99 protein-coding genes, 2 tRNA genes and 1 pseudogene (2 of these 102 cut by a window edge) are annotated in these 114,150 nt (G+C 63.1%); 41 read left to right on the forward strand and 61 right to left on the reverse strand.

The features are described 5' to 3' along the window. Together recR and WIT60_RS09355 are read left to right on the forward strand one after the other, a co-directional pair. A protein-coding gene (gene recR / locus WIT60_RS09350) for a recombination mediator RecR (protein ID WP_339583666.1) crosses the window boundary here: on the forward strand, positions 1–122 show its 3' end. The gene continues 466 nt to the left of window position 1, outside the view; the window shows 122 of its 588 coding nt (coding positions 467–588); the start codon falls outside the window, past its left edge; its stop codon occupies positions 120–122. Positions 123–181: 59 nt separating this feature from the next. Then, positions 182–577, forward strand: coding sequence for an MAPEG family protein (locus WIT60_RS09355; protein ID WP_339583667.1), 396 nt, complete (start codon positions 182–184; stop codon positions 575–577). A 56-nt stretch (positions 578–633) separates the two neighbouring features. On the opposite strand, the gene WIT60_RS09360 is transcribed toward WIT60_RS09355, so the two are convergent. Next, positions 634–2,256: a transglycosylase SLT domain-containing protein gene (locus WIT60_RS09360; protein ID WP_339583668.1), complete on the reverse strand. Its 1,623-nt coding sequence runs from the start codon at positions 2,254–2,256 to the stop codon at positions 634–636. A gap of 116 nt (positions 2,257–2,372) precedes the next feature. Beyond that, positions 2,373–3,149, reverse strand: coding sequence for a hydroxyacylglutathione hydrolase (gloB, locus tag WIT60_RS09365; RefSeq protein WP_339583669.1), 777 nt, complete (start codon positions 3,147–3,149; stop codon positions 2,373–2,375). On the opposite strand from gloB, the gene WIT60_RS09370 reads away from it, so the two are divergent. Then, the gene (locus WIT60_RS09370) at positions 3,148–3,996 is read left to right on the forward strand and encodes a class I SAM-dependent methyltransferase (protein WP_339583670.1); all 849 of its coding nucleotides are present in this window, start codon (positions 3,148–3,150) and stop codon (positions 3,994–3,996) included. The genes gloB and WIT60_RS09370 overlap by 2 nt on opposite strands. Before the next feature lie 11 nt (positions 3,997–4,007). Further along, positions 4,008–4,442 carry a ribonuclease HI gene (gene rnhA, locus WIT60_RS09375; RefSeq protein ID WP_339583779.1) on the forward strand — a complete coding sequence of 145 codons (435 nt, stop codon included), beginning with the start codon at positions 4,008–4,010 and terminating at the stop codon, positions 4,440–4,442. An 8-nt stretch (positions 4,443–4,450) separates the two neighbouring features. On the opposite strand, the gene WIT60_RS09380 is transcribed toward rnhA, so the two are convergent. From WIT60_RS09380 to WIT60_RS09390, 3 genes are read right to left on the reverse strand one after another with little or no spacing between them, the layout of a single operon-like run. Beyond that, a complete protein-coding gene (locus WIT60_RS09380; RefSeq protein WP_339583671.1) occupies positions 4,451–4,996 on the reverse strand; it encodes a GNAT family N-acetyltransferase in 546 nt (181 codons plus the stop codon). After that, positions 4,983–5,660, reverse strand: coding sequence for a molybdenum cofactor guanylyltransferase MobA (gene mobA / locus WIT60_RS09385; RefSeq protein WP_339583672.1), 678 nt, complete (start codon positions 5,658–5,660; stop codon positions 4,983–4,985). The genes WIT60_RS09380 and mobA overlap by 14 nt, the downstream gene beginning before the upstream one ends. A 34-nt stretch (positions 5,661–5,694) precedes the next feature. Next, entirely contained in the window at positions 5,695–6,177 is a 483-nt protein-coding gene (locus WIT60_RS09390; RefSeq protein ID WP_339583673.1) for a C40 family peptidase, read from the reverse strand. A 486-nt stretch (positions 6,178–6,663) separates the two neighbouring features. Here WIT60_RS09390 and WIT60_RS09395 point away from each other — a divergent pair, with 486 nt between their 5' ends. Then, positions 6,664–7,086: a TraR/DksA family transcriptional regulator gene (locus WIT60_RS09395; protein ID WP_339583674.1), complete on the forward strand. Its 423-nt coding sequence runs from the start codon at positions 6,664–6,666 to the stop codon at positions 7,084–7,086. A gap of 55 nt (positions 7,087–7,141) precedes the next feature. Here the strand turns inward: WIT60_RS09395 and WIT60_RS09400 are convergent, their stop codons facing one another. The 10 genes from WIT60_RS09400 to queF all read right to left on the reverse strand — a co-directional run bounded on the left by WIT60_RS09400 (position 7,142) and on the right by queF (position 18,196). Beyond that, positions 7,142–9,124, reverse strand: a complete 1,983-nt coding sequence (locus WIT60_RS09400; RefSeq protein ID WP_339583675.1) for an ABC-F family ATP-binding cassette domain-containing protein — start codon at positions 9,122–9,124, stop codon at positions 7,142–7,144. A 4-nt stretch (positions 9,125–9,128) separates the two neighbouring features. Next, positions 9,129–10,013 carry a 50S ribosomal protein L3 N(5)-glutamine methyltransferase gene (prmB, locus tag WIT60_RS09405; RefSeq protein ID WP_339583676.1) on the reverse strand — a complete coding sequence of 295 codons (885 nt, stop codon included), beginning with the start codon at positions 10,011–10,013 and terminating at the stop codon, positions 9,129–9,131. After that, the gene (dapE, locus tag WIT60_RS09410; RefSeq protein ID WP_339583677.1) at positions 10,010–11,164 is read right to left on the reverse strand and encodes a succinyl-diaminopimelate desuccinylase; all 1,155 of its coding nucleotides are present in this window, start codon (positions 11,162–11,164) and stop codon (positions 10,010–10,012) included. Before dapE ends, prmB begins: the two co-directional genes overlap by 4 nt. Before the next feature lie 9 nt (positions 11,165–11,173). Then, positions 11,174–12,361, reverse strand: coding sequence for a PilT/PilU family type 4a pilus ATPase (locus WIT60_RS09415; RefSeq protein ID WP_339583678.1), 1,188 nt, complete (start codon positions 12,359–12,361; stop codon positions 11,174–11,176). Between the two features lie 55 nt (positions 12,362–12,416). Continuing rightward, a complete protein-coding gene (gene dapD, locus WIT60_RS09420; RefSeq protein WP_339583679.1) occupies positions 12,417–13,241 on the reverse strand; it encodes a 2,3,4,5-tetrahydropyridine-2,6-dicarboxylate N-succinyltransferase in 825 nt (274 codons plus the stop codon). Positions 13,242–13,258: 17 nt separating this feature from the next. Next, positions 13,259–14,488, reverse strand: a complete 1,230-nt coding sequence (gene dapC / locus WIT60_RS09425) for a succinyldiaminopimelate transaminase (RefSeq protein ID WP_339583680.1) — start codon at positions 14,486–14,488, stop codon at positions 13,259–13,261. Between the two features lie 55 nt (positions 14,489–14,543). Next, positions 14,544–15,713, reverse strand: coding sequence for a GGDEF domain-containing protein (locus WIT60_RS09430; RefSeq protein ID WP_339583681.1), 1,170 nt, complete (start codon positions 15,711–15,713; stop codon positions 14,544–14,546). Between the two features lie 9 nt (positions 15,714–15,722). Continuing rightward, positions 15,723–16,829, reverse strand: a complete 1,107-nt coding sequence (locus WIT60_RS09435; RefSeq protein WP_339583682.1) for a GGDEF domain-containing protein — start codon at positions 16,827–16,829, stop codon at positions 15,723–15,725. A gap of 123 nt (positions 16,830–16,952) precedes the next feature. Next, positions 16,953–17,612: an energy-coupling factor ABC transporter permease gene (locus WIT60_RS09440; RefSeq protein WP_339583683.1), complete on the reverse strand. Its 660-nt coding sequence runs from the start codon at positions 17,610–17,612 to the stop codon at positions 16,953–16,955. A gap of 74 nt (positions 17,613–17,686) precedes the next feature. Beyond that, positions 17,687–18,196 carry a preQ(1) synthase gene (queF, locus tag WIT60_RS09445; RefSeq protein ID WP_339583684.1) on the reverse strand — a complete coding sequence of 170 codons (510 nt, stop codon included), beginning with the start codon at positions 18,194–18,196 and terminating at the stop codon, positions 17,687–17,689. Positions 18,197–18,340: 144 nt separating this feature from the next. Between queF and smc the strand changes: the two genes are divergently transcribed. The 5 genes from smc (at position 18,341) to WIT60_RS09470 (ending at position 26,762) form a co-directional block, all read left to right on the forward strand. Further along, positions 18,341–21,856, forward strand: a complete 3,516-nt coding sequence (gene smc, locus WIT60_RS09450; protein ID WP_339583685.1) for a chromosome segregation protein SMC — start codon at positions 18,341–18,343, stop codon at positions 21,854–21,856. Positions 21,857–21,862: 6 nt separating this feature from the next. After that, positions 21,863–22,951, forward strand: coding sequence for a cell division protein FtsZ (locus tag WIT60_RS09455; RefSeq protein WP_339583686.1), 1,089 nt, complete (start codon positions 21,863–21,865; stop codon positions 22,949–22,951). A 12-nt stretch (positions 22,952–22,963) separates the two neighbouring features. Then, positions 22,964–25,090 carry an NAD-dependent DNA ligase LigA gene (gene ligA / locus WIT60_RS09460; protein ID WP_339583687.1) on the forward strand — a complete coding sequence of 709 codons (2,127 nt, stop codon included), beginning with the start codon at positions 22,964–22,966 and terminating at the stop codon, positions 25,088–25,090. 81 nt (positions 25,091–25,171) lie between these two features. Next, the gene (gene ribA, locus WIT60_RS09465; RefSeq protein ID WP_339583688.1) at positions 25,172–25,822 is read left to right on the forward strand and encodes a GTP cyclohydrolase II; all 651 of its coding nucleotides are present in this window, start codon (positions 25,172–25,174) and stop codon (positions 25,820–25,822) included. Between the two features lie 7 nt (positions 25,823–25,829). Further along, a complete protein-coding gene (locus tag WIT60_RS09470; protein ID WP_339583689.1) occupies positions 25,830–26,762 on the forward strand; it encodes a cation diffusion facilitator family transporter in 933 nt (310 codons plus the stop codon). Here WIT60_RS09470 and WIT60_RS09475 read toward each other — a convergent pair. The 3 genes from WIT60_RS09475 to WIT60_RS09485 all read right to left on the reverse strand — a co-directional run bounded on the left by WIT60_RS09475 (position 26,750) and on the right by WIT60_RS09485 (position 30,529). Continuing rightward, positions 26,750–28,024 (reverse strand): GGDEF domain-containing protein, encoded by a 1,275-nt coding sequence (locus tag WIT60_RS09475; RefSeq protein WP_339583690.1) that lies wholly within the window; start codon positions 28,022–28,024, stop codon positions 26,750–26,752. The two genes, WIT60_RS09470 and WIT60_RS09475, sit on opposite strands and share 13 nt — an antisense overlap. After that, the gene (locus WIT60_RS09480) at positions 28,021–29,307 is read right to left on the reverse strand and encodes a GGDEF domain-containing protein (protein ID WP_339583691.1); all 1,287 of its coding nucleotides are present in this window, start codon (positions 29,305–29,307) and stop codon (positions 28,021–28,023) included. The genes WIT60_RS09475 and WIT60_RS09480 overlap by 4 nt, the downstream gene beginning before the upstream one ends. 124 nt (positions 29,308–29,431) lie before the next feature. Then, positions 29,432–30,529: an NAD(P)-dependent alcohol dehydrogenase gene (locus WIT60_RS09485; RefSeq protein ID WP_339583692.1), complete on the reverse strand. Its 1,098-nt coding sequence runs from the start codon at positions 30,527–30,529 to the stop codon at positions 29,432–29,434. A 66-nt stretch (positions 30,530–30,595) separates the two neighbouring features. Here WIT60_RS09485 and WIT60_RS09490 point away from each other — a divergent pair, with 66 nt between their 5' ends. Further along, entirely contained in the window at positions 30,596–30,871 is a 276-nt protein-coding gene (locus WIT60_RS09490; RefSeq protein ID WP_339583693.1) for a hypothetical protein, read from the forward strand. Positions 30,872–31,078: 207 nt separating this feature from the next. Here WIT60_RS09490 and WIT60_RS09495 read toward each other — a convergent pair whose 3' ends face one another. Further along, complete coding sequence (locus WIT60_RS09495; RefSeq protein ID WP_339583694.1) at positions 31,079–34,636, reverse strand: ATP-binding protein; 3,558 nt, start codon at positions 34,634–34,636, stop codon at positions 31,079–31,081. Further along, a complete protein-coding gene (locus WIT60_RS09500) occupies positions 34,633–35,922 on the reverse strand; it encodes a metallophosphoesterase family protein (RefSeq protein WP_339583695.1) in 1,290 nt (429 codons plus the stop codon). Before WIT60_RS09500 ends, WIT60_RS09495 begins: the two co-directional genes overlap by 4 nt. Before the next feature lie 163 nt (positions 35,923–36,085). On the opposite strand from WIT60_RS09500, the gene WIT60_RS09505 reads away from it, so the two are divergent. The 4 genes from WIT60_RS09505 to WIT60_RS09520 all read left to right on the forward strand — a co-directional run bounded on the left by WIT60_RS09505 (position 36,086) and on the right by WIT60_RS09520 (position 40,644). Then, positions 36,086–37,123, forward strand: coding sequence for an amino acid ABC transporter substrate-binding protein (locus tag WIT60_RS09505; protein ID WP_339583696.1), 1,038 nt, complete (start codon positions 36,086–36,088; stop codon positions 37,121–37,123). A 15-nt stretch (positions 37,124–37,138) separates the two neighbouring features. Beyond that, positions 37,139–37,996, forward strand: a complete 858-nt coding sequence (locus WIT60_RS09510; protein ID WP_339583697.1) for an ABC transporter permease subunit — start codon at positions 37,139–37,141, stop codon at positions 37,994–37,996. Further along, positions 37,993–38,838: an amino acid ABC transporter permease gene (locus WIT60_RS09515; RefSeq protein WP_339583698.1), complete on the forward strand. Its 846-nt coding sequence runs from the start codon at positions 37,993–37,995 to the stop codon at positions 38,836–38,838. Before WIT60_RS09510 ends, WIT60_RS09515 begins: the two co-directional genes overlap by 4 nt. Before the next feature lie 78 nt (positions 38,839–38,916). Continuing rightward, entirely contained in the window at positions 38,917–40,644 is a 1,728-nt protein-coding gene (locus WIT60_RS09520; RefSeq protein ID WP_339583699.1) for a cation:proton antiporter domain-containing protein, read from the forward strand. A gap of 26 nt (positions 40,645–40,670) precedes the next feature. On the opposite strand, the gene WIT60_RS09525 is transcribed toward WIT60_RS09520, so the two are convergent. Both WIT60_RS09525 and WIT60_RS09530 read right to left on the reverse strand, forming a co-directional pair. Then, positions 40,671–41,546: a universal stress protein gene (locus WIT60_RS09525; protein WP_339583700.1), complete on the reverse strand. Its 876-nt coding sequence runs from the start codon at positions 41,544–41,546 to the stop codon at positions 40,671–40,673. Positions 41,547–41,579: 33 nt separating this feature from the next. Next, the gene (locus WIT60_RS09530) at positions 41,580–44,318 is read right to left on the reverse strand and encodes a cation-transporting P-type ATPase (protein ID WP_339583701.1); all 2,739 of its coding nucleotides are present in this window, start codon (positions 44,316–44,318) and stop codon (positions 41,580–41,582) included. Between the two features lie 94 nt (positions 44,319–44,412). On the opposite strand from WIT60_RS09530, the gene WIT60_RS09535 reads away from it, so the two are divergent. Continuing rightward, a complete protein-coding gene (locus WIT60_RS09535; RefSeq protein WP_339583702.1) occupies positions 44,413–45,297 on the forward strand; it encodes a universal stress protein in 885 nt (294 codons plus the stop codon). A 62-nt stretch (positions 45,298–45,359) separates the two neighbouring features. On the opposite strand, the gene WIT60_RS09540 is transcribed toward WIT60_RS09535, so the two are convergent. From WIT60_RS09540 to mltG, 6 genes are all read right to left on the reverse strand, one after another. Then, positions 45,360–45,572 (reverse strand): hypothetical protein, encoded by a 213-nt coding sequence (locus tag WIT60_RS09540; RefSeq protein ID WP_339583703.1) that lies wholly within the window; start codon positions 45,570–45,572, stop codon positions 45,360–45,362. A 102-nt stretch (positions 45,573–45,674) separates the two neighbouring features. Next, complete coding sequence (locus WIT60_RS09545; RefSeq protein ID WP_339583704.1) at positions 45,675–46,460, reverse strand: TatD family hydrolase; 786 nt, start codon at positions 46,458–46,460, stop codon at positions 45,675–45,677. Between the two features lie 55 nt (positions 46,461–46,515). Beyond that, complete coding sequence (locus tag WIT60_RS09550; RefSeq protein WP_339583780.1) at positions 46,516–46,899, reverse strand: PilZ domain-containing protein; 384 nt, start codon at positions 46,897–46,899, stop codon at positions 46,516–46,518. A 96-nt stretch (positions 46,900–46,995) separates the two neighbouring features. Then, on the reverse strand, positions 46,996–48,066 hold the full coding sequence (gene holB / locus WIT60_RS09555) for a DNA polymerase III subunit delta' (RefSeq protein ID WP_339583705.1): 1,071 nt from the start codon (positions 48,064–48,066) through the stop codon (positions 46,996–46,998). Next, positions 48,063–48,680, reverse strand: coding sequence for a dTMP kinase (gene tmk, locus WIT60_RS09560; protein WP_339583706.1), 618 nt, complete (start codon positions 48,678–48,680; stop codon positions 48,063–48,065). The genes holB and tmk overlap by 4 nt, the downstream gene beginning before the upstream one ends. Continuing rightward, a complete protein-coding gene (mltG, locus tag WIT60_RS09565) occupies positions 48,677–49,732 on the reverse strand; it encodes an endolytic transglycosylase MltG (protein ID WP_445207682.1) in 1,056 nt (351 codons plus the stop codon). The genes tmk and mltG overlap by 4 nt, the downstream gene beginning before the upstream one ends. A gap of 24 nt (positions 49,733–49,756) precedes the next feature. On the opposite strand from mltG, the gene ygfZ reads away from it, so the two are divergent. The 3 genes from ygfZ to WIT60_RS09580 all read left to right on the forward strand — a co-directional run bounded on the left by ygfZ (position 49,757) and on the right by WIT60_RS09580 (position 52,245). Continuing rightward, positions 49,757–50,722, forward strand: coding sequence for a CAF17-like 4Fe-4S cluster assembly/insertion protein YgfZ (gene ygfZ / locus WIT60_RS09570; protein WP_339583707.1), 966 nt, complete (start codon positions 49,757–49,759; stop codon positions 50,720–50,722). Positions 50,723–50,883: 161 nt separating this feature from the next. Next, a complete protein-coding gene (locus WIT60_RS09575) occupies positions 50,884–51,243 on the forward strand; it encodes a DUF4936 family protein (RefSeq protein WP_339583708.1) in 360 nt (119 codons plus the stop codon). A 3-nt stretch (positions 51,244–51,246) separates the two neighbouring features. Further along, the gene (locus WIT60_RS09580; RefSeq protein WP_339583709.1) at positions 51,247–52,245 is read left to right on the forward strand and encodes an NRDE family protein; all 999 of its coding nucleotides are present in this window, start codon (positions 51,247–51,249) and stop codon (positions 52,243–52,245) included. On the opposite strand, the gene WIT60_RS09585 is transcribed toward WIT60_RS09580, so the two are convergent. The 6 genes from WIT60_RS09585 to WIT60_RS09610 all read right to left on the reverse strand — a co-directional run bounded on the left by WIT60_RS09585 (position 52,232) and on the right by WIT60_RS09610 (position 59,361). Then, positions 52,232–53,098, reverse strand: coding sequence for a YbgC/FadM family acyl-CoA thioesterase (locus tag WIT60_RS09585; protein WP_339583710.1), 867 nt, complete (start codon positions 53,096–53,098; stop codon positions 52,232–52,234). The two genes, WIT60_RS09580 and WIT60_RS09585, sit on opposite strands and share 14 nt — an antisense overlap. A gap of 8 nt (positions 53,099–53,106) precedes the next feature. Further along, entirely contained in the window at positions 53,107–54,852 is a 1,746-nt protein-coding gene (locus WIT60_RS09590) for an AMP-binding protein (RefSeq protein ID WP_339583711.1), read from the reverse strand. 51 nt (positions 54,853–54,903) lie between these two features. Further along, on the reverse strand, positions 54,904–56,196 hold the full coding sequence (locus WIT60_RS09595; protein WP_339583712.1) for an acetyl-CoA C-acetyltransferase: 1,293 nt from the start codon (positions 56,194–56,196) through the stop codon (positions 54,904–54,906). Between the two features lie 41 nt (positions 56,197–56,237). Continuing rightward, positions 56,238–57,098 carry a MaoC family dehydratase gene (locus tag WIT60_RS09600; protein WP_339583713.1) on the reverse strand — a complete coding sequence of 287 codons (861 nt, stop codon included), beginning with the start codon at positions 57,096–57,098 and terminating at the stop codon, positions 56,238–56,240. A gap of 28 nt (positions 57,099–57,126) precedes the next feature. After that, on the reverse strand, positions 57,127–58,536 hold the full coding sequence (locus WIT60_RS09605) for a 3-oxoacyl-ACP reductase (protein ID WP_339583714.1): 1,410 nt from the start codon (positions 58,534–58,536) through the stop codon (positions 57,127–57,129). Positions 58,537–58,632: 96 nt separating this feature from the next. Beyond that, positions 58,633–59,361: a TetR/AcrR family transcriptional regulator gene (locus WIT60_RS09610; protein ID WP_339583715.1), complete on the reverse strand. Its 729-nt coding sequence runs from the start codon at positions 59,359–59,361 to the stop codon at positions 58,633–58,635. Positions 59,362–59,544: 183 nt separating this feature from the next. Here WIT60_RS09610 and gbd point away from each other — a divergent pair, with 183 nt between their 5' ends. Next, entirely contained in the window at positions 59,545–60,681 is a 1,137-nt protein-coding gene (gene gbd, locus WIT60_RS09615; protein WP_339583716.1) for a 4-hydroxybutyrate dehydrogenase, read from the forward strand. Here the strand turns inward: gbd and paeA are convergent, their stop codons facing one another. Genes paeA through WIT60_RS09630 form a run of 3 tightly spaced genes read right to left on the reverse strand, consistent with a single transcriptional unit; the run spans position 60,682 to position 64,070 of the window. Beyond that, a complete protein-coding gene (gene paeA, locus WIT60_RS09620; RefSeq protein ID WP_339583717.1) occupies positions 60,682–62,010 on the reverse strand; it encodes a polyamine export protein PaeA in 1,329 nt (442 codons plus the stop codon). It abuts the gene before it with no gap. Positions 62,011–62,051: 41 nt separating this feature from the next. After that, a complete protein-coding gene (locus tag WIT60_RS09625; RefSeq protein WP_339583718.1) occupies positions 62,052–63,122 on the reverse strand; it encodes a patatin-like phospholipase family protein in 1,071 nt (356 codons plus the stop codon). Positions 63,123–63,173: 51 nt separating this feature from the next. Then, positions 63,174–64,070 carry a LysR family transcriptional regulator gene (locus tag WIT60_RS09630; RefSeq protein WP_339583719.1) on the reverse strand — a complete coding sequence of 299 codons (897 nt, stop codon included), beginning with the start codon at positions 64,068–64,070 and terminating at the stop codon, positions 63,174–63,176. 141 nt (positions 64,071–64,211) lie between these two features. On the opposite strand from WIT60_RS09630, the gene scpC reads away from it, so the two are divergent. Then, positions 64,212–65,699 carry a succinyl-CoA:acetate CoA-transferase ScpC gene (scpC, locus tag WIT60_RS09635; protein ID WP_339583720.1) on the forward strand — a complete coding sequence of 496 codons (1,488 nt, stop codon included), beginning with the start codon at positions 64,212–64,214 and terminating at the stop codon, positions 65,697–65,699. Positions 65,700–65,756: 57 nt separating this feature from the next. Further along, on the forward strand, positions 65,757–68,069 hold the full coding sequence (locus WIT60_RS09640) for a heavy metal translocating P-type ATPase (RefSeq protein ID WP_339583721.1): 2,313 nt from the start codon (positions 65,757–65,759) through the stop codon (positions 68,067–68,069). Between the two features lie 130 nt (positions 68,070–68,199). On the opposite strand, the gene WIT60_RS09645 is transcribed toward WIT60_RS09640, so the two are convergent. Beyond that, entirely contained in the window at positions 68,200–70,554 is a 2,355-nt protein-coding gene (locus WIT60_RS09645; RefSeq protein ID WP_339583722.1) for a Tex family protein, read from the reverse strand. Positions 70,555–70,759: 205 nt separating this feature from the next. On the opposite strand from WIT60_RS09645, the gene WIT60_RS09650 reads away from it, so the two are divergent. Continuing rightward, a complete protein-coding gene (locus tag WIT60_RS09650) occupies positions 70,760–71,797 on the forward strand; it encodes a quinone-dependent dihydroorotate dehydrogenase (protein WP_339583723.1) in 1,038 nt (345 codons plus the stop codon). On the opposite strand, the gene WIT60_RS09655 is transcribed toward WIT60_RS09650, so the two are convergent. After that, a complete protein-coding gene (locus WIT60_RS09655; RefSeq protein ID WP_339583724.1) occupies positions 71,784–73,544 on the reverse strand; it encodes an HDOD domain-containing protein in 1,761 nt (586 codons plus the stop codon). The genes WIT60_RS09650 and WIT60_RS09655 overlap by 14 nt on opposite strands. 290 nt (positions 73,545–73,834) lie before the next feature. Here WIT60_RS09655 and trxA point away from each other — a divergent pair, with 290 nt between their 5' ends. The 4 genes from trxA (at position 73,835) to WIT60_RS09675 (ending at position 77,843) form a co-directional block, all read left to right on the forward strand. Continuing rightward, positions 73,835–74,164 carry a thioredoxin TrxA gene (gene trxA, locus WIT60_RS09660; protein ID WP_339583725.1) on the forward strand — a complete coding sequence of 110 codons (330 nt, stop codon included), beginning with the start codon at positions 73,835–73,837 and terminating at the stop codon, positions 74,162–74,164. A 261-nt stretch (positions 74,165–74,425) separates the two neighbouring features. Continuing rightward, the gene (gene rho / locus WIT60_RS09665) at positions 74,426–75,691 is read left to right on the forward strand and encodes a transcription termination factor Rho (protein WP_339583726.1); all 1,266 of its coding nucleotides are present in this window, start codon (positions 74,426–74,428) and stop codon (positions 75,689–75,691) included. A gap of 103 nt (positions 75,692–75,794) precedes the next feature. Beyond that, a complete protein-coding gene (locus tag WIT60_RS09670; protein WP_339583727.1) occupies positions 75,795–76,052 on the forward strand; it encodes a type B 50S ribosomal protein L31 in 258 nt (85 codons plus the stop codon). A 102-nt stretch (positions 76,053–76,154) separates the two neighbouring features. Beyond that, positions 76,155–77,843 (forward strand): ArnT family glycosyltransferase, encoded by a 1,689-nt coding sequence (locus WIT60_RS09675; RefSeq protein WP_339583728.1) that lies wholly within the window; start codon positions 76,155–76,157, stop codon positions 77,841–77,843. A 34-nt stretch (positions 77,844–77,877) separates the two neighbouring features. On the opposite strand, the gene phoR is transcribed toward WIT60_RS09675, so the two are convergent. The 11 genes from phoR to WIT60_RS09730 form a co-directional block, all read right to left on the reverse strand. Then, positions 77,878–79,209 (reverse strand): phosphate regulon sensor histidine kinase PhoR, encoded by a 1,332-nt coding sequence (phoR, locus tag WIT60_RS09680; RefSeq protein WP_339583729.1) that lies wholly within the window; start codon positions 79,207–79,209, stop codon positions 77,878–77,880. A gap of 18 nt (positions 79,210–79,227) precedes the next feature. After that, the gene (gene phoB, locus WIT60_RS09685; protein ID WP_339583730.1) at positions 79,228–79,929 is read right to left on the reverse strand and encodes a phosphate regulon transcriptional regulator PhoB; all 702 of its coding nucleotides are present in this window, start codon (positions 79,927–79,929) and stop codon (positions 79,228–79,230) included. A gap of 20 nt (positions 79,930–79,949) precedes the next feature. Beyond that, on the reverse strand, positions 79,950–80,657 hold the full coding sequence (gene phoU / locus WIT60_RS09690) for a phosphate signaling complex protein PhoU (RefSeq protein WP_339583731.1): 708 nt from the start codon (positions 80,655–80,657) through the stop codon (positions 79,950–79,952). A 48-nt stretch (positions 80,658–80,705) separates the two neighbouring features. Continuing rightward, positions 80,706–81,491 carry a phosphate ABC transporter ATP-binding protein PstB gene (pstB, locus tag WIT60_RS09695; RefSeq protein ID WP_339583732.1) on the reverse strand — a complete coding sequence of 262 codons (786 nt, stop codon included), beginning with the start codon at positions 81,489–81,491 and terminating at the stop codon, positions 80,706–80,708. Between the two features lie 36 nt (positions 81,492–81,527). Continuing rightward, complete coding sequence (gene pstA / locus WIT60_RS09700; RefSeq protein WP_339583733.1) at positions 81,528–82,385, reverse strand: phosphate ABC transporter permease PstA; 858 nt, start codon at positions 82,383–82,385, stop codon at positions 81,528–81,530. Beyond that, positions 82,382–83,341, reverse strand: coding sequence for a phosphate ABC transporter permease PstC (gene pstC / locus WIT60_RS09705; RefSeq protein WP_339583734.1), 960 nt, complete (start codon positions 83,339–83,341; stop codon positions 82,382–82,384). Before pstC ends, pstA begins: the two co-directional genes overlap by 4 nt. Before the next feature lie 173 nt (positions 83,342–83,514). After that, positions 83,515–84,549: a phosphate ABC transporter substrate-binding protein PstS gene (gene pstS, locus WIT60_RS09710; RefSeq protein WP_339583735.1), complete on the reverse strand. Its 1,035-nt coding sequence runs from the start codon at positions 84,547–84,549 to the stop codon at positions 83,515–83,517. A gap of 243 nt (positions 84,550–84,792) precedes the next feature. After that, positions 84,793–86,124 (reverse strand): phosphoglucosamine mutase, encoded by a 1,332-nt coding sequence (glmM, locus tag WIT60_RS09715; protein ID WP_339583736.1) that lies wholly within the window; start codon positions 86,122–86,124, stop codon positions 84,793–84,795. A gap of 55 nt (positions 86,125–86,179) precedes the next feature. After that, the gene (gene folP / locus WIT60_RS09720; RefSeq protein WP_339583737.1) at positions 86,180–87,022 is read right to left on the reverse strand and encodes a dihydropteroate synthase; all 843 of its coding nucleotides are present in this window, start codon (positions 87,020–87,022) and stop codon (positions 86,180–86,182) included. Positions 87,023–87,090: 68 nt separating this feature from the next. Further along, positions 87,091–89,004, reverse strand: coding sequence for an ATP-dependent zinc metalloprotease FtsH (gene ftsH / locus WIT60_RS09725; RefSeq protein ID WP_339583738.1), 1,914 nt, complete (start codon positions 89,002–89,004; stop codon positions 87,091–87,093). 221 nt (positions 89,005–89,225) lie between these two features. Continuing rightward, positions 89,226–89,900 carry an RlmE family RNA methyltransferase gene (locus WIT60_RS09730; protein ID WP_339583739.1) on the reverse strand — a complete coding sequence of 225 codons (675 nt, stop codon included), beginning with the start codon at positions 89,898–89,900 and terminating at the stop codon, positions 89,226–89,228. Positions 89,901–89,917: 17 nt separating this feature from the next. Between WIT60_RS09730 and WIT60_RS09735 the strand changes: the two genes are divergently transcribed. Then, the gene (locus WIT60_RS09735; RefSeq protein ID WP_339583740.1) at positions 89,918–90,385 is read left to right on the forward strand and encodes a YhbY family RNA-binding protein; all 468 of its coding nucleotides are present in this window, start codon (positions 89,918–89,920) and stop codon (positions 90,383–90,385) included. 82 nt (positions 90,386–90,467) lie between these two features. On the opposite strand, the gene WIT60_RS09740 is transcribed toward WIT60_RS09735, so the two are convergent. The 4 genes from WIT60_RS09740 to carA all read right to left on the reverse strand — a co-directional run bounded on the left by WIT60_RS09740 (position 90,468) and on the right by carA (position 95,992). Then, positions 90,468–90,923 (reverse strand): DUF4149 domain-containing protein, encoded by a 456-nt coding sequence (locus WIT60_RS09740; RefSeq protein ID WP_339583741.1) that lies wholly within the window; start codon positions 90,921–90,923, stop codon positions 90,468–90,470. Positions 90,924–90,942: 19 nt separating this feature from the next. Continuing rightward, complete coding sequence (greA, locus tag WIT60_RS09745) at positions 90,943–91,419, reverse strand: transcription elongation factor GreA (protein WP_339583742.1); 477 nt, start codon at positions 91,417–91,419, stop codon at positions 90,943–90,945. Positions 91,420–91,545: 126 nt separating this feature from the next. Beyond that, positions 91,546–94,821: a carbamoyl-phosphate synthase large subunit gene (gene carB, locus WIT60_RS09750; RefSeq protein WP_339583743.1), complete on the reverse strand. Its 3,276-nt coding sequence runs from the start codon at positions 94,819–94,821 to the stop codon at positions 91,546–91,548. Beyond that, on the reverse strand, positions 94,814–95,992 hold the full coding sequence (gene carA / locus WIT60_RS09755; protein WP_339583744.1) for a glutamine-hydrolyzing carbamoyl-phosphate synthase small subunit: 1,179 nt from the start codon (positions 95,990–95,992) through the stop codon (positions 94,814–94,816). Before carA ends, carB begins: the two co-directional genes overlap by 8 nt. A gap of 268 nt (positions 95,993–96,260) precedes the next feature. Between carA and bfr the strand changes: the two genes are divergently transcribed. The 5 genes from bfr (at position 96,261) to WIT60_RS09780 (ending at position 99,995) form a co-directional block, all read left to right on the forward strand. Continuing rightward, the gene (gene bfr / locus WIT60_RS09760) at positions 96,261–96,740 is read left to right on the forward strand and encodes a bacterioferritin (protein WP_339583745.1); all 480 of its coding nucleotides are present in this window, start codon (positions 96,261–96,263) and stop codon (positions 96,738–96,740) included. 113 nt (positions 96,741–96,853) lie between these two features. Continuing rightward, positions 96,854–97,075 carry a (2Fe-2S)-binding protein gene (locus tag WIT60_RS16890; protein WP_445207683.1) on the forward strand — a complete coding sequence of 74 codons (222 nt, stop codon included), beginning with the start codon at positions 96,854–96,856 and terminating at the stop codon, positions 97,073–97,075. 148 nt (positions 97,076–97,223) lie between these two features. Next, a complete protein-coding gene (locus tag WIT60_RS09770) occupies positions 97,224–97,697 on the forward strand; it encodes a hypothetical protein (protein ID WP_339583746.1) in 474 nt (157 codons plus the stop codon). Positions 97,698–97,772: 75 nt separating this feature from the next. Next, the gene (locus WIT60_RS09775; RefSeq protein WP_339583747.1) at positions 97,773–98,780 is read left to right on the forward strand and encodes a D-2-hydroxyacid dehydrogenase family protein; all 1,008 of its coding nucleotides are present in this window, start codon (positions 97,773–97,775) and stop codon (positions 98,778–98,780) included. A gap of 45 nt (positions 98,781–98,825) precedes the next feature. Then, positions 98,826–99,995, forward strand: a complete 1,170-nt coding sequence (locus WIT60_RS09780) for an MFS transporter (RefSeq protein WP_339583748.1) — start codon at positions 98,826–98,828, stop codon at positions 99,993–99,995. Positions 99,996–100,001: 6 nt separating this feature from the next. On the opposite strand, the gene rlmB is transcribed toward WIT60_RS09780, so the two are convergent. Then, the gene (gene rlmB, locus WIT60_RS09785) at positions 100,002–100,736 is read right to left on the reverse strand and encodes a 23S rRNA (guanosine(2251)-2'-O)-methyltransferase RlmB (protein WP_339583749.1); all 735 of its coding nucleotides are present in this window, start codon (positions 100,734–100,736) and stop codon (positions 100,002–100,004) included. A 9-nt stretch (positions 100,737–100,745) separates the two neighbouring features. Next, entirely contained in the window at positions 100,746–101,447 is a 702-nt protein-coding gene (locus tag WIT60_RS09790; protein ID WP_339583750.1) for an ABC transporter ATP-binding protein, read from the reverse strand. Between the two features lie 44 nt (positions 101,448–101,491). On the opposite strand from WIT60_RS09790, the gene WIT60_RS09795 reads away from it, so the two are divergent. Then, the gene (locus WIT60_RS09795; protein WP_339583751.1) at positions 101,492–102,130 is read left to right on the forward strand and encodes an arylesterase; all 639 of its coding nucleotides are present in this window, start codon (positions 101,492–101,494) and stop codon (positions 102,128–102,130) included. On the opposite strand, the gene phaR is transcribed toward WIT60_RS09795, so the two are convergent. From phaR to WIT60_RS09820, 5 genes are all read right to left on the reverse strand, one after another. Next, positions 102,101–102,685: a polyhydroxyalkanoate synthesis repressor PhaR gene (phaR, locus tag WIT60_RS09800; protein WP_339583752.1), complete on the reverse strand. Its 585-nt coding sequence runs from the start codon at positions 102,683–102,685 to the stop codon at positions 102,101–102,103. The two genes, WIT60_RS09795 and phaR, sit on opposite strands and share 30 nt — an antisense overlap. Positions 102,686–102,786: 101 nt before the next feature. Then, positions 102,787–102,863, reverse strand: a tRNA-Val gene (locus tag WIT60_RS09805). Between the two features lie 38 nt (positions 102,864–102,901). Next, positions 102,902–102,978, reverse strand: a tRNA-Val gene (locus WIT60_RS09810). Positions 102,979–103,004: 26 nt separating this feature from the next. Then, a complete protein-coding gene (locus tag WIT60_RS09815) occupies positions 103,005–105,275 on the reverse strand; it encodes a RelA/SpoT family protein (protein WP_445207684.1) in 2,271 nt (756 codons plus the stop codon). Continuing rightward, the gene (locus WIT60_RS09820) at positions 105,272–106,213 is read right to left on the reverse strand and encodes an alpha/beta fold hydrolase (RefSeq protein ID WP_339583753.1); all 942 of its coding nucleotides are present in this window, start codon (positions 106,211–106,213) and stop codon (positions 105,272–105,274) included. The genes WIT60_RS09815 and WIT60_RS09820 overlap by 4 nt, the downstream gene beginning before the upstream one ends. Before the next feature lie 69 nt (positions 106,214–106,282). Between WIT60_RS09820 and WIT60_RS09825 the strand changes: the two genes are divergently transcribed. The 7 genes and pseudogenes from WIT60_RS09825 to WIT60_RS09855 form a co-directional block, all read left to right on the forward strand. Next, a complete protein-coding gene (locus WIT60_RS09825; RefSeq protein WP_339583754.1) occupies positions 106,283–107,065 on the forward strand; it encodes a 3-hydroxybutyrate dehydrogenase in 783 nt (260 codons plus the stop codon). A 2-nt stretch (positions 107,066–107,067) separates the two neighbouring features. Beyond that, positions 107,068–109,137 (forward strand): bifunctional tRNA (5-methylaminomethyl-2-thiouridine)(34)-methyltransferase MnmC2/FAD-dependent 5-carboxymethylaminomethyl-2-thiouridine(34) oxidoreductase MnmC1, encoded by a 2,070-nt coding sequence (mnmC, locus tag WIT60_RS09830; RefSeq protein WP_339583755.1) that lies wholly within the window; start codon positions 107,068–107,070, stop codon positions 109,135–109,137. Between the two features lie 4 nt (positions 109,138–109,141). Continuing rightward, entirely contained in the window at positions 109,142–109,573 is a 432-nt protein-coding gene (locus tag WIT60_RS09835; protein ID WP_339583756.1) for an Hsp15 family ribosome-associated heat shock protein, read from the forward strand. A gap of 94 nt (positions 109,574–109,667) precedes the next feature. Then, positions 109,668–110,210: pseudogene (grpE, locus tag WIT60_RS09840) on the forward strand (nucleotide exchange factor GrpE); the annotation flags it as partial. Positions 110,211–110,361: 151 nt separating this feature from the next. Continuing rightward, a complete protein-coding gene (gene dnaK / locus WIT60_RS09845; RefSeq protein ID WP_339583757.1) occupies positions 110,362–112,293 on the forward strand; it encodes a molecular chaperone DnaK in 1,932 nt (643 codons plus the stop codon). Positions 112,294–112,409: 116 nt separating this feature from the next. Continuing rightward, the gene (dnaJ, locus tag WIT60_RS09850; protein WP_339583758.1) at positions 112,410–113,546 is read left to right on the forward strand and encodes a molecular chaperone DnaJ; all 1,137 of its coding nucleotides are present in this window, start codon (positions 112,410–112,412) and stop codon (positions 113,544–113,546) included. Positions 113,547–113,625: 79 nt separating this feature from the next. Then, positions 113,626–114,150 carry the 5' portion of a response regulator gene (locus WIT60_RS09855; protein WP_339583759.1) on the forward strand. Its footprint extends 1,134 nt past the window's final position, so 525 of the gene's 1,659 nt are visible here — the first part of the coding sequence; the start codon lies at positions 113,626–113,628; the stop codon falls past the right edge of the window.

Below are 114,150 nucleotides of genomic sequence, written 5' to 3' on the forward strand. Positions count from 1 at the left end.
CCGAGCAACTCAAGGCGCGAGGCATGAAAGTCACCCGACTGGCACGAGGTGTGCCGGTTGGCAGTGAACTGGAATACGTCGACCTGGGCACCATTGCCCATGCCTTCATGGATCGACGCTGATTTTCTTCAACACGTTTGACAACCCTGACAGGGCCGCAAGCCGGGCCATGGAGACAAGCATGAGTATTGCAAACTGGTGTGTGCTGGCTGCCTGCCTGCTGCCGGTGGTCACGGTGGGGGCGGCCAAGGCCAGTGTGGGCATGAAGTCACCTCGCAAAGGTGGCTACGACAACCACAACCCACGGCTATGGGCTGCAGGGCTCACGGGGTGGCAGCAACGTGCCAATGCGGCACAAGCCAATGGCTTTGAGGCCCTGCCGTTGTTCATTGCCGCGGTGCTGATGGCGCAACAAGCTCAGGCTGACCAGGCGGTGATTGACCAGTGGGCCATGGCTTTCATTGGCATTCGGGTGGCCTACATCGCGAGCTACCTGATGGACAAAGCCGTGCTTCGCAGCCTGATCTGGATGGCGGGTGTGGCCGTATGCGTGTACATCATGTCTTTGGCAGCTTGAACCATTGAGGTAGCGCAGGCGACTCCCGATACTTCGGCAAGTGGCCTGCGCCAGCCTCAACGCGCGCTTGCCACGCGAACCTTGGCGCTGCGCTGACCCGCACGAGCTTTGCTGCTGGCTTTGACGGCGGACGCCACGGTTTTGCCTGCTCGGCCTTTACGCTTGTCACTCGCTTTGGCTTCGCGCACCACACGCCCCTTCTTCGCAGACGCCAAGGTGCGAGCGGCCTGAGCTTTGCCCTTGTTGGGCACGTAAACCACGATCTGCTCACCACGCTTGAAGCGCGCGGAGGCACCCACCTTGTTCCAGGATGCCACCTGCTCGACGCTGAGCCCGTAGCGTTTGGCCACTGTGCGAACGGTGTCACGTTTGCCAGCCTTCAATGTCATGCGACGCAACGGCGGCACGTCGGGCGCCAACGCCATCATGGCGTTGTCCGCCAAGGCCTCGGAGACATCACGCTCGCGATGCTCGGAGCGATGCACGAGCAAGGTCGATCCGGCCTTGACCAGCATCTTGGGTGGAATGCGATTGACCTCGCGCAAGGCGGACTCGGACATGCCAAGTTCCTTGGCCACATCCGCAGGACGCATGGTCTTGGGCACCAGCCAAGCCGTCCAAGTCGCCAATGGCCCCTTGTGTTTGCTCAGGTTGTGCACGAACAGATGCGCGTTGTCATAGGGCAGCAGCACCTGCGGGGTGCCCGCAGCGAGGATCACTGGCTTGTTCTGCGACGGATTCAGCGCCTTGAACTCATCAAGGGGCAGCGCAGCCAGCCGTGCTGCCAGGGCGACATCCATGTCCCGCTGAATGGGCACACTCACAAAGTAGGGGTGATTCTCGATGGGGGTCAGAGCGAGGTTGTAGGCCTCTGGTTGTGCAACGATGTTGCGTACTGCGTGCAGTTTGGGCACGTAGTGACGCGTCTCAGCAGGCATGTTGATGCTGAGGTAATCGGTCGGTAGCCCCTGGCTCTGGTTGCGCTTGATGGCCCGCTGCACATTGCCTTCCCCCCAGTTGTAGGCAGCCAGCGCGAGATGCCAGTCGCCGAACATGCGATGCAGACGTTGCAGGTAGTCGAGCGCCGCGCGGGTGGAGGCCAGCACATCGCGCCGCTCGTCGCGGAAAATATTCTGCGTGAGATCGAAGTCCTTGCCGGTTGCTGGCATGAACTGCCAAATCCCCGAGGCACGTGCCGATGACGTGGCCTGAGGGTTGAAGGCACTCTCGATGAAGGGAAGCAAGGCCAGTTCAGCGGGCATGCCACGGCGTTCAATCTCCTCTACGACATGGTAGAGGTAGCGATTGGCGCGCGCTGTCATGCGCTGCACGTATTCGGGGCGACTGGCGTAGTAGCGTTCGTGCTGCCCTACCAGCTCATGCTCGAGCGGAGGCAATTGGAAACCCTGGCGGACGCGCGCCCAGAGGTCCTTGGCGGCGTCGCTGTCGTCCAGATTGAGCGTGGCTTCTGGTCGCAGAGGGTCGGTCGGCGCGCCCGCAGCCATTCTGGCTTCACGGTTATGCGCTGCCGCACGCTCTTCATCTTCCTGCGTCAGGATGGCTGCGGGCCCCAGGTCAACTTGCAGGCCGGAATTGGGGTCTTCACGTGTGGTACGACGCGCGATGGACTTGGTGACAGCAGAAGGTCGACCACTTTGCGCTTTCAACAGCGTGTCCATGTCGGTACCTGCTGTCACGGGGGGCGATACTGTGCCGCACGCAGACAGCAAAAGCGTGAACAGCGCTGCAGCACCGAGGAGCAGTGGGCGGGGAAGGCTGGGGCGAGAGAAGGTGGTCAAAAGATGTTCTTCCATAGGCGTAGCGCCGCGAACACCGAGTCAGGCAAGGTATCCGGGGCATGGTGCTCAAGGGCTGCCGACTGCACAGCAACTTCGGTACAGCGCAAAAAGGGATTGATGGCCAGTTCGGTGGCCAGTGTGGTGGGCAAAGTCGGCAAACCTGCGGCACGTTTGGCCTCACAAAGCGCGAGATAGCGCCGCAGCTCCGCGTTATCAGGTTCAACCACTTGCGCGAAGCGCAAATTGCTCAAGGTGTACTCGTGAGCCGCACACAAGCGGGTGCTCGGGGGCCACTGGACAATGCGGCTCAAGCTGAGGCGCATTTGCGGCATGGTGCCCTCAAAGACACGACCACATCCACCGCTGAAGAGGGTGTCCCCGACAAAAGCCAATGGCGTGGGGTCCGGCTCACCGAGGCCAGTTGCGGCAAAGTAAGCCACATGCCCACGCGTGTGACCAGCGACATCCACCACGTTGAAATGCAGTCCTTGCCACGTCACGGTGTCACCGTCATCGAGCGCATGTGTCACGCCTTCAATGGCCTCCGCACGCGGACCATAGACCGGAATATGCCCGGTTTGCAAGGCGCGAATCCCACCGATGTGATCGCCATGATGATGGGTCACTAGAATGGCGGTCAGCTTGAGCCCGTTTTGCCTGAGTGCGTCGTTCACCGGCGCAGCATCTCCCGGATCGACCACCAGCGCCTCAGCGCCGTTGTGGATCATCCAGATGTAGTTGTCAGCGAAGGCGGGTAGGGCGAGCAGATTCATGAGCAAAGTCGATCCCATTATAGAGTTGCATCCCTGGCTGGCGTTACCGTCTGGCCAGGCTTTGCTCGAGTGGGAGCAGGCGCAAATGGACCGCTTGGTCGCCGATGTGTTCGGTTTTCACGCCCTGCAACTGGGCCTGCCTGAGTTGGATGGCTTGCGTTGTAATCGCATGCCTCACAAATGGCTTGCGCTGGACAACAGCTATGCCCGCTGGCAGCCACCCGCTGACCGTGCGCCCCTGATCCATGATCCGCTCGTGTTGCCGGAAGGGTTGATGCATGGCGCGCCTCTGGGCGTGCGCTGCGAGTTCGAGGCACTGCCGCTGGCCAGCTGCAGCCTGGACCTGGTGGTCTTGCCCCATGCGCTGGAGTTGGCGCGCGACCCACACGCCACGCTGCGGGAAGTGGAGCGCGTGCTGGTACCCGAGGGGCGTGTGGTGATCGCTGGCTTCAATCCGGCGAGCCTGTGGGGTGCGTCGCAAAGGCTGGGGCTGTGGGGCATTGACTCTGCCCTGGTGCTCCCGCAAGGCGAGTTCATCGCGTACTGGCGTCTACGAGATTGGCTGCGACTGCTAGGGCTCGAGGTTGAAGCAGGTGGCTTTGGGTGCTATCGCCCCATGACCCGCCATGCGAAAACCTGGGAGCGTCTGCGCTGGATGGAGCACGCGGGAGATCGCTGGTGGCCCGTCTTGGGCGCCGTCTACTTCGTGGTGGCCGTCAAGCGTGCGCGTGGCATGAGACTGGTCGGCAAGCTGAAGAGAAATCGGGTGGCTGCTGCGGCAGCCCCGGCCGTTGTGGCACAACGTCACCAACGTGACGTCCACGTTCAACAGGATGTGAATGGATGAGTGATTCGACAATGCCCACCGTGGTGATGTACACCGATGGTGCGTGCAAGGGCAACCCTGGTCGGGGTGGATGGGGGGTCTGGATGGTCAGCGGCCCCCATGAGCGCGAGATGTGGGGGGGCGAGGCCCAGACCACGAACAACCGCATGGAGTTGACGGCGGTGATCGAAGCCCTGAAGGTGCTCAAGCGGCGCTGCAAGGTGGTCATCTACACCGACAGCGAGTACGTCCGCAAGGGCATCACCGAATGGATCGGCGGATGGAAGCGGCGCGGCTGGAAAACCGCCGACAACAAGCCCGTGAAGAACGATGACCTGTGGCGCAGGCTGGAGGAGTTGGCTGCCCAACACGACGTGGACTGGCGTTGGGTCCGAGGTCACGCAGGCGACCCAGGGAACGAGCGGGCTGACGGCCTGGCCAATCGAGGCGCATCAGAAGCCCGTTGAGCGGTCACTCAGAGGATGAGGACCATCGTCAGCTTGTCAAAGTAGCGAACCTGACCGGGGCCATCCACCAACTTGATCGCGTGGGGCAGGACGCCGCAGCCCTGGAAACCAGCGCGCTCGTACAGTCGGATGGCAGACTCACTGGAGGCACTGACACGCAGTACGATCTGCTCAAGTCCGATCGCTTGGCGTGCGTGCGCGATGGCGGCCTCCATGAGGCGCACGCCGATGCCTTTACCCGTATGGCGTGGGTGAACCATCATGCTGTTGAGTTCGGCGCTGTGGCGCAGTTTCTGCTGAGACTGCCGCTCCAGGCCGATCATGCCGACCAATTCCGCCCCCACCCATGCCCCCATGAGAAAGCTGCCTCCCAAGGGCTCTCCTAGGCCCAAGCGGCCCAGGTAGCTTTCCGGCGGGCGCGCGCGCTCGCTGTCGAGATCGGCGTCGAAAGCCTCCGGATACAAGCGCAGGGCTTCATCACGCAGGTTTTTGTAGGCACTCAAGTCAGCCGCCGCGATCCGCGCGATGCGCACGGATGTGTCAGTCTCGACCATTCAGTGTCTCCGGGCTGTTGATGTTGTCAAAGGCAGTCGCATCTTCGAAGGATACGCTTGTCCAGCGCAGAGACTGGATACAAACCCTTAGTTTACGTTCTTCTTTCGCAAACATGGCTTCGAGTTGCGGGGAAACGTCCTTGTGCAACAGCACGCAGGCCCAATGAGCTCGGTGTTCGCCGTCGCATCCCACGGTGGTGGGGACGACCGCATTCGCGCCGCTGCGCGCCGCTTCGCTGCGCAGGCGAGAGACCAGATCGGCGGGCAGATGAGGTGTGTCGCAGGGCACCACCATGAGCCAGGGTGTATCGGTTTGCCGCAATGCCGTGAGGATGCCGGCCACGGGGCCGCTGGCTACCGGCAGATCAGCGGCATCGGGCCGCACTGCGTCCATGTTCACAGGGGTGGTGGCACCGGCTTGATGCAGCAGGCGTGCATAGTCGGGCCAATTCCGATTGGCGATTGCAAACTGGCGACTGGTCTGCGGTACCAACTGGCTCAGCACCCAGGCGGCGAGGGGGATTCCGCGATAGTGGACCAAGCCTTTGTCACGGCCGCCCATGCGCCGCCCCTCACCGCCGGCGAGCAGGCAACCGGTGACGTCGGCAAAGGGAGGGGAGGGCTGAGGTAAGGCGGTTTCAGGAGGCGCGTGCATGTGCAGCATTGTGCCGCGCCACGCACGGAGCAGCTGGTACGGCTCAGCGCTCGCCGCTGCCCGTCGTGGCCTTGCTGGCGTTCACGGAGGGCGCGCGCCGAGCACCGTCGAAACGCTTCTGCCAGTAGCTCACGCGCATGTCTTCGACACGGACGGACGAACCGGTGCGTGGCGAATGGATGAACTTGTTGTCCCCGATGTAGATGCCCACATGAGAAAAAGTACTGCGCAGGGTGTTGAAGAACACCAGATCGCCCGGCTTGAGTTCGCTTTGCTGAACGGGAACCAGGTCAGGTGAATTGGCCTGCTCGACAGAGCGGCGCGGCAAGATGAGCCCGACACTGTTCTCGAAAACATGGCGGGTGAAGCCGCTGCAATCGAAACCAGTTTCGCGGCTGGTGCCCCCCATCTTGTAAGGCACCCCAAGGAAATTCATGGCCGACATCACGAGTTCGGATGCGAGGTCGGAGGCCTTGGACCGCACCTGCTGCGCCATTTCCACCACGGGCTTGGCAGAAGGGATCAATCCCCGTTCAGAAAGGAAGCGACTGACAGCGTCTTCACTTTCTGCAGGCGTGACGGCGGGGGAAGCAGGCGGAACAGGCTGAACCACGTTCTGTGCGTGAACAGACGACCACAAGCCAACGCTCAAGGCGCTGGCAAGCAGCAAACTGCGCAGGGTGCTCAATGTGGCGTGCGCTTGATTCCGGCAAGCATGATCGCTCAACTGCATTGGATGCGACCTGGGTGTCGGTCGTTGCAAAACATGGGGACGAATGTAATACGGCTTGACGAACGCGTCAACCGGTGCAGGTAAGGGCAAACCTGCACGCAGGACCATTATGGCGTCTCCAGATGTGACTTTATGGGCATCTGTGGGGCGCTTGTGTCATGCGAAACAGGCACGGCCAAACGACGGGATTGCCAGTCTTGATATGGCGCAATTCTATGCGGCGGCTCATTGGCGTATGCTGAAAACGGCCACCCCACACTGACACATCAGGAGACCTTCATGTCCACAACGAACACCCAAAACACCTTGACCATCGCGCCAGAATCCGGACTGAATGAAGGCCTTGTTCGCGAACTGCAGGCTCGATTGTTGGGCGAAGTGAAGAAGCTGGCAGGTGAGGATCAGGCGCTCCGTCAAAAGCTCGCCAGCGCAGAGGTTGCCACCGAGCATGCCGTGCTGGACGGCGCGGAAGAAGCGTTGAGCGTGGAAAGCAATCTCGAAGTCATCAACCAACTTCAACACGAGCGACAGGAGTTGGGCGCCGTGCAGGCTGCGCTAGACCGCATTGCAGCCGGGGAGTATGGCTTGTGCACGGATTGTGGCGCTCCCATCGGATCGGCCCGTCTGGAGGTTGTTCCGGAGGCAGCTCACTGCATCGGGTGTCAGGAAGCGGCGGAACGTCGCGCTGCACATCCACACTGATGCTGTGACTGGTGCGGTGCGCCACAGAACGCATCCCACCGGGTCAGCAGAGGCGTCAAGCCCCGAGTTGTTCAAGCTGATCGGTCAGTTCAAGCCACCTTGCTTCCAAAGCGTCGATCTCATCGCCGAGGGCTTTGAGTCGCTTGCCTTGTTCCGCACGATCAGCGGCAGACAAATCGGCTTGCGCCAGCGACTCGCCAAGCTGGGCTTGTTCGCCGTGCACCTGTGCCAGACGCTCGTCCACCTTCTTGAGTTCGGCTTTCAGCGGCTTGGTTTGCTCCGCCAGTCTCTGGCGTGCCGCAGCCAGTGCCTTGCGGTCTTCGCGCTGATTGGCCGCGGGAGGGGTAGGCTCTGTCGACAATGAGGCTGCGGGCCGATTGACCGCATTTTGTGTGTCACGGGCCGCCTTGGCCGCCTGCGCCACTTCACGCGCCTGGTCTTGCAGCCAGCGTTGGTAGTCATCCAAGTCGCCGTCGAAGGTACTGAGCTCGCCCTTGGCGACCAGCCAGAATTCGTCGCACACCTCGCGCAGCAGGGCGCGGTCGTGGCTGACCAGCATCACCGTGCCTTCGAACTCATTGAGCGCCATCGAGAGCGCCTCGCGGGTGGTCAGGTCGAGGTGGTTGGTCGGTTCGTCGAGCAGCAGCAGGTTGGGGCGCTGCCACACGACCAGGGCCAGCACCAGGCGGGCTTTTTCCCCGCCGCTGAACTGGCCGACGGCCTGGTTGACCATGTCGCCGGTGAACTGGAAGCGGCCGAGGAAGTCGCGCAGCTCCTGCTCGCGGGCTTGCGGGCCGACATCCCGCGCCAGGCGGATCATGTGCTGCAGCGGACCTTCGTCGGGGCGCAGCACGTCCAGCTCTTGCTGGGCGAAGTAGCCGATGCTCAGGCCCTTGCCTTCGGTGATCTCGCCGCTGATCGGGCGGTTCATGTGGGCCAGGGTCTTGACGACCGTGGACTTGCCTTGCCCGTTGGCGCCCAGGATGCCAATGCGCTGCCCCGGCAAGACCGAGCGGTTGATGCCCGAGACGATGGTCAGGGTCTCATCGTTGGCCAGGTGGTAGCCGCAGGCGAGGTCCTTCAAGGCCATCATCGGGTTGGGCAGGCAATCCGGCTCGGGGAAGGAAAACTGGAAGTCACTGGCCGTGAGCACCGGGGCGATCTTTTCCATGCGCTCCAGGGCCTTGACGCGACTTTGCGCCTGCTTGGCCTTGCTGGCCTTGGCCTTGAAGCGCGCGATGAACTTGGAGAGGTGCGCGATCTTGTCTTGCTGCTTGGCGAAGGCGGCCTGTTGCTGGCTCAGACGCTCGGCGCGCATGGCCTCGAAAGCGGAATAGCCACCGGTGTAGCGGGTGAGTTTGCCGTCTTCGAGATGCAGGGTGACCTTGGTGATCGCATCCAGAAACTCGCGGTCGTGGCTGATGACAACCAGGGTGCCTTCGTAGCGCTGCAGCCAGCTTTCCAGCCAGACCAGGGCATCAAGGTCCAAGTGGTTGGTCGGTTCGTCGAGCAGCAGCAGCTTGGCCGGGCACATCAGTGCACGCGCCAGTTGCAGACGCATCCGCCAACCGCCGGAGAAGCTGTTGACCGGCGCCTGCGTCTGCTCCAGCTTGAAACCAAGGCCCAGCAGCAGCGCTTGCGCACGGGCCTGCGCATCAAACTGACCGGCTTCGGCCAGGGCCATGTGAGCTTCGGCCATCGCCTGGCCATCGTCGGCAGCTTCGGCGTCGATCAGGTCCTGGCGGGCCTTCATCAGGCGGCCGTCGCCTTGCAGCACGAACTCGGTGGCCGGCTCGTCGGTTTCCGGCATGTTCTGCGCGACCTCGGCCATGCCGCCGGGCTGCAGCCAGGAGGGCGGGATCTCGACATCTCCGGCGTCGGGGGCCAGGCGGCCTGCCAGCAGCGAAAACAAAGACGACTTGCCGGCACCGTTGCGGCCGATCAGGCCGACTTTTTCACCGGGATGGAGGGTGGCACTGGCCTGCTCCAGCACAGGCTTGACGCCTCGCAACAAGGAGACGTTTTTGAGAACAATCATGGGATCAGGCCGATTCGAGGAGCAGGGCGTCGCGGGTGATCAACAGGAGCTGATCGGCGCCAGAAGTGGTTTCCAGCCAGGTGACAGGCAGGTCAGGGAAGGCGCGTTCGAAGTTCGGACGCTCGTTGCCGATTTCGAGCACCAGCACGGCGTCAGGGCCCAGGTAGCGATCGGGTTCAGCGCGCAGGGCCGCGAACAGGGCGCGGGTGAAGTCCATGCCGTCTTCGCCCGAGGCCAGAGCCAGCTCGGGCTCGGCCTGGTATTCCGCCGGCAGCTTCTTCATCGAGTCGGCGTTGACGTAGGGCGGGTTGCACAGGATCAGGTCGTAGGGGCCGTGGACGGCTTGCAGACCGTCGCTGTGCAGCAGGGTGATGCGGTCAGCCAGGCCATGCTGATCGACGTTGATGCGGGCCACGGCCAACGCTTCGTCACTGATGTCCACGGCATCGACCACCACGTCCGGGTAGGCCATGGCGGCCAGCACGGCGAGGCTGCCGTTGCCGGTGCACAGGTCGAGCACGCGGTGGGTCTGGTCGCTGAGCCAGGCGTCGATGCTGCCGTCGGCCAATACCTCGGCGATGAAAGAGCGGGGCACGATCACGCGCTCGTCCACATAGAAGGGCACTCCTTGCAGCCAGGCCTGGCGCGTGAGGTAGGCGGCTGGCTTGCGGGTGCGGATGCGCTCGTCGATCAGGGCCAGGGCTTCGTCGCGTTGCGCCTCGATGACGGCGGTGTCGGCCACCTCGTCCAGTGCATCGAGCGGGTGCCCCAGGCGCCACAGCACCAACCAGGCGGCTTCGTCGAAGGCGTTGGTGGTGCCGTGGCCAAAGGCCACCTGGGCCTGGGTCAGGCGCTCGGCGGCCTGTTCAATCAGTTCAATGACGGTCACGTCAGGAGTCTTTCCAGCGTCTGCCGGTAGATGTTCTTCAAGGGCTCGATGTCTGCCACGGCGACATGCTCGTCGATCTTGTGGATGCTGGCGTTGACGGGGCCGAATTCGACCACCTGCGGGCAGATCTGCGCGATGAAGCGGCCATCGGATGTGCCGCCGGTGGTGGACAGCTCGGTGTCCAGACCGGTGACGTCCTTGATGGCGGCGGCCATGGCGTCCACCAGAGGGCCACGACGGGTCAGGAAGGGGCGGCCGCCGAGGGTCCAGTCAATGTGGAAGTCCAGGCCATGTTGGCGCAGCACGTCTTCCAGGCGCGCTTGCAGGTCTTCGGGTGTGGACTCGGTGGAAAAGCGGAAGTTGAAGTCGATGATCAGTTCGCCAGGGATGACGTTGTTCGCGCCCGTGCCGGCGTGGATGTTGGACATCTGCCAGCTGGTGGGCGGGAAGTGGTCGTTGCCCTGGTCCCAGACGATGGCGGCCAGTTCGGCCAAGGCAGGGGCAGCCTGGTGGATGGGGTTGCGGGCCAGATGCGGATAGGCAATGTGACCTTGCACACCCTTGATGCGCAGCTTGCCCGAGAGCGAGCCCCGGCGGCCGTTCTTGATCATGTCGCCGACCTGCTTGACCGAAGTAGGCTCGCCGACGATGCAGGCGTCCAGGCGTTCGCCTTGGGCGGTCAGCCATTCGCAGACCTTGACCGTGCCGTCAACCGAGGGGCCTTCCTCGTCGCTGGTGATCAGGAAGGCGATGCTGCCAGCGTGGTCCGGGTGCTGGAGCACGAACTCTTCACTGGCCACGACCATGGCCGCGAGCGAGGTCTTCATGTCGGCGGCGCCACGGCCGTACAGGTGACCATCGCGGTAGCTGGGCACGAATGGCGGGCTGGTCCATTGGTCGAGCGGTCCGGTGGGCACGACGTCGGTGTGACCGGCGAACACCAAGGTGGGCGCACCGTCAGCATGGCCACGGCCACGCTTGATGGCCCACAGGTTGGTGACGGGCGCTTCTTGAGGCCCGAACACCAGCGTCTGGCAGGTGAAGCCAATGGCCTGCAGGCGCTCGGCCATCAAGGCTTGGCAACCCTCGTCGACAGGCGTGACGGAGGGACGGGCGATCAGCGCCTCGGTGAGGCGCACTGTGGCGGTCATGTCAGGATCTCAGCGTGGGGCAGGGAAAGGCGCCCGGGTTTCCTCTTCCGGGTGCACATCCAGGGTGATTTCGGTGAACGTCGGGCCGTCGTCGTTCTCTTCGGGCTTGGCAGCGGCCTTGGAAGGAATGGTGGTGTCGTTCTGCAAACGCCACATCAGGTCGGTTGGGGAGTCGGCATAACGCAGGCCTTCCTCGCGAGAGACGAGACCTTCGCGGATGAGGCGGGCGATGTCCTGCTCGAAAGTCTGTGAGCCTTGAGACATGGACTTCTGCAGCGCTTCCTTGACCTCGTTGAAGTCACCGCGGGTGATCATCTCGGACACCAGTTGGGTGTTGAGCAGCACTTCCACGGCCGGCACACGCCCGCCGGAGGTGTTCTGCAGCAGGCGCTGGGACACGATGGCTTTCAGGCCGGAGGCCAGGTCGCTCAACAGAGCGGGACGGGCTTCCGGCGTGTAGAAAGACAGAATACGGCCCAATGCGTGGTAGCTGTTGTTGGCGTGCAGGGTGGACAGCACCAAGTGACCGGACAGCGCATACGACAGCGCTGCCGTCATGGTTTCGCGGTCACGGATTTCGCCGATCAGGATGCAGTCAGGCGCTTGACGCAGGGCGTTCTTCAACCCCACCTGCAGCGACTGGGTGTCGCGTCCCACCTCACGCTGGTTCACCACGGACTTCTTGTTGGTGAACAGGAATTCCAGCGGGTCTTCGATGGTGAGGATGTGCCCCGTCATGCGCTGGTTGCGGTACTCCAGCATCGAAGCCAGGGTCGTGCTCTTGCCCGCGCCGGTGGCGCCCACCACCATGATGAGGCCGCGCTTTTCCAGCACCAGGTCGGCCAGCGACATGGGCACGTTCAGGGACTCGAGCGGCGGGATGTCGCTGGGGATGTAACGGAACACGGCCGCGACCGAGCCACGCTGCTTGAACGCGCTCAAACGGTAGATGCCCACGTTCGGGATCGTGATCCCGAGGTTGAGCTCACCTGTTTCGTCCAGCTCTTCGAGCTGTTGCGGCGTGATCAGCTCGGACAGAAGCTGACGCGGTTGCGACGGCGTCAGGATCTGGTCCGTGAGTTGCAAGATCTGTCCATTGATCTTGATGAGGATGGGTGTCTTGGCAGACAGGAAAACGTCCGATGCCTTTTTCTCGGTCATCAGGCGCAGGATCTTTTCAAGATTGCCACCGCTCATCAAATGCTCTCCCGTGATGGGTTGTCAATGGACCGACGCAGATTGCAGGAGCCGATCAGGCGCCGCGCAGCAGGTCGTTGATGCTGGTCTTGGAGCGGGTCTGGGCGTCGACGCGCTTGACGATGACGGCGCAGTACAGCGAGTACTTGCCATCGGCCGAGGGCAGGTTGCCGGACACGACCACCGAACCGGCCGGGATGCGGCCGTAGGTGACTTCGCCAGTGGCGCGGTCATAGATCTTGGTGGACTGACCGATGTACACGCCCATCGAGATCACCGAGTTCTCTTCCACGATCACGCCTTCCACCACTTCCGAGCGGGCGCCGATGAAGCAGTTGTCTTCGATGATGGTGGGGTTGGCTTGCAGGGGCTCGAGCACGCCACCGATGCCGACGCCGCCGGACAGGTGGACGTTCTTGCCGATCTGGGCGCAGGAACCGACGGTGGCCCAGGTGTCGACCATGGTGCCTTCATCGACGTAGGCGCCGATGTTGACGTATGACGGCATCAGGATCACGTTCTTGGCCTGGAAGCTGCCACGACGGGCCACGGCTGGGGGCACCACGCGCACGCCGGAAGCAGCCAGTTGCTCGGCGCTCCAGCCGGTGTACTTGGTGGGGACCTTGTCGTAGAACTGCAGGTCACCTTGGCCCATGGGCACGTTGTCGTTCAGGCGGAAGCTCAGCAGCACGGCCTTCTTGACCCACTGGTGGGTTTCCCACTGGCCGTTGATCTTCTCGGCCACGCGCAGCTTGCCGCTGTCGAGCTGGTCGATGATGTGGTTGACGGCATCACGCACTTCGGCGGGAGCGGCGGCAGCCGACAGGGCGGTGCGCTGTTCCCAGGCGTTGTCGATGACGGTTTGCAGGGCTTGAGACATGTGCTTCTTTCGGGAAATCAGACAGATTGGGATTGGATGAAGGCCTGGATGCGCTCGGCGGCTTCGACGCACTCGTCGACACCAGCGACCAGCGCCATGCGGACACGGCCAGCGCCCGGGTTGATGCCGTTGGCCTCACGTGCCAGATAGCTGCCGGGCAGAACGGCCACATTGTATTGAGCCAACAGCTCGCAGGTGAACGCTTCGTCACTGCCGCCACACACGTGCTGGGGCACCTCGGCCCACAGGTAGAAACCGGCGTCTGGCAAGGCCACGTTCATGACCGAGGCCAAGATGGGCGTGACACGCTCGAACTTCTGGCGGTACAGGGCACGGTTCTCAACCACGTGGGTTTCGTCGTTCCAGGCGGCAATGCTGGCGCGCTGCACGGCCGGACCCATGGCACTGCCGTGGTAGGTGCGGTAGAGCAGGAAGGACTTGATGATGGACGCATCACCGGCTACGAAGCCAGAGCGCAGACCAGGCACGTTGGAGCGCTTGGACAGGCTGGTGAGCATGATCAGGTTCTTGAAGTCGTGGCGGCCCAGCTTGGCGGCGGCTTCCAGCCCCCCCAGCGGGGCGGCATCGGCGCCTTCGCGGAAGTAGATCTCGGAATAGCACTCGTCCGAGGCGATCACGAAGCCGTAGCGGTCGCTCAGCGCAAACAGGCGCTCCCACTCGGCCAGCGGCATCACGGCACCGGTCGGGTTGCCTGGGGAGCACACGAACAGCAACTGGGTGGTGGCCCAGGTGTCTTCCGAGATGCTGGACCAGTCGGCCGCAAAGTTGCGTGCCGGGTCGGAATTGGCAAACACCACGCGGGCACCTGACAGCAGGGCGGCCCCTTCGTAAATTTGATAGAAAGGGTTGGGGCTGACGACGGCCGGGCCACCTGCATCGCGGTGCTGGGTGGGGTCGATCACGGTTTGTGCCAGCGCGAACAGTGCTTCACGCGAGCCGTTGACGGGCAGCAGTTGTGTGGCCGGGTCGATCTTCAGGCCGTAGCGGCGCTGCATCCAATCGGCGCAGGCGGCACGCAAGGCAGGTTCACCCGCGGTGGCAGGGTAGTTGGCCAAGCCTTCGAGGCCCGCAACCAGTGCTTCCTTGATGAATTCAGGGGTGGCGTGCTTGGGCTCGCCAATGCCCAGACTGATGGGGCGATACGCCGCGTTCGGCGTCACGCCGGCGGTCAGGCGACGCAGGCGCTCGAAGGGATAGGGCTGGAGTTTGTTCAGCAGGGGATTCATGGGCAGGCATTATCCCAGCCCCGGATGGCAGATGGGCATCGCTCGGGCATTCCCTTTAGCCATCCTGATCTGGCCCAGCAGCCACCACGGAGCGGTGGCGCCCCGCACTCTTGGCCTGATACAGCGCCTGATCAGCCCTCTCCAGCGTGCCATCGGTGCCTTCCAGCCCTCGGTACAGTGCCAGTCCCGCGGAAAATTGCAATCGCAGTTGGGGAGCAGCTTCCGACACAGTGACGCTGACGAGCGCGTCTCTCACGCGGTCGAGTGCAATCGCTGCCTTTTGGGGGCTGGTGTTGGGCATGAGAAACAGGAACTCCTCTCCCCCCCAGCGAGCCAGTGTGTCCGTGTCTCGCAACACCATGGACGCCGCCGACGCAAAGGCCATCAGCGCCTGGTCACCCACCAGATGCCCGTGCTCGTCGTTGATGCGTTTGAAGTGATCGAGATCGATCAGCGCCACCGTGAATCTCTCGCCATAGCGCTGATAGCGCTGTGCAGCGTAGGCCAGTTTTTCCTGCATGTGGCGGCGGTTGTAGAGTCCGGTCAGGGCATCACGCGTCGCCAGTTGTTGAACCTGATCCAGCGCCTGTTGCAACTCGCGCCTCTGGGTGGACAGGCGCTTGCGCCAACTGGAGATCAAGTAGGCCGTGAAAATCAAGACCGGCAAGCTGCCCAACATCACCCCGAATCGCAGCATTTCAAGTTGCGGCGGATAGTAGTCAGGGTCCACGCTCGACAGCACACCCATGGCCGCGCCGAGCAAGACCATCGCCAACACGCCATGTATCACCGACAAACGCGGGGTGTGGGTGTACATGCCGAACACGATCACCAAAGCGATGAGGACAAGCACCATGCCCCGCTCCGATGGGTCGAGCGTGACGTAGGCAAAGGAGATGGCCAACAGGGCATAAAGGTTCTGCAGCACCATCAAGCCTGCATCACACCATTGGCGAGTGACGCCGCTGCGCACCATCACGTAGAAAATCAGGTGAGCCGGGAAGGTCACGGCCGTGAGCGCCTGAGGGCCGATGGGCAGCATCATGCCGACGGCTGCAGCGTGCGCCGCCGCAGCACAGCAGATCGCATACATCACGGCACACAGCAAAATGATGCTGGTGTGGCCGCGGGTGTGGCGGTCTGGGCCCAGGATGGCCAGTGCACCACGTTGCAATGCATCCATCAGGCGATCGGGCCCGGCTTCGGCAACGGTCAACTCAGTCATCTCTGCACCTCAAGTGGGAAGGGCCGGCGGTGGTACCGGACTGCCAAGCAGATCGGGCGTCAGCAGAGGCGCCCAAACCGAGCGATTGCGACCAGAGGCTTTGGCCTGGTACATGGTCTTGTCAGCGCGCTCCACGAGTTGATCAAGGGTGTCTTCCGGCTCCGCCTGCACCAGTCCTGCCGAAAAGCTCATCTGCAGGGTAGGGTGATCAGGCAAGCGCCAAGCATTCAAGGCTTTGCGCAGTCGCTCCAGAGAGGCATGAGCTTCGTTCAAGCGCGTCTGAGGAAACATCACCAGAAACTCCTCACCGCCCCAGCGACCCACCTGATCGACAGATCGAAGGTGCTTGCGCGCGAGGTCGGCAAACCCTCTCAATACAGCGTCGCCTGTGGGGTGGCCGTAACGGTCGTTGACCTGCTTGAAATGATCCAGATCGATCAAGGCAACGCACCACTGCGTGCCGTGTCGTTCTGACAGCTGGCGCTCCGCCTCAAGGGTCTCGAGCATGACGCGGCGGTTGAGCAGTCCGGTCAACTGATCCATGGTGGCCATCTGACGCACGGTCAGCACCGTTTTGCGCAACTCTTTGGCTTGCTCGCTGATCTCAGTGCGGATGTCGCTCACCCATTTTCCGACCAGGGACAGCAGCAGCAAACTGGCACCGCCGACCATGAGGTGTGTGGCGCCTTTGTTGAGCATCCCAACGCTGGTGTCTCGCCAATCCACCCATGCAAAAGCGCCGCAGAGCATCAGGGTGGCCAGCATGCCCAAACCCAGAACCTGCTTGGGCCGCAGTCGAAGCATGGCCACCACGATGATTTGCGCCATCAGCACCAACACGTTGACACGGTGCTCGTCGAGCAGCATGTAGGCAACAATGCACAAGCCCAGCGACGCCAAGGCATGAGGGAAGGTGAGAACCGGGTCTTTCATGCGCTGTGTCAGCCCCGTGCGAACGGGCAGCCAGAAAGCCAGGAAAGTGACGATGCTCGCCAGGGTGATCCCCCATGCAGAGGGCGCGGCCAACTCGTCCAGGTGAACCAGGTGCCAGATCATGCCCAGGCTGGCCAGATAGGTTGGCAAAGAAGCCAGTGCCAACAGCGTATGGTGACGCACACGCGCCTCTTGACCCAAGAGAGGATCAGAGAAAGAGCGTAAGCATGTCAGTGCGTTCATCGGCGGCTTTGTGATCGGCTGGACTTCCCTGACGGAGAGTCCACCAACAGCCTGAAAGGTACATCATTTGCCTCTGCCTGACGCGCCGGGTAAGTACCTGCCATCCGAGTAAGTGAGCAACCAATCTGGCAAAAAAGCCACAAAAATCGAAGTCAGCATGCCCGTGCTGACCGCCTCCCCCCATCCGAGCAACCAATAGCCGAGCATCCACTCATCGCCGCGCAAGGTTTCAGGTTTCTGCCCCAGAAACAGCGCCAAAGCACCACTGAGCGTGACGGCCAGAGCCGTGGCAAAAAAACCTCGACCCAGGATGTAGACAAACAAGTGGTGAGGCAAAAAGCGCCGGATCAGGAGTCCCAGGAGCAAGGACAGGGTCCCGGGCAGCATGCCCATCCAGACGATGTGGGCCGATAGGTGGGTCAGATCGGGCCACGCGGATTGTTCAATATAGCTGGCGGCCAGCGCGATGGGCAGCAAGGTCCACATGGCCAGAGGCCAGCCGAACATCAGAACGAGCAAGCAGGCACCGCTGACGTGAAGCGCCATTCCATTGGGCAGCAGGTTCTCGGTCCACCACACAAACGGCAGAAGGGCCACGCAGCCCAACCAGGGGCTCTGCAACGGACGGTGCGTAAGAGGGAGCCACGGCTTGAACAACAGCGACAGTGCCAGCACACCCAGCATCACAGCGGTCTCAAAACCGGCGGGCGGCACCCAATTCATGATCTGTCTCGCGTGTCAAAGGGGGCAGGAAGAAAAAAGACAGCCCGTAGGCTGTCTGGAGATGGTGCCGAGGATCAACCCAGCAAGCCCGTTTCAGCGTTGTGCTGGGGCAGGTCCACCTTGGGTGCAGGCTTCCAGCCCTTCTTGCGGTGCTCGACCACCACGTTGGTGTAGATGCCGCCGCGCACATACCACTTGGCCGTGATGCGCAGGTAGCGCGGCTGGATGGCCTTGACCATGTCGTCGAGGATGGAGTTGGTGACCTTTTCGTGGAATGCCCCGTCATTGCGGTAGCTCCACATGTACATCTTCAGGCTCTTGAGCTCGATGCACAGCTCGTCGGCGATGCAGTCGATGGTGAAGTGGGCGAAGTCGGGCTGACCGGTGAGTGGGCAGAAGCAGGTGAACTCGGGCACCTGGAACTGGATCACGTAGTCGCGCTGGGGCGCGGGGTTGGGGAAGACGTCCAGGTGGCGGGAAGGCGCAGACGGCGGCGTGGCCGGCTTGGCGCGTTCACCCACCTCGAGGGCCGTGCCCTTGGCTGCGGTGGACTTGGCGGTGGAGGCGGGGGCTTTCTTGGCCATGGTGAACAACTCTGCTGTAAATGGATTGCCGGCAAAACGCCGATGTTATCATCTTTGGTTAGTCTTTACCCGTAACGAAACGGCTTTTACCAAGCAAATCAAGGACTTAGCCGTCTACCTTTGCCCTGTGGACGCCTTCCGAGCATGCGCCTGAACTCGATCAAGCTGTCTGGCTTCAAGTCATTCGCTGAACCGACCCACTTCCAACTGCCCGGGCAACTCGTGGGGGTGGTGGGGCCGAACGGTTGCGGCAAGTCCAACATCATGGACGCCGTGCGCTGGGTGCTGGGCGAATCGAAGGCCTCTGAGCTGCGTGGCGAGTCCATGCAGGACGTGATCTTCAATGGCTCAGGCAACCGTAAGCCGGCCAGCCGCTCCAGCGTGGAATTGGTGTTCAGTAACGAAGACGCGCGCGCGGGCGGGCAGTGGAACCAGTTCGCCGAAATCGCGGTAAAGCGGGTGCTGACCCGGGATGGCACCTCCAGCTACTTCATCAACAACCAGCCGGTGCGCCGCCGCGATGTGCAGGACGTGTTCCTGGGCACGGGCCTGGGGCCCCGCGCCTACGCCATCATCGGCCAGGGCACGATCAGCAGGATCATCGAGTCCAAGCCCGAAGAGTTGCGCCTGTTCCTGGAAGAGGCCGCGGGGGTGTCGAAGTACAAGGAACGCCGTCGCGAGACAGAGAACCGTCTCAAGGACACCCGGGAGAACCTGACGCGCGTGGAAGACATCCTGCGCGAGTTGAACAACAACCTCGACAAGCTGGAGAAGCAGGCCGAGGTGGCAAGCCGCTATCACGCGCTGCAGGAGCAGGGCACGCTCAAGCTGCACCAGCTGTGGTTCTTGAAGCACCGCGATGCGGCGTCGGAAGAAACGCGCATCAAGCTGGCGGTGGCCGAGGCCACCAATGCGCTGGAGGCCCGATTGGCCGAGTTGCGCAGCGTGGAAGCCCAGTTGGAGCAAGTGCGACAAGATCACTATGCCGCCAGCGATGCCCTGCACGTGGCGCAAGGGGAGTTGGCCGAGGCCAATCTGGCCGTGAGCCGACTGGAAGAGCGCATCCGCTATGTGGTGGAAGGTCGCCAGAAGGTCGAGCAGCGCCTGGCCGAGCTGAAGGAGCAGAACGAGCAGTGGGTGGAGCGCCGTGCGGCCGCCGAGTTCGAGCTGGAAGAGTTGGCCGAGAAGATGCTGGCCGCCGAAGAACAAGCCGAAATTCTGGCTGCACAGTCGGAAGAGCTGGCGGGCAATCTGCCCAGTTTTGAAGATGCCGTGCGCAGCGCCACGCAGCAGGCCAACACCCAGCGTGGCGTGGCCGGCCAGGTGCAGCAGCAGATTCAGTTGCTGGCGGCCGAGTCGCGCAACATCGACGACCAGTCGCGCCAACTCACGCTGCGGCGCGAGCGTTTGAGCACCGAGAAACACGCCCTGGGCTCGCCCGATACGGCGCGTTTGGCCGATCTGAAGCAGCAGCTTGAAGTCGTGCAGGAAGAGCTGGCCTTGTCGGAAGCCCAGTTGGGTGAGCTGACCGAGCAAGTGCCCGAACTGGACGAGGCCCGTAAGGCGCAGCAGCAGGAAAGCCAGGCCCAGGCGGCCAAGCAAGCTGAGCTGACCGCGCGCCTGGAAGCGCTGCGCACCCTGCAAGAGAAGGTACAAACCGAAGGCAAGCTGAAACCTTGGCTCGCCAAGCATGGACTGGACAGTCTGCAGGGCCTGTGGCGCAAGGTGCACATCGAGCCGGGGTGGGAAGTGGCGCTGGAATCGGCTCTGCGCGAGCGCTTGTCGGCCCTGGAAGTGGGGCGTGTGGAAACGGTGCGCGCCTTCGAGCAAGACGCCCCGCCCGCCAAGCTGGCCTTCTACAGCGTGCCGCAAACCGGCATCCAGAACACGCACACCACGCTGCCACGCCTGTCCGATCAGTTGCGACTGCAAGATGCGGGTCTGAAGGCACTGCTCAATGACTGGCTGGAAGGGGTGTACACCGCCACCAACCTGGAAGAAGCCCTGTCCAACCGGCAGCGCCTGACCCACGGCGAGGTCATCATGACCCGAGCGGGGCACACGGTCAGCCAGTTTGCAGTGAGCTTCTATGCGCCGGATTCGGAACAGGCGGGCATGCTGGCCCGCGCCCAGGAAATCGAAAGCCTGGACAAGCAGGTGAGGGCGCAGGCCCTGTTGGCCGAAGACGCCCGCGCCAGCCTGATCCGCGCCGAGGCCCACTACACCGATGCCTCGCAGCGCCTCACCGCCGCGCGCCGTGAGACCAGCGAGGTGCAGCAGCGCGCGCACCAGTTGCAGGTGGAAGTGCTGCGCCTGACCCAGCAGGCCGAACAGGCCAATGCGCGCCATGGTCAGATCGCCGAAGAGTTGGCAGAGATCGACGCCCAGCTCGACGAGCTGCAGGAGCGCCGTGCCACCGGCGAAGCCCGCTTTGAAGAGCTGGACCTGAGCCTGGCCGAAGCGCAGGAGCGCCATGCCCAGCTGGAAGAAGCGGTGATGGAGGCCGAGCGCAAGCTCAATCAGGCCCGTGAGCAATTGCGCTCGCAGGAGCGCCAGGCCCAGGAGGCGCAGTTCAGCGCCCGTGCCATGGCATCACGCCGCGGGGAGCTGCAGCGCAGCATCGAAACATCGGCGCAGCAGATCCAGCTCAACGAAGCCACGGTGGCGCAACTGCACGAAGAGCAGGCGCGCTTGAGCGACGCTTCGGCCCACACCGGGCTGGACGAAGCGTTGGCGGTGCGCGTAGAGAAGGAAGGCCTGCTGGCCGAGGCTCGCACGAAGTACGACGACCTGTCCGCCCAACTGCGCCGGGCCGACGAGCAGCGCATGGGCTTCGAACGCAGCCTGCAACCCCTGCGTGACGAGATCACCAAACTGCAACTGGAGCAGCAGGCCGCCACGCTGGGTGGCGCCCAGTTCCTGGAGCAGCTCACCGCCGCCGAAGTGGACCTGGCCGCGCTGGCTGAGGTGATCGAGCGCGATGGCGTCAAGCTCTATGGCCTGCAGACCGAGATCGATCGCATCCAACGCGAGATCAACGCCTTGGGCGCCGTGAACCTGGCCGCGCTGGAAGAGTTGACCGCTGCCCGCGAACGCAAGGGCTTCCTCGACTCGCAAATGGCCGACCTGAGCGACGCCATCCAGACGCTGGAAGACGCGATCCACAAGATCGACCTGGAAACCCGTGAGCTACTGGGCGCCACGTTTGACACCGTCAACGAGCACTTCGGACGCATGTTCCCGAGCCTGTTCGGCGGCGGCAGCGCCCGCCTGGTGATGACGGGTGATGAAATCCTGGATGCCGGTGTGCAGGTCATGGCGCACCCGCCGGGCAAGAAGAACAGCACCATCCACCTGCTTTCAGGGGGCGAAAAGGCGCTGACCGCCATCGCCCTGGTGTTTGCCATTTTCCAATTGAACCCCGCGCCGTTCTGCCTGCTCGACGAGGTGGACGCGCCCCTGGACGACGCCAACACCGAGCGCTACGCGCGCCTGGTCAAGAGCATGTCCAGCGGCACCCAGTTCCTGTTCATCTCGCACAACAAGATTGCGATGGAGATGGCCGAACAACTGGTGGGCGTGACGATGCAAGAACAAGGTGTCTCCCGCATTGTGGCGGTGGACATGGAGGCGGCGCTGGGCATGGCCCACGCAGCTTGAGGACAGATGAACATGAACGACTCGCTGACTTCCTATCTGGTCATCCTGGGCGGCCTGGTGCTGATCGGGGTGCTGGCGCACGGCGCCTGGACTTCCCGCAAGGCGGCGGCCCGCCACCCCAAGCGGGCCGTGGTGGAGCCGGTGGATGGCGACAGCCAGCATGACCCGTTCAGCGCCACCTCCACGATGGAGCACGAGCCGACTCGGCCGATGATTGCCGACGCCGCAGCGCTGGCTGCATCGGCCGTGGTGCCCCCGCCCGTCAAGCGCACTGGCCCGCGTCTGGATGCGCTGGTCGATGCGATTGCCACCTTGACGCCCGAAGGCCTGCTCAGCGGTGACAACATCCTGATGCACCTGCCGCCCACCCGCCGCGCGGGCAGCAAGCCGGTGCTGATCGAAGGTCTGCGCATGGACTGTGACGAGTGGGAAACCCCGCAGGCCGGCGTGCTCTACAAGGAACTGCAAGCTGGCGTGTTGCTGGCCAATCGCACGGGCGGCCTCAACGAAATCGAGTATTCCGAGTTCGTGCAGAAGATCCAGACCATGGCCGACACCCTCGGCGCCTCGGTCGAGTTTCCGGACATGCTGGACGTGGTGGCGCGTGCCAAGGAGCTGGACGCCTTTGCGGGTGCCCACGATGCGCAACTGGCCATGCGCCTGCATGCGCGTGGCAGCGCCTGGTCGATTGGCTATGTGCAGCAGCAGGCCGCCCGCCATGGCTTTGTGCAAGGTGCCTTGCCAGGCCGTATGGTGTTGCCGGGGGTGGAAGAGGGCGCTCCGCCGATGTTGACCCTGCAGTACGACGCGCAAGCTGCCTTTGCCGAAGACCCGGATCAAGCCACCTTGCGCGAGTTGATGCTGTCGTTCGACGTGCCGCAAACCGCAGCGCAGCATGAACCGTTCAAAGCATGGTGTGCGGCCGGTGAGGCCCTGGCCCTGAGCATGGACGGTCTGATGGCCGACGACCAGGGGCAACCGTTCAACGCGGCCGCCTTTGCCTCGATCGAGGCAGAGTTGAGCCGTCTGTACGAGTCTCTGGCCGCCCGTGATCTGGCCGCCGGCGCCCCGTCCACGCGACGTCTGTTCAGCTGACGCATCACGGCCATGTCGCAACCAGATCTGTTTGGCGGGTCCGAATTGGCGCCCGCAAGCGCCCCATCGCCTGAGGCAGAGCGCGCCGCGGCGTTGCGTGAGTTGCTGCACGCCCACGCCCACCGTTACTACGTGCTGGACGACCCGAGCATCCCGGACGCCGAGTACGACAAACTGTTTGCCGAGTTGCAGGCGCTGGAAGCGGCCCACCCGGAGTTGCTGACGCCCGATTCGCCCACGCAACGCGTGCTGGGCAAGGTGCTCGATGGCTTCACCCCGGTGCGCCACGCCGTGCCCATGTTGTCGATCCGTACCGAAACCGACACCGAAGCCTCGGGCGCTGAAGCGTTTGACGCGCGCATTCGCCGCGAACTGTGCCTGACCGAAACCGACCCGCCTGTGGCCTATGCCGCCGAGTTGAAGTTCGACGGCCTGGCCATCAACCTGCGCTACGAGCACGGCGTGTTGGTGACGGCCGCCACACGGGGCGACGGCGAGCAGGGCGAGGACGTGACACAGAACATCCGCACCGTGGGCCAAATCCCGCTGAAGTTACAAGGCGCGGTCCCGGAGGTGCTGGAGGTGCGCGGCGAGGTCTACATGCGCCGCGACGACTTCGAGGCCCTGAACGAACGTCAGCGCGAGAAGGGCGAGAAGACCTTCGTGAACCCGCGCAATGCGGCGGCGGGCGCCGTGCGGCAGCTCGATCCGGCCATTGCTGCGCAACGGCCCTTGAGCTTTTTTGCCTATGGCCTGGGAGAAGTCCAAGGCTGGGAGGTGCCCGCCACGCACAGCGCCATGCTGGACGCCCTGCAGGCGATGGGCATGCCTGTGTGTGAACACCGCACCGTGGCCTTGGGCGCGACCGGCCCCGACGGTTTGGTGGCCTTCCACCAGCGCATGGGTGCGCTGCGCGACAGCCTGCCGTTTGACATCGACGGCATCGTCTACAAGGTCGACAGCCGCGCCCTGCAAGAACGCCTCGGCTTCGTCAGCCGTGAACCCCGTTGGGCCGTGGCGCACAAATACCCGGCTCAGGAGCAACTCACCCAGGTCGACGGCATCGACATCCAAGTGGGCCGCACCGGCAAGCTGACCCCGGTGGCACGCCTGAAGCCCGTCTTCGTGGGCGGCGTGACCGTGACGAACGCCACCCTGCACAACCTGTTTGAGCTGCGCCGTAAGCGCGTCCGCGTTGGCGACACCGTCATCGTGCGCCGTGCCGGCGACGTGATCCCCGAGGTCGTTGGGGTGGTGGCGGGCGAACGCCCGGCCTATGTACCCAACTTCCGCATGCCCGTGCATTGCCCCGTGTGTGGCAGCACGGTGGTGCGCGAACGTGGCGAGGTGGACCACCGCTGCACAGGCGGCCTGTTCTGCGCGGCCCAGCGCAAGCAGGCGCTTCTGCACTTTGCCCAACGCCGCGCGGTGGAAATCGAAGGCCTGGGCGACAAGCTCGTGGACCAATTGGTGGACGGCGGCCTGGTGCGCACGCTGCCCGACCTGTATAAACTGGGCGTGATGAAGCTGGCCGCCCTCGACCGCATGGCCGACAAGAGCGCCCAGAACATCGTGGCTGCGTTGGAAAAGAGCAAGCAAACCACCTTGCCTCGCTTCCTGTTCGGCCTGGGCATTCGCCATGTGGGTGAAGCCACCGCGAAAGACCTGGCCCGCCACTTCGGTCAGATCGACCGCATCATGGACGCGCCCGAGGAACAACTGCTGGCCGTGCGAGACGTGGGGCCAGTGGTCGCCCGCAGCATCCGCACCTTCTTTGACCAGCCCCACAACCGCGAGGTGGTAGAGCAGTTGCGCGCCGCTGGCGTCACCTGGACCGAGCACGAGCCTTCGGCCGCGGCCGATGCGGCGAGCCTGCCCTTGTTTGGCAAAACCCTGGTGCTCACCGGTACCTTGCCCACCCTGTCGCGCGAAGAAGCCAAGGCCTTGATCGAGGAGGCGGGCGGCAAGGTGGCAGGCTCCGTGTCCAAGAAGACGCATTACGTGGTGGCGGGTGAGGAAGCCGGCTCCAAGCTGGAGAAAGCCCAGACCCTGGGTGTACCGATCCTGGATGAAGCGGGTTTGCAGGCACTTTTGGCCTCGCCCAGCCCCGCCTTGCCAGAGGTGCCACCGCAAGATTGAGGCGGGATTCGGGTCTTTTTGCGACTCGAACCCAGAGCCCTGCTGGCATTTGGCAGAATGGCAGGCCCCTGAGGAAAATGAATGTCCACCCCTGATACCGACAAGAAGTCCCCGATTGACGCCCTGACCCCGGTGAGCGCCGCCCTGGTCGAGTTTCAGGCGGAAGCCCGCGTGCCCACCGAGCATGGCAGCTTCACGATGAAGTTGTTCCGCGAAGAAGGCACCGGCCGGGAGCACATCGCCATGGTGATGGGCGATGTGAAAGGCAGCGCCCTGGTGCGCGTGCACTCCGAGTGCATGACCGGTGACGTGTTTGGCTCGCTGCGCTGTGACTGTGGCCCCCAACTCCAGTTCGCCATGAGCGAGATTGGCAAGAAGGGCAGTGGGGTGGTGGTGTACCTGCGCCAGGAAGGGCGTGGCATTGGCCTGGCCAACAAGCTGCGCGCTTACCAACTGCAAGACCAGGGCATGGACACGGTCGAGGCCAACGAACACCTGGGCTTTGCCGCCGACCTGCGCAATTTCGACGTGGCCGCACAGATTCTGGACTTCTTGGGTGTGTCATCGGTCAAGCTGATGACGAACAACCCGCGCAAGGTGGACACCTTGGCCAAGCATGGCGTCAAGGTGGAAGAGCGTGTCCCGGTTCGCAGTGAAGTGCAATCGGAGAACGAACGCTACCTGGGCACCAAGGCCCGCAAGTTGGGGCACCACATCGATTGGCTGGGATAATCCCGGCATGAATGCCCCTGACCTGATCGACAGCGAGGAAGAAGATACTCCCGAGCGACACCGGGTCGCGCAACGCACGACATGGGTCAGCGTTGTGGTCAACTTGGTTTTGACCGCGCTGCAGGTGGTGGTTGGCGTTTTCGCCCATTCCCAGGCCTTGATCGCCGATGGCATCCACTCGCTGTCGGACTTGGTGGCAGATTTCGTCGTGCTGCTGGCCAGTCGGCACAGCCGCAAGGGGCCTGATGCGGATCATCACTATGGGCACCAGCGGTTTGAAACCGCGGCCTCCATGGTGCTGGGTCTGCTGTTGTTGAGTGTGGGCGTGGGCATGTTGTGGAGCGCGGTGGGCAAGCTGAGCACCCCCGAAAGCATCGCTGCGGTCAAGCCGATTGCCCTGTACGTCGCGCTGTTCACGCTGCTCTCCAAAGAACTGCTGTTCCGCTACATGCTCAAGGCCGCTGAGCGGGTGCGTTCGAGCATGCTGGTGGCCAACGCCTGGCACGCGCGCTCGGATGCGGCTTCATCGCTGGTGGTGGCACTGGGCATTGTGGGCAACCTGATGGGCTACCCGCTGCTGGACCCGGTGGCTGCGCTGATCGTGGGCTTCATGGTGGGCAAGATGGGCTGGGAGTTCGCCTGGAATGCCCTGAGTGACCTGATGGACCGCTCGGCCACACAGGAGCAAATCGATCAGATTCACACCTTGCTGCGCGAAACGCCCGGGGTGTCAGGTGTGCACGATGTGCGCACCCGCAAGATGGGAGACATGATCGTTGTGGACGCTCATTTGGAAGTGGATGGCACGCTGACGGTCAAACAAGGGCATGACATCGCCTTGCGAGCCCGCGAGCGGGTGATGGCCGCCCTGCCTGTGCTCAATGTGATGACCCATCTCGATCCGGCGCCATCGGTGCAAGCTCGTCATCAGGCTGACTGACTGCAGACCCGGTTACGCCCCTGGTGCTTGGCGTCGTAGAGCGCACCGTCGGCCAGGGCAAGCAGGTGCTCGACCTTCATGCCCGGACGCGCCTGACACCAGGCCAATCCGAGGCTGGCGGTGACAACCGACGACGTGGCAGAGCGATCGTGCGGAATCTGGCACCGCTCCACACTGGCACGCACCTGTTCAGCCAAGTTCAAGGCGGCTGCCTCATCCAGATTCGGGATGGCCGCGATGAACTCCTCACCACCATAACGCGCAACGATGACACCCTGACCGTTGAGGGTTTGCTTGAGCACCTGACACACCTGCCTCAGGCACGCGTCTCCTGCGGGATGACCGTAGTGGTCGTTGAACTTCTTGAAGTGGTCCACATCGATCATCAAGATCGCCATGGGTGTGCCGCCAAAACTGGCGCGTTGCCACAGTTGCTGTACGGAAGACTCGAAGTGGCGCCGGTTGTACAGGCCGGTAAGCTCGTCCACACGCGACAACTCACGCAGACGCACTTGGGTTTGGGTCAGTGAGCGGATCAGACCGCGTTCACGCTCGGTCAACAGAAAGCGCCGACGCTCATCGTTCTCCAGCGCATAGTTGGCCGTGAGTGTGAAGGCCGCACTCGCCAGCACCATCGACACCAATGGCAACACCATGCGCTCCGGGAAGGAGGGCAGGGTGTACACGCCCCACACGTGCAGGGCGATCAGCAACAGCGAAAACACCACGGCGTTCCAGAAACGCAGTCGCTGCACGATGGTGCCGTAGGTGATGACCACCATGAAGCCGATGTGATACAGGTAGGCCAGCGGACTCTGGCTGCTCGCCAGGATATAGGCCAGCATCAACGCGGCAGCCAAGCCGCTGACCATGGCAATCAATTCGAGCCCCATGGAACTGACTGTGGCGAGCGCACCGGTCTTGGCGGTTTGAAACATCCACAGAAACAACAGTGCGAGCGGGGTGAACACCAGCAAGCGAAGCGTCAATGCCTGCATGAACACATCAGGCAGCATCAAATAGTCCGCCACCAGGAAAACGTTGAAGATCAGCAGAGAGATGTAGCCGCTCTTCAGGATGTGGGCGCGCTTGGCGGCCAATCCGGCTTGGCGAAACTCCCGTTCCAACTCGCCCGGAAACACCATCAACGGGAAGCCTCGCTGCAACAGGCCGTTGATCATGGTGGTGCGCGCCGCATCGCGTTGCGTCTCGTGCTCAGGAGACTCGTCTACAGGCAAGACCGTTGCTGCCGTCGAGCTCATTCGTCCATCCCCAAGGCCACCACACGGTTGCGGCCGCCTTCTTTGGCACGATACAGAGCCTCGTCGGCAGCAGAAATTAGCCGGGTCATCGAGGCACCGGGCGCAGCAGGGTTCATGGTCGCCACGCCGATGCTCACGGTCACCACGGCATGGGTGCTGGAAGTGGCATGCAGGAGGTTCAGTCCCTCGATGCCCCGACGAATACGCTCCGCCGCGCCACGCACGGTCTGAAGGGATGTGCCGGCCAACACCGCAATGAACTCCTCGCCACCATAGCGCGCAATCAAATCTCCGGGCCCGCGCAAACGACGCTTGAGCGCACCAGCCACGGCCTTGAGGCAGGCGTCGCCCATGGGGTGCCCGTATCGGTCGTTGTAGGCTTTGAAGTGATCGACGTCGATCATCATGAGCGCCACCTCACCGCCGTCCCGCTGGACCTGAGCCCAGACTTCGGCCAGATGCTCATCAAAATGCCGGCGGTTGGCGACTTCGGTCAGCATGTCACTGCGCGAAGCTTCGTGGAGTTCCTGGTTGGCGGCTTCCAGGTCCTTGAGCAACAGGCGCTCACGCAGGTGCAGCAGCCAGTTGAGACGGTCATCTCGCTCCTGGCAGTAGCACCCGTAGAGTGTGAAAACGATGGTGCAGGCCAGCAGCAAGGTACCGGGAATGAGGATGGGGGCCAAACTCGCCGGCATGGTGATGGCCGCACCGATGAACAGTGCCATGGCGCAGGCATCCAGCACGGCCGCGGGTGCAAAGCGCATGCGCACCACGCTGTTGGTGAACATGACGATGGTGGCCAGACTGACCAGGTAGGGCGCCGCATAAGGGTCGCTGCTGGTCATGCTCAGCCAAGCGTTGATGGCACAGGCCCCCACACCGGGGATGACCAACAACCATTCCCTGGCAGCCGGGGAGGCCACCCGTGGCAGCAGGAACACGCCTACGATGATGGCCGGTGTGAACAGGAACAGGCGCAGACGCAGGGCGAGATCAAACAGGTCTGGAACGAGCAGCCAGTCCGAGACCAGCAGCCAGTTGAAGATGACCGAGACCAGCACCCCCGAGATGAGCATCGTGCGAAGGCGCTGAGGCCCCGCATCGTTGAGGAAGGCGCTCTCGAGTGGTTCGGGCAGACGCAAGGAAGGTTTGCCATTGTTGAGCAGGCGCTCCACTTCGCTGGCATCGATGGGCTCCTCCACATCTGGACCAGGCACGGTGACGCCAAACCCAGAGGGGGTGAACTCTGTGGACTGATAGTGATAGGCGGTGAGGGCAGTCATCACAGCTGACGCAGGACATCGGTCATTGCGTCTGATCGTAACGTGAGCCTGTCCACCACAGCCGTGACGCTCGTGGTGGCTTTCCCTTATTGGCGGGCGCCCCCGCGAGGGGGATGTGCCAAATTCACGGCTTGATGGCGATCTTCAAGACCCCGTCACGCTGGTTGGCAAACAGGTCATAGGCATCAACGATGTTTTCCAACTTGTACTGATGGGTGACCATGACCCCCAAGTCAACCCGGCCAGAGGCCACCACATTCATCAGGCGACGCATGCGCTCCTTCCCCCCTGGGCACAGGGCCGTATTGATCTTGTGATCTCCGAGACCTGCGGCAAACGCTGACAGAGGAATGGTCAGATCGCTGGAGTAAACACCCAGGCTGGACAGGGTGCCGCCCGGCTTGAGCACGCGAAGGGCCGACTCGAAGGTCTGCTGGGTGCCCAGCGCCTCGATGGACGAGTCTGCGCCGCGACCACCGGTGATCTTCATGATCTCGTCCACCACATCGCAGTTCTTGAAGTTCAGCGTGAGGTCGGCGCCCAGCCTCTTGGCAATGCCCAATCGATGGTCATTACCGTCCACGGCAATGATGGTGGACGCACCCAGCAGGCGCGCGCCGGCCGTGGCGCACAGACCGATGGGGCCTTGCGCAAAGACGACCACGGTGTCACCGATGCGAATGTTGGCGTTCTCTGCGCCCTTGAAGCCTGTTGACATGATGTCCGGGCACATCAGCACTTGCTCGTCGGTGAGGCCGTCAGGGATCGGCGCCAGATTGGCCTGTGCATCAGGCACCAGCACGTACTCGGTCTGGGTGCCGTCGATCAGGTTGCCGAAACGCCAGCCGGCGGTGGCTTTGTAACCATGACAGCCGCACAGCCCTTGCGGAACGAGGTAGCTACCGTCTTGAGACGCGGCACCGTCTTGTGCGGCGTAGGAGTTGAAGTTCGGGCAAATCGCACCGGCGATGACACGCTGGCCCTCTGTGTAGCCCTGGACGGCGCTGCCGAGCTTTTCGATCACGCCGACAGGTTCGTGGCCCACGGTCAGGCCTTTGGCAACCGGGTATTCTCCTTTGAGGATGTGGACATCGGTGCCGCAGATGGTGGTGGTGGTGATCCGGATCAGGGCATCATTGGGGCCCACGTCGGGGATGCGCTTGTCGATCACCTCGATGCGACCGGGTTCCACAAACACTGCTGCTTTCATCATCGCTGCCATGAGCATCTCCTGGTGCTGTGAGGGTGATGATGCTTTCCAGCACAATCTTGTGTCGCGACGTGTGACGTGGCGCAGAACAGCCGTTCTGTTATCTTGCTCGGCATGACGGATGTCAATCGCGGACGCAACAGCAGTGACAAGCAGGGCGTGCCTTCAAAGGAGGCGCCAAGGTGGCTATCGCGGCTGGTATACGCACCCACATGGAAGATCGTGATCTTTTGGGTGCTGGTGGCCGCAGGATTGACGATGTTTTTTGAGCCCATCGTGGCGAAGCGAGCTGCCCAGCGTGCCATACAGCCAGCGGTCGAGTTGTTCTGTACCGCGTCGTCAAAGTGCACCTGAAGGGCTTGGCTGTTCTGTTCTTTGCGGCTGCGTTTTCGTGAGTTTACATAATACACATCGTAGAAAGTATATGAATCAGAAGCGTCAGGCTGCGATTCCTGGATGCTGCCTGTTTTTGATGCACTCCAAGGGGCTTCCCTGGGCGAAACCGGCTTACCCCGACCTTGCCAACAAGCTTATCCACAAGATGCGGGGATAAGTCCCGGGCTACCCAACCGCGAACTGGCTAGTCGGCAAGCTGTGAGGCAAGCTGTGAACCTGCAGCACGTCGCTGCTCAGCACGCGGCGCGCGATGTCGGTCAGGTGTTGGTGGTGGCTGAACAGCAGCACCTGGCCCCCAACCGAAAACGTCTCCAGCGCTTGAAGCATGCATGCCGCACGTTGATCGTCAGCCGTCATCAGCACGTCGTCCAGCACCAGCGGCATGAGCCGGTCTGGCGAGCGTTGCACTTCCAGTGCGGCCAAGCGCAAGGCCAGGTAGAGCTGGTCGGCGGTGCCTTCGCTCAGGCCGCCAATGCCCACCGGCTGCCCCTGTGCAGGCTGGGCCAGCAGCACAGGCTTGTCGCCGTCGGCGTCCACCAGCAAGCGCACAAAGCGGCCGGCCGTCATCGTCTCGAAATAGCGACCGGCCAAGGCCACCACGGGGCCCTGGGCCTTTTCGCGGTGACGCCTGAGCACCTCGCTCAACAGCGCCTCGGCCAGTTTGAGCTGGGCCCAGGGCCGCACACCCGAGCGGTACCGCGCCAGGGCGGACTCCATTTCTTCCCGCGCACGGGATGCCTCGTCGGACGTGTCGATGGCAGCCAGGTTCGACGCGGCGAGGTGCTCGGCGTTGATGGCGGCTTGTTCCTGCACCTCCAGGCGCTGGATCTCGTCGGTCAAGGCCTGGCGCTCCATGTCGAGGGCCAGGCTGTCCTGATCCTCCAGCAGGTGGCGCAAGGTGTTCAGTTCCTTTTCGCTGGCCCCCGCCAGTTGCGCTCGTTGGTGCTGCAGGCGCTCTGCCATGGTTCGGCGATGTTCAGAGCGGGTTTCGGCCTCAGTCAGCTCGTCGGCGGTGCTCACGCCGGCTTGTTGAACCAGGGTTGCAAGTTCGGCAGCGGCGACGTCCAGCTCAGCCTGGACCCGCGTGCGGCGACGGGCCTCGTCCTGCAATTGGCGTGCGAATTCGGCTTGCTGCCGATGGGCTTCACGACTGGTTTGCAGGCGCGCCACAAGGGCATCAACCCAGGCGTCCAGGTGCGCACCCAGCGGCTCGGCAAGGAGTTGCGCCAGGGCCTGCGCCTCGGCCACGACCGCTTGTTCGGCGGCTTCACCTTGCTTGAGTTGCAAGGCTTGCTCGGCGTGACGACGGTGTGCGTCACCCCAGTCTTGCCACTCTGCCAGACGGGTGTTGATCACCTCGGGCGAGGCGTCCGGCGGCAGGTGCAGGCGCGCACAGGCGACATGCAGGCGCTCCCGCACAGGTTGTGCGGCCGACTGCAGTGCGCGCTCAGCGTCCTCCGCCTCGGCAATCTCGCGTTGCCAGGTCTGCGTGGCCTGGGCATGCTGCTCGGCAGCGACACGGCGGGCCATCAGGTCCCGTTCCAACTGCTGTGCCTGGCTGATCCGGGCTGCCAGGCCCTGCCCCGCTTGATGAAGGTGATCGGCCGGCGGCACCAAGGCCTGGATGGCTGCGGCCAGTTCGGCGTCGGCCTCTCGCTCCTGAGTACGGTATTGGTTCAGCTCGTCGGCCAATTCAGCCACGCGGTCGCGTTGTGCGAGGGCGCTTTGACGCAGCGCCAGCCATTCACGCGCCGCGCCGGTGCCCATCACTGGCAGGCCTTGTTCGCTCAGGCGCGCTTGCCAGCGGGCCTCCAGATCGGCGATGGAGGCCTGCAAGCCGGCCTCGGCGGTCCGCAACTCGGTCAAGGTGTGCTGCATGTCGGCGATGCGCTGGGCACACTCGGCCATTTCGGCGGCGCGCTGGGCGCCTTCGCGCAACAGATCGGCCTGGCGGTCGGCCTCCGAGATGGCCTGGGCACAGTGCTGCGACAGCGTGGCCTTGTCAGGGACGGCTGGCGCGCTCTCTTCCAGCACGGCGCGCACGCTCTGCCAAAGTGTGTCGCGCTGGGCTCGGGCTTGACGCAGGGTATCGGCACTCACGACCTCGCCCACGGCGCCGAGCTTGTGGTGCCTGGCGGTTTGCAGGCGCAGATCGCCCTCGGTGCTCTCGCGCCGGGCCACTAAGGCCGCCAGTTCCTGGCGCAGCTTGGCATGGGCGTGCTCGTGTGCATCGATGTCCACCAGGCTCAGCCCCCGGCTGGCGGCCAGTTGCGCGACCGTGCTCAGCCCCAGCGCCTCCAGGTCGCGCTCGAGCTGACGCTGGGCGCTGCGGTGCTGCTGCTCCAACTTTGAGATGCTCTGGCCGATGTCGCCCAAAGCAAGCGCCCGCTGCAGGCGCTCGCTGAGTGCGGCCTGCAAAGCCGTATCCGGCGCTTCGAGCGACTGCGCACGCCACTGCTCGTTCAACTGCACCAACTTGCGACGGGCCGTGTCCAGTTGCTGGCGCGCACCGATCAGGTCCCGCGCCTGGTCCAGACTCTCGGCTGCAGCGGCCCGCCACGCGGTCTGGTCGGCCAGGGAGGGCATGTGTGCCACACCTTCGTCGACGCTCAAGGTGTGCAGCGCTTCGGGCAGCAGGCGACGCATCTGGCCCAACAGGCTGTGTGCGCCCTCCTCCACCGCGGCGCGCAGTCGGGCGAGGCGGTCGCGATCGCGGCGCACCTGGGCCAAGTTGGTCTGCTGGCGCTCGATGGCCGCGCCTTCCCGCAACAAGGCTTGTTCCACCGTCAACGCCGACAGCGCCTGCTGACACTGGGCCTCTCGCTCCAGGGAGTCCGCCAGGTCGCGGCGGGCCTGGGCCTGCGTTTGCTGTGCGGCCAGACGACGCTCGCGAGCGTCAGATGGCAGTTGCACATCCCCTTCCACCGTGGCCCACTCGGCTTCCAGCCGGTCCAGCTCGCGGATCAGAGGGGCCACGGCCCGTAATTCGGTCAGCTCGTTCTGGCGGCGGCGATGACGGGCCAGTTGCTCGCGCAGCATCTGTACCTGCTGGCGGGCCTCATCGTGGGTGCGCTTGAGCGCTTTCCACTGGTCGGGCTTGGTGATGGCCTGCTTGTGGCGCTTGCGGGCCTCGTCCAGTTCATCGGCGGCCTGGTTGAGCAAGGCATTGCGCCCTCGGGGCATGAAGTAGCGCCTCGCCTCGGTGTCCAGCAAAGTCTGCAAGGCCTTGATGCCCGCCGAGCCCGTGCTGGCCTCGAACAGGGCCGCGCCCAGTTCGCCCTCCCCTCGGATCAGTTGCTGACCGCCCTCGCGCAGATGCGCTGAGTTCAGCCCGTACATGGTCTCGAACTGCTCGCGCTGCACGCCACCGGTCAGCGCAAGTTGCACATCGGGTGGAACGGTGCTGTTCGGAATCGGCATGCCGGTGGCCGGGTCGGCCAACATCAAGGTGTTCTTCGTGCCCTTGCGTCGGGCCAGTGCATGCACCTGCCCGGCGGCGTCTTCAAAGATGCCGGCCAGGAGCATGTCTTTGAAGGGGTGGATGAAATCATCTGTGCTGCGGGCATGAATGCCGTAGCGCAGGTCACCCAGTGCACGCAGGGCCGAAGACTTGCCTGCCTCGTTGGGGCCGTAGATCAAGTGGATGCGCGCCGGGCCGGAGACGTCCAGGGTGGCATCGGTGAAGGGGCCAAAAGCCTTCAGGAACAGTTGACGAATCTTCATGGCAGTTCCTCGCTCACGTTGAGGTGAGCCAGCAGCGTGGCTTCGGCGTCTTTCAGCAGGGCCAGCATGGCGTTGGCATCGTCCCACTGGGGCACATCGTCGGCCGCCTCCCGCTTGAGCGCCAATGCCTGCCGCAACTCGGCGGGCAGCTTGTCCAGCACCTCGGAGAGCACGGGTTGGGCGAAAGAAGTCAGGACCTGCGGCTCGGCGGCCAGGTCGTCCACCCAACGCACCAGTTCGCCCAGGGCATCGGTGCGCTGAGCCAGCTGCGCACGGTCCACCGGCGAGCGCAAGGCCAGTTGCACCTTCTCGATCCACACGTCAGCGTCGGCCAAGTCCTGGGCCGCTGCCTGCACCGCTGCGGCCAGGGTACCCGGTTGACGGGCCTCGTGCATGTGCAAGGGTGTCTCGCCCTTCAAACAGACGCGCATGGCATGCAGCCTCTCACCACCGGCCGATGCCACTGCAGCTTGCAAGGCCTCGCCCACCACCCGGGGCAAGGCGTCCAGACTATGCGAAGGATTCAGCTGCACGTCGACCTGATGCCAGCGGACCACGTCCAGCGGCACAAAGCTGGCGTTCAGTTGGCCGCCTTCCAGGCTCACCAGCTCGCAACCCTTGGGGCCAGTTTCACGCGCGTGGCGGCCCTGCAGATTCCCGGGATACACCACCCGCGGCTCATTGCACACCACCTGGCGGGCATGCACATGGCCCAGCGCCCAGTAGTCGTAGCCCTTGCTGCGCAGCGTGTCCAGCGAGGTGGGTGCGTAGGTGTCGTGCCCTTCGGCGCCGGTCAGACTGGTGTGCAGCAGGCCGATGTTGAGGTAGCCCGGCACCGCCATCGGGTAGCCGGGCACCAGGTCCTCCGGCACCTCGCGGTCAGGGAAGCTGTGGCCGTGGATGGCCACGCGCAGGTCGTCGAGCCGCACGGTCTCGGCCGAGCGGCTGGAAAACACCTTGACATTGTCGGGCCAGGGCAACTGGCGTGAGATCACGCCCTGCGCATCGTGGTTGCCCTGCACGATGAAGACTTTCACCCCCGCACGCCCCAGGCGCACCATCTGTTCGCGCACGAACAGCCCGGTGTGAAAATCCTGCCAGTCGCGGTCGTACAGGTCGCCGGCGATCAGTACAAAGTCCACTTTCTCGTCAATGGCCAGATCCACCAGCCGAATCAAGGCTTGTCGGGTGGCGCCGCGCAGGCGGGCCACAGGGGCGCCCTCAAAGCGGTTGAGCCCGCGCAAGGGGCTGTCAATGTGCAGATCTGCGGCGTGAAGGAAGCGCATGCCAACTCTCGTGTCGATGGGGGTGGTGACCGTACGGCTGAACGGCACTCTAACAAGGGATCGGCTCACGGGATGAGCCCGCCTCGCGTCTTGACGCAGATTCTGGCTCCCCTCGGCCCGCATCTTGCTGTGGGGAATTGGCCTCATCCTTTATGCTCAAGCCATGACGCATCTTCTCTTTCGCCAATGGCTCGCGCCTGCCCTGCTCCTGTGTGCTGCCCTATGGCCCGGGCTCGCCAGCGCGGGCAAGACCCTGAGTACCCTCCAGCAACGCGGTCAGATCCTGTGTGGGGTCAGCACCGGGGTGGCCGGCTTTTCTGCACCCGATGCCAAGGGCCAATGGCAAGGACTGGACGTGGACATCTGCCGGGCCGTGGCTGCTGCCACCCTGGGCGATGCCAACAAGGTGCGCTACGTGCCGCTCAACGCCCAGCAGCGCTTCGCCGCCTTGAAATCCAGTCAGGTGGACCTGCTGTCGCGCAACACCTCGTGGACGCTGAGCCGCGATGCCTCGCTGGGCTTCCACTTCACCGCCATCACCTTCTTCGACGGTCAGGGCTTTCTGGTCAACAAGAAGTACAAGGTCACGCAGGCCAAGCAACTCAAGAATGCCCAGGTGTGCGTGCAAGCAGGCACCACCAATGAGAAGAACCTGGCCGACTTCTCGCGCACCCATAAGCTCAACATCAAGCCCGTGGTGTTCGACAGCTTCGAGGCCGCCTTCAAGGCGCTGTTCAGCGGCCGTTGCCAGGCCTACACGGCGGATGCCTCTGGCTTGTCCAGCGTCCGTAATAAGGAAGCGCCCCGCCCCGACGACTACCTGATCCTGCCGGACCTGATCTCAAAGGAGCCGCTTGGGCCCCTGGTGCGCCGGGGTGACGACGAATGGTTCGCCATCGTGAAGTGGACCGTGTTTGCCTTGCAGGAGGCCGAAGAGCTCGGCATCACCCGGGCCAACGTCGAGCAATTGCGCAAGACCTCGACCGACCCGGCCATCCAGCGACTCATCGGCACCGGCGAGGACACAGGGGCCATGCTGGGACTGAAGAAAGACTGGGCCTACCGCGCCATCCAGGCCGTGGGCAACTACGGTGAAATCTTCGAGCGCAACGTGGGTGCACAGTCGGTGCTCAAGCTGCCACGCGGACCCAACCGACTGTGGAACCAGGGCGGGCTGATCTACCCCCCGCCGGTGCGTTGAGGCGGGCGCGGGCCGATGCTGTCCTTCTTCTCGCAACCGGCCGGTTTCGACATCGGTGAGACCGGGCTGCTGGTGTTCGACGCGAGCCAGCCTTTGTGGTGGGCGATCGTGGTCGGGCTGGGTAACACGCTGCGGGTGAGCCTGCCGGCCCTGCTGCTGGCCACGACGCTGGCGTTGACCATGGCCCTGCTGCGCCGTTCGCGCACGCCGGGCTGGTCCCAACTGGCCACCGGCTATGTGGAACTGATCCGAAACGTGCCGCTGCTGCTGCAGGTGCTGATCTGGTACTTCCTGCTGGTGGAATGGCTGCCGGACTCCAACGAGGCGCTGTCGCTGCTGCCTGGCGTCTGGCTGAGCAAAGGTGGTCTGGCGTTTCCCTGGCTGATGCCAGACGAGCTGGGCGCCTGGCACTGGGAGGTGCCCGCTCAGGACGTGTTCAATGTGCACGGTGGCGCAGCGGTGACGCCGGAGTTTCTCGCCCTGACCCTGGCGCTGAGCGTGTACACCAGCGCATTTCTGTCGGAGGTCATCCGCAGCGGCCTGGAGGCCGTGCCCCACAGCCTGTTGGAAGCAGCCAGCACCCTGGGCGCCACGCGCTGGCAACAGATTCGACTGGTGCTGATTCCGCAGGCACTGCGCACCATCATCCCGGCCACCACCAACCAGTATCTCAACCTCATCAAGAACTCGTCGCTGGCCGTGGCCATCGGCTACCCGGATCTGGTGTCGGTCAGCAACACAGCCCTGAACCAGACCGGCCGCGCCATCGAATGCCTGGCGGTGATGATGGCCGTTTACCTGAGCCTGTCGCTGCTGGTGTCGGTGCTGATGAACTGGTTCAACGCCCGCCAGGGGCTGAAAGGCGTGGCATGACCGGCGTGTGGCAGCGCCTTCTTGCGCTCCTGGGGCTGCTGCTGGCAGCCACCGTGCTGTGGCACCTGTACGCCTGGGGCATCCGCGATGCGGTGTGGGCGCCCGATGCCGAGGCCTGTCGTGCCCTCGCTCACGATGGTGCATGCTGGGGCGTGATCGCCGAGAAAGGCTGGCCCATGCTGATGGGCCACCCCGCCGACACCGGCCTGAGTGGCCTGCCGCTGACGCTCGTGCTCTTTGCCGGCAGCCTGTTGGCGTCCTGGCCCCTCAGCCTGGCACTGGCCTTGGCCCGCCACAGCGGTCCAGCCTGGCTGAAAGTGCCTGCGGTGGCCTTCATTGAACTGATCCGGGGCGTGCCCTTGGTCACCCTGCTGTTCGTGGCCGCCTTCATCCTGCCGCTGATCCTGCCCGAGGCCTGGCAGCTGAGCCTGGGCTGGCGGGCGGGCATCGCGCTCACTCTGTTCTCCGCCGTCTACCTGGCCGAGGTGCTGCGCGGCGGCTTGCAGACCGTGCCCGCCGAGCAGCGCGAGGCCGCCGCCACTCTGGGTCTGTCCTGGCTGGGCATCCAGCGGCGCATCGTGCTGCCGCAAGCCGTGCGCGCCGTCTTGCCCGCCCTCACCGGCCACGCCATCGGCCTGCTCAAGGACAGCTCCCTGGTCATGGTGATCGGGCTGCACGAGCTCACCGGCGGCCTTTCTCTCAGCCTGGGCGGTGATCCGGTCTGGCGCCCCTACTACTTTGAGGCCTATCTGTTTGTCGGGCTGGTCTATGCGTTGATGTGCTGGGGGCTTTCGGCACTGGGAAGATGGCTGGAGCGCCGCTGGAACTCGGCCGCGCTGTGAGCGAAATTCAGGCACCGTGAACGGATGCGTCATAGATAATGAATCGCATCTCCCCCCTCCCCCATTTCTGCCCCTTGCATGGACCATAACGTCACGCTCATCTCCACCATTGCTGCAGGCTTTGGCATGGCCCTGATCCTGGGCTTCATCGCCGAGCGTCTCAAGGTCCCGGCGTTGGTGGGCTATCTGCTGGCGGGCATTGTCCTCGGGCCGGGCACGCCTGGTTTCGTGGCCGACATCGGCATTGCGTCTCAGCTGTCGGAAATCGGGGTGATGCTGCTGATGTTCGGCGTGGGGCTGCACTTCTCGTTGAAGGACCTCCTTGCGGTCAAGCGAATTGCCGTTCCCGGTGCTGTGGTGCAGATGTCGCTGGCCACACTGTTGGGCATGGGGGCGGCATGGTCGTGGGGCTGGAGTTGGGGCGCCGGCCTGGTGTTTGGCCTGTCCCTGTCGTGCGCCAGCACCGTGGTGCTGCTGAAGGCGCTGGAGTCGCGCGGACTGATCGACACCATGAATGGCCGCATCGCGGTGGGGTGGCTGGTGGTGGAAGACCTGGCCACCGTGCTGGTGCTGGTGCTGCTGCCCCCGTTGGCAGGCGTCCTGGGTGGTGCAGCGGTTCAGCAGGCGGGCACCAGCACGACAGAGCTGTGGTGGACGATCGGGCAGACCCTTTTGCAGGTCGCCGCGTTCATCGTCGTCATGCTGGTTGCGGGGCGCAAGGTTTTGCCCTGGCTGCTGTGGCAAGTGGCCCGCACAGGCTCACGCGAGTTGTTCACCTTGTCGGTGGTGGCCATGGCCATCAGCATCGCCTACGGTGCCGCGGTACTGTTCAGCGTGTCGTTCGCCCTGGGCGCGTTCTTCGCCGGCATGGTGATGCGTGAATCCGAATTCAGCCACCGGGCCGCGGAGGAGTCCCTTCCCCTACGCGACGCCTTCTCGGTGCTCTTCTTTGTCGCCGTGGGCATGCTGTTCAAGCCGGAAATCCTGCTACAGCAGCCCGTTCATGTGGCCGTGGCTGTGGCCATCATCATCCTTGGCAAGTCTCTGGCGGCACTGGCCTTGGTCCTGGCTTTTCGCTACCCGCTCAACACCGCCATCACAGTGGCCGCCAGCCTCGCGCAAATTGGGGAGTTCTCTTTCATTCTCGCTGGCCTGGGTGTGACCTTGGGCCTGATGCCTGCCGAGGGCATGAGTCTGGTGCTGGCCGCCGCGCTCATCTCGATTGCGCTCAACCCGCTCATCTTTGCCTCTGCGCAGCCCATCCAGCGCTGGGTGCTGGCACGATCCGAGTTTGCGCGCCGCCTGGAGAGTCGTGACGACCCCTTTGCAGAGCTCCCCATGAGCACCGAGCGCCGCTACCTCGCAGGACAGGTGGTTTTGGTAGGCTACGGTCGTGTCGGGCGGCGCATTGCGCAGGCACTGGAGGACAACAGCATCCCCTACGTCGTCGCCGAGCAAAATCGCGAGCTGGTCGAAGACCTGCGCAAACAAGGCAAGGCAGCCGTCTCAGGCAACGCTGCCGACCCCGCGGTGCTGATCCAGGCGCACATCGCCGATGCCGCCTTGCTCGTCGTGGCCACGCCTGACCCACTCAATGTGCGCCAGATGGTTGACACCGCGCGCACGCTGAACCCAAAGATCGAGATCGTCTTGCGCACGCACAGCGAGGAGGAATCACTGATGTTGCGCAAAGAGGAAATGGGCAAGGTCTTCTTTGGCGAGGAAGAGCTGGCCAAGGGCATGACCAGCTACGTCGTTGACCGTTTCGGTCCACCGCCGACAGAGAGCCAGCACGGGCGACTGTGAAGCCTCACCAGGGACACAGGCGCTTGTCAGTCGGAACGCACGAGCAACACGTCTGACGGCAACCATTGCAGCAGCCGCAAAGCGGTGCTGCCCAACAAGGCACCCAACAAGCCCGCCCTGGCCTGAATACCCAGCACGACCAAATCCACATCGTGCGTTCGCACATACGACGGCAAGGTGCTCGCCACAGCCCCCCGCTCGCACTGAATGCTCACCGCAGTACTTGGCGGCAACGGCGTTTCGGCAAGCAAGGCCTCACACGCCTGCTGTGCCGTACGGCTCACTGGCGGCGCCTCGTCCGCGCGGCCGGCCAATCCAGCCAGAGGCACATCATGTGCGTGGTACAGCTGCAAAGGCTGCCCGGGAAACAAGCGCGCCGCTGCCTGCAACCCAGCATGAGCCCCTGCCGACAAATCAGTGGCCACCACGATGCGTCGATACGGTTGACGAGCACGCTGCCGCACGATCAGCAAAGGCTGAGTGAGCCTGCGGGCCAGTTGCTCGACCGTGGACCCCAGCAAAAAGCGCCCCAGCACCTCGCTGCGGGCCACGCTCGACACCACCAGGTCAGCTTGCACCTCATCGGCGACGTTGCACAGAACGTCAGCAGGCTCATCTCCCCGCTCCACCCGCAAGGTGATGGGAGCCTTCACCCCCTGCGTGTTGCGACGCAGTTCATGCAGGGCGATTTCTCGCATCTCCCGCTCGCTCGCCCGCCCCGCCCAGGCAAGGATCTGGTCAGGGGTGTTGGCAACATCCAGCACGTTGACCGCCACCAACGCTGCCCCCCAACTTTCTGCCAGCAAACCGGCACGGTCCAGCGCCCGATCGCATCGGGCACTGAGGTCGGTGGCCAGCATCAACCGCTTGGGAATGGCTGTCGAGGTCTGATCGTTGGTCATGACAACAGGCTCCAGGAGGGCGACATACGCCGGTCAGACATGTGCCACGCGAGTGGCGAGCGGCGTGCGCCGGATCACGAACTTCTCGAACTCTGCCACAGTGAACACCAACAGCCCTGCCCCCAGCACCTTGAGCCACTCCAGCGGCGTCAAATGGGTCGAGTCGAAGATGCTGTGCATCACTGAGGTGTGCGTGAAGGCCAATTGCAACAGCACACAAAACGCCACCGCCACCAACACATAGCGGTTACCGAGCAGACCACGCACGTTGGTCACCGGCGCCAGAACGTAGCGGCTGTTGAACAGGTAGAACATCTCCGCCATCACCACAGCATTCACCGCCATGGTCCGCGCGGTCTCGACCGAACTGCCTGTGCGCAACTCCCACAAGAACAAGCCCAGTGCACCCGTCATCATCAAAACCGAGACCATCACCACGCGCCAGACGAAAAACCCTGAAAGCAAGGGCTCGGCAGGCGGGCGAGGTCGTCTGCGCATGATGCCCGACTCCGCAGGCTCGAAGGCCAACGCCAAGCCCAAGGTGCTGGACGTCACCAGGTTGATCCACAGAACCTGAGCGGCAGACAGTGGCAAGGCCAGTTCGAACAGGATGGCTGCGATCACGACCAAGGCTTCACCGCCATTGGTCGGCAACATGAACAGGATGAACTTCTTGAGGTTGTCGTAGACCACGCGTCCCTCACGCACCGCCGCTGCGATCGTCGCGAAGTTATCGTTGGCCAGCACCACATCAGAGGCCTCTTTGGCGGCCTCCGTCCCCTTCAGCCCCATGGAAACACCCACATCGGCCCGCTTGAGGGCCGGCGCATCGTTGACGCCATCCCCCGTCATGGCAACCACCTGACCATCCTCCTGCAAGGCCTTGACCAAGCGCAGCTTGTGCTCGGGACTGGCACGCGCGAACACATCGACCTCCATGGCCACGCGGCGCAGATCCGCATCGCTGATCAAGGCGATCTCAGCCCCTGTCAGGGCGGGCTTGCCCACACCAATGGCGAGTTGGGCGCCGATGGCCTTTGCTGTTTCAGCGTGGTCACCCGTGATCATCTTCACCCGGATGCCCGCGTGATGACACTCGCCCACCGCCGCAATCGCCTCCTCACGCGGCGGGTCGATGATGCCGACCAGGGCCAGCAAGGTGTAGCCCTGCTCCACATCACTGAAGGTCAGGCGATCATGAGCCGGCGCCGCCTGCTTGCAGGCCAGAGCCAGCAAACGCAGGCCTTGCGCCGCCGTGTCCGTGGCCATCCGACGCCAATGGTCCACATCCAGCGGATGCTCTCCATCGTGGCCAAGCTGCCGGTTGCACATGCCCAGAATGACCTCCTGTGCACCCTTGACGAAAATCCAGGGAGCGCCGTCGGCATCTCGATGGCAGGTCGCCATAAAGCGGTGCTCTGACTCGAACGGAATCGAATCCACACGCGGCCACGCCAATTCGCCTGCGTCCTGCGTGAAGCCCACCTTGCCTCCCAGCACGAGCAAGGCACCCTCGGTGGGATCGCCCTCCACACGCCACAGATCGTCTTCGACGCGCAATCGGGCGTCGTTGCACAGCACGCCTGCGCGAATCGCCAGGGCCAGGGCAGGATAGTGCTGAGAATCGATGATGCGGCCGTCGATGCTCAAGTCCCCCACGGGGGCATAGCCCACCCCACCCACGTTGAAGGCGTGGCCGGCACACACCACACGCTGCACCGTCATCTCATTACGCGTCAGCGTACCGGTCTTGTCCGAGCACACCACGGTCACGGAGCCCAACGTCTCAACCGCCGGCAGGCGTCGCACGATGGCATGGCGTCGCGCCATGCGTTGCACCCCCAGCGCCAGGGTCACGGTCATGATCGCAGGCAAACCTTCCGGGATGGCCGACGCCGCCAGTGCCACAACCATCATGAACATTTCAGAGGGAGGATGGCCACGCAGCCAGACGCCCAACACAAAGGTGGCCGCGGACAATGCCAGAATCACCAGGGCCAGGAGACGACCAAACTTGTCGACCTGCCTCAACAGAGGGGTTTGCATCTGATCGATGCCCGACAGCATCTGGTTGATCTTCCCCAGTTCGGTACGTCCTCCCGTCTCGACCACCACCCCGGTGGCCTGCCCGTACACCACCAGGGTGCCCGAGTACGCCATCCCATGGCGATCGCCCAGGGACGCGTCGGCTGGGGTGTGCTCCGTGCTCTTTTCGACGGGCAGCGACTCCCCCGTCAGGGCGGCCTCTTCCACGCGCAACTCCCTCACCTTGATGAGTCGGAGATCGGCCGGCACCCGATCGCCAGAGACCAGTTGCACCACATCGCCGGGCACCAGGTCGGCCGCATCGACCTCCCGCACCAGACCATCACGCACGACCGTGGCATGCGGGGACAGCATGCCTCTGATCGCATCCAGAGCCGACTCGGCCTTGCCCTCCTGAATGAAACCAATGATGGCATTGATGATCACCGCCGCCATCAAGACACCTGTGTCGACCCAGTGCCCGAGGAAGGCCGTGATGACGGCCGAGCCCATCATCACGTACAGCAAAATGTTGTGGAACTGCATGATCAGGCGCATCCACACAGACCGCTTGCGGGTTGCTGCCAGGCGATTGGGCCCATGCTGCAACAGGCGTTTGCCAGCCTCTGCCGTGTCCAGCCCCTTGTCCGACGTAGACAGAGACTGCTCCACCTCGGCCGATGTCATCGCATGCCACGTCAGTGCTGCTGTCTCTGGCTGACGGAATGCGTCGGAACGTGTTGCCATCTGTTCTCCATCCGGCTCATACATTTGAGCAAATTAATTATGATGATTATCACGTCCTCGGTACGCCTCCATCGGCAAAACGCTACACTGAATCATGAGCAAGCTTCACAGCATCCTCTCCGCCACTGACCTGTCCACACCGGCTCGCCACGCTGCGGAACGCGCCGCGCAGCTCAGTCAGGAATGCGGTGTCCCCCTGTGTCTGTTGCACGTGGCCAACCTCGCGCCTTTGCAACGTCTGCGGCAAATGCTCACCAGCGACCACGAGTCTGTGGAGCACAAAGTGCTGAGCACTGCTCGCGAGCGCTTACAGGCCGAAGCCGACGCGTTGCACAGCCTTTACGGGGTGAACGTCGACGACCGCCTCGTCGTGGGCTCGCTGATCACCGAGATCCGGGCCGTGGCCGACGAGCTCGCGAGCGGACTGCTGGTGTGTGGCGCTCGCGGTGAAAGTCTGTTGCGCCACATGCTGCTGGGCTCCACGGCCGAGCGCATGCTCAGCAACACCACCCGCCCGCTGTTGGTCGTGAAGCAGGCACCGCACGGCGCATACAAGACCGTGCTGGTGCCTGTCGACTTCTCTCCCTCATCCGTTCGCGCACTGCGCCACGCGCGATTGGTGGCGCCCTCCGCCCAACTCGTGGTATTGCACGTGTTTGAAGTCCCATTTGAGGGGCATCTGCGCTATGCCAATGTCAACGAGGACATCATCAACCACTACCGTGTAGCAGCGCTGCAAGAAGCGTCACAACGCCTCCAGTCCCTGTGTCAGGATGTGGGACTGAGCGCAGCGAACAGTCGGCAGGTCGTCATTCAGGGAGATCCAGCCACTCGCGTACTGGAGCAGGAGATCGAGCAGGACTGCGATCTGATCGTCATGGGCAAACATGGCGAGAACGCGCTGGAGAATCTGCTGCTGGGCAGCGTCACCAAGCAAGTGCTGGTTGAATCGCAAGCTGACGTTCTGGTGTCAGTCTGATCGAAAAAAAGCCCGTCGTGAGACGGGCTTCAAACACGATTGCGGCAAGCCGGACGATCCGGTCAACTCGGCAGCGCGTCTTCCATTGAGCGCTCCTGCCGACGCGTCGTGGATGACGAAGCAACCTCCTGCGCCAAGGCTTCGAGCCGGTCCAGCGGACGGCACACCCTGCTTTGCAAGTGATTGAGGCGCTCGGAGCGCTCCATGGCTGCCAGCACGGCCTCGGGATCCATCATCAAGGCAAAGGGATTGGCATGAAGACTGATCTTTTGCATGGAACCTCCTGTGTGGTGAACCGTGGCGGAGGTCGCTTCAAAAAGTGTTCCGCCTGGAGGAAATTTTCTGCCAATGGCTGCCAGATGGACGTGGGCTAACCCTCAGTGTGCACGCACGAGTGAGAACAAATCCTCGAAGTTGGTCGATGTGATGCGGCCCACTTCATTGACATCCAGGCCTTTGAGCTCAGCGAGTTGACGCGCCACAAAGGGCACGTAAGCCGGTGAGTTGGTCTTGCCACGATGAGGTGCTGGAGCCAGATAAGGGCTGTCGGTTTCAATCAAACAGCGCTCAATGGGGACAAACCGGGCCACATCCCGCAGCTCAGCCGCGTTCTTGAAGGTCAGGATCCCTGAGAACGAAATCATGAAACCCAGGTCCAGCGCGGCACGGGCCACCGCCTCATTCTCTGTGAAACAGTGGAAGACCCCACGCACCTCGCCCTGCCCTTCTTCTTTGAGGATGGCGATGGTGTCGTCGCTGGCCATGCGGGTATGGATGACCAAGGGCAAGCCTGTCTGACGCGCCGCCTGAATGTGCACGCGGAAGCGGTCGCGCTGCCAGGCCATGTCGGCCACACTGCGCTCGCCCAGGCGGTAGTAATCAAGCCCGGTTTCACCAATGCCCACCACACGCGGCAGACGCGCGCGGCTCAGCAGGTCATCGAGCGTGGGTTCCTGCACGCCTTCGTTGTCGGGGTGAACGCCCACCGTGGCCCAGAAGTTGTCATAGCGGGTGGCCAGGTCATGCACCTGCGGAAACTCTTCCAAGGTGGTGCTGATGCACAGAGCACGGTCCACGCCTGCTTCACTCATCTCGGCGCGAAGCGTGTCGAGTGTGTCAGCGTATTGCGGGAAGTTCAGGTGGCAGTGCGAATCGACAAACATGGTGTTTGGGGCAGAAATACGGATCGGCAAACCCGTGATCTTGCCTCAAAGCGCCTCACAGTGTTTGCGTGGGCTTGCTCGATGAGATGTTGGTGCCCAGGATCTCTTCGATCTTCAGGCGCAGCAAACGCGTTTTCTCATCGGCCGGGAAACGCACGCCAACACCCTGTGTGCGGCCGCCCGAGGCATTGGCCGGTGTGATCCACGCCACCTTCCCTGCCACGGGGTAACGCTGGTTGTCATCCGGCAGGCTGAGCAAAAGGTAAACGTCGTCACCGAGAACGTAATCGCGGGTGGTGGGAACGAACAAACCGCCGTCGGTGAACGCGGGGATGTACGCAGCATACAGCGCACCCTTTTCACGGAACACCAGTTGGATGACGCTGGGACGCCCCGCCGCACCAGCCGCCGAACCCGCTGCGGGGCCGAGTTTACCCATCGCGCTGGGCGCGAACGCGGAAGGCATGCTGGTGTTTTGAAACTCGCTCATGATTCAAGAAGTGTAACGCTGCGCTCGCCGTCGCATACACGTATTTCACCGCAGCGCGGCACGGGCTGGACGTGGGCGCATGATGGCCCGCGCCTGCAGGAGCAGCGTCTCAATCTTCAGGTTCTGATTCCAAGGGTGCTCGGCATGGCGCGCCACCTTGCCCAACTCCTGAGACCAGGTGGTGAGCAGCCCCAAGTCCGGCGCCGCGGGCAGGCTGGACGCCGGAAAGTACCGGGGCGTCGCGCCCTGGGCCGTGCGGGCCAAGTCATGGCAAAGTTTCTGGAGTGTCTCCACCACCAGAGGCAGAGGCCACTGGGTCAGGGTGGTGGCGCCCCCTTGCATCAGGGCCTGAGGCAATTGGGGCCACGAGCGTGCATCCAAACCCAATTGCTGTCGGTCTCGGGCCGTCAGAGGCTGTCCGCCGGCAGCGGCGAGCAGCACCTGCGCGTCCTCCAGGCTCATGCCCTCGGTCTGAGCCTGCAGCCATTGGGCAGCAGGCATGGGGTCTGGCATGGGCAAGCGCCACGCCTGGCAACGGCTGCGTATGGTTGGCAGCAACTGGTCCAAGGTGGCGCCGCTGAGCACAAAGCGCACCTGCCCCGGGGGCTCTTCCAGCGTTTTGAGCAGCGTGTTGGCCGCAATCAGGTTCATGCGCTCGGCCGGGTGAATCAACACCACCTTGGCACGTCCACGCGACGCCGTGTGCTGCGAGAACTGCACCACCGCGCGGATGGCATCGACCTTGATTTCCTGGCTGAGTTTCTTGCTCTTGCCCTCGGCCTTGTCGGACGCCTTGTCGCCGCCCTCGTCTGCGCCGCTGGCCTGCCACCCGAGTGAGGCCTGCAGCGCCTCGGGCAAGATGACCTGCAGATCCGGATGCGAGCCAGCATCGATCAGGTGGCAACTGGGGCAACGGCCACAGGCCATCTGGGGGGCGGAACCGCCCGGCTGGGATTCACACAGCCAACTGCGCGCCAGGGCGAGTGCAAACTCGAACTGCCCGACCCCTTGCGGGCCATGCAACAGCACGGCATGGTGCCCACTGAGTTGCTGCAATGCCGACTGCAGCGGTTGCTGCAGCCAAGGCCACAGCGGCGCGCGAGGTCCATCGCTCATGCCACACCCCGGGCTGCAAGCGCCTGGCCAATGGCGCGCGCCACGATATCTTGAGGTTGGTCCGCCTGAATCAGCACGAAGCGCTCCGGGTGCTGGGCCATGCGGGTGAGGTACATCTCGCGCACACGCTCGAAAAACACCTGATCCTGGGCTTCGAAGCGGTCAGGCTGGCGGGCGCCGGCAAGGCGTGCAGCCGCCACCGCGGGAGGCAAGTCAAAGAGGAACGTCAGATCGGGCTGGCGGCCGCCCTGCACCCAGCCTTCCAAGGTCGTGAGCACCGACAGGTCGAAGCCTCGCCCGCCCCCCTGATAAGCGAAGGTGGCATCGGTGAAACGGTCGCACAGCACCCAGGCGCCGCGGGCCAGCGCCGGCTCAATGACCTGGGTCAGGTGATCTCGGCGGGCCGCGAACACCAGCAGCGCTTCGGTGAGCGAATCCATGGGCTCGTGAAGAAACAGCCCTCGCAACTGCTCGGCCAGCGGGGTGCCGCCTGGTTCACGGGTCCGCACCACTTCATGGCCCGCCTCCCGCCAGATGCGCTCCAGGGCATCGAGATGGGTGGTCTTGCCTGCACCGTCGATGCCCTCGAACGTGATGAATCGACCTGTGCTCATGGGTTCTTCCTGGGCGTGCGTTGATAGAGGTTCACAGCACGATTATGTTCGTCCAAGGTGGCGCTGAATGCGCTGCTGCCGTCGCCGCGTGCGACAAAGTACAAAGCCTTGGTTTGCGCAGGACGCACCGCAGCCATGAGGGCCGCTTTGCCTGGCATGGCGATGGGCGATGGCAGCAGCCCACGCCGGGTGTAGGTGTTGAAAGGCGTGTCGGTGCGCAGATGCACGCGCCGAAGATCCCCATCAAAGCTGTCGCCCAGTCCGTAAATGACCGTCGGATCGGTCTGCAGGGGCATGCCGATGCGCAAGCGGTTGGTGAACACCCCGGCAATCAGGGGGCGGTCGGCGTCCTGGCCGGTCTCCTTTTCAACAATGGAGGCGAGGATCAGCGCCTCGTCGGCACTTTTCAGAGGAGTCTGGCTGTCGCGTTGGGCCCACGCGGCATCCAGATGCTTTTGCATCGCGTGCTGAGCACGACGCATCACGGCGAGGTCCGTATTACCTTTGGCGTAAGCATAGGTGTCCGGGAAAAAGCGCCCCTCAGCTGGCACGCCGGGCAAGCCCAGCGCGTCCATGATCTGCTGCGCCGTCCAGTCTCGGGTGGTGGGCTCCAGGCCATCGGCTTTGGCCAACTCCTCACGCCAGCGCTGGAATGTCCAGCCCTCGATCAATTTGACACGGGCCAGGCTCTCATCGCCCTGCACCATCATGCGCAGCAGGTCACGGGCGCTGGCACCTTGCTTCAATTCGTAGCTGCCTGCGCGAATCTGCCGCGACTGTCCTGACCATCGAAACCACTGATAGAGCACCCAAGGCGAGGTCTGCACACCGGCCTCGGCCCAGCCTTGCGCCACCTCGCGCGGGGTGCTGCCAGCCTCCACCGAATACTCCACCGTGGGCGTGCTGGTGGGCAAGGGTTGACTCAGCCACCACCACGCTGCCGCAGCCACGAGTCCTGTCAGCGCAAGCAACATCGTCAACAGACGGGCGAGGATGCCGCCGTGTTGGCGCACAAAGCGTGGGGGATAGGGCAAGGCAGTGGAATGTTTCATGGCGACCGTGATGATAATGAGGCTATGAGCGAGATCCACCTTCCCGACCCAACTTCCTGGTCCGGCGCCTTGCTGGTGTCCGATCTGGGCGTCATCCAGGCACACGGCGATGAGGCTGCCACATTCCTGCACGGTCAACTCAGTCAGGATGTCAGCGGCCAAAGCGCCAACCAGGCCCGACTGGCCGCCTACTGCTCCCCCAAGGGGCGCATGCTCGGCAGTTTGTTGAACCTGCGTCCCCAGCCCGATTTGCTGTGGCTGATTGCCGACCGGGACACCGTGCCCGCCCTGGTCAAGCGCCTGTCGATGTTTGTCCTGAGGGCCAAGGCCAAGTTGACGGACGCCTCCTCGACCCTGTCGGTTATCGGCCTGGTTGGCACGGCAGCCGGCGCGGCGCTGGGCGCCACCGTCGATGCCCCGATCTGGTCGGCCCAGTCGGCCGCTGAAGGCCTGTTGGTTCGACTGCCCGATGTGCTGGGCGTTGCGCGCTGGTTATGGGTGGGCGAAGCGGCGGCCGCGCCAGCCTGCCTGGCCAAACTCCCCCCCCTGCCCGCCGAACAATGGCAATGGCTTGACGTGATGAGTGGCATCCCACGGGTTCAACAAGCCACGGTCGATCTGTTCGTGCCGCAAATGATCAACTATGAGTTGATCGGTGGCGTGAACTTCCAGAAAGGGTGCTACCCCGGTCAGGAAGTGGTCGCGCGCAGCCAGTACCGGGGAACCACGAAGCGCCGTGCCTTCGTCGCGCACGCAGAGCAGACCTTGACGCCGGGGCAGGAGTTGTTCACAGATGCCGATCCAGGTCAGCCCGCAGGCGTGGTGATCAATACAGCGGTCATGCCAGGTGCGGCGCCGCGCTGCAGTGCGCTGGTCGAGCTCAAGTTGGCCGCGCGCGGTGCGCCTTTGAGGGCCGGCAGTGCCGATGGCTTCACTGTGACCTTGGGCAACTTGCCTTACGCACTCCCCACCGACGACGCCAAGGACTGATACACCCCGCGGTATTGCTGTGTCGCGACCGCAGCGATCCGCGTTTGCGTCAACTAGTTAACGGTAACCACGCACAATGCTGGTGCGTTCACACATCAAGGGCACGTAAGCGGCACTCCTTGCGTTAGTCTGCCTTGCATCGCTGACTTTCCCACGGATCCATGTCCTCGCCTGAAGGCCTGCGCGCCTTGTTCATCTACTACCGGGTGTCCCAGACACGAACCGCCGAAGCGCTCCATGCTGTGATCACCATGCAGGAAGCACTCATGCAGCGTTGGCCTGGTTTGCAGGCCCGCCTGTGGCGACGTACGGATGAAGTCGCGAGCCCTGCCGTGGAACAGACCTGGATGGAGGTGTATGAACACCCCGCCGGTGTGGATGTGCTGTTTGAGCAGATGCTGGCTGAGCAGGTGCACATGCTCCCCCCAGGCCTCATCGGACCACGCCATGTGGAAAGTTTCGTTCCCATGGGCTTGTCGCCTGCCGTGCTCGGGCAGCCTCCATCCACATCGAAGGGGTAAAGCATGTGCCTGGTGGCTTTCTCCCTGGATCAGAGCAGCAGGTTCCCCTTTGTCCTGGCCAGCAACCGCGACGAGTTCTACGACCGCCCCGCTGCACGCCTGGGGTGGTGGGAGCCCGAGGGGGGTGGACCTGCCATCCTCGGAGGGCGTGACCTGTCGGAAGGCGGCACCTGGCTGGGGCTGACGGCGTCGGGTCGGCTGGGATTGGTGACCAACGTGCGAAACCCGGCAAAGATGGATGCGCTGGCGCCTTCGCGCGGCCACCTCGTCACGCAGTGGCTCAAGGGTGACACCGACATGAGCCGCTTGTGGCCTCGCCTGGCAATGACGGGATACAACGGCTTCAACATGGTGGCGCTGGACTTTGCCGAGGGCGAGTGCTTCTGGCTGAACAACGAAAGGCTCTACCCCGAGCGTCTGCAGAAAGGGGTGTTTGGGCTCTCAAACGCGGAGTTGAACACGCCTTGGCCCAAGGTGCAGGCCCTCAAAGCCAGGCTCAAGGCAGCCATGCCTGCCGCCGTCGATGCAGAGGACCTTGCCAATCGCCTGTTCTCTGCGCTCGCCGATCCGGCGCAAGCTGCAGATGCCGAATTGCCTCATACAGGGGTGGGACTGGAGTGGGAACGAATGCTCTCATCGGCATTCATCAAGGCACCCGAGTTTCGATACGGCACACGGGCCTCGACGGTGATCATCACCGAGCGGGTGAACAAACGGGTGGTGACGCATGTGTTGGAGCGCAGCTTCAGTGCCCACTCCCCGATGGCCTTGATGCGACGTGTGACCTTGAAAAACTGGCCGCCACGGCACACGATGAACAGTGCTGAGGTGGCTCGGCTCAGTGCCACCCTGCCTCCGCCATCGGTGCGTTCCGATGACAGCTTTGAAAGCAGCGAGGTTCAAGAGCAGGACAACCATGAGTTGTCGACCGATCTGCCCGTTCGCAAGACTCGCGCTCGAAGCCTGATCAAAAGCAGTCCTGGTGCCCTCAAAGGCGAATGACCATGCGCTGGTGGGGAATGCCCACCTCGTTGAACACCGGACCTTCAGCAACGAAGCCTGACTTCTCGTAAAAGGCTCGCGCGCTGAGCTGTGCGTGCAGGCTCACCTGGTGCAACTCCCTGCGACGCGCTTCGGCCATCAAGGCGCTCAGGACACGTTCACCCAAGCCCGTGCCTCGGCTGCTGCGAAGGACCGCCAAGCGCCCGACCTTGGCTTGCCCGGCTGGCAAGCCAAGGTGGAGGAGCCGCCCCGTGGCCAGCGGCAGGCCAGCCAGGTTGCTGACCAAAGCATGAACTGCTGTGGCATCGTCTGCGTCCCATTCTTCGGACTCGGGAATGCCCTGTTCTTCGATGAACACCGCACGTCGCACGCGGGAAGCACCGGTCTGCAAAGTGGTCCAATCGCCCAACTCATCGCGATAGACGTTGTCGTGCCGCGCAAATGCGGCCAACTGATCGCGCATGGCCTGAGGCACCGCCGTGGGCACGCGGGTGTGCGCGTCGACGAAGACATTGACGACCTCACCGGTGACCAGCAGGCGGCCCTGCGTCCAGATGGCCCACGCCACGGTGATGGACGAATGCCCGATGCGTTCGCAACGCAGCCCGATGTCGAGCCAGTCGTCCATGCGCGCAGGCGCGTGGTACTCGATCAGGTTGCGGCGCACGAACATGTCGCCCTGATGGAAGGCCAGGGCATCGGGGTATGGGAGTCCGGCATGGCGCCAGAACTCGGTGATGGCCACATCCAGATAGGTCAGGTAGTGGCCATTGAACACCACATGCTGCCCGTCCACCTCAGCCCAACGAACGCGCAAACGGTGGATGAAGGTGAAGTCAGCAGGCGCGGTCATGATGTGGGTCAGCGAAGTTCTCGTCGCAAGATCTTACCCACAGGCGTCTTGGGCAACTCGGTGTCGCGGAACTCGACCACACGCGGGATCTTGTAGCCAGTCAGGTTCTTGCGGCAGTGCTCGATCACCGCTTCCTTGGTCAGCGTGGGGGTGCGCGGCACGATGATGACCTTGACGCGCTCGCCGGCGACTTCGTCGGGCACCCCCACGGCTGCCACTTCCTTGACGTCGGGGTGCATGGCAATGACGTCTTCGATCTCGTTGGGATAGACGTTGAAGCCCGACACCAGGATCATGTCTTTCTTGCGGTCCACGATCTTGAGAAAGCCTTTCTCGTCCATCACCGCGATGTCACCCGTGGCCAACCAGCCTTCGGCATCGATGGTCTTGGCCGTATCCTCGGGACGCTGCCAGTAGCCCTTCATCACCTGCGGGCCACGCACGCACAACTCGCCTGGCTCGTTGATGTCGGCCCAGCTGCCGTCCTCACGGCGGCAACGCACCTCGGTGGAAGGCACTGGCACGCCGATGCTGCCCGTGAAGGCCGGGCCGGGGTTGCTGATGTCCACCGGCGCCTGGGTGACGATGGGTGAGCATTCGGTCAGGCCATACCCTTCGACGATGGAATTGCCCGTGACCTCTTTCCAGCGCTCGGCGATGCTGCGTTGCAGCGCCATGCCACCGGCCACGGCGAGCTTGAGATTCGAGAAGTCGCGCTTGCGGAAGTCAGGGTCGTCCAGGAAAGAGGCGTACAGCGTGTTCACGCAGGTGATGCCGCTGAAGTTCTCCTTCTTCAAAATCATCATCACGCGCTTGGTGTCACGCGGGTTGGCGATGAGGATGTTGCGACCGCCCAATGCCATGAAGATCAGGCAGTTCACCGTCAACGAGAAGATGTGATACAGCGGCAACGGTGTAACCACGGTCTCGGTCTCACCCGTCAGTTGGCCTTCGGCAAATGCCAGTGCCTGCTGGCAGTTGGCCAGCACATTGCGGTGCGTGAGCATCGCACCCTTGGCCACGCCTGTGGTGCCGCCCGTGTATTGCAGGAAGGCGAGGTCCTCAGGCTGCACCTCGGGACGTTTGACCTGCACTTTGCCACCGGCCTTCAGTGCATCGCGCATCCAGACGGCACCTGGCAGGTTGTAGGCCGGCACCATCTTCTGGACCTTGCGGATCACGTAGTTGAGCGCACGCCCCTTCGGATTAAGCCAGCCGTCCGACAGGAGATCGCCGATCTGGGTCAGCACGATGCGCTTGACCTGCGTTCCACCCAGGGCTTCTTGCAAGGTGCTGGCAAAGTTCTCCATCACGATGATGGTTTCGGCCCCGCTGTCCTTCAACTGGTGATTGAGTTCTCGCGCCGTGTACAGCGGGTTCACGTTCACCACCACCGCCCCGATGCGCAACACCGCGAACAGGCACACCGGGTACTGGAAGGTGTTGGGCAGCATGATGGCCACCCGATCGCCCTTGCGGATACCCTGCGATTGCAGCCAGCCTGCGAAAGCGTTGACCAGTCGATCCAACCGGTCGTAGCTCATCTCGGTGCCGATGCTGACAAAGCCCGGGCGATGGCGGAACTTCTCGATGCACTCGTCGAAGTAATGCCCCAATGAGCGGTACTTGTTGACATCGATGTCGTGCGCCACCCCCTTCACGTAAGACGACAACCAGATGCGGTTGGTTGACCCATCTGGGTTGACGATGGACTGGCCTGCTGGGCGGACGGCGGCGGCAACGCTGGCGTTCATGCGAATCTCCTCTTGTACTTCTGGCTGTGCGAACTTCGGATCGCGCGGGGCTCAGCGCTCGATGATGGCAACGACGCCTTGGCCACCGGCCGCGCAGATGGAGATCAAGCCCCGGCCCGAACCCTTTTGCGCCAGCATCTTGGCCAGCGAGGCCACGATGCGCCCACCGGTGGCCGCGAAGGGGTGGCCGGCGGCCAGCGAGCTGCCGTTGACATTGAGCTTGCTGCGGTCGATGGCGCCCAGCGGCTTGTCCAGACCCAGACGCTCCTTGCAGTACTTCGGGTCTTCCCAGGCCTTCAGGGTGCACAGCACCTGGGCGGCAAAGGCTTCGTGGATTTCGTAGAAGTCGAAATCCTGCAGGGTCAGGCCGGCGCGTTGCAGCATGCGCGGCACGGCATAGGCCGGTGCCATCAACAGGCCTTCCTTCTTGTTGAAGAAGTCCACCGCCGCCACTTCGCTGTGCGTGATGTAGGCCTGCACCGGCAGGTTGCGAGCCTGGGCCCACTCCTCACTGGCCAACAGCACGGCCGAGGCGCCGTCGGTCAAGGGGGTGGAGTTGCCCGGGGTCAAGGTGCCTTGGCCCGGTGCCACCTTCTTGTCGAAGCAGGGCTTGAGCGAGCGCAGCTTTTCAATGGTCAAGCCTTCGCGCAGGTTGTTGTCCTGGCTCACGCCCTTGAAGGGGGTGATGAGATCGGCCATGAAGCCTTCCTTGTAGGCACGCGCCAGGTTGGCGTGGCTGGCGCAGGCCAGTTGGTCCTGCTCTTCGCGCGGGATGTTCCATTCGCGCGCCATCAGCTCGGCGTGCTCACCCATGGAATAGCCGGTACGGGGCTCACCATTGCGGGGAATGGCCGGCTTGACCAGCATGCTGGGGCGGATCTTGGACAGCACCTTCAGCTGCGCCACGGTGCCCTTGGCGCGGTTGGCCTCCATCAGGATCTTGCGCATCTTTTCGTTGATGCCGATGGGGGCGTCGGAGGTGGTGTCCACGCCGCCGGCAATGCCGGATTCGATGTGACCCAGTGCGATCTTGTTGGCCACCAGCATGGCCGCTTCCAGACCGGTGCCGCAGGCCTGCTGCAGGTCGTAGGCCGGGGTTTCAGGGGCCAGCGTGGTGGACAGCACCGATTCGCGCACCAGGTTGAAGTCGCGGCTGTGCTTCATCACGGCGCCGGCGGCCACGTCCCCCAGGCGTTCGCCATGCAGGTGGAAGCGGTCGACCAGGCCTTGCAGCGTGGCGGTCAGCATCTCCTGGTTGGACACGTTGGAGTAGACCGTGTTGGAGCGGGCGAAGGGGATGCGATTGCCGCCCAGGATGGCGACGCGGCGGATGGTGTTGCTCATGTGTGAAAGTCCTTGAAACTGATGAAGGGGGGCGACAGGCGTCAGTACGTGACCCGGCCGCGTAGGTGAGGTTTGTCGCCCCGGGCGTTGCGCACCTCGAAGACCGCGCCGTGCTCATCGCGCACGGCCCACAGCGAGGCGCGTGCCGGCAGGAACAGCGGTGTTTTGAACTCGACTTGCACCGAGGCGTAGGCCACGTCTTCACGCGGCAACAAGGTGCTCAGGGCCTTGGCCTTGGTCCACATGCCGTGCGCCACGGCACGGCGGAAACCCAGGAACTTGGCTGTGATGGCCGACAGGTGGATGGGGTTGATGTCGCCCGACACCAGGCCGTAACGACGGCCGATACCGGAGTCGGCATAGAAGTCCGCCTGGCGCGCCAGTGGCGGCAGATCGCCGAGCGCGCTGACATAGGGCGCGCCCTGAGGCTGCCTCACGCCCATGCGCAGCAGGGTCCAGGTGCTGTCCCACACCAGTTGCCCGTCGCGCAGGGCGCGGGCGTGCAAGGTGAAGACCTGCCCCTTCTCGTGCTTGAACAGCTCCCCCGTCTGCACTTCAATGCGCAGTGCATCACCGGGCTGCACACGCTGGTGCAAGGTGCCACTGTTGGCCAGATGCACGATGCCCATGGCCGGCCACGGGAAGCGCTTGCTGCCAAACAGCATCATGGCCAGCGGGAAGGCCTCCATGTGCAGGAAGAGCATGGGCACGCCATGCGCTTTCTGGAAGCCGCACACCTTGGCATAGGCCTGGGCCTTCTTGCCGTCCACCACCACATGCGGGCGCACATAGGTGACCTGCGGCAGGGACTCGACCACCCCGGGGCGCTTGGTGCTGGAGCGCAAGGCCCCCAGGTTCAGACTCAAAGGGCTGGGCAGCTTGTTGACTTCGATGATCTTCATGGCCGTGCGCCTCGGGGTGCTGTGAAGATCAGGCGCCGATCAGGCTCTGGCCGCAGACACGGACCACATTGCCCGTGATGCCGCTGGAAGCGGGGCTGGCGAACCAGCCAATGGCCTCGGCCACGTCCACGGGTTGACCACCCTGGCTCATGGAGTTCATGCGGCGCCCGGCTTCGCGGATGGCGAACGGAATGGCGGCCGTCATCTGGGTTTCGATGAAACCGGGGGCCACCGCGTTGATGGTGATGCCCTGCTTGGCAAAGATCGGTGCGCTGCTTTGCACCATGCCGATCACGCCCGCCTTGGAGACGGCGTAGTTGGTCTGGCCCATGTTGCCGGCGATGCCCGAGATGGACGACACGCAGACGATGCGACCACCGGCCTTGAGCGCACCGGATTCGACCAGGGCCTCGTTGATGCGCTCCTGTGTGGACAGGTTGACGTTGACCACCAGTTGCCAGATTTCGGGCTTCATGTTGGCGATCGTCTTGTCGCGGGTGATGCCGGCGTTGTGCACGACCACATCCCAGCCCCCCTGGGCCTTGGCGGCGTCCACCAGCTTTTGCGGGGCTTCGGGCGAGCCGATGTCCAGGGCCAACGCGGTGCCGCCAATCTTCTTGGCCACTTCATCGAGACCGGCCTGCGCCTGCGGCACGTCCAGGCAGATCACCTGGGCGCCGTCGCGGGCCATCACCTCGGCAATCGACGCGCCAATGCCGCGGGACGCCCCGGTCACCAGCACCTTCTTGCCGGCCAGGGGCTGCTGCCAGTCAGCGGGCGACTGCGAGGCGCCCACGACCTGACCGATGCGGATCACCTGGGCCGACACATAGGCCGAACGCGGCGACAGCAGGAAGCGCAGCGTGGACTCGATCTGGTCTTCGGCGCCTTCGGCCACGTAGACCAGCTGGGCGTTGCTGCCCTTCTTCAATTCCTTGCCCAGCGAACGGGTCAGGCCTTCGAGCGAACGCTGCACAGTGGCCTGGCGCGGCGAGGCACAGCCTTCAGGCGGACGGCCCAACACCACCACGCGCCCGCAAGGCAGCAGCGAGCGAGCGGCGTCGTGGAAGAACCAGTACAGTGCGTCCGACTGGGTGCTGTCGGTCAAACCGGTGGCGTCGAACACCAGGGCCTTGACCTTTTCACCGCCCTTGCCGGGACCGCCCCATCGGCCGGTCGTCAAACCGGCCTGGTTGCCTATGCTCACCCACTGAGGCAGCCGCTCGTGCGCCAGCGTTTGCGCACCAATGGCCTTGAACACCTTGGCCAGGGCGGGCAGCAGCGGCGCCTGTTCGCCGCCGCCCACCAGCACCGTGCCCTGGATCACCGGCTGACCGGGCTGATAGCGTTCCAGCGGCAGCGGCTTGGGCAGGCCCAGCATGTTGACCAGCTTGGCGCCCAGGCCCGAATTGGCGAAGTCAAGGTATCCGTCACTCATCAGAACACTCGCAGAGATAGTGGTCTGCGCCCGCATTCCCAGGCATCAGACCGGTTGGAAAACATGGCGGCCTTGGGAGCCGCTTTCACAGTTGGATCAAGCTTCCGGCGCCAGGCGAACCACCGCCGGCATCCGGACGATGGCGTCCAGCACCGTGGTGTCACCGGGCCCAGGCAGGGGCGCCTTCAGCGCTGCCACCATCAGGGAAATCAGGCGAGAGAGCAGCGTGACCTCCTGGTCGCCCTGCCCTTGGGTGAAGTCACGGATCAGCCGCTGGGTGTTGCCACCGGCCAAGATGCCGGACAACGCGCCCATGGCGAAATTGAGGCGGAACCCCAGGTCTTCGCGGCTCAGTTCGGGCAGCGTGCGCTGGAAGGCCAAGAAGAAACGGCCCAGGGTTTCGAGGTAGTGCGTGTCGATAAACTCGCGCACCACCGGAGACGGGTCGGTGTAGGCGCGCCCCAGGAAGTGCAGGAAGCGCTCGGCGTTGGGCGCACCGCTGCGCGACATGCGCACGGCCGGCAGGAACATGGCCACCAGCACGTGCTCACAGGTCATGCGCTCCCCGAGATCGGTCTCCAGGGCGCCGAGCAAGGCCACACGCGCGTCGTTGAGCGGATCGAGCTGACGGGCCAGCACTGCCTGGATCAACGCATCCTTGCTGCCGAAGTGGTAGTTGACCGCCGCCAGGTTGACGCTGGCCGTGGTCGTGATCTGGCGCATCGACATGGCATCGAAGCCACCGGCCACGAACAGCGCCTCGGCCGCATCGAGGATGCGGGACTTGGTGTCAGCAGGGGTCAGGCGTGGGGTGGCCGCGGTCATGTGCGAAAGGTCTCCGAGATACAGACGTTTCAAACGCCCGTTTCATGCATGAAGCGTATCGTATGACACAGCTTTGACCATGGGGCAAACCAGCAGGTACTTTTTAGTGGGAACCCCCTGCTTTGAGGGGAGAATCGTCCGTCGGCTTTTGATCCCGCCACCCTCTTCATCCCCTACAGCGCCATGGCCACCATCCTGTACCTCACCCAGATCCAGTTCGAGTTCGGCGCCATCCGCCAGATCGCAGCCGAGTGCGAACGCATCGGCATCCGTCGTCCCCTCGTTGTGACCGACGCAGGTGTGCGGGCAGCGGGCGTGCTGCAGAAGGCGCTGGACGCGCTGGCCGACCTGCCGGTGACCGTGTTCGACCAGACCCCGCCCAACCCGACCGAGGCGGCCGTGCGTGCAGCGCACGAGGTCTGGCAAGCCGCGGGCTGTGATGGCCTGATCGCCGTGGGCGGCGGCTCCAGCATCGACTTGGCCAAGGGCCTGGCCATCATGGCCACCCACCCCGGCCCCCTGACCACTTACGCCACCATCGAAGGCGGCTCACCCAAGATCACCGCGGCCGCCGCGCCCCTGATCGCGGTGCCGACCACCGCCGGCACGGGCAGCGAGGTTGCGCGAGGCGCCATCGTCATCGTGGACGACGGCCGCAAGCTGGGTTTCCACTCCTGGAACTTGATGCCCAAGGCCGCCATCTGCGACCCGGAACTGACCCTGGGCCTGCCCCCAGCACTGACGGCGGCCACCGGCATGGATGCGATCGCGCACTGCATGGAAACCTTCATGGCGCCCGCGTTCAACCCGCCCGCCGACGGCATCGCGCTGGACGGTCTGGAGCGCGCCTGGGCCCACATCGAACGTGCCACGCGCGACGGCAACGACCGCGAGGCCCGTCTGAACATGATGAGCGCGTCCATGCAAGGCGCGATGGCGTTTCAGAAGGGCCTGGGCGCCGTGCACAGCCTGAGCCACAGCCTGGGTGGCGTGAACCCCAAGCTGCACCACGGCACGCTCAACGCCATGTTCCTGCCGGCTGTCATCCAGTTCAACGCTGGCGCCGAGTCGATTCAGAAGGAGCGCCGACTGGCTCGCATGGCGCACGCCATGGGCCTGGCCTCCGAGGGCGACATTCCCCAGGCCATCCGCGACATGAACGCCCGCCTGGGTTTGCCCACCGGCTTGGCCGCCATGGGTGTGCAGCGCGAATGGTTCGACCGCATCATCAGCGGTGCCATGGCCGACCATTGCCACAAGACCAATCCGCGCGTGGCCACGGCCGAGGAATACCGCGCCATCCTCGAAGCGTCGATGTGATCAGGCAGCCGTATCGAGCGAAGTGGTAGATACCACCGGCTCGATGCGGCTGACCATCACCTGGTCGATCCGGTAGCTGTCCACGTCCAGCACCTCGAACTGGTAGCCCTCGCACACGACCTTGTCGGTGCGACGCGGCACGCGGCGCAGCATCACCATGATGAAGCCCGCCAGGGTCTCGTACTCCTCCTGGCTGGGCAGGCTGTCCAAGTCCAGGGCACGCAGCACATCCTCGATCGGCGTGACGCCGTCAATCAGCCACGAGTTGGCATCGCGCTGCACGATCTGCTCTTCATCCTGCGGCCCCACCAGCCCGCCCATCACCGTGCTCATCACGTCGTTGATGGTGATGATGCCCACCACCAGGCTGTACTCGTTGATGATGACCGCGAAGTCCACATAGGCCTGGCGGAACTGCATCAGCACTTCGGACAAGGTCAGACGGTCGGGCACCGTCAGCACCTTCTTGACCAGACCGTCGTTGCCACGCAGGCTGATGGGCAGGCCTTTGAAGGCCAGGCTCAGCAAGTCCTTCGAGTCCACATAGCCGACCACATGGTCGATGTCGCCATCGCAGACCAGATAGGTCGAGTGCGGGTACTGGTCGATGCGGGCCCGGATCAGCGCCTCGCTGTCGTCCAGCATCAGGTGCACGATGCTGTCGCGTGCGGTCATGGAACTGGTGACCAGGCGGGTGTCCAGCTCGATCACGTTTTCAATGACCTGGTGCTCCTGCGCCGCGAGCACACCGGCTTCCGCGCCTGCGGCCGCCATGGCCAGGATGTCGTCCGAGGTCACGCCCTCGTCGCGGCGATCGGGCAAGCCCAACAGGCGGAAGAGCCCTTCCGACATGCCCTTGAACAGCCAGACCATCGGGCGCACCACGCGCTGAAACAGGTGCATGGGGCCGACCACCCGCAGGGCCACTTGCTCAGGTGCCGACATACCCAGACGCTTGGGAAACAGGTCGGCCAGCAAGATGAACAAGCTGGTGACGATGACAAACGACACCACCGCGGCAGCCGTGTTAGCCTGGCTCTCGCTCAACGGCAGTGCAGCCAGCAGTGGTTGCAACAGCGGGGCAAACGCACCCTCCCCCACCACACCGCCTAAGATCGCGACGGTGTTCACCCCGATCTGGATGGCGGTGAAAAAGTCACCGGGCTCGTCCTGCACCGCCAACACCTTGGCCGCGCGCGCCTCGCCTTGCTCCAGCATCTGGCGCAGCCGCAGGCGGCGGGAGGCCGCGACCGACAGCTCGGCAATCGCAAAGAAGGCACTGGCGGAAATCAGGGCGGCAATGAGCAACAGGCTGCTGAGGGTGTCCATGCGTTCAAGTGTAGCGAGCCTGCCCGGCTCAGGTCATGACATCACAGCGGCAAGACCTCGCCAGCGGGGCAGCCACGCTGCAGCCAGTCCTGCCACTCATCGGCCAGTTGCGCGGCCTGCGCCACGGCCTGCGTCCAGGCGCGCACCCGGGCCTCGCGGTCCAAGCCCGTGAAGTCCTTGCGGTCGGGCAGCTTGCGACCCGGAAGGGTCTCCACCCAGGCCGGGTTGGGCGCCAGCAGCACCATGTTGTCCAACCAGGGCGTGGCACCATGCCGCCATTTCCAGGCCTTGTCCAGCCAGCCCGGCACCACCTGCTTCTGGAAATGCGGGTACAGCACCAGCCCGGGCTGCATGGCCGCATAATGCCAGTGGAAGTGGTAGTCCACGATGCCGCCGTCCCAGTGCGAGCCCGGCACCGCGCCGGGAATGTCCCGCACGGCCTCCAGCATGAAGGGGATGGAGCAAGACGCCAGCATGGCTGGGATAAAGTTGCCTGTGTTCAGCTCCACGCGGCCGGTGGGCAGGTCGCGCAATGGCACGGGCAAGGCCTCGCCCGGGGTCGAGAACACCGTGCGCTCCAGAAACAGGCCGACGGCCTTGCGCGACACCGCGTTGCCCAGGGCCAGGCCGGTGAAGCCCAGCATGGTGCGCGACGGGGTGGCCTGGCGCAGCACCTGCCGGCCGCGGGACGTCAGCACATGCAGGCGATAACGAGGGTGGCTCAGAATGCCCGGGACCTCCTCACCGAAGAAGCCGTTCAAGGTGTCGGTGAAGCCCTGCGTCACGCGGCGAGGCGACGGCATCTTGCGACCCGGCTCCGGCTCGATGTGCTGCGCAATGTAGCCATGGGCCAGGTCGGCAAACGAGCGCACCGGGTCGGCCATGCCCGCCGTGGCCATGCGCCACGCACCAATGGATGCGCCCACCAGATGCACCGTGTGGCCCCCTTGCGGCAACCAGTGCCCGAACAGATGCCGGTCCAGGTGGTTGAGGATGAGGCCTTTGGGGCCGCCGGCCGCCGCCGGGACGACGCGGATGTCGCTGGGCTGCAGCCCGTTCGCCTCAATGTGTCGCCGGGCGCGTTCGCCCACGTGGATGTGCAAGGCTTTCATGGGCGGCAAGGATAGCGCAGCGACCTGCGCCACATCGTCGGGCGCGCAGCGTCAGAACAAGGGCAAGGCACTGCCCTCGGCGCACACCGCCAACCACGCCCTCGCCGCATGCGACATGTGCCGCTCTGGCACCCACACCTGCCCCACACGCCAGCTCACCTCGGGCTCACACAAGGGGCGGATCACCACGTCGGCCGGCAATCGCAGCCGTTTGAGCAAGGGCTCCGGCATCAGGGCCGTGCCCAGGCCGGCCATCGCCATCGACAACAGAAAGTCCCACTGTCCACTCTGCGCCACGATCACGGGCTCGACCCCGGCCTGGATGAAGCCCGTGCGCAGCCGTTTGGTCAGGGCGTAGTCTTCACTGAACATCAACAGCGGCTCTTGATCCAGCGTCGCCAGCGTCGGCTGGGCGACCCGAAACCACGACGATGCCGGGGTGCCGACCAGGCAAATGGGAAAGCGTCCCAGTTCGGTGCTGGTCAAGCCACTGTCGGCGGGCACCGGCAACACCGTCACGCCCACCTCCAGTTCGCCCGCCAACACCCGCTGCTCGATCACCTGCCCCCCGGCCTCCTGGGCGTGAAACTTGATCTGCGGATAGCGCTCTTTGAAACGCTTGATCAAGGGCGGGAAGAACAGATTGACCATGGGCGGGATGCCCACCGTCACCTCCCCACGGACCAGGCCACTCAGGTCGGCCACATCCTGTGTCAGGCTCCTGACCACCCCCAGTGCCTCCTGCCCCCGCTCGAAGACGATCTTGCCGGCGTCGGTCAGGCGCACCCCTCGCCCCTCGCGGATCAACAGGGGCTGGCCGATCTCCTCCTCCAGTTGGCGCACCATCTTGCTCACCGTGGACTGGGTCACACACAGGTGCTCCGCCGCGTGGGTGAAGCTGCTGTGACGCACGGTTTCAACAAAGTAACGCAGGGCTCGCAGGTCCATGATGCTCGACGCTCAATGACATTCGTTTTTCGACTGAATCTTATGAATATAAGTCGCCCCGCGACTATATGTCCGTTTTTATACTGATTTCCATATTGCACGCCGGCAAGGCATCGGCGTGTACGCCCCACTGGAGACACCATGTACGAAGACCGCATCCGTCTGGCTCGCCTGCGCGACAAGATCATGTCCGCGCACGACGCCGCCACCCTGTTCGAAAACGGCATGACCGTGGGCATGAGCGGGTTCACCCGCGCCGGCGACTGCAAGGCCGTGCCGCTGGCGCTAGCCGACCGCTCCCGCCAGGAGCACCTGCAGATCACCCTGATGACGGGCGCCTCGCTGGGCAACGACACCGACAAGATCCTGGCCGAGGCCAACGCCATCTCGCGCCGCCTGCCCTTCCAGGTGGACGCCACGCTGCGCAAGAAGATCAACAACGGCGAGGTGATGTTCCTCGACCAGCACTTGTCCGAAACCGTCGAGCAGCTGCGCTCGGGCCAGCTGGCCCCCGTGGACATTGCAGTCATCGAAGCCTCGTCTATCACCGAAACCGGCGCCATCGTGCCGACCACCTCGGTGGGCAACTCCGCCAGCTTCGCCATCCTGGCCAAGAAGGTCATCATTGAAATCAACCTGAAGATGCCGGTCGAGCTCGAAGGCCTGCACGACATCTTCATCCCCACCTACCGTCCGTACCGCCAGCCCATCCCGCTGATCAATCCCGAACAGCGCATCGGCGTGCCCTTCATCCCCATCGACCCGGCCAAGATCGCCGCCATCGTCATCACGGAGAAGGACGACAGCCCGTCCAACATCCTGCCGCCCGATGAGGAAACCAACGCCATCGCCGGCCACTTGGACCAGTTCCTGCGCCACGAAGTGAAGATGGGCCGCCTGTCGGCTTCGCTGCAACCGCTGCAATCGGGCATTGGCACCATCTCGAACGCCGTGCTGACAGGCCTGATCGACTCGCCCTTCCACGACCTCAAGATGTACTCCGAGGTCCTACAAGACAGCGCCATCGAGCTGCTGGACAGCGGCCGCCTGAGCTTCGCCTCGGCCTCGTCCATCACTCTGACCAAGCCGACCTACGAGCGCGTGCTGGGCAACATCCAGAACTACAAGTCGCGTCTGGTGCTGCGTCCGCAAGAGGTGTCCAACCACCCCGAGGTCATCCGCCGCCTGGGCCTGATCGCCATCAACACGGCGCTGGAGTGCGACATCTACGGCAACATCAACTCCACGCACGTCAACGGCACGCACATGATGAACGGCATCGGTGGTTCGGGCGACTTTGCCCGCAACGCCCACCTGTCGGTCTTCGTGACCAAGTCGATGGCCAAGCATGGCGCCATCTCGTCCATCGTGCCCATGGTCACCCACGTGGACCACACCGAGCACGATGTGGACGTGATCGTGACCGAGCACGGCCTGGCCGACCTGCGTGGTCTGGCGCCGCGCGAACGCGCCGCCGTCATCATCACGAACTGCGTGGACCCGAGCTACCGCGGCATGCTGCAGGACTACTTCAAGGCCGCCACCCAGCGCGGCGGCCACACGCCGCACCTGCTGGAAGAAGCCTTTGCCTGGCACACGCGCTTTCAGAAGACCGGCAGCATGCGCTGACAGGCCCCGCCTGACATCAGTGCCATCAGGGGTGATGCCTGCGTGCCAGAATGAGGCATGAGCCAGCAGTCGCCTCAGACGCCTCCAAAGCGCGCCATCATCCCCATTCACATTGCGCCACAAGCGCCATGTTGTGCCCCCTCTTCGCCCACCGATCACGGTGACGACCACGGGCACACTGACAGCTGCTGCGGTCCTGCCACCCAGGCCGCGCAGCTTGTCTCCCCTAGCTCTCAAGAAGCCCCGCCCGATGCCGCCCGAGTGCGCTACCGCATCGAGCAGATGGACTGCCCCACCGAAGAACGCCTGATCCGCAACAAGCTTGAGCCCATGCCGGGCATCGTGCGGCTGGACTTCAACCTCATCGGGCGTGAGCTCACGATCTATCACCGACTGAACGACCTGCACCCGGTCGAGGAAGCGCTGATCGCCATCGGCATGGGCCCTCACCTGATCGAAGCCGGCCAACGCCCGACGGCCTTGCCCCCTGCCCTGCCCATGCGGGCGCGCCTGTGGCTGGCCGTCTCCGGGGTGGCCGCCGTCGCAGCCGAAGCCACCGCCTGGATCACTGGCAACGAGCATCACCCCCTTGGCGCCGTGCTGGCCGTGGTCGCCATCCTCACCAGCGGCCTGCCCACCCTGAAGAAGGGCTGGATCGCGCTGCGCCACTTCACGCTCAACATCTACTTCCTGATGACGCTGGCGGTCGGCGGCGCCCTGATCATCGGTCGCTGGTCGGAAGCCGCGATGGTGGTCTTCCTCTTCGCCCTGGCCGAGGCCATCGAGGCCTTGTCGCTGGAACGGGCCCGTCACGCCATCCAGTCTCTGTCCGCCCTCGCACCCGACACAGCTCAGGTCTGGCTCGGCAGCAACTGGGTCAGCCAACCGGTAGAACAGGTGCGCACCGGCGCCCGCATCCGTGTGCGCGCTGGCGAGCGCGTGCCGCTCGACGCCCGCGTCACACAGGGGCAGGCGGCGCTCAACGAAGCCCCGATCACGGGTGAGAGCCTGCCCGTCGAAAAGCAAGAAGGCGACACCCTCTACGCCGGCACCATCGTCACCAACGGCGTGCTCGAAGCCCTGGTGACGGCCGCCGCCAGCGACAGCACCCTGGCCCGCGTGGCACGCGCCATCCAGGAAGCGCAATCGCAACGCGCCCCCATGCAGCGCTTTGTCGATCAGTTCGCGCGCTACTACACCCCCATCGTCGTGCTGCTGGCCCTGGCCACCGCCGTGCTCGGCCCCTTGCTCACCACGCAAGGCTGGCTGCACTGGGTCTACCAGGCCCTGGTGATGCTGGTCATTGCCTGCCCCTGCGCACTGGTGGTGTCCACCCCGGTCACCGTGGTCAGCGGCCTGGCCGCAGCCGCCCGACGCGGCATCCTGGTCAAAGGCGGCGCGCACCTCGAAGGCGGCCGTCTGCTCAAGGCCATCGCACTGGACAAGACCGGCACCTTGACACACGGCAAGCCAGCCTTGACCTTGGTGCACTCCCTGGGCGCCCTGACCGACACCGAGGCCCTGCGCCTCGCCGCCACCCTCGATCACCACAGCGCCCATCCGGTGGCACAAGCCGTGGTGCAGGGCTGGGAAGCTCGCGCCGCTGGCCAGGCTCCCTTGTCCGAGGTCACCGCCTTCCACAGCCTGCACGGCCAAGGTGTGCGGGGTGACATAGACCAGCAAACCTGGCACCTGGGCAACCACCGTCTGCTCGAAGACCTCGGCTTGTGCTCCCCCGCGCTGGAGGCCCAACTGGCCGAGATTGAGCAAACCGGCCAGACCGCCCTCATCCTCATCAACCGCGCCGGCCCGCAGGCCTTGCTGGCCGTCTCCGACACACTGCGACCGGAATCGACCGATGCGATCAGCCAACTCAAGGCGCTGGGCATTCACCCCGTCATGCTCAGCGGCGACAACGCCCTGGCCGCCCGCCACATGGCCCAGCAGGCCGGCATCGACGATGCACGCGGCAACCTGCTCCCCGATGACAAGCTGAAGGCCATCGAAGACCTCATCCTCGAACACGGCCACGTCTGCATGGTGGGCGACGGCGTCAACGACGGCCCCGCCCTGGCGCGCGCCCACATCGGCCTGGCCATGGGCGCCGCCGGCACCGCCACGGCCCTCGAGGCCGCCGACGTCGCCATCATGGACGACGACCCACGCAAGATCGCCACCTTCGTGCGCCTCAGCCACCGCACCTCGGCCGTGCTGAAGCAGAACATCGCGCTGGCGCTGGGCATCAAGCTGGTCTTCTTTGGCCTGGCGCTGACGGGTCACGCCACCTTGTGGATGGCCGTCTTTGCCGACATGGGCGCCAGCCTGATCGTGGTCTTCAACGGCCTGCGACTGCTGCGCTTCAAGGACTGAGCGGCTCGCACAACCTCAGCCCATCACTTAGACAAGCGCACACAGCAAAACGCCCGGATTCCACCGGGCGTTTGTCGTTTCACCGTCGACCCATTGCAGCCTCGTCGTGCCGCCATGGGTCCATGGCTCCTCAGCGCTTGGTTTGTAACTTGGCAAAAGCCGCAGCCATGGCCGACTGCCCTTGCGCCGCCCCGCCAGCAGCGCCCGCCCCGCGACCGCCACCCTGCACGCGCTCGTTGCGCGCCGCCGGACGGAAGCCGCTGTCACGCCCGGCTCCTGCGGCCTTCGGCCCCGTCGCCGCATCCAGCTTCATCGTCAGCGAAATCCGCTGGCGCGACAGATCGACCTCCAGCACCTTCACCTTCACGATGTCGCCGGTCTTGACGACCTCACGCGCATCGGTGACGAACTTGTTCGACAACTGGCTCACGTGGACCAGGCCGTCCTGGTGCACGCCCAGGTCAACGAAGGCGCCAAACTGCGCCACGTTGCTGACCGTGCCTTCCAACACCATGCCTTCCTTCAGGTCCTTGATGTCTTCCACGTCATCGTTGAAGCGGGCCACCTTGAAGTCCGGGCGCGGGTCACGGCCGGGCTTCTCCAGCTCACCCAAAATGTCCTTCACCGTGATGACACCGAACTTGTCGTCGGCAAACAGCTCCGGCTTGAGGCTGCGCAGCACATCGCTCTTGCCCATCAGCTCGCCAATGGGCTTGCCGGTCGTCGCCAGCATCTTCTCCACCACCGGATAGGTCTCCGGGTGCACCCCGGTCACGTCCAGCGGGTTGTCGCCATCGCGAATCCGCAAGAAGCCGGCCGCCTGCTCGAAGGTCTTGGCCCCCAGCCCGGCCACGTCCATCAACTGCTTGCGGTTGCGGAAGGCCCCGTTGGCATCGCGCCAGCGCACGATGCTGTTGGCCACCGCCGTGCTCAAACCCGACACCTGAGCCAGCAAAGGTGCCGACGCGGTGTTCAGGTCCACGCCCACCGAGTTCACGCAGTCTTCCACCACCGCGTCCAGCGTGCGCGCCAGTTCGCTCTGGTTGACGTCGTGCTGGTACTGGCCCACGCCAATGCTCTTGGGGTCGATCTTCACCAGTTCGGCCAGCGGGTCTTGCAGACGACGGGCAATCGACACCGCGCCACGCAGGCTCACGTCCAGATCCGGCAATTCTTTCGACGCAAACTCGGACGCCGAATATACCGATGCGCCAGCCTCCGACACCACCACCTTTTCGATGTGCGTGCCCGGCGCCAGTTGCTGGATGCGCTTGATGAGGTCAGCGGCCAGCTTGTCCGTTTCACGGCTGGCGGTGCCATTGCCAATGGCAATCAGGTTGACGCCATTGGCAGCGCACAAACGCGCCAGCGTGTGGATCGAGCCTTCCCAGTCCTTGCGCGGCTCATGCGGGTACACGGTCGAGGTGTCCAGCACCTTGCCGGTGTCGCTCACCACCGCCACCTTCACTCCGGTGCGGATGCCGGGGTCCAACCCCATCACCACGCGCTTGCCAGCCGGCGCGGCCAGCAACAGGTCGCGCAGGTTCTCGGCAAACACCTTGATGGCGGTGGCTTCTGCTGCCTCGCGCAGGCGCGCAAACAGGTCACGCTCCAGGCTCAGCGACAGCTTCACCTTCCACGTCCACGCAATGCACTTGCGGATCAGGTCGTCGCTGGGACGCTTGCTGTGGCTCCAGCCCAGATGGACGGCAATGCGCCCCTCGGCCAGCGAAGGCTTGCCGGGCACCACTTCCTCGTCCAGCACCAGCTTGGCATCCAGGATCTCTTGCGTACGGCCGCGGAACACGGCCAACGCGCGGTGCGAAGGCACGGTGCGAATCGGCTCGTCGTAGTCAAAATAATCGCGGAACTTGGCCACGTCCGGGTTGTTCTCGTCTTTGCCCGCCATCAGCTTCGACTGGAACAGCCCTTCCGACCACAACCAGTCGCGCATCTTGCCAATCAGCGTGGCGTCTTCGGCCCAGCGCTCCGACAGGATGTCGCGCACGCCGTCCAGCACCGCAAACGTGTCGGCAAAGCCCGCATCGGCGTTGACGAACGCAGCGGCCTCGGCCTGCGGGTCCAGCGTCGGGTCGGCAAACAGCTTGTCGGCCAGTGGCTCAATACCCGCCTCGCGGGCAATCATGCCCTTGGTGCGGCGCTTGGGCTTGTAAGGCAGGTACAGGTCTTCCAGTTCCTGCTTGGTCGGCACCGCTTCAATCGCCGCACGCAACTCGGGCGTCAGCTTGCCCTGCTCTTCGATGCTTTTGAGCACCGCGGCACGGCGGTCTTCCAGCTCACGCAAGTAGCCCAAACGGGCTTCCAGGTCACGCAGTTGGGTGTCATCGAGGCCATCGGTGGCCTCCTTGCGATAACGGGCAATGAAAGGCACCGTCGCACCGCCATCCAGCAGTTGCACGGCAGCGTTGACTTGCGCGGGGCGAACATTCAGTTCCGCCGCCAGTTGCATCAGGATCTTGTCCAAGCTCGGCCTCGTTCAGAAACGCTCACGCGGGTGGGGCCATGCACGTGATCACCGTCACGCCCAACCCAGCTACAAGGGGCGCAGTTTGCCATACCGACACTGTCGCCTCCCCGCCTTGCCCCACACGAAAGACCGTCGACGGCCACCTCCCCGAGATCGGGGACAATAGCGGCTTGTTTCACACGTGTGCCGTTTCTGCCACCTCATGGCCTTACTTCCCTACTCCCTGCCGAAATCCGTGTTGTTCAAGATGGACCCGGAGGCCGCGCACGAGCTGACCATGGCCGGTCTCGCCCGTTTCCAGAACACCCCGCTGGCCTGCCTGTGGGGTGCCGAACGGGTCAACGACCCCGTTGAAATCGCCGGCATCACCTTCCCCAACCGGGTGGGCATGGCTGCAGGCCTGGACAAGAACGGCCGCGTCATCGACGGCCTGGGCGCCATGGGGTTCGGCTTTGTGGAAGTAGGCACCGTGACCCCCAAGGCGCAGCCGGGCAACCCCAAGCCCCGCATGTTCCGCCTGCCCGAGGCCAACGCCCTCATCAACCGCCTGGGCTTCAACAACGAAGGCCTGGACGCCTTCCTCGCCAACGTCAAGCGCGCGCGCTTTCGCCAGAATGGCGGCATCCTGGGCCTGAACATCGGCAAGAACGCCGTCACGCCCATTGAAAACGCGGTTGACGACTACCTGATCTGCCTGGAAGGCGTGTACCCACACGCCGACTACGTCACGGTCAACATCTCCTCGCCCAACACCAAGAACCTGCGCGCCCTGCAAAGCGACGAAGCCCTCGACGCCCTGCTCGCGCAGTTGCAGGAACGCCGTCAGGACCTGATCAAGCGCCATGGCCGCACCGTGCCCATGTTCGTCAAGATCGCACCGGACCTGGACGAAACCCAGGTGGGCGTCATTGCCGCCACGCTGCAAAAGAACGAGATCGACGGTGTCATCGCCACCAACACCACCATCTCGCGCGAAGCCGTCAAGGGCCTGCCCCACGCCGAAGAAACCGGTGGCCTCAGCGGTGCACCTGTGCTGGAAGCCAGCAACCAGGTGATCCGCCAACTGCGTGCCGCTTTGGGCCCGCGCTACCCCATCATCGGGGTGGGCGGCATCATGAGCGCCGCCGATGCCCGCTCGAAACGCGATGCTGGCGCCGACCTCGTCCAGATCTACACCGGCCTCATCTACGAGGGGCCTGAATTGGTCAAGGCCTGCGCTCAGGCCCTCAAGTTGGGCTGACCACTTCCGCCCGCCGCCCGCCGTCCACCAGGCGGGTGGCCAACTCCAGGTTCTGGATACACTCTTTCGGGGTCAACTCCAGCGCACGCGCATAGCGTGTGTACACCTGGTGCACGGCCGAAGGCTGTTTCTCCAGTTCCAGCAGCACCGACGCAGCCAGCTCATTGGCCAGGCTTGCCACCGTGCGCAAGGTTTCCTCTCGGGTGACGGGCTTACGCACCGGATTGCTTCGACTCAAGGGCCGCGCCGCCGACAGTAGGCGCTCATGCAGCCCCCAGTGACGCAACACGGCAGCCGTCAACTCATCCATTTCAACCCCCAACACTGCACTCACGGCAGCATCTGGCTGCATGCCGGGCGTGGGTCGGCCTTCAGGCTCGGTGGCGGGCAACTCCTGCATCAGCCGCATGATCTGTGCGGCCTCTTCCGGAAAATGGTAGGCGATCAAAGCCGGCCCCAGTGACTGCGCCATCGCAGCCAAGGCGGCTTCCTCATCCTGAATGGAAAAAGGTGCCATCAAGCGGGCCACATGCCCGGCAATACAGTGCCGACGCAACTCACCGGCCAGCACCGCCACAGCAGTGGCCCCCTCGTCGGCATTCAAACTGACCTGCGCAGCCAAGGCCCCAGGCCAGGCACGAATGCTCGAAGCAACCCGTCGAATCCCCTCCTGCCCCAACATCACCAGGGCCCTCGACAAGGTGGTCACGCCGTCGCCATCGCCCGGGCTCTGGAACGATGCGGTGTTGACCGAACGCAACATTTCCCAGGCCATTGCGGGGTTCTTCAACACCACCTCGACCAGATCATCGACGCGCAAGGTTTCGACCGACAAGGCCGACACCAGCGCCCGCTCGGTACCAGGCCGACCAGGCAAGGCACCCACTGTGTTGAGTCGATCCAGCAACAACACCAGAGGCCCGCCGGCATCCTCGGTGTGCGTCTTGATCCACCGCTGCAGGGCACTCAAGAGCGTGCGCGCATTGAGGTAACGCTGGCGCTGCTGGCGATCCGTGGCCCGGTTGGCGATCGCACGCAGCGGATCCGGTACGGTGTGCGGCGTGCTCCAAGGCAAACGCACGATTTCTGTGCCAACACGCGTCACCGCATTGCCCAGATCAGGCTCATCCAGGGCGGGCTGGTTCGCCAGCAAACGGTGCAACAGCAAGCCAACCATCAACACGTCGCGCTCACATGCCTGACGCAAGCTGAACAGATCCAGCCTGGGTCGCCGCGGCTCACCAGGAGGCATCGCTCGCAGGCCCACAGCCAATGCGGCAAGTCGAGCACGTCCAGATCGTTCCAGCAACACACTGTGCAAGCCGATGTCCTGATGCACCAGACCAGCCTCGTGCGCATAAGCCAAGCCATCCAGCACATCTACCACGATGGCCGCAGCCTCGGGTGGCGTCAACGGCGTTCCCTCAGACAGGCGTGCGCCCAAGGTCACCAGATCGCCCCACTCCAGAATGACAAAAGGCCATCCCTCGTGAACACCCACCTCCAGCACCTGAGCCAGATGCGGGTGCTTCAGTCGCGCCCCGAGTTGCACATCCTGCATCCAGACGTCGCGCTCAGCATCGTTCAACGGCTGCACACGCGGCACACACAGGGCGACCTCATGCTTCAAATGGCTGTCCAGCACCAACCACAACTGCGACGCACTGGAGCGACCCAATTGCTGGCGCAATTCGAATCGCCCGAAATAGCGTGGCGTGGTAGGCGATGTGGACGAGGCTTGCGTCATGAAGTGCGCACTGGAAACAAGAGAGTAGCCGGGCCAGAAAGACCGCAGCCCCTCCATTTCACGACATATTCAGACCAGCCAATACTGTAGCCTAGGGGTGAGAACCGGCGCATTTCCAGCGATGCGTGCGCCTCCGACGCAACAGATTTCGGCTATGGACGCCATCAACAAGGTCTCTCAGGTCAGACCCTGATACCGATCTCTTCTGTGTCAAAATCTTCACATAAGTGGAAATGAGCGACATTACATCAAACGATCGCTCCTTTCCTTGCACCCACAAGGACAGTTTCATGAGCAGCGACCTGATCAAACACATTTCCGACGCATCCTTCGACGCAGACGTGCTGCAATCGAGCCAGCCCGTGCTGGTGGACTACTGGGCCGAATGGTGCGGCCCCTGCAAGATGATCGCCCCCATCCTCGACGAAATCGCCAAGGACTACAACGGCCGTCTGAGCGTGGCCAAGATGAACGTCGACCAGAACCGCGACGTGCCCGCCAAGTTCGGCATCCGCGGCATCCCCACGCTGATGATCTTCAAGGATGGTCAATTGGCTGCCACCAAGGTCGGAGCCCTGTCCAAAGCCCAGCTGACCGCCTTCATTGACGGCAACCTGTGATAGCCGGGCTGATTTCCTCCCTATAATGCGAACACCGACTGCTTCAACACAGTCGGTGTTCGTTTATCTGCACGGTCGCCTGGCCGTCAGTCTGGGTACAGAACCCGTCGAGTGAGACACCCTCACCGACCTGAGTCCTCTACCCGAGCGAACCGAGGCGTTCGCCTCAATCTATCTGTTCACCCACGCGTTTCTCACCTGCTCGGCCGAACGTTGCTGCAACGTTGATGTGCCTGCGGGTTTCGTTCAGGGTACCCCCACATGCATCTGTCAGAACTGAAGGCACTGCACATCTCCAAGCTGGTCGAGATGGCAGAGGCTCTTGAAATTGAAAACGTCTCTCGCATGCGCAAGCAAGAGTTGATGTTTGCCATCATGAAGAAGCGCGCCAAGGCTGGAGAGCAGGTCTTCGGCGACGGCGTCCTCGAAGTGCTTCCCGACGGCTTCGGCTTTCTGCGCGCCCTCGACACCAGTTTTCTGGCCAGCACCGACGACATCTACCTGTCGCCCAGTCAGGTGCGCCGCTTCAACCTGCACACCGGCGATTTGATCGAAGGCGAAGTGCGCGTGCCCAAGGATGGCGAGCGCTACTTTGCCCTGGTCAAGGTCGACCGCGTCAACGGTTTGTCGCCTGAGGTCAACAAGAACAAGCTGATGTTCGAGAACCTCACGCCGCTGTTCCCCGACCAACAGTTCAAGCTTGAAAGCGACGGCCTGCGCAGCGACGACAACGTCAGCAGCCGCATCATCGACCTGATCGCCCCCATCGGCAAAGGCCAACGCGCCCTGATCGTCGCCCCGCCCAAGAGCGGCAAGACGGTGCTGATGAAGAACCTGGCCCATGCTCTGGTCGCCAATCACCCCGACGTGCACCTGATCGTGCTGCTGGTGGACGAGCGCCCGGAAGAAGTGACCGAGATGCAGCGCACCGTGCGCGGCGAGGTCATCAGCTCCACCTTCGACGAGCCGGCCCAGCGCCACGTTCAGGTCGCCGAAATGGTGATCGAGCGCGCCAAGCGCCTGGTCGAACTCAAGAAAGACGTGGTCATCCTGCTGGACTCGATCACCCGTCTGGCCCGCGCCTACAACAACGTCCTGCCCTCATCGGGCAAGGTGCTTTCGGGCGGCGTGGACTCTAACGCCCTGCAACGCCCCAAACGCTTCTTCGGCGCGGCCCGCAACATCGAAGAAGGTGGCTCGCTCACCATCATCGGCACCGCGCTGGTGGATACCGGCAGCCGCATGGACGAAGTGATCTACGAAGAGTTCAAGGGCACCGGCAACTGCGAAATCCACCTGGACCGTCGCATGGCCGAAAAGCGCGTCTACCCTTCCATCCTGATCAACAAGTCGGGCACGCGCCGCGAAGAGTTGCTGCTCAAGGCCGAAATCCTGCAAAAGAGCTGGATTCTGCGCAAACTGCTTTACCCGATGGACGAGATCGAGGCGATGGAATTCGTGCTCGACAAGATGCGCTCCACCAAGAACAACCACGACTTCTTCGACATGATGAGGCGTGGTGGCTAATCCACCCCGAAACCCGCTATAATTGCGGGTTTTCCGGCTGTCGGAAAGTGCCAGGCATGGGGCTTGGTGGCTACCGATGATGCAAACAGCAAGAGGTTTTCATATGCCTAAGCAAGGTATTCACCCCAACTACCGCGAAGTCGTGTTCGTTGACCAGTCCAACGGCTTCCAGTTCATCACCCGTTCCTGCGCTCCTACCAAGGAAAGCATCAAGCTGGACGACGGCCGTGAACTGCCCCTGTTCAAGCTGGAAACCTCTTCCGAATCGCACGCTTTCTACACGGGCCAGCAAAAGAGCGTGGACACCCTGGGTGGCCGCGTCGAGAAGTTCCGCAACAAGTTTGCGCAGTTCCGCAAGTAATCCGGTCCACGGGTCTGCACACACAGCGCCCGTTTCCGCGATACTCAAAAGGGTGGCTCCGGCTGCCCTTTTTCATTTCTGCTCTGCTTGTCGCCACCTCGCATGAACGCTCGCCTTCAGGAATCCCGCGTCTCCCCTGCCCTGGTCACCCAGAAGGCAGTTCAGCGCCTGCCGCGCTGGGCATTGCTGCTGTTTTGCGCGGCCTACGTCATCCCCGGCCTGTTCGGGCGCGACCCCTGGAAGAACGAAGACATCGCCTCCTTCGGGCACATGTGGAGTCTGGCCCTGGGGCAAGCATCATGGCTGCATCCCAATGTGGGCGGCGTGCTGCCCACCTCGGGCGGCGTGTTGCCCTACTGGCTGGGTGCGGCGTTCATCAACCTGCTGAGCCCCTGGGTTGACCCCGCTGTGGCAGCCCGCCTGCCCTTCGCCATGCTGCTGGCAGCCGTGCTGGCCTTGACTTGGTACACCACTTACCATCTCGCCCGCACGGATGCAGCCCAGCCCCTGCCCCTCGCCTTTGGTGGAGAAGCTGCACCGGCAGACTACGCCCGCGCTGTGGCAGACGGCGGCTTGCTCGCACTCATCGCCTCACTCGGCCTGCTGCAACTGGGTCATGAGACCACCCCAGAGTTACTGCAACTGACGGGCAGCACCCTCTTCCTGTTCAGCCTGGCAGTAGCCCAAGTTCATCCCGTCAAGGCCCGCTGGGCTGCCTTGCTGAGCCTGCCCGTGATGGCGGCCAGCGGGAGCCCTGCTGTCGCTGTGATGCTGGGTCTTGTCGGTGGCGCCATCTGCCTGCTGTCCCGACAAGACGTGATGCGTCAGCATCTGCGCTGGGTCGCAGCATCCACCGTGTTCGCGCTGGTGCTGGCCACGGCCTTGTCGGCCATGAACCTGCCCGGCTGGTCGTGGCGCCTGGCTTGGCCTGATGGCCCCGGCGAGGTGCTGCGCCTGCTGGTCTGGTTCACCTGGCCAACGCTACCTTTGGCAGCACTCACCATCTGGCACTGGCGCAGGCAGATCACGCACCGGCACATTGCCGTGCCGCTGTTCACCGCATTGGTCGGGCTGCTTGCCTCTCTGGCCATGAGTGCCAACGAACGTGCTCTGTTGGCCGTCTTGCCTTCTCTGGCGGTGCTCGCTGCATTTGCGCTGCCGATTTTGCAGCGTAGCCTGGGCTCTGCCCTTGACTGGTTTTCGGTCTTTTTCTTCACCATTTTTGCCAGCCTGATCTGGCTGGGTTATGTGGCGCTGCACACGGGCGCCCCTGCCCGTACGGCTGAGCGAATCACCAAACTCGTGCCCGGTACCCAAGCCGATTTCTCTTGGCTGGCTTTGGTGGCTGCCGTCATCGGAACGGTGCTCTGGCTGGGATTGGTGCGCTGGCGTACCGCCCGGGTATCGCATGCGCTGTGGAAGAGTCTGGTGCTGCCCGCGGGGGGCGTGGCCTTGTGCTGGCTGCTGTTCATGACACTGTGGCTGCCCATCCTGGACCAGGCTCGCAGTTACCGTTTCCTGATCGAGCGCATGCAGGCCGATGTGCCCGCTCATACCCTGGTGTGTGCGCCCAAGGCCTCTGTGGCCTTGTTGACCGGAATGGAGTATTTCGGTCAGTACCGCGTGGATGGCAGAGCGTCCACGACGGGTGATGGTTCAGACCACTGCGAGGCACTGGTCGTACAACTCCCCGGGCGGGCGAAGGCGCCTGACATTGAGGGTTGGACTTTGTTGGTGCGCCACAATCAGCGCACTCGCAACTCTGAGCAAATCGCCATTTACCGGCGTTGAGGTCAAGGGCAGCAACCGCTGCGCACAAGGCGCGTCACTTGAGACGCACCCGGACAGCAGGCAGCACAAGTGTGAAAGTCGAGCCTTTGCCCACCTCGCTCGTGACCTTCAGCTCACCGCCGTGACGCTGCACCACGTGCTTGACAATCGAGAGACCCAAGCCGGTACCACCGGTATTGCGAGAGCGACTGCTGTCCGCACGGTAAAAGCGCTCTGACAATCGTGGCAAGTGCTCAGGAGCAATGCCCACGCCCCCATCCTTGACGCTGAACTCTGCACGCCCGTCAGGCAGCACACGCCAAAGAACATCGATGGGTTGCCCATCCGGCGTGTAGCGCACGGCATTGGACACGAGATTACCCATGGCACTCAGCCATTCGCTCTCTACTGCCGCGATCTCGCATGACTTGCCGTCCACATTCATGCTCACTGTCACGGGATGACGCCCGCGAGACAAGCCCCGCACATCGTTGTCGATGCGCTGCATGAGGTCGTCCACGTTCAACCAGCGATCCGGCGCGGGGCGCGGACTCCCCTCGATCTGCGCCAGCGTCAAGAGGTCGGAAACCAGCGTTTGCATGCGCTCCGCCTGCTGCGACATCAAGCCAATGACACGCTGCCGCTCCACCTCGGTCAGCGGCAGGGAGCCCATCGTTTCAATGAAACCGCTCAGCACGGTCAACGGGGTTCGAATTTCGTGTGAGACGTTGGCCACAAAGTCACGACGCATGCGGTCAGCACGCTCACGCTCGGTGATGTCCTGAGACAGGATCAGCTTGAGCCCATCGCCATACTCTTTCACATGAATCTGCAGCCAGTTGTGAGCACCACTTGCCATCGGGCATTTGACGCCCTCACGGTAGTCACCAGCACTGAGGTACTGCACAAACGCAGGCTGACGAATCAGATTCGTCACCCGTTGCTGCAAATCACGCTGTGGATCCAGCCCAAAATGATTGGCAGCGCTGGCGCTGATCCACGTGATGTGCTCAGCGGCATCGAGGAGCATCACACCGTTGGGCGACACCTCGATGGCCGACAGAAAGTCCGCCAACCGCGCCCGTTCATTCTCAATGGCCTGCTCGCGCGACTGGAGTAAACGCTGCACGCGGTAGCCAATCTCGCCCCAGATGCTGGAAATGGGCGGCGGCTCGGTATCGGGCGTGCGCAACCAGTCAAGGAGGGTCTGACCACGCCAGGTGTCGATTGCTGATTGAATGATCAAGGCTGACGCGCAGCCTGTCAGTGCCAAGGTCACAGGGTACGCGGTGTACGTCCCCAGCAACCAGCCTCCAAATGTGCCGACGCTGGCATACCCCACACGCGAGGTGATCCGGGCCAGCAACCACGATTGGTTAGAGTCCACCGCTCGCCTTGAGTCAGATCAGGCCGCAGCCTCGGTCAACTGCTGGGTGAGTCGGTAACCCGCCCCCCGCACCGTTTCGATCAACTGTGAGCGCTGCACGGGCGCCAGGGCTTCGCGCAAGCGCTTGACATGCACATCCACCGTGCGCTCTTCGATGAACACATGGTCCCCCCACACACGGTCGAGCAACTGCGCACGACTGTGCACACGCTCAGGGTGTGTCATGAAGAAATGCAGAAGCTTGAACTCCGTGGGTCCGATCTTGACCTCCTGCTCGCCCCGTGAAACACGGCGGGTGGAAGGATCCAGGCGCAGTCCGGCAATCTCCACGGCAGAGTCCAGAGCCTGGGGTGCCTTGCGGCGCAAGACCGCACGCACCCGCGCCATCAGTTCATGCGGTGAGAACGGTTTGGTCAGGTAGTCGTCTGCACCGGCGTCGAGCCCAGCCACCTTATCGGCCTCCTCGGCTCGTGCCGTCAGCATGATGATGGGGATGTCACGGGTGCGCGTGGCCCCGCGCCAACGCTTGGCCAGCGTCAGGCCCGATTGGCCCGGCAACATCCAGTCGAGCAAGACCAGGTCAGGCATGACCTTGTCGATCTGCGTCTGGGCATCCTCCCCGTTGTCGACCACCGTCACCTCGAATCCGGCATGACGCAGGTTCAAGGCGATCAACTCTGCGATCGCCATTTCGTCTTCAACCACCAGCACACGGCTCATGGGCAGCTCCTGAATCACACTTACTTGATGATGGACTCAACCGCCTCGGGCGTGTTGTGCCGCACGTCGGTACCCTTGACGATGTAGATGACCTGCTCAGCCAGATTCTTGGCATGGTCCCCCACGCGCTCGATGGCCTTGGCCACAAAGACCAGGTCGATCGAGGCCGAAATCGTGCGCGGATCTTCCATCATGTAGGTGATCAACTTGCGCATCAGGCCATCGAACTCGGAGTCGATCTCGTTGTCGGCGCGGATGACCTCGATGGCGGTCTGGGTGTCCAGGCGTGCGAAAGCATCCAGGGCGCGGCGCAGAGAGGCGGTGGCCAACTCGGCCGCAAACTGCAGATCCCCAACCGGCAAGCGCAGGCGTGTGGACACGCCGGTATTGATCAGGCGCTGGACGGTGCGGGCCACGCGTGCGGCCTCGTCACCCACGCGCTCCAAATTACCAATGGTCTTGGAAATGGCGATCAGCAGACGCAGATCACGAGCGGTGGGCTGGCGGCGCGCAATGATGGTGGACAGGTCGGCATCGATGTTGACTTCCATCTGGTTGACCAGTGTTTCCTGGGTCAACACGCGTGTGGCTTCCTCACCGTTGAACGAAGTCAACGCGGCAACGGCCTGCGCCACCTGCGACTCCACCAGGCCGCCCATCTCCAGAACGCGGGTGGAAATGCTGCCCAGCTCCGAATCGAACTGGCTGGACATGTGCTTGTCGGTCATGAGGCAACTCCTTCAATGTTGGTTGTTGTGGGTGCTGGGGCTGCGTCATCAGCCGAAACGGCCAGTGATGTAATCCTCGGTCTCATTGCGCTTGGGCTTCATGAAGATGTCGGTGGTCGGCCCCACCTCGATCAGCTCGCCCAGATACATGTAGGCGGTGTAGTCCGAGCAACGAGCAGCCTGCTGCATGTTGTGGGTCACGATCAGCACGGTGTAGTCGTTCTTGAGCTCATGGATCAGCTCTTCGATCTTGCCGGTCGAAATCGGGTCCAGCGCCGAGCAAGGCTCGTCGAGCAGCAGCACCTCGGGCTTGATCGCAATGCCACGGGCAATGCACAGACGCTGCTGCTGACCACCCGACAGGCCCGAGCCGCTCTGGTTGAGTTTGTCCTTGACTTCGTTCCAGAGCGCGGCCTTCTTCAGGGCCCACTCCACGCGCTCGTCCATCTCGGTGCGCGACAGGTTCTCGAAGAGACGCACGCCATAGGCGATGTTCTCGTAAATCGACATCGGGAACGGTGTCGGCTTCTGGAACACCATGCCCACGCGGGCACGGATCAGGGCCACGTCTTCCTTGCTCTTGAGGATGTTCTCCCCGTCGAGCAGGATCTCGCCCTCGGCGCGCTGCTCCGGGTACAACTCGAACATGCGGTTGAAGGTGCGCAGCAGCGTGGACTTGCCACAACCCGAGGGGCCGATGAAGGCCGTCACCTTGTTTTCAGGCAAGGTCAGGTTGATGTTCTTGAGGGCGTGGAACTTGCCGTAGTAAAAGTTCAGGTTGTTGACGGCCAGCTTGATGCGCTCCGTCTGTGCAGTGTTTACCTTGGTATCCATGGTCTGGAACTCCATCAAATCAGGGGGCCAGGCGCATCAGCGCTGACGGAAAAGGACGCGGGCGATGATGTTGAGGGCCAGCACACCCAGGGTGATCAGGAACACGCCTGCCCACGCCAGTTTCTGCCAGTTCTCGTACGGGCTCATCGCAAACTTGAAGATCGTCACCGGCAGGCTGGCCATCGGTGCCGACATGTCGGCCGACCAGAACTGGTTGGACAGCGCGGTGAACAACAGCGGTGCCGTTTCACCGGCAATGCGCGCCACCGCCAGCAACACCCCGGTCACCACACCGGCGCGGGCCGACTTCAAGGTGATCGTCAAAATGACGCGCCACTTCGGCGTGCCCAAGGCGTAGGCGGCTTCACGCAGGGCCTGCGGCACCAGCGTCAGCATGTTCTCGGTGGTGCGGATCACCACCGGCACCACGATCAGCGCCAGGGCCAGCACACCGGCCCAAGCCGAGAACGATTGCATGCGGGTTACGACCACCGAATAGATGAACAAGCCCACCACGATCGACGGTGCCGACAGCAGGATGTCGTTGATGAAACGGGTGATGCTGCCCAGGGCACCCCGCTGACCGTATTCGGCCAGATAGATGCCCGACATGACCCCCACCGGCGTGCCGATCAAGGTGGCCAGCCCCACCATCAGCAGCGAACCCATGATGGCATTGGCCAAGCCGCCTTCGTCGCCTGGGGCCGGGGTCATTTCGGTCAGGATGCTCCAGCTGAGGCCGCCGACACCCAGGCGAATCGTTTCGGCCAGGATCCATATCAGCCAGACCAGACCAAAGGCCATGGCCGCCAAGGACAACGTCAAGGCCAGCAAGTTCACCATCTTGCGTGACTTGTAGCGCTGCATGCGCAAGGCTTTCATCTCTGCACTCATGCTGCAGCTCCTTCGTTACGCTTGAGACGGGACAGCAAAATCCGCGAGAACGCCAGCACCACGAAGGTGATGAAGAACAGGACCAATCCCAGATAGATCAGCGAAGCCTGGTGCAGGCCTTCGTTGGCTTCGGCAAACTCGTTGGCCAGCGCCGAGGTGATGCTGTTGGCCGCTTCGAACAAAGACAGCGAATCCAGCTGGTTCATGTTCCCGATCACGAAGGTCACAGCCATCGTTTCACCCAGGGCACGGCCCAGCCCCAGCATGATGCCGCCCACCACACCGGTCTTGGTGTAGGGCAGCACCACCTTGGAGACCACCTCCCAGGTGGTCGAACCCAGGCCGTAGGCTGACTCCTTGAGCAGCGGCGGCGTCACCTCGAACACGTCTCGCATCACCGAAGCGATGAAGGGGATGATCATGATGGCCAGGATGATGCCGGCCGACAAAATGCCGATGCCAACAGGTGGGCCGGAGAAAAACGCGCCCAGATAAGGAATGCCATCCGTCCACGACTGCAGCGGCTGCTGCACGTAGGTGGCGAGAATCGGGCCAAACACCAGCAGGCCCCACATGCCGTACACGATGGAAGGCACAGCCGCCAGCAACTCCACCGCGATGCCCAGCGGGCGCTTGAGCCAGTTGGGCGAGAGTTCGGTCAGGAACATCGCGATGCCGAAGCTCACAGGCACCGCAATCAGCAAGGCGATGAACGAAGTCATCAAGGTGCCGTAGATCATCACCAGGCCGCCGTAGGAATCCTGCACCGGATCCCAGTCAGAGCGCCACAGGAAGCTCAGTCCATATTCCTTGATGGCCGGCCAGGCGCCAATGATCAAGGACACCATGATGCCCAACAGCAGGGACAGGGTGATCAAGGCAGCCAATCGGGCCAGATTGGCGAACAAGGCATCGGCCCAGGGCGCGCTGATACGGCGTTGAGGAGGAGTGGTCATGGGTTCACGCTTGGCTCTCTGGAAGGCCGGGGCGCCAGGAAGTCTGTCAGCAGGAAGAATGGCAGTCATCGACGGCCTCCGTAGAGAGAATCAATCGGCATGGGTGAGCGACGTACGACAAGAGGCCGATCACCCCATCCCAGGTGACCGGCCAGAACTGCATGTGCAGTGATTTACTTATAAGAAACCGGCTTGCCGGAGGCGTCCTTGATCTGAGCCCACGACTTGCGCACGATGTCCTTCACCGAAGCGGGCAGCGGCACGTAGTCCAGCTCGGCAGCAGTCTTGTCACCGGCGTTGTAAGCCCAGTCGAAGAACTTCAGGGCGCCGCCAGCTTGCTGGGGCTTATCAGCCGACTTGTGCATCAGGATGAAGGTGGCGCTGCTCATCGGCCAGGCATCCTTGCCAGGCTGGTTGGTCAGCACCTGGTAGAACGACTTGTTCCAGTCAGCACCGGCGGCCGAAGCCTTGAACGCCGAATCATCCGGCTGCACGAAGGCGCCCGACACGTTCTTCATCGCAACGTGAGCCAGCTTGTTGGTCTTCGCGTAGGCGTATTCGACGTAACCAATCGAGTTAGGCAGGCGACCCACGAAAGCCGACACGCCTTCGTTGCCCTTGCCACCGGCACCGGTGGGCCACTTCACGGCAGCACCTTCGCCGACGGTTTGCTTCCACTCGGCGTTGACCTTGGACAGGTAGTTGGTGAACACGAAGGTCGTGCCCGAGCCGTCAGCACGGCGCACCGGTGCGATGGCAGCGTCCGGCAGCTTGACGCCGGGGTTCAGCGCGACGATGGCGGGGTCGTTCCACTTGGCGATCTTGCCCAGGTAGATGTTGCCCAGCACTTCGCCGGTCAGCTTCAGTTCACCGGGCTTCACACCCTGGATGTTGACCACCGGCACCACGCCACCGATCACGGTGGGGAACTGCATCAGGCCTTCCTTGGCCAGCTCTTCGTCCGTCAGGGGCATGTCAGATGCGCCGAAGTCCACGGTCTTGGCCTTGATCTGACGAATGCCAGCACCCGAACCCACCGACTGGTAGTTGATGCGCACGCCGGTAGCCGTGTTGTAGGCAGCGGCCCACTTGGCATAGACGGGGGCGGGGAAGCTGGCGCCAGCGCCAGTCACGTCATTGGCCATCACGCCAAAAGAAGCCACGGTCAGTGCCACAGCAGCGGCAGTGCGAATCAGTTTGAAGCTCATGTGTACGCCTTTCCTGTCTTGAGACAGTTGAATTTCGACAGTGGCAACTTTAAGCAGGCAATATGACGTGTCTGTGACAGAAAAGGCGGCGTTGTCACAAAGCGCCGCAGGCCGCCATCGCCCAGGCAGCTGGGCGATTTGTCATATTTCAGACGCCACATTGTCATGCGCCATCCGGCGCCCGTCCAGACACAAAAAAGCCGGCTGCTCCATGAGGCCGGCTTGTTGTGAACAGCGTGCTCGTCAGCCCACCACGGCGTCCGCCAACATCTGGGCGCAACGATCAGCAAGCGCCTGCTCGCGCGCCTCCACCATCACACGCAACAAAGGTTCGGTGCCCGACGGACGGATGAGCACACGCCCCTGCCCTGACAGCATCCCGTCCACATCCTGCTGTACGGTCGCCAGTCGAGCGTTCTGTCGCCAATCCTGTCCCGCTTGGAGCCTGACATTGATCAAGCGCTGGGGAAACAATGTCACGCCTTCCAGCCACTGCGCAAGGCTGCGCCCACTGCGCACCACGGCCTGCAACACCTGAAGGGCACTCACCATGCCATCGCCTGTCGTATGTCGGTCAAGCGCCAGAAGGTGTCCTGAACCTTCTCCGCCCAACTGCCAGCCACGGTTGATCAACTCCTCCAGCACATATCGGTCGCCCACCTTCGCGCGGACAAAATCGACACCACGCTGCTGCAGAGCCAGCTCGACAGCCATATTGGTCATGAGCGTCCCCACCGCACCAGGAACCTTTTCACCCTGCGCAAGACGGTCTGCCACCAACACGTAAAGCAACTCATCGCCGTTGTAGAGACGCCCTTGGGCATCCACCAGCTGCAACCGGTCTGCGTCGCCGTCCAGCGCAATGCCATAGTGGGCCCCATGCGCAGCGACCGCAGCAACCAGAGCCTCGGGATGGGTGGCGCCGACCCCATCATTGATGTTCAAGCCGTCGGGCGCACATCCGATGGAGATCACCTCGGCCCCCAACTCATGCAAAACAGCAGGCGCGATCTGATAGGCCGCGCCATGGGCCCCATCCACCACCAACTTCAGGCCCTTCAGGGAGAGATTGGAATCGAAGCTCGCCTTGCAGAACTCGATGTATCGCCCTCGTGCATCCTCAAGGCGGCGCGCACGCCCCAAACCTTGCGAATCCACCCATTGAGGCGCCTGCGTCAGCGCCGACTCCACATCCTTCTCCCAGTCATCAGGCAGCTTCTCGCCATTGGCGGAGAAGAACTTGATGCCGTTGTCCTGGAAAGGATTGTGGGACGCACTGATCACCACCCCCAGGCTCTGACGCAGGGCACGCGTCAGATAAGCCACGCCAGGGGTCGGCAAGGGACCGGTCAGCAAGACATCCACCCCTGCGGAAGCGAAACCGGCCTCCAGCGCAGACTCCAACATATAACCCGAAATGCGCGTGTCCTTGCCGATCAATACCGTAGGACGGGACTCGGTTCGACGCAAGACCTGACCCACTGCGTGCCCCAGACGCAGCACGAAATCAGGCGTGATCGGCGCTTGACCGACCGTGCCACGGATGCCATCGGTTCCGAAATATTGGCGTGACATGAATGAATGCAACCCTGCTGACTGTTGAGCCAGAAATCATACCCGGGAATACCCGTCAAACCACCCCATCCAGCAGCCCCGCAGCCTTCCACACTTTCAGCGCGTCCACCGTCTCAGCCACGTCGTGAACGCGCACGATGTGTGCGCCGCGCTGCACCCCTGCCAGGGCCGCACTCAAACTGGCCGCCAGTCGCTGGCCAACGGGACGTCCCGTCAAGGCCCCCAAACTGGACTTGCGTGACCAGCCAACGAGCAAGGGATAACCCAATTCCAGCAAGGCAGCCTGCTCGCGCAAGAGCTGGAAGTTGTGCTCGGGCGTTTTACCAAAACCAATGCCAGGATCCAGCGTGATGCGAGCTGGATCCACGCCTGCCTCCCGCACCACAGCCACCCTTTGCGCCAGATAAGCCTTGACCTCGGTCACCACATCAGGGTAGCTGGGGCGCAACTGCATCGTGGCGGGATCGCCCTGCATGTGCATCAAGCAGACGCCGCAGGAACCGTGGTTTGCCACCACCTCTACTGCACCGACATCCTCCAGCCCCCGGATGTCGTTGATGATGTCCACGCCCAAGTCCAGCGCACGACGCATGACCTCAGACTTACAGGTGTCCACCGACAGCGGCACACCCAAAGACAAGGCGCCGCGGATCACGCCTTCCAGCCGGGACCATTCCTCCTCGACCGTGAGGGTAGGCGCCCCGGGACGGGTCGACTCGCCCCCCAGATCCAGAATGTCCACCCCGTCTTTGATCAACTGCTCGCAATGAGCAAGGGCCTTCCGGGTATCGGCATGTTGGCCACCGTCCGAAAACGAATCCGGAGTGACGTTGACAATGCCCATGACCTGCGGACGGCTCAGGTCAATCTGAAATCGGGTGGTGTGCCAAGTGAACATGATGCGAGAGGGAGAGCTGAAATACACAACGGGGCCGAAGCCCCGTTGATGAATGAAGTGCGCGCTGGTCAGACTGCTGCCGGTGCGCCGTCTGGCTTGACCGGAGGTTTCGGATCGCTGCCGCCAGAGCGGTTGACCGAAGGTGTCCAGTCCTTGGGTGGGCTGGGCTCCTTACCGGCCATGATCTCGTCGATCTGATCCGAATCGATGGTCTCCCACTCCAGCAAGGCCTTGGCCATTGCGTGCATCTTGTCCTTGTTGTCCTCGATGAGCTTGCGCGCCAGAGCGTACTGCTCGTCGATGATCTTGCGGATCTGCTTGTCGACCTTCTGCATCGTCTCTTCAGACATGTGCGTGGTCTTGGTGATCGAGCGGCCCAGGAAGACCTCGCCCTCGTTCTCGGCGTACACCACCGGGCCGAGTTCGTCGGTCATGCCGTAGCGGGTCACCATGTCGCGGGCGATGGCGGTGGCACGCTCGAAGTCGTTGCTCGCGCCGGTCGTCATCTGGTTCATGAAGACCTCTTCGGCGATGCGGCCACCGAACAGCACCGAGATGGTGTCCAGCATGCGGTTCTTGTCCATGCTGTAACGGTCACCTTCAGGCAACTGCATGGTCACACCCAGCGCGCGGCCGCGGGGGATGATGGTGACCTTGTGCACCGGATCGGTCTTGGGCAGCAGGCGCGCCACCAGGGCGTGACCGGCTTCATGGTACGCGGTGTTGCGACGCTCCTCCTCGGGCATGATCATGGACTTGCGCTCGGGGCCCATCATGATCTTGTCCTTGGCCTTCTCGAAGTCCTGCATCTCCACCACGCGACCATTGCGGCGAGCGGCAAACAAGGCTGCTTCGTTGACCAGGTTGGCCAAGTCCGCACCCGAGAAGCCCGGGGTGCCACGTGCCAGGATGTCAGCACGCACGTCCTGGCCGACCGGCACCTTGCGCACGTGCACGTTCAGGATCTGTTCACGACCACGCACGTCCGGCAGGGTCACATACACCTGACGGTCGAAACGACCAGGGCGCAGCAGAGCCGGGTCCAGGATGTCCGGGCGGTTGGTGGCTGCCACCACGATCACGCCGGCGTTGGTGTCGAAGCCGTCCATCTCGACCAGCATCTGGTTGAGAGTCTGCTCACGTTCGTCGTTGCCACCGCCCAGGCCAGCGCCACGGTGACGACCGACCGCATCGATTTCGTCGATGAAGATGATGCAAGGGGCGTTCTTCTTGGCCTGCTCGAACATGTCGCGCACGCGAGATGCGCCCACGCCAACGAACATCTCCACGAAGTCAGAACCGGAGATGGTGAAGAACGGCACCTTGGCTTCGCCGGCGATGGACTTGGCCAGCAGCGTCTTACCGGTACCCGGGGGGCCGACCAGCAGCACACCACGCGGTATGCGGCCACCCAGCTTCTGGAACTTCTGCGGGTCGCGCAGGAAATCCACCAACTCCTTCACTTCTTCCTTGGCCTCGTCGCAACCGGCGACGTCGGCGAAGGTCACGGTGTTGTTGCTCTCATCGAGCATGCGGGCGCGGCTCTTGCCGAAGCTGAACGCCCCGCCCTTGCCACCACCGCCTTGCATCTGGCGCATGAAATACACCCACACGCCAATCAGCAGGAGCATCGGGCCCCACGACACCAGCAGGCTCATGATCAGAGAGGGCTCTTCACGGGCCTTCACATCAAACTTGACGCCACTGGCCAGCAAGTCGCCCACCAGACCGCGGTCAAGGTAGGTGGCCGTGCTGCGCAGGCGCTTGTCATCGGTGGTGATGGCAATGATCTCCGTGGCGCCAGTGCCACTCTCTTGCAGCACCACGCTCTTGATGCGTTTGGCTCGAACCTCCTCCAGGAAATCCGAATAGGCGATCTGACTGCCGCCCGCGCTGACGCGGTCGAACTGCTTGAACACGGTGAACAACACCAGTGCCACCACCAACCAGACTGCAATCTTCGAGAACCATTGATTGTTCACCGAGGCTCCTTCTTCCCATTCAACCTGAACCGGCTGATGCTGGATGCATCACCACACCTGTTCAGGGCTACATCGTTTCGCCACCGTCATCTTCTTGACAAAGTGACACGATGCCATCGCTATATGTGGATGATTCTAGACGAGTCAAGAGAGCCCCTGCAGCGTGCTACCCACAGCGAAACCACGGTTTTAGGCCCTCTGATCGACCCGATCAAGAAAATTCATCGAGGCTTGAGGCCAATCCCGACCAGAAACGTCTCGGATGACTTGTCTCGCGAGGCTTTCGGCTTGATCGGTTTCACCACCCGGAAATTCGCCTTGAACATGTCCACCAGTTGCGTGTAACCCGAGCCGTGGAAGACCTTGCACACCAAGGCACCATCTTTCTTGAGGTGATGCTGGGCAAAGTCGATGGCCAGCTCGATCAGGTTTTCGACCCGCGCGGCGTCATGGGCGCCGATGCCACTGAGGTTCGGCGCCATGTCGGAGATGACCACATCCACGGGGCGGTCGCCCACACAGGCCTGCAATTGCTGCAGCACCTCTTCTTCACGGAAGTCGCCCTGGATGAACTGCACGCCCTCAATGGGCTCGAAGTCCAGCAGGTCGAGCGCGATGATGGTGCCATTGAGCTCGCCCACAGCAGCCCCCCCCGTCCCAGCGTCCTTGGGGGCAAACTTGCGCCGCACATACTGACTCCAGGCACCGGGCGAAGCCCCCAAGTCCACGACCAACTGCCCCGGCTTGATCAGCCCGAGCGTCTCGTCAATTTCCTTGAGCTTGTAGGCAGCCCGCGAGCGAAACCCCTCTTTTTGCGCCAATCTCACGTAAGGATCGTGGATATGGTCATTCAACCAGGCCTTGTTGACCTTTTTGCTTTTGGTTTGGACTTTCATGGCTTGATAATAGAGGGATGCCTGCAATTGAATTGACCACCGCCGAACGTCGTGCCCTGCGGGCCGACGCACACCACTTGGACCCCGTCGTGATGATCGGCGGAGACGGGCTCACGCCCGCTGTCCTCAAAGAAGCCGATGGCGCCCTCAAGGCACACGGACTGATCAAAGTGCGTGTGTTGGGCGACGACCGCGCCGTGCGCGAAGAGATCTACGCCCAGATGTGCGACAAGCTCAACGCCGCACCCATCCAGCATATCGGCAAGTTGCTGGTCTTGTGGCGTCCGATGCCAGAAAAGGAAAGCGCCGAAGAACGCGAAGGTCGAGGCCCGGGCCCCCGCGAAGTCAAGATCCTCAAGTTCTCCAAGAGCGGCCTGCGTCGCCCTGAGATCAAGAAGGTCACCGTGATGGGCAACCAGCGCGTCACCGCCGGCGGCCTGATCAAGCGCGCCAAAAAGCGTACGCCGAGCAAAAAGCCCGCTTGATCTGCGGGTTCGCGGCGGGCCAGCCCGGGAGGGCTGGCTGAAACGCCGGCACTGCCCCAGAGCTGCTACATGCCCGCGCGGCTCATGCCTTCTGCGACAGCCCCGTCAGACGCCAAGCCAACACCCCGACCAGCAAGGCCTTGAGCCAGAACAGCGTGGCAGAGATGCCATGCAAGGCACCGAAGGACAAAGCCGTCGCTTGTCCGGCCTTCGCCGCCTCGATCATCGGGTGCAAGGCAAATTCACCAAACACCGTCAGGAACAAGGCCCCCAGTGTCAGCAACAGGTTCGGGCTGACCACGCTGATCTTGGCGCCCGCTTCCAACAGGTCGCGGACACGCCGACGCTCGATCATGAACAACACCACGGCAAAGGCCAGGCTCAAGCGTGCTTCCACGCCAAAAATCCGGCCTGCGCCCTGCCCTGCGATCTGGCGATCAAAGGTGGCAAACAGCGTGGGCGCTGCCACAGCCCCCACCGCGATGATGATGCCGACCCACACCGCCGCCAGCCAGGCTTGAAAGCGCAGCAACTTCATGGTCTCAGCCCCTGCGAGATCAGATGTAGCGGACTTCGATGATTTCGTATTCGCGCACGCCACCCGGCGCCTGAACCGATGCCACATCGCCGGCCTCTTTGCCAATCAAGGCGCGGGCAATGGGGGAGCTGATGGAGATGAGACCCTTTTTGAGGTCAGCCTCATCGTCGCCCACGATCTGGTAGGTCACCACGTCACCTGTGGCTTCGATTTCCATCTCAACCGTAGAGCCGAACACCACGCGGCCACCAGCGTCCAAAGAGGCTGGGTCGATGATCTGGGCTGCAGACAGCTTGCCTTCGATTTCCGCGATGCGGCCTTCGATGAAGCCCTGCTTGTCTTTGGCGGCGTCGTATTCGGCGTTTTCAGACAGGTCGCCTTGTGCGCGCGCTTCGGCAATGGCCTGCACCACAGCAGGACGTTCCACATGCTTGAGGCGATGCAGCTCTTCCTTGAGCAACTCGGCGCCGCGCTTCGTGATTGGAATGGTGGACATGGCTTTGTCTCGCAAAAAAGAACTGAGCCGCGGCCCAAACCAACCCGAAGGTGGTGAAAGGGCGCGGCCCAGAGGTGATGACTTGTGGCGCCACAGGCGACCCGCGCCTGTGGCTGAGCACACAGTTTAGTTCAATTTGGCGTGCAGCTCTTGCAGCGAATACACGACCAGATCGTCGTGGTGCTTGAGGGCCTGCACGACCGCTTCGCAGCCGGCCATGGTCGTGTAGTAGGTCACACGATTGGCCAAAGCAGCCTGACGGATGCTGCGCGAGTCGGCGATCGCGGTACGGGTTTCGTCCACGGTGGTGAACACCAGCTGGATCTCGCCGGCCTTGATGGCGTCGGAGATGTGCGGACGGCCGTCCTTGACCTTGTTCACCGGCTTGACCGGAACACCGGCTGCCGCAATGGCGGCCGCCGTGCCCTTGGTGGCCACGACGTTGAAGCCCAGCTCGACCAGATCCTTGGCAACCTTGACCGCACGAGCCTTGTCACCGTCCTTCACCGAAATGCAGACGGTGCCCTTCTCAGGCAGACGCGAACCGGCACCCAGCTGGCTCTTGAGCATGGCTTCACCAAAGGTGGCGCCCACGCCCATGACTTCACCGGTCGAACGCATTTCAGGGCCGAGGACGGGGTCCACACCCGGGAACTTGTTGAACGGGAAGACAGCTTCCTTGACCGTGAAGTAGGTCGGCACAACTTCGCGCGGGGCCTTGCCATCAGGCGACTTCTGCGTAGACAGCTTCTGGCCGGCCATGCAGCGTGCGGCGATCTTGGCCAGGGGCTGACCCGTGGCCTTCGACACGTAAGGCACGGTGCGCGAAGCACGCGGGTTCACTTCCAACACGTAGACGGTGGCGTCGTTCAGACCCTTGGTCACGTCGCCCTGGATGGCGAACTGCACGTTCATCAAACCAACCACGTTGAGGGCCTTGGCCATCAGGGCAGTCTGGCGACGCAGTTCGTCTTGCAGTTCGGCGCTCAGGGTGTAGGGAGGCAGCGAGCAAGCGGAGTCACCAGAGTGCACGCCAGCTTGTTCGATGTGCTCCATGATGCCGCCGATCATGGTGTCGGTGCCGTCGGCAATGCAGTCCACGTCCACTTCCACCGCGTCGTTCAGGAAGCGGTCAAGCAGCACCGGCGACTTCTCGGAGACACGGACGGCTTCGCGCATGTAGCGCTCCAGGTCCTTGTCACCGTGCACGATTTCCATCGCGCGGCCACCCAGCACATAGGAGGGGCGAACCACCAGCGGATAGCCAATCTCGTTGGCCAGCTTGATGGCGTCTTCCTCGTTGCGTGCGGTACGGTTGGGCGGCTGCTTCAAGCCGAGCTTGTGCAGCAGAGCCTGGAAGCGCTCGCGGTCTTCCGCGATGTCGATGCTGTCAGGCGTGGTGCCGATGATGGGCACGCCGTTGGCTTCGAGGTCGAGGGCCAGCTTCAGCGGGGTCTGACCGCCGTACTGCACGATCACACCAACCGGCTTTTCCTTCTCGACGATTTCCAGCACGTCTTCCAGCGTCACCGGCTCGAAGTACAGGCGGTCGGAGGTGTCGTAATCGGTCGAGACGGTTTCGGGGTTGCAGTTGACCATGATGGTCTCGTAGCCGTCTTCGCGCATGGCGAGGGCAGCGTGGACGCAGCAGTAGTCGAACTCGATACCCTGACCAATGCGGTTCGGGCCACCGCCCAGCACCATGATCTTCTTCTTGTCCGTCGGCGCAGCTTCGCACTCGCCACCTTCGGACTCGTAGCACGAGTACATGTAGGCGGTTTGCGTTTCAAACTCGGCTGCGCACGTGTCCACGCGCTTGTAGACCGGACGCACGTTCAGGGCGTGACGGGCCTTGCGCACGGCGTGCTGGTCGGTGCCCAGCAGCTTGGCCAGACGGCGGTCCGAGAAGCCCTTTTGCTTCAGGTAACGCATTTCAGCGGCCGTCAGCGACTCGAGCTTGCGGGCCTTGACCTGCTCTTCGGTCTTGATGATGTCTTCGATCTGGGCGAGGAACCAGGGGTCGATCTTGGTTTCTTCAAAGACCTCGTCCAGGCTCATGCCCAGGCGGAAGGCGTCACCCAGGAACAGGATGCGCTCGGGGCCGGCCGTGCCGATTTCCTCGACCACTTCGTCCTTGTCGGTGCTGCGCTCGCTCAGGCCGTCGATGCCGGTCTCCAGACCACGCAAGGCCTTCTGGAACGACTCCTGGAAGGTGCGACCCATGGCCATCACCTCACCCACCGACTTCATCTGTGTGGTCAGACGGTTGTCGGCAGCTGGGAACTTCTCGAAGGCGAAACGCGGGATCTTGGTGACCACGTAGTCGATCGAAGGCTCAAACGAAGCCGGGGTGGCACCGCCGGTGATGTCGTTCTTCAACTCGTCGAGGGTGAAGCCCACGGCCAGCTTGGCCGCGATCTTGGCGATCGGGAAGCCGGTGGCCTTGGACGCCAGGGCCGACGAACGCGACACGCGGGGGTTCATTTCGATCACGATCATCCGGCCGTTGTCCGGATTGATCGAGAACTGCACGTTGGAGCCGCCAGTTTCCACGCCGATTTCGCGCAGGATGGCGATGGAGGCGTTGCGCAGCAGCTGGTACTCGCGGTCGGTCAGGGTCTGAGCCGGGGCCACGGTGATGGAGTCACCGGTGTGGATGCCCATTGGGTCCAGGTTCTCGATCGAGCAGACGATGATGGCGTTGTCCGCTTTGTCGCGAACCACTTCCATTTCGTACTCTTTCCACCCGATCAGTGACTCTTCGATCAGCAACTCCTTGGTCGGAGACAGGTCCAGACCACGCTTGCAGATCTCTTCGAACTCTTCAGGGTTGTAGGCAATGCCACCGCCCGTGCCACCCAAGGTGAAGCTGGGACGGATCACCATCGGGAAGCCGGAGCCGCCGATGTCGGCCTGGATGCGCTTTTGCACCGCCCAGGCTTCTTCCATCGAGTGAGCAATGCCCGACTTGGCGGAATCCAGACCGATCTTGGTCATGGCTTCCTTGAACTTCTGACGGTCTTCGGCCTTCTCGATCGCGTGCTCGTTGGCACCGATCATCTCGACCTTGTACTTGTCGAGCACACCGTTCTTGTGCAGATCCAGGGCGCAGTTCAGTGCGGTCTGACCACCCATGGTGGGCAGGATCGCATCCGGACGCTCCTTGGCGATGATGCGCTCGACCACCTGCCACGTGATGGGCTCGATGTAGGTGACGTCGGCCGTGTTCGGGTCGGTCATGATGGTCGCAGGGTTGCTGTTGACCAGGATGACCTTGTAACCCTCTTCGCGCAGAGCCTTGCAGGCCTGGGCGCCAGAGTAGTCGAATTCGCAGGCCTGACCGATGATGATCGGGCCGGCGCCGATGATGAGGATGCTCTTGATGTCTGTGCGCTTAGGCATTCTTCTTCTCCATCAATGCCACGAAGCGGTCGAACAGGTAGCCGATGTCATGCGGTCCGGGCGAAGCTTCCGGGTGACCCTGGAAGCAGAAAGCAGGCTTGTCAGTGCGGGCCAGGCCTTGCAGCGTGCCGTCGAACAGCGACACGTGCGTGGCACGCAGGTTGGCCGGCAGGTTGGTCATGTCCACAGCGAAACCGTGGTTCTGGCTGGTGATGCTGACGCGACCGGTGTCCAGGTCCTTCACGGGATGGTTACCGCCGTGGTGGCCGTGGTTCATCTTGAAGGTCTTGGCACCCGAAGCCAGGGCCATGATCTGGTGACCCAGACAGATCCCGAACGTGGGGATGCCGGTTTCGACCAGTTCTTTGACCGCCGCGATGGCGTAGTCACAGGCTTCCGGGTCGCCGGGGCCGTTGGACAGGAAGATGCCGTCTGGGTTGTACTTCAGGGCCTCGGCGGCAGGCGTTTGTGCCGGCAGCACGGTGACCTTGCAGCCACGCTCGGCCAGCATGCGCAGGATGTTGCGCTTGACGCCGAAGTCATAGGCGACGACGTGGAACTTCGGCGCGGTCTGCTTGCCGAAACCAGGCTTGCCGCCCAGTTGCGGGTTGGCGAGTTGCCACTCGGTCTCGTCCCACACGGTCACGCTGGTCTGGCTGACCACCTTGGCCAAGTCCTGACCGTTCATGCTCGGCGCAGCCTTGGCCTTGGCCACGGCATCGGCGATGACGGCGTCGGTCACTGCCTCACCCACGGGCAGCGCCACGATGGCACCGTTCTGGGCCCCCTTGGAGCGCAGGATGCGGGTCAGCTTGCGGGTGTCGATGTTGGCGATGCCAACGGTGCCCTGGGCTTGCAGGTACTGAGACAGCGTCTGAGTCTGGCGGAAGTTGGAAGCGCGGATGGGCAGGTCTTTGATGATCAGACCAGCGGCATGGACTTTCGAGGCTTCGATGTCTTCACCGTTGACGCCGTAGTTGCCGATGTGCGGATACGTCAGGGTGACGATCTGGCGGCAGTAGCTGGGGTCGGTGAGGATTTCCTGGTAGCCGGTGAGCGAGGTGTTGAACACCACTTCGCCGACTGTGTGACCGGCAGCGCCGATCGAAGTGCCTAGAAAGACCGTGCCGTCTGCGAGGGCCAGAAGAGCTTGGGGCAGTACGGGCAGCACGGGTTCATTCTCCGTTTGTTGTGCGCGCCCAGCTCAGCCCTTGTGACTTCTGTGCGGCTTGCGCCGACTGGAACAGACGTGACAAAACGAGTCCGGTGAGGGAAACGATGGGGGTTTCGCTAGGCGGGGATGGTTGCGGGTAAACCTTAGGAGTATAACCGATCCGCGTACTGGGCGCGCGACACCACCCCAGCCCTCGCACTGTCACTGTCATTTGAGACACAATCAAGGCGCACCATCTCCGCACGTCTCAGCAGAAAGGCACACCATGAAGGGCGACCCCAAAGTCATCGAATTTCTCAATGCACAACTCAAGAACGAGTTGACTGCAACCAACCAGTACTTTCTGCACTACCGCATGCTGAAACACTGGGGCTTCGACAAACTGGCCAAGAAGGAGTACGAGGAGTCGATTGGTGAGATGAAGCATGCCGACAAGCTCATGGAGCGAATTTTCACGCTGGACGGCCTGCCGAATTTGCAAGATCTGGGCAAGATCATGATCGGCGAAGACGTTCCTGAGATCCTGTCTTGTGATCACAAACTGGAGACCTTCGCTCAAGGCACAGTCAAGGATGGGATCGCCTATTGCGAGTCCGTGCGCGACTATGTTTCCCGTGACCTGCTGCAGATGATCCTTGATGACACCGAGGAGCACATCGACTTTTTGGAAACGCAGATGGAGTTGGTCGACAAGGTCGGCGTTCAGAACTACCTGCAATCCATCATGGGCGATGTGACAGGCTGACTTCCGATGGCCCGCAGACTGAACCCGTGCCGGGTTCAGGGTGACTCAGAAAATGCTTGCATACGAATCATTCTTATTTAGAATGTCGTCATCAACGCTGCCGAGTCACCTCCATGATTGTTTGTGTCTGCAACCGGATCTCAGACCGGGAAATCAACCGCCACGTCCAGCAAGGCTGCATGTCTTTTGACGAACTGCAGATGGACACGGGCGTGGCAACCTGCTGCGGATGCTGTGAAACGTGCGCCCGCGAGGTGTTCCACGAGGCTCGCAGCAAGACGCACCGGATCGACTTTTCGCGCATGGTTCAGATTGCCATGCCCATGCCTGCGTGAATCGCCGCATCCCGGCACGATTTTTCACTCTTTGCGCCAACTAGTGCGCACTTGCGGCCGCAACCCCGCACCCAAGAAGCCCGCGGGTCCGGTAGCCTTGGGTTGACGTTGGAGAACTCCCTCTCCCGACCGGAAGTGTGAGGACAAGATGGCGTTCTTTCTCTACCCGCATTCGCGGACAGCCACGCAGACCACGCAGACTGCCCAATCCATGAGCATGGGGGCTGCAGGTCGTGCTGAGGTCTTGCCGCCATCAAGGTTTGCCCCACAGGCGCCAGTGTTGCTGCGCTGGGTGAGCCAGTGCTGGCGTTGGTTGTGGGACCTGGACGCGCCAGCCCCCAAGCCCGCCCCCATCAGCGAAATTCGACAGATCAGGGCGGCGTTCCATGCAGCCTTGATGGACATGCAGTCGGCCAAGGCCTACCAAGTACGCTATCAGATCGAAGCCTCACGGTCTTTGCGCGAGTTGTGGCATTTGCGTGCAGATGTGTTCGAGATCGTGGCAGAAAACCGGGGGGAAGGAGAAGCCAAGCGTCGGGTGGCTGGACTCAACCGCCATTTCCCCGACGGCCCCGCCCGCAGCCCCCGCGAAACACGCTCGGCAAAAGTCACCACGTGGTAACGTTCTTTTCGTCATGAGCCGTGTTGGCAACGGCACAAGCGTTGCAAAATGGGCGGCTGGACTGCATACCGCCCCATGAACATCATCATTCTGGACGACTACCAAGACGCCGTCCGTAAGCTCTCTTGCGCGTCCAAACTGGACGGCCTTTCTGCCAAGGTTTTCACTAACACGGTCAAAGGCGTGGGCCAGTTGTCTGTGCGCTTGCGCGATGCGGAGGCGCTGGTTCTGATCAGGGAACGCACACACTTTCCCAAGGCCCTCCTGGAGAAGCTGCCCAAACTGAGACTCATCTGCCAGACGGGTCCGGTTGGCCCACACATCGACCTTGAAGCGTGCAACCGCCTGGGCATTGCCGTGGCCGAAACGCCCAGCGACCCCGTTTCCACAGCCGAGTTGACTTGGGCGCTCATCATGGCCGCCATGCGGCGCTTGCCTCAGTACATTGGCAACTTGAAGCACGGTGCGTGGCAGCAATCAGGCCTGAAGGCTGCCTCAATGCCCACCAATTTCGGTTTGGGCATGTCGCTGAAGGGCAAGACACTTGGCATTTGGGGCTACGGGCGTGTCGGACGACTGGTGGCAAGCTACGGCGAGGCGTTCGGGATGCATGTGACGGTGTGGGGCAGCAACGAAGCGCGCGCCCGTGCCGTGGCCGACGGCTATGTCCCCGCACCCAGCCGGGAAGCCTTCTTTGCTGCCAGCGATGTACTGAGTCTGCACTTGCGCTTGGGGGCATCCAGCCATGGCGTGGTGACCAGCGAAGATCTGGCGCACATGAAGCCAACAGCCTTGCTGGTGAACACCGCCCGCGCTGAACTGATCCAAGAGGGGGCACTGGTGTCCGCCTTGAACCGTGGCCGGCCAGGCATGGCCGCAGTTGATGTGTTCGACAGTGAACCCATTTTGCAAGGACACCCGTTGTTGCGACTGGAAAACGCCATTTGCACGCCCCACATTGGCTTTGTGGAGCAGAACAACTACGAAAATTTGTTCAGCACCGCTTTCGACAATCTGCTGAACTTCATGGCGGGCACGCCCACGAACATCGTCAACCCGGAAGCCTTGCGCGTTCCACATTGAGACTGAGCCAAAGTGGAACTGGAGCGCGCCTTGTCTCGCAAGGCCATGAACAGAGCCCTATGGGCTTTGTTGTTTGGCAACTTCATCATCGGTTGCGGCGTGATGTCAGTGGGTGGTGTGCTCAACGACCTGACGCGTGACCTGAGCATTTCCGTCAGCACAGGGGGCCAGCTGATCGCGATTGGTGCGGTGATGATGGGCGTGGGTGCGCCCCTGCTGGCGGCTGCCGTCACCAAGGTGGATCGGCGGCGCCTGCTCAGTTGGGCCATGGCTTGGTACGCATTGGGATTTGCGCTGTGCGCGCTGGCCCCCTCTTATGAATGGCTCTGGCCGATTCGGGCACTGACCGTCCTGTCGGCGGCAGTGTTCACGCCTCAGGCCGCGGCGGTGATGGGCTTCATGAGCACCCCTGCCCACCGTGGTCGGCATATCACGTTCGTGTTCATGGGTTGGTCAGTGGCCTCGGTCGCGGGCATGCCCTTGTCTGCCTGGGTAGGCGAGCGTGTGGGCTGGCGTGTGGTGATGCTGATGGTGGCGCTGGGCGCCTTGGCGGCCGCGTGGATGGTGCATCGCGCCTTGCCCAAAGGGATTCGCCCCCCTGCTCTGTCGTGGAGGGCGTGGCGCAAGGTCTTCAAGTCGCCTTTGCTGATGGCCGTCGTGCTGGTCACCGCCACGCAAAGTGCGGGGCAATTCACGGTGCTGGCGTACGCCGCCCCCTATTACAAGCATGATTTTGGCGCGAGCCCAGAGCAGATCAGTTTGTTGTTTGCCTGGTTTGGAGGCCTGGCGCTGGCTGGCAACCTGGTGCTGAATCGAACCGTGGATCGCATTGGCGCCGCCCCGGCCGTGACATTGACACTGGGGATGATGGCCCTGAGCCTGCTGATCTGGCCGCTGGCCACCTCTTTGATCGGGCTTGCCCTGGTGCTGCTCCCCTGGGCATTGAGTGGTTTCGCCACCAACTCGGGCCAACAAGCAAGGCTGGGCGGCCTCTCACCACGCCTGGCGCCGGCCCTCATGGCGCTCAATACCTCTGCCATTTACCTGGGGCACGCTTTGGGCGCGTCAGGCGGAGGATGGGTGCTCACAAACCATGGATACAGCCAGCTGCACTGGCTGGGCTTGGTATGGATGCTGGTCGCTTGGGCCTTGAGTGCCTGGGCCCAGCGGGCGCAGCGTCGCCGCGATGAGGCCCACTTTCGGGGCCTAGCCTGACAACCATCAGCCCAGACGCTGGCGACGTGCCTCATACAGACACACGCCGCTTGCGACCGACACATTGAGGCTGTCGACCGAGCCCATCATCGGGATGCTGACCAAGGCATCGCAGTTTTTGCGGGTGAGTTGGCGCATGCCCTCACCTTCGGCACCGAGCACCAAAGCGGTTGGGCCACGCAGATCCGTTTGATAGAGGCTGGCCGGCGCATCGTCCGAGGTGCCGATGATCCAGATGTCACGCTCTTTGAGTTCGGCGAGCGTACGCGCCAGGTTGGTCACCATGAAGTAAGGCACCGTCTCGGCTGCACCACTGGCCACCTTGGCCACCGTGGCATTGATGCCGACTGCGTGGTCTTTCGGGGCAATCACAGCATGAACCCCCGCACCATCGGCCACGCGCAAGCACGCGCCCAGGTTATGGGGGTCCGTGATGCCGTCAAGCACCAGCAGCAACGCTGGCTCGGTCAGGCCATCCAGCAGATCGTCCAGAGAGTTGCTCTTCTGAATGACTTCGACACGCGCCACCACGCCCTGGTGGCGATGGGTTCCGCACATCTTCTGCAGCTTGTCGTCATCGCTTTCGATGACCTTCAGGCCGGCCTCTTCAACCTTGGCGAGAAACTGCTTCATGCGCTGATCGCGACGGGTCGCGTCAACGTGCAATTCACGGATGGATTTGGGCGCCACTTTCAGGCGCACGGTCACGGCATGGAAGCCAAATAGCAGTTTCAGACTCATCCCGGCATCCTAACCGCTCAGGCGCCCCGCACTGATGCGAATGCGCTGCTGACAGCGTTCTGCGATCTGGTTGTCGTGAGTCACCAGAACCAAGGTGGTGCCGGATTCACTGTTGAGGGCGAACATGAGATCCATGATGGCCTGCCCGGTGGCGTGGTCGAGGCTGCCCGTGGGCTCGTCGGCAATGAGGATGTCTGGCTGCATGACAAAAGCCCGCGCCAATGCAACCCGTTGTTGTTCGCCTCCCGAGAGCGTGGCGGGCTTGTGCTGCAAGCGCTCCCCCAGACCGACACGCTGCAGCATGGCGATGGCTTTGCTGCGCGCCTGCCGATCACCGCGCAGCTCCATGGGCAGCATGACGTTCTCCAGCGCGGTGAGGTGCCCGATGAGCTGAAAGCTCTGGAACACGAAACCGACATGGCGAGCGCGGTGCGCTGCGCGCTGGTCTTCATCCAAGTCAAACAAGGCTTGGCCTGACAGCCACACTTGCCCGGTACTGGGCACGTCCAGCCCCGCCAACAATGACAACAAGGTGCTTTTGCCAGACCCGGACGCCCCCACGATGGCCAGTGAAGCCCCACGCGGCACATCCAGATCGATGTTGTGCAGAATGGTCAACGGTCCGGAAGAGTCCTGGACGGTTTTGGTCAGCGCCCGCACTCGAATGGCCAAGGCTGTCGCCGGATTTGGGCTGTTTGGAGGCTCGGTCATGAATGAAAGGTTGTAGCTCAATGCAATTCCACTGTAAGCGACGGATGCTGGTGCTTGCTGGCCTGGGGTCATGCTACCCACTCGTCCAGGCCGCTCAAACAGCCCCCTCCTCTGTGATTCTGGTCTTGGGTGACAGCTTGTCAGCAGAGTATGGACTGCAGCGCGGCAGCGGCTGGGTGTCCCTGATGACGCAGCGGCTGCAGCGCGAACAGATACATGCACACGTGGTCAATGCCAGCATCAGCGGGGAAACCACCTCAGGTGGGCGTGCACGACTGCCGGCTCTGCTCCAGCAGCATCGTCCTCGTTTTGTGGTGATCGAGTTGGGCGCCAATGACGCGTTGCGCGGACTGTCTCTGCGGGGTACGCGAGACAACTTGAGCGCCATGGTCGCGTCTTCGCAAGCGCAAGGCGCACAGGTGGTGTTGGTGGGCATGCAAATGCCGCCCAACTTCGGCAAACGCTACGCCGATGACTTTGCTCGCCTGTTCGAGGAGGTGGCGCAGGCGCGGCGTTGCGCGCTGGTGCCGTTTTTCCTCAAGGGTGTGGCCGACCGTCCAGATGCGCGCAACTGGTTCCAGCCCGACGGGATTCACCCAACAGAAAAAGCACACCCGATCATGCTGGACAACGTGTGGGGGGCGCTGAAACCTTTACTTCTTCGGCGTCAGGCCCGCACCTAGGTTACCCATCAGGGTTTCGGCCTGCTTGCCCATCTGCTCCTGCATCTGGGCGAACATCTGACGAGACTGTTCGATGTAGCCTCCCATGAAGTTCTGCATCAAGGGGTTTTGCAGGCTCTTGACAGAGTTCTCAGTGAGACGGGATTGCAGGTCGATGAAGGACTGGATGTTCTTCTCAAGGTAGTTACCCATCAGCCCCTGCATCGTGTTGCCGTACAGACGAATGATCTGAGCCAGGGCCTGGGTGGAGAACATGGGCATGCCCGCCGACTCCTCCTCCAAAATGATTTGAAGCAGGATGCTGCGGGTCAGGTCCTCACCGGTCTTGGCGTCAACAATGACGAACTGCTCACAGGCCATCACCATCTCTTTCACGTCAGACAGGGTGATGTAGCTGCTGGTCTGGGTGTCGTAGAGGCGGCGATTGGGGTATTTTTTGATGGTGCGCACGCCTGGCACATCACCTGAGGGTGCCGCGGCCGCATCGCCACCCACTTCATGAGTCTGGTTGCCGGGCTCGGCTTCGGTTCGTTTTTGTCTGGGGGCTGCACTCATGTCCGACTCCATTGGGATCGGTCCATTGTAGGAGCACAGACCGCCCAGAATGAACAAAGCCGACGCGTCGCAAACGTGTCGGCTTTGAAAGGTACCAAATTTGGTAGGCGCGATTGGATTCGAACCAACGACCCCCACCATGTCAAGGTGGTGCTCTAACCAACTGAGCTACGCGCCTGAAGTCGTTTTGCCTTTTGCCAAGCCACGCTGTAAGCGTGGTAGGCGCGATTGGATTCGAACCAACGACCCCCACCATGTCAAGGTGGTGCTCTAACCAACTGAGCTACGCGCCTGCAAATGCAAGACTGCAACTATAGCATCATTTCCGTCGGGCCCGCAAAACACCGCTGATTTGCAACACTTTGGCCAACAGCGACTGCAATCTGGCGGAGTCGGAGGTTTGCACGGTCAAGGTGATGGTCACCCGGTCGCGCACCGCCTGGCTGTGCATGGACAGCACATGGCTTTTACCCTGCGCCAACACATCGCACACATCGCGCAGCAGCCCCGAGCGGTCGTGCGCCTCGATGAGGACGTCAACGGCGTAGTGGGCGTTCTCGGCCATGGCCTGACGGCCCCAGGCGACCGGGATGACGCGCTCGGGCTCCTTGGCTGACATCTGGCGGAAGTTCACGCAATCGAGGCGATGAACGGCCACCCCCTTGCCTCGGGTAACGTAGCCATCAATGGCATCCGGTGGCGCAGGCTTGCAGCAGCGTGCCAACTGGGTCAGCAGGGAGTCCATGCCAACCACCAGCACACCCTTGCCCTCCCCACCCATGCGACTCGTGTCGCTGCGCGCGAGTTTCTGAGCGATCAGCTCGTCAGGATCCTGCTCAGGCGCCGCCGGGCGCAGGTACTGCTCGATGTTGCGCAAGGAGTATTCGTCCTTGCCAACGACATCGAACAGCGCCTCGGCGTTGCGAAAGCCAAGGTTGCTGGCCAGATCTTCGAGCTTGATCGCCGTTTTGCCTTCGCGCTGCAGCAACTTCTCGACCGCATCCCGCCCACGCGCGATGGTGGCCTGCTGTGCCAGGGCATTGAACCAGGCCCGCACCTTGGAGCGAGCGCGTGGACTGCGAATGTAGCCAAGCTCGGCATTGAGCCAGTCAAGCGATGGCCCCCCCTCTTTGACGGAGACGATTTCGACCGTCTGACCGCTTTGCAGCGGGGTGTTGAGTGGCACCATGGCCCCATCCACGCGGGCGCCACGGCACCGGTGGCCCAGATTGGTGTGGAGGGTATAGGCGAAATCAACGGGCGACGCGCCTGCCGGCAGGTCGATGATTTCGCCACCCGGCGTGAACACGTAGATGCGGTCATCGAACAGGCCTCGGTGAGCCTCTCCCGATGCCGCGTCATCGGCGGCGGCCAGATCGCGCTCCCACGCCAACAGTTGGCGCAGCACGGTCTTGCGGGCCTCGGCCACGCGGCTCTCAAAGTCACCCGCTGCCTGCACGCCGGCATAGCCCTTGGTGCCCGCTTCCTTGTAGGCCCAGTGCGCGGCCACACCACTTTCGGCGTGATCGTGCATGGCCTGAGTCCGAATCTGGATCTCGATGGAGCGTCCCTGCTCGTCACGCACCACGGTGTGCAGAGACTGGTATCCGTTGGGCTTGGGTTTGGCGATGTAGTCCTTGAAGGCCTCCGGGATGGGCGACCAGAGTTCATGGGCACGGCTGAGGGCCGCGTAGCAAGCGGGCACGTCTTCCACGATCACCCGCAGCGCACGCACGTCAAACACCTTGTCCAGGGTCAACTGCTTGCCCTTCATCTTCTTCCAGATGCTGTAGAGATGCTTGGGGCGCCCCTGCACCTGGGCTGGCAGGCCGGCGTCTGCGAGGGCATGAAGCAGTTGCTGGCGAATGCGTTCAATGTGCTGCTCGCGCTCGACACGCTTTTCGTCCAGCCCCTTGGCAATCGAGCGATACACATCAGGCTGCAGAAAGCGGAAAGACAAGTCTTCCAGCTCCCACTTGATCTGCCAGATGCCCAGGCGGTTGGCCAGGGGCGCGAAGACCTGCATGGATTCACGAGCAAGTGCACGGGGGCAAGGCTGCTTGCTCTCGGCGTAGTAGCGCAGCGTCTGCAGACGCGAGGCCAGGCGCAGCAAGACCACTCGCAAATCACGCGAGAAGGCGAGCAGCATCTTGCGAATGCGCTCAATCTGTTCGGCGGCCAGCGGGCCGTCGGCATCGTCACCCAGCGTGTCACGGGTGTTGCGCTGCACCTGAACCAGTTTGCGCGTATACGCAACCAGTGCGGCCTCGTCGGGACCGAAAGCACGCCCGATGATCTCTTCAGGTTGGGTGAGGTACTGACTGGCGTAGACCAAATACGCTACGCCACGCAATGACGGAGGCGCCCCGATACCGTGAAGAATGAGGCTGACCCCATCGGCGTGCGCGAGAGCCTCTTCGCCTGTTTCAAAGCGCTCGTTCTGCAGCAGTGGTTCGGCAAAGGCACGGGCCTTGACCAGCAGTGCCGCCGACTCGGCGTGCCCCGTTGCCATGTCCATGAGGTCCACGATGGGTGCATGCCCCATCGCGTCAGGCGTCAAAGGCGTCGGATTGAGCAGTCCGGTTTTCATGCCAGCAAAAAGTCGTGAACGGCGGCCACCTGGTCAGGCGCGATCAAGGTTGGGGCGTGGCCCACACCAGCGAACTCGACCAATTGGGCCTTGGGGCCGCGTTGGGTCATGCTCTGAGCTGTTTCAGCATCCAGCAGATCGGAGTCACGTCCGCGCAGCAAGAGCACCTGGCAGCGAAGGCCATCGTAAATTTGCCACAGAGCGGCCTCGCCGCTGCTGGCACTGTCGGCCGACACGGCACGGAAAGGCTCGGCAATGGCGGGATCGTAGTGCAGGATGAGCCCTTGACCGTCAGCCGCGGGACGCAGCAAGGGCCGACACAAGGCCAGCCACTGCTCAGGGGTGTGGGGACCAAAGCCTGTGGAGATGCTCCAGAGGTAATCGGCCGCTTCTTGCTCGGACGTGAAGCGCCGCGGCTGGCCCAGGTACTCGCCGATGCGGACGATGGCATCGTGACGCAGTCGCGGCCCAACATCGTTGAGCACGAACTTGCGCAGGTGTGCGCCGGACGCCTCAGGCGGCAGCGTGGAGAAACCAAGGCCGATCAAGCCCCCCATGGAGGTGCCCACCCAATCGATCTCAATGGGCGCACTGGCCTGACGTTGCGCACGCAGGTGTTGCACGAGCGCCACCATGTCGGCCACATAGCCGAACACCTGATACCCCTTGGGGTCCGCCAGCCAGTCGGATTCGCCGCGCCCCACCACATCCGGGCAGACCACGTAGTAGTGCTGACACAGGCTGCGTGCCAGGGTGTCGAAATCGCGCCCCTGGCGGCTCAAACCGTGTACGCAGATCAGGACACGCTCACTCGACGGGTCACCCCAGGCCCAGTAGGCCATGCAGTGGGTGGCAGCGTCTGTCTTGCTCGCGCCGGGGCACGTGACGTGGTGCAGAACCGGTTGCACCGGCACGGAAGAGGAAGAGGTGCTGCTCATATTGGCAAAACGACATCGGATAATGGGCCACTGCTCATTGTGTTTGTTCTTGCCGACAGGAGGCCCGAGATGTTGAAAGGAAAGACTGCCCTGGTCACCGGTTCCACCAGTGGGATCGGTCTGGGGATCGCCGAAAAGCTGGCCGCTCAAGGCGCCAACGTCATTCTGAACGGATTTGGCGATGTTGAAGCGCCCAAGGCAGCCGTGTTGGCGGCAGGTCAGGCATTTGGCATCAAGGTGGGCTATCACGGCGCCGACATGTCCAAGCCTGCAGAGATCGAGGCCTTGTTCGCCTACGCAAAGGCCGAGTTTGGTGGTGTGGACATTCTCGTGAACAACGCAGGCATCCAGCATGTGGCCAAGGTGGAAGACTTCCCGGTCGAGAAGTGGGATGCCATCATCGCGATCAACCTGAGCTCGGCCTTCCACACCATGCGTCTGGCCTTGCCGGGCATGCGTGAGAGGAACTGGGGGCGCGTGATCAACCTGGCCTCGGCGCACGGTTTGGTGGCCTCGGCTGGCAAGTCGGCCTATGTGGCGGCCAAGCATGGTTTGGTGGGTCTGACCAAGGCTGCAGCCCTGGAAACCGCCACCACGGGCGTGACCGTCAATGCCATTTGTCCCGGCTGGGTGCTGACCCCGCTGGTCCAAAAGCAGATTGACGCCAAAGCGGAGCGCGAGGGCATCTCCCTGGATGCCGCGCAGCGCGACCTGCTGGGTGAGAAACAGCCGTCCCTGCAGTTCGTCACGCCTGCGCAGTTGGGTGATCTGGCTGTGTTCCTGTGCTCGCCCGGCGCGGACAACGTCCGAGGTGCAGCCTGGAACGTCGATGGCGGGTGGGTGGCTCAGTAAGCATGTCGGTAACGCCTGCGACCCTGGGGGAGAGCCCCTCAGGCAAGGCACCGGGAGTGCCCTACTCACCGGTGTACGACGATCTGTATCACCCGCCGTCAGGGGCACAGGCCCAAGCTCGGCGGGTGTTCATGGCAGGCAACGGCCTGCCTGGACGCTGGCAGGGTCGCACGCGCTTTGTCATCCTGGAAACCGGCTTCGGGCTGGGCAACAACTTTCTGGCCACCTGGGCGGATTGGCAAGCGGACCCGCAGCGTTGTGATCGACTGGTGTTCATCTCGGTGGAGAAACACCCGCTCACCGCCTCAGCCTTGCGTGAGGTACATGGCATCCGTCAGGCGCCCTCGCCCTCGGCATCTGCCGAGCAGGAATTGGCGCGCAGACTGGTGGCCGCCTGGCCGGCCCTGACACCCGGTTTTCACACGCTGAATTTCGATGAAGCTGCAACGCCACAAGGATCTCCGCAAGGGGTCACGTTGCAGCTGTGTTTTGGCGATGTGGCCGACATCGTGCCGGCCCTGATGGCCGAGGTAGATGCGTTCTATCTGGACGGTTTTGCGCCGGCCAAGAACCCGCAGATGTGGGACCCGCAATGGCTGTCTCGGCTGAACCGCTTGGCGGCACCGCAGGCCACTGCCGCAACCTGGTCGTCGGCCCGCGTCGTGCGCGACGGCCTGACCCAGGCCGGATTCCAGGTGGAACGCACGCCGGGGTTTGGCGGCAAGTTTCACTCGACACGCGCAGACTACGCGCCACGTTATACGCCTCCACCACAAGCAGGGGGTCTGTGGCCCCCACCCGCCGCCGCGCATCGCCACGCGATCGTGGTGGGCGCAGGCTTGGCAGGCTGCTCGGCTGCCTGGGCGCTGTGCCGAGAGGGGTGGCGTGTGACCTTGCTGGATGCGCACGCTGGCCCCGCACAGGAAGGCTCGGGCAACCCTGGCGGCTTGTTTCACAGCGTGCTGCACGGCGATGACGGCATCCACGCCCGGGCCCACCGTGCCGCGGCACTGGCCACCTGGCGACAGGTACAGCCCTGGATTGCCGCTGGCGAGCTGTCCGGCCAATGCGCAGGCTTGCTGCGTCTTGACGCCAAAACACAAGCAGAGGAAGCGCACGCCTTGCTGACCCGCCAGGGTCTGCCAGCAGACCATGTACGCTGGCTGGACACGGATGAAGCACGCGCCGTGGCAGGTATGACGGTGCCGAGTGGCGGCTGGCTGTTCGAGCAAGGCGGGTGGTTGCATCCGGCAGGCTATGCCCGCCATCTGCTGCAAGAGGCCCAAGCCTGGCGAGCCCAGGGGCAGCCATTGCTGACCTGCCTGTGGCGACGCGCGGCGCATCGCATTGAGCCCACCGAACAAGGGTGGGGCGTGTTCGATGCACAGGGACAGCGCATCGCCCATGCACCCAGTCTGGTGTTGGCCAATGCCCACCAAGCCCCCACCTTGCTGGGCACGCTCCCGGCAGAACATGCCGTATCCCCCCTGCCACTGTCCAGGGTTCGCGGGCAAATCTCGGCCTGGCCCAAGCTGTCTGACACCGATGAGGCGGTGCGTTTGCCCCATCTGCCTGTGGCTGGCAGCGGATACGTGTTGCCGCTGCGTCAGGACTGTCTGCTGTTTGGGGCCACCACCCAGCACCACGACGAAGACCCGACCATCCGAGACGCGGACCACCGTCACAACCTGAGGCAGGCCGCCCGACTCGGCGCCTGCGCCGACCACCCGGCTGACGCCCCCTTGCCCACCTCTTTGCAAGGCCGCACCGGTTGGCGCGCCACCACCCCCGACCGCCTGCCCCTGGTCGGTGCCCTGCCCTGGTCGGCCGAACGCTTGACACAGGCTCCCGCCAAGACAAGACTGGACCAAGTGCGCCTGATTCCACGTGAACGCAACGACCGAGGTGGCTTGTATGTGGTGTCGGGGCTGGGCTCGCGCGGCATCACGTGGACCGCTTTGGCGGGCGCTTTGCTGGCCCATTGGGTCACAGGCAGCCCCTGCCCAGTCGAGTCTGACCTGCGCGACGCCCTTGACCCTGCCCGTTTCCTGTCACGCGCCCATCGCCACTGACCCCATGCCCACCGAAGATCGCCCCCTGCCCGGCCTGACCGACCGCCTGCGTCTGGACAAATGGCTCTGGGCCGCCCGTTTTTACAAGACCCGCGGCCTGGCCGCCGACGACATCGACAAAGGTCGGATCCAGGTCAATGAGCAGGTCGCCAAGGCCTCCCGCGAACTCAAGGCCGGCGACCGCGTGGACATTCGCCAAGGCCCTGTGACCCGCACTGTGATGGTGAAGGCCCTGAGCACCGTGCGCGGCCCCGCCCCCCAGGCTCAGCAGTTGTACGAAGAGACCGCAGACAGTATCCTGCGACGCGCCCAGCACGCCGAAACACGGCGACTGGCGGCCGAGCCGGCGGACAGCATCGAGCAGGGCCGCCCCACCAAGCGAGACCGTCGCCAGCTGGTGGACTGGCAGCGCTGGTCGGCCAGCGTGGACGAGTGAATCCCAGGTCGCAAATATTTTTCATGGCAGGCTCTTGAAGCCCGCAACCCCACCCTGATATAGGCAGGGTTTTCGCAATCAACACACCGAATCAGAGATGAGCGACACGAGCAACACGCCCGAACAGGCAGCCAGCACCGCCCCCGAGACCGAAGCCCTGCCCAACGAGTCGGTGGCCCAGGACATGACGGAGTTGCTGGCCAAGCACGCCGAAGTGTCTGACGCCTACCTGCGCGCCAAGGCCGAAGTCGAGAACATCCGCCGCCGCAGCGAAGAAGAAATCGCCAAGGCACGCAAGTTTGCGGTGGAGTCGTTTGCCGACAGCATGCTGCCCGTGCGCGACAGCCTGGAGGCCGCCTTGGCATCCCACGCCGCCAAGCCCGACACCCCCATCGAAACCGTGCTGGAAGGCGTGCAGATCACCCTGCGCCAGTTGACCTCTGCGCTGGAGCGCAACAAGGTGTTGGAGATCAACCCGGCCGCCGGCGAGAAGTTCGACCCGAACCGCCACCAGGCCATCAGCATGGTGCCGGCCGAACAGGAAGCCAACACCGTGGTGGGCGTGCTGCAAAAGGGCTACGTCATCGCCGACCGCATCCTGCGCCCGGCCCTGGTGACCGTCGCCGCCCCCAAGTAAACCGCGTCTTCAACCGTTTTCTCACCGCGCTGACGATATCCAAAGGCCTTTTTTGATCCGGGCCTCTTGAAAACCCCGTCAGCGCGCACAGATACAGCATCAATCGGAAGCCACCGGCCTCCACACCAAAATCCTCTAGGAGCACACCAACATGGGCAAGATCATTGGCATCGACCTGGGCACCACCAACTCGTGCGTGTCCATCATGGAAGGCAACACCACCAAGGTGATCGAGAACAGCGAAGGCGCTCGCACCACTCCTTCCATCATCGCCTACCAAGAAGACGGCGAGATCCTGGTGGGTGCCTCGGCCAAGCGCCAGGCGGTCACCAACCCCAAGAACACCGTGTACGCCGTCAAGCGCCTGATTGGCCGCAAGTTCACGGAAAAGGAAGTGCAAAAGGACATCGACCTGATGCCCTACACCATCACGGCCGCCGACAACGGTGACGCCTGGGTGGAAATCCGCGGCAAGAAGCTGGCCCCCCAGCAGGTCTCCGCTGAAATCCTGCGCAAGATGAAGAAGACCGCCGAAGACTACCTGGGTGAAGAAGTCACCGAGGCCGTCATCACGGTCCCCGCTTACTTCAACGACGCCCAGCGTCAAGCCACCAAGGACGCTGGCCGCATCGCCGGTCTGGACGTCAAGCGCATCATCAACGAGCCCACCGCTGCAGCCCTGGCCTTCGGCCTGGACAAGACCGGCAAGGGCGACCGCAAGATCGCTGTGTATGACCTGGGTGGCGGCACGTTCGACGTGTCCATCATCGAAATCGCCGATGTGGACGGCGAAAAGCAGTTCGAAGTGCTGTCGACCAACGGCGACACCTTCCTGGGCGGCGAAGACTTCGACCAGCGCATCATCGATTACATCATTGCCGAGTTCAAGAAGGAATCCGGCGTGGACCTGACCAAGGACGTGCTGGCTCTGCAGCGTCTGAAGGAAGCCGCTGAAAAGGCCAAGATCGAACTGTCGAACTCGGCCCAGACCGACATCAACCTGCCCTACATCACCGCTGACGCCACCGGTCCGAAGCACCTGAATGTCAAGCTGACCCGCGCCAAGCTGGAAAGCCTGGTCGACGAGCTGATCGAGCGCACGATTGCCCCCTGCCGCACCGCCATCAAGGACGCTGGCGTGGCCGTGGGTGACATCGACGACGTGATCCTGGTCGGCGGCATGACCCGCATGCCCAAGGTGCAGGAGAAGGTCAAGGAGTTCTTCGGCAAGGATCCACGCAAGGACGTGAACCCCGACGAAGCCGTGGCCGTGGGCGCCGCCGTGCAAGGTCAGGTTCTGGCCGGCGACCGCACCGACGTGCTGCTGCTGGACGTGACCCCGCTGTCCCTGGGCATTGAGACCATGGGCGGTGTCATGACCAAGATGATCTCGAAGAACACGACGATCCCGACGAAGTTCGCCCAGACTTTCTCGACCGCCGACGACAACCAGCCTGCCGTGACCATCAAGGTCTTCCAGGGTGAGCGCGAAATGGCTGCTGGCAACAAGCTGCTGGGTGAGTTCAACCTCGAAGGCATCCCGCCCGCACCGCGTGGCGTGCCCCAGATCGAAGTCGGCTTCGACATCGACGCCAACGGCATCCTGCACGTGAGCGCCAAGGACAAGGGCACCGGCAAGGAAAACAAGATCACCATCAAGGCCAACTCGGGTCTGTCCGAGGAGGAAATCCAGAAGATGGTGAAGGACGCCGAGCTGAACGCCGCCGAAGACAAGAAAAAGCTGGAGCTGGTGCAGGCGAAGAACCAGGGCGACGCCATGGTCCACAGCGTGCGCAAGTCTCTGACCGAGTACGGCGACAAGCTGGATGCGGGCGAGAAGGAAAAGATCGAAGCCGCGATCAAGGACGTCGAAGAAGCCATCAAGGGCGACGACAAGGACGACATCGAGGCCAAGACCAACGCGCTGATGACCGCTTCGCAGAAGCTGGGCGAGAAGATGTACGCCGACATGCAGGCTGCCCAGGGTGCTGAAGGTGCCCAGGCTGCCGGCGGCGCCGAACAGGCCAAGCCCGCGGACGACAATGTGGTCGATGCCGAGTTCAAGGAAGTCAAGAAGGACTGATCCAGTCTGACTTCTCGCCGACAAGGCACAGGTTGCGTGAGCCCCGCGCTCAGGCCCTGTGCCTTTGTCGGATCTAGCCCCGATCCGCGAAGCCCTTCGCTCAGTCCGACAAGATCATGGCAAAACGCGATTTTTACGAAATCCTCGGTGTCGCCAAAGGCGCATCCGACGATGACATCAAGAAGGCCTACCGCAAGCTGGCCATGAAGTACCACCCTGACCGCAACCAGGGTGACAAGGCCAAGGAAGCCGAAGAGAAGTTCAAGGAAGCCAAAGAGGCTTACGAGATGCTCTCCGACCCCAAGAAGCGCGCGGCCTACGATCAATACGGCCACGCCGGCGTGGACCCGAACATGGGTGGCGGCGCAGGCGGTGGCTTTGGTGGCGGCGGTTTCGCTGACGCCTTTGGCGATATCTTTGGCGACATCTTCGGCCAGGGCGGTGGGCGCCGTGGCGGTGGACCACAGGTCTACCGCGGCAGCGACCTGTCGTACGCCATGGAGATCACGCTCGAAGAAGCGGCCGCCGGCAAGGACACGCAGATCCGCATCCCCTCATGGGACGAGTGCGATGTGTGCCACGGCAGCGGCGCCAAGCCTGGCACCAGCGCCAAAACCTGCCCGACCTGTAACGGCTCGGGCACGGTCCACATGCGCCAGGGTTTCTTCAGCGTGCAGCAAAGCTGCCCGCACTGCCAAGGCACCGGCAAGATCATTCCCGAGCCCTGCACCTCGTGCCACGGCCAAGGCAAGGTCAAGAAGACCAAGACGCTGGAAGTCAAGATCCCGGCCGGCATCAACGAGGGCATGCGCATTCGCTCGGCGGGCAATGGCGAGCCGGGCACCAATGGCGGCCCTCCTGGCGACCTGTACATCGAGATCCGCATCAAGCAGCACGACATCTTCGAGCGCGACGGCGACGACCTGCACTGCAATGTGCCGGTGCCGCTGACCACGGCGGCGCTGGGTGGCAGCATCGAAGTGCCAACGCTGGGCGGCAAGGCCGAGATCGACATTCCCGAAGGCACCCAACACGGCAAGACTTTCCGTCTGCGCGGCAAGGGCATCAAGGGCATCCGCTCCAGCTACCCCGGTGATCTGTACTGCCACATCGTGGTGGAAACGCCCGTCAAGCTCACCGAGCACCAGCGCAAGCTGCTCAAGGAGTTGGACGAGTCCTTCCGCAAAGGCGGCGAGAAGCACTCGCCCACGTCCAAGAGTTGGACGGATCGCGTGAAGAACATCTTCAAATGATACAGATTCGCGAAAGCGGACACACGAAGGCACCCTCGGGTGCCTTTTTCATTGCACGTGCATCGCATACCATTGACGTATGCGGCCCTTCCTGACCAAGCCTACCGAACTTCAGGCACCTGACAGTGACCTGAGAAGTTGCAAAGCCCTGATCATCGACACGAATCAGACCTCTCGCAGCATCTTGCGAAGCATGCTGGCCGATCTGGGGCTGACCGGCATCATCCAAGCTTCCAAGGTGGTGGAAGCGCGACGTGCACTGGAAACCCGCTCATTCGATGTGGTGCTGTGTGACTACCACTTTGACGATTGCGGGATGACCGGCGCGGACTTGCTGGACGACCTGCGACGGGCCCAGTTGTTGCCTTACTCCACCGTTTTTGTGATGGTGACCAGCGAGGCTTCCTATGTGAAGGTGGCAGAGGCAGCCGAATCCGCACTGGATTGCTATCTGCTGAAGCCCCACACTGCGAACGCACTGGCTCAACGCCTGCACCTGGCCCGACATCGCAAGGTGGTACTGGGTCCGATTTTCGCAGCGCTGGAAGCGGAGGAATTCGAGAAAGCGGCTGAGTTGTGCCTGGATCGCTTTGCCGACCGCGGT

Source organism: Aquabacterium sp. G14 (assembly GCF_037482285.1).
Classification (GTDB): Bacteria; Pseudomonadota; Gammaproteobacteria; order Burkholderiales; family Burkholderiaceae_C; genus Aquabacterium.

Excerpts from the sequence above, each read along its gene's own strand:
- WIT60_RS09395 (WP_339583674.1), top strand. The coding sequence starts at position 6,664 with ATGTCCACAACGAACACCCAAAACACCTTGACCATCGCGCCAGAATCC.
- pstC (WP_339583734.1), bottom strand. The coding sequence starts at position 83,341 with ATGACCACTCCTCCTCAACGCCGTATCAGCGCGCCCTGGGCCGATGCC.
- paeA (WP_339583717.1), bottom strand. The coding sequence starts at position 62,010 with ATGGACACCCTCAGCAGCCTGTTGCTCATTGCCGCCCTGATTTCCGCC.
- rho (WP_339583726.1), top strand. The coding sequence starts at position 74,426 with ATGCATCTGTCAGAACTGAAGGCACTGCACATCTCCAAGCTGGTCGAG.
- phaR (WP_339583752.1), bottom strand. The coding sequence starts at position 102,685 with ATGAGTGCAGCCCCCAGACAAAAACGAACCGAAGCCGAGCCCGGCAAC.
- WIT60_RS09835 (WP_339583756.1), top strand. The coding sequence starts at position 109,142 with ATGCCCACCGAAGATCGCCCCCTGCCCGGCCTGACCGACCGCCTGCGT.
- WIT60_RS09355 (WP_339583667.1), top strand. The coding sequence starts at position 182 with ATGAGTATTGCAAACTGGTGTGTGCTGGCTGCCTGCCTGCTGCCGGTG.
- WIT60_RS09480 (WP_339583691.1), bottom strand. The coding sequence starts at position 29,307 with ATGACTGCCCTCACCGCCTATCACTATCAGTCCACAGAGTTCACCCCC.
- WIT60_RS09400 (WP_339583675.1), bottom strand. The coding sequence starts at position 9,124 with ATGATTGTTCTCAAAAACGTCTCCTTGTTGCGAGGCGTCAAGCCTGTG.
- WIT60_RS09825 (WP_339583754.1), top strand. The coding sequence starts at position 106,283 with ATGTTGAAAGGAAAGACTGCCCTGGTCACCGGTTCCACCAGTGGGATC.
- ygfZ (WP_339583707.1), top strand. The coding sequence starts at position 49,757 with ATGAGCGAGATCCACCTTCCCGACCCAACTTCCTGGTCCGGCGCCTTG.
- WIT60_RS09730 (WP_339583739.1), bottom strand. The coding sequence starts at position 89,900 with ATGAAAGTCCAAACCAAAAGCAAAAAGGTCAACAAGGCCTGGTTGAAT.
- WIT60_RS09655 (WP_339583724.1), bottom strand. The coding sequence starts at position 73,544 with ATGACGCAAGCCTCGTCCACATCGCCTACCACGCCACGCTATTTCGGG.
- WIT60_RS09500 (WP_339583695.1), bottom strand. The coding sequence starts at position 35,922 with ATGCGCTTCCTTCACGCCGCAGATCTGCACATTGACAGCCCCTTGCGC.
- bfr (WP_339583745.1), top strand. The coding sequence starts at position 96,261 with ATGAAGGGCGACCCCAAAGTCATCGAATTTCTCAATGCACAACTCAAG.
- queF (WP_339583684.1), bottom strand. The coding sequence starts at position 18,196 with ATGGCCAAGAAAGCCCCCGCCTCCACCGCCAAGTCCACCGCAGCCAAG.
- WIT60_RS09510 (WP_339583697.1), top strand. The coding sequence starts at position 37,139 with ATGCTGTCCTTCTTCTCGCAACCGGCCGGTTTCGACATCGGTGAGACC.
- pstB (WP_339583732.1), bottom strand. The coding sequence starts at position 81,491 with ATGGATACCAAGGTAAACACTGCACAGACGGAGCGCATCAAGCTGGCC.
- WIT60_RS09815 (WP_445207684.1), bottom strand. The coding sequence starts at position 105,275 with ATGAAAACCGGACTGCTCAATCCGACGCCTTTGACGCCTGACGCGATG.
- ribA (WP_339583688.1), top strand. The coding sequence starts at position 25,172 with ATGTCCACCCCTGATACCGACAAGAAGTCCCCGATTGACGCCCTGACC.
- dapC (WP_339583680.1), bottom strand. The coding sequence starts at position 14,488 with ATGAATCCCCTGCTGAACAAACTCCAGCCCTATCCCTTCGAGCGCCTG.
- WIT60_RS09540 (WP_339583703.1), bottom strand. The coding sequence starts at position 45,572 with ATGCAAAAGATCAGTCTTCATGCCAATCCCTTTGCCTTGATGATGGAT.
- WIT60_RS09675 (WP_339583728.1), top strand. The coding sequence starts at position 76,155 with ATGAACGCTCGCCTTCAGGAATCCCGCGTCTCCCCTGCCCTGGTCACC.
- dnaK (WP_339583757.1), top strand. The coding sequence starts at position 110,362 with ATGGGCAAGATCATTGGCATCGACCTGGGCACCACCAACTCGTGCGTG.
- WIT60_RS09380 (WP_339583671.1), bottom strand. The coding sequence starts at position 4,996 with ATGGTCGAGACTGACACATCCGTGCGCATCGCGCGGATCGCGGCGGCT.
- WIT60_RS09575 (WP_339583708.1), top strand. The coding sequence starts at position 50,884 with ATGTCCTCGCCTGAAGGCCTGCGCGCCTTGTTCATCTACTACCGGGTG.
- glmM (WP_339583736.1), bottom strand. The coding sequence starts at position 86,124 with ATGTCACGCCAATATTTCGGAACCGATGGCATCCGTGGCACGGTCGGT.
- WIT60_RS09550 (WP_339583780.1), bottom strand. The coding sequence starts at position 46,899 with ATGGGTAAACTCGGCCCCGCAGCGGGTTCGGCGGCTGGTGCGGCGGGG.
- WIT60_RS09610 (WP_339583715.1), bottom strand. The coding sequence starts at position 59,361 with ATGACCGCGGCCACCCCACGCCTGACCCCTGCTGACACCAAGTCCCGC.
- gbd (WP_339583716.1), top strand. The coding sequence starts at position 59,545 with ATGGCCACCATCCTGTACCTCACCCAGATCCAGTTCGAGTTCGGCGCC.
- WIT60_RS09470 (WP_339583689.1), top strand. The coding sequence starts at position 25,830 with ATGAATGCCCCTGACCTGATCGACAGCGAGGAAGAAGATACTCCCGAG.
- folP (WP_339583737.1), bottom strand. The coding sequence starts at position 87,022 with ATGTTCACTTGGCACACCACCCGATTTCAGATTGACCTGAGCCGTCCG.
- WIT60_RS09820 (WP_339583753.1), bottom strand. The coding sequence starts at position 106,213 with ATGAGCAGCACCTCTTCCTCTTCCGTGCCGGTGCAACCGGTTCTGCAC.
- WIT60_RS09795 (WP_339583751.1), top strand. The coding sequence starts at position 101,492 with ATGCTGGTGCTTGCTGGCCTGGGGTCATGCTACCCACTCGTCCAGGCC.
- WIT60_RS09485 (WP_339583692.1), bottom strand. The coding sequence starts at position 30,529 with ATGGCAGCGATGATGAAAGCAGCAGTGTTTGTGGAACCCGGTCGCATC.
- WIT60_RS16890 (WP_445207683.1), top strand. The coding sequence starts at position 96,854 with ATGATTGTTTGTGTCTGCAACCGGATCTCAGACCGGGAAATCAACCGC.
- ligA (WP_339583687.1), top strand. The coding sequence starts at position 22,964 with ATGTCGCAACCAGATCTGTTTGGCGGGTCCGAATTGGCGCCCGCAAGC.
- WIT60_RS09475 (WP_339583690.1), bottom strand. The coding sequence starts at position 28,024 with ATGAGCTCGACGGCAGCAACGGTCTTGCCTGTAGACGAGTCTCCTGAG.
- dapE (WP_339583677.1), bottom strand. The coding sequence starts at position 11,164 with ATGACCGCCACAGTGCGCCTCACCGAGGCGCTGATCGCCCGTCCCTCC.
- WIT60_RS09530 (WP_339583701.1), bottom strand. The coding sequence starts at position 44,318 with ATGGCAACACGTTCCGACGCATTCCGTCAGCCAGAGACAGCAGCACTG.
- WIT60_RS09520 (WP_339583699.1), top strand. The coding sequence starts at position 38,917 with ATGGACCATAACGTCACGCTCATCTCCACCATTGCTGCAGGCTTTGGC.
- WIT60_RS09515 (WP_339583698.1), top strand. The coding sequence starts at position 37,993 with ATGACCGGCGTGTGGCAGCGCCTTCTTGCGCTCCTGGGGCTGCTGCTG.
- dapD (WP_339583679.1), bottom strand. The coding sequence starts at position 13,241 with ATGTCTCAAGCCCTGCAAACCGTCATCGACAACGCCTGGGAACAGCGC.
- scpC (WP_339583720.1), top strand. The coding sequence starts at position 64,212 with ATGTACGAAGACCGCATCCGTCTGGCTCGCCTGCGCGACAAGATCATG.
- WIT60_RS09670 (WP_339583727.1), top strand. The coding sequence starts at position 75,795 with ATGCCTAAGCAAGGTATTCACCCCAACTACCGCGAAGTCGTGTTCGTT.
- WIT60_RS09740 (WP_339583741.1), bottom strand. The coding sequence starts at position 90,923 with ATGAAGTTGCTGCGCTTTCAAGCCTGGCTGGCGGCGGTGTGGGTCGGC.
- dnaJ (WP_339583758.1), top strand. The coding sequence starts at position 112,410 with ATGGCAAAACGCGATTTTTACGAAATCCTCGGTGTCGCCAAAGGCGCA.
- mobA (WP_339583672.1), bottom strand. The coding sequence starts at position 5,660 with ATGCTGCACATGCACGCGCCTCCTGAAACCGCCTTACCTCAGCCCTCC.
- WIT60_RS09600 (WP_339583713.1), bottom strand. The coding sequence starts at position 57,098 with ATGAAGATCATCGAAGTCAACAAGCTGCCCAGCCCTTTGAGTCTGAAC.
- WIT60_RS09625 (WP_339583718.1), bottom strand. The coding sequence starts at position 63,122 with ATGAAAGCCTTGCACATCCACGTGGGCGAACGCGCCCGGCGACACATT.
- WIT60_RS09735 (WP_339583740.1), top strand. The coding sequence starts at position 89,918 with ATGCCTGCAATTGAATTGACCACCGCCGAACGTCGTGCCCTGCGGGCC.
- WIT60_RS09650 (WP_339583723.1), top strand. The coding sequence starts at position 70,760 with ATGGCCTTACTTCCCTACTCCCTGCCGAAATCCGTGTTGTTCAAGATG.
- WIT60_RS09790 (WP_339583750.1), bottom strand. The coding sequence starts at position 101,447 with ATGACCGAGCCTCCAAACAGCCCAAATCCGGCGACAGCCTTGGCCATT.
- WIT60_RS09455 (WP_339583686.1), top strand. The coding sequence starts at position 21,863 with ATGAACATGAACGACTCGCTGACTTCCTATCTGGTCATCCTGGGCGGC.
- WIT60_RS09440 (WP_339583683.1), bottom strand. The coding sequence starts at position 17,612 with ATGAATTGGGTGCCGCCCGCCGGTTTTGAGACCGCTGTGATGCTGGGT.
- WIT60_RS09370 (WP_339583670.1), top strand. The coding sequence starts at position 3,148 with ATGAGCAAAGTCGATCCCATTATAGAGTTGCATCCCTGGCTGGCGTTA.
- WIT60_RS09780 (WP_339583748.1), top strand. The coding sequence starts at position 98,826 with ATGAACAGAGCCCTATGGGCTTTGTTGTTTGGCAACTTCATCATCGGT.
- rlmB (WP_339583749.1), bottom strand. The coding sequence starts at position 100,736 with ATGAGTCTGAAACTGCTATTTGGCTTCCATGCCGTGACCGTGCGCCTG.
- WIT60_RS09595 (WP_339583712.1), bottom strand. The coding sequence starts at position 56,196 with ATGAGCAACACCATCCGCCGCGTCGCCATCCTGGGCGGCAATCGCATC.
- WIT60_RS09545 (WP_339583704.1), bottom strand. The coding sequence starts at position 46,460 with ATGTTTGTCGATTCGCACTGCCACCTGAACTTCCCGCAATACGCTGAC.
- mltG (WP_445207682.1), bottom strand. The coding sequence starts at position 49,732 with ATGAAACATTCCACTGCCTTGCCCTATCCCCCACGCTTTGTGCGCCAA.
- phoB (WP_339583730.1), bottom strand. The coding sequence starts at position 79,929 with ATGAGCCGTGTGCTGGTGGTTGAAGACGAAATGGCGATCGCAGAGTTG.
- WIT60_RS09770 (WP_339583746.1), top strand. The coding sequence starts at position 97,224 with ATGGCGTTCTTTCTCTACCCGCATTCGCGGACAGCCACGCAGACCACG.
- WIT60_RS09585 (WP_339583710.1), bottom strand. The coding sequence starts at position 53,098 with ATGACCGCGCCTGCTGACTTCACCTTCATCCACCGTTTGCGCGTTCGT.
- rnhA (WP_339583779.1), top strand. The coding sequence starts at position 4,008 with ATGCCCACCGTGGTGATGTACACCGATGGTGCGTGCAAGGGCAACCCT.
- phoU (WP_339583731.1), bottom strand. The coding sequence starts at position 80,657 with ATGACCGACAAGCACATGTCCAGCCAGTTCGATTCGGAGCTGGGCAGC.
- carB (WP_339583743.1), bottom strand. The coding sequence starts at position 94,821 with ATGCCTAAGCGCACAGACATCAAGAGCATCCTCATCATCGGCGCCGGC.
- mnmC (WP_339583755.1), top strand. The coding sequence starts at position 107,068 with ATGTCGGTAACGCCTGCGACCCTGGGGGAGAGCCCCTCAGGCAAGGCA.
- WIT60_RS09415 (WP_339583678.1), bottom strand. The coding sequence starts at position 12,361 with ATGAGCGGTGGCAATCTTGAAAAGATCCTGCGCCTGATGACCGAGAAA.
- WIT60_RS09360 (WP_339583668.1), bottom strand. The coding sequence starts at position 2,256 with ATGGACACGCTGTTGAAAGCGCAAAGTGGTCGACCTTCTGCTGTCACC.
- pstS (WP_339583735.1), bottom strand. The coding sequence starts at position 84,549 with ATGAGCTTCAAACTGATTCGCACTGCCGCTGCTGTGGCACTGACCGTG.
- trxA (WP_339583725.1), top strand. The coding sequence starts at position 73,835 with ATGAGCAGCGACCTGATCAAACACATTTCCGACGCATCCTTCGACGCA.
- WIT60_RS09605 (WP_339583714.1), bottom strand. The coding sequence starts at position 58,536 with ATGAGTGACGGATACCTTGACTTCGCCAATTCGGGCCTGGGCGCCAAG.
- WIT60_RS09775 (WP_339583747.1), top strand. The coding sequence starts at position 97,773 with ATGAACATCATCATTCTGGACGACTACCAAGACGCCGTCCGTAAGCTC.
- holB (WP_339583705.1), bottom strand. The coding sequence starts at position 48,066 with ATGAGCGATGGACCTCGCGCGCCGCTGTGGCCTTGGCTGCAGCAACCG.
- tmk (WP_339583706.1), bottom strand. The coding sequence starts at position 48,680 with ATGAGCACAGGTCGATTCATCACGTTCGAGGGCATCGACGGTGCAGGC.
- WIT60_RS09535 (WP_339583702.1), top strand. The coding sequence starts at position 44,413 with ATGAGCAAGCTTCACAGCATCCTCTCCGCCACTGACCTGTCCACACCG.
- greA (WP_339583742.1), bottom strand. The coding sequence starts at position 91,419 with ATGTCCACCATTCCAATCACGAAGCGCGGCGCCGAGTTGCTCAAGGAA.
- WIT60_RS09495 (WP_339583694.1), bottom strand. The coding sequence starts at position 34,636 with ATGAAGATTCGTCAACTGTTCCTGAAGGCTTTTGGCCCCTTCACCGAT.
- WIT60_RS09580 (WP_339583709.1), top strand. The coding sequence starts at position 51,247 with ATGTGCCTGGTGGCTTTCTCCCTGGATCAGAGCAGCAGGTTCCCCTTT.
- WIT60_RS09525 (WP_339583700.1), bottom strand. The coding sequence starts at position 41,546 with ATGACCAACGATCAGACCTCGACAGCCATTCCCAAGCGGTTGATGCTG.
- pstA (WP_339583733.1), bottom strand. The coding sequence starts at position 82,385 with ATGAGTGCAGAGATGAAAGCCTTGCGCATGCAGCGCTACAAGTCACGC.
- gloB (WP_339583669.1), bottom strand. The coding sequence starts at position 3,149 with ATGAATCTGCTCGCCCTACCCGCCTTCGCTGACAACTACATCTGGATG.
- WIT60_RS09430 (WP_339583681.1), bottom strand. The coding sequence starts at position 15,713 with ATGACTGAGTTGACCGTTGCCGAAGCCGGGCCCGATCGCCTGATGGAT.
- WIT60_RS09590 (WP_339583711.1), bottom strand. The coding sequence starts at position 54,852 with ATGAACGCCAGCGTTGCCGCCGCCGTCCGCCCAGCAGGCCAGTCCATC.
- smc (WP_339583685.1), top strand. The coding sequence starts at position 18,341 with ATGCGCCTGAACTCGATCAAGCTGTCTGGCTTCAAGTCATTCGCTGAA.
- WIT60_RS09630 (WP_339583719.1), bottom strand. The coding sequence starts at position 64,070 with ATGGACCTGCGAGCCCTGCGTTACTTTGTTGAAACCGTGCGTCACAGC.
- WIT60_RS09640 (WP_339583721.1), top strand. The coding sequence starts at position 65,757 with ATGAGCCAGCAGTCGCCTCAGACGCCTCCAAAGCGCGCCATCATCCCC.
- WIT60_RS09505 (WP_339583696.1), top strand. The coding sequence starts at position 36,086 with ATGACGCATCTTCTCTTTCGCCAATGGCTCGCGCCTGCCCTGCTCCTG.